We start from the raw sequence: 115,343 nt of genomic DNA, 5'->3' as shown, positions 1-115,343 counted from the left end.
ACCCAACCCTCACGAAAAACTTGGTCTTGATAAGGTATTCCAGACCAATCTTCAGTGAGGCCGTCCCACTCAGAATTCTGCTCATATTGAGCAAGACCGTAAATACGCTGATAAGTGTATTCTTGAGCATCGTCATAAGACACGTAACCAGTAATATCAACTTCGCCCACCCTTGAAATAATTTTACCTTCCAGATGATCGCGAGTGTTAGTGATAGAACCATCCATGTAATCGTCGTTTTGCTGAGTAGAAAGCGACATCCACGCAAACGTATCTTGTGCAATTTCACCAGTATCGTAGCGCACATATATTTTGTTCGCGTTATTTTCACCGATAGTAGTGCTTACCGTTAGTTGCTCGTCTAACGCAGGCATAATAGTCGTGAAGTCCATAGTGCCGCCAAGCGCTTCGTTAGAACGAGAGCTAATATCAGCTGTACCCTGTGAAACTTCTGTACTGCGTAAATTTTCTGTATCGATGTAGCGGCTCGCTTTTGTGCCGCCACCGTAGTTTGAGTTGCCATTTGAAATGCCATCCACGGTCATACCGATTTGCTGAGATTCCAGATTCAGCTGAAAGCCACGAATAGAGATACTGGTAGACCACTCATCTGAGCCGAATGGGTCGCCTTCGGTAACAAGTACACCTGGAAGGTTATCAATAAGTGCAAGTACACTTGTCATTGACGTTTGTTGCTTTTTCATTTCCGCTGACGCTGCACTGTTTGCGTATGAAACATTGCGACCAGTAACGATAATACTCTCAACATCCTTTTCTTCTTTTTCAATTTTTGATTGAGCGTTGGCTTCCTGTGCATAGGTATTGGCCGCAGTTAACGACATGGCTGAAATGACAGATAGCGCAATAATGCTCATCTTGTTCGGCGCATAAGTCTTCATGTGTCTTCCTTATCCGTTGAGTGTTGTGTTTTATCGAAAATTTGTGTTGTAAATAAATGTTTGTAATTACTAATCCCATCTTTGAAACATACCGTTCATTGATGGATTTCATATGTCATTTTTTTGTTAAATGAACGTTCAATTAAAATAAATAATAAGGCAATAGCTCTAATAGTTCAATGCAGTTGGGGGAAGAACGGTTATTAATAAATGTTAGAGTTGAATGTAAGTGTTGATTATTGGATTGTTAGGGGGCTTTTTGGGGAAAGGCATATTGTCCGGAGAAGTGCGTATTATCTAGGGTTTTAGCGAATGCTGAGTGCTTTGGGAAAATATAGCTATTTTAATTGAAGTAATGCAGGAACGAATTGGAAAATTAATTTAATAGAGTACTAATTATTTGTTTGGAAGGTTAAAAGAAGGGGATCTAGTTGAGATTTCAATGCACTCGCTGATTTTGTTTGGTGAAAATACAGTGCTTATGATATTTACAGTTTTGGCTGACTGGCTGGCGCAACGTATGAGGTTGTAGAAATGCGGTACGACGCATCACTGTATAGGAGAGAGTTTGTGCGAAGTAGGGTAACTAGATGTTTGTCCTTCGCAGCGACCTAGCATAGTGCAAAAACTGCTAATTCTTGCCGCGTTCGAGTTTTTGAGTTATTGATAGCGAAGTACGTTTCATCGTTGGGGTTCACTTAGGTAGGAGCGTGGACAAATAGCAGTTATTTCTTTGTTCTACACGCCGTCGCTGCTCGTTTTAAGGTAATCGACCAGTGTCTTACCTTTTTCGTCACGAAAACAGGAATTCAATTGCGTAAAGTGCTTAATTCTGTCCAGCCTGAAGTTTCTAAAGTCTTGGCGTAGTTCACACCACCCGCCAAGCAACCAAACAGGACTGAACGAGACAAGCGCTAACGGACGGATGGTTCGCTCAGTTTGATGCTCTTCTAAATCATAGTAGGTAAAGCTAACGTATTTCTTACGCCTAATGCACTCCCTCACTTCAGTAAAATTCACTTTCCAAGGTATTTTGTAACGGCTAGGGGCAGAAAATGTACTTATTTGAGTAAGTTCATGAAGCATTGGCGCTGTAAGCGTTGCTTGGATCTTAAAGTATGCGCTTTTGGCTTTTTGCGCAAACGCTTCATCAGTCCAATTGCTTACCATGCTTATGCCAAGTGCAATGGCTTCAATTTCGTCGGCATCAAACATAATTGGGGGGAGATGGTACTGTTTATTTATGATATAGCCCACACCCGCTTCGCCAGTAATAGGTGTACCTGCGTTTATTAAATCCTGAATATCTCGGTATATGGTGCGAGAGCTTACTTCAAAGGTATCGGCCAACGTGTCAGCGGTTATTGCCTGATGCATCCTTCTTAAATAGTGCACAATTTCGTTGAGTCGTTCTGCTTTTCGCATTACAGCCATCCGTTCGCTAAGAGGGAATATAAGGATAAGAAAACACTACTGACACTTACTGTCAGTAGTCAATGAATATGATGTACTTGCTGTAACTGATTTTTCAATAAGGAGATAAAAATGATTGGCTATATGTTGGTAGGAACAAACGATTTGGCTCGGGCGGGTGAGTTCTACGATGCGTTGCTTGGAACTATTGGTGCATCACGCTTTATGGAAGAAGACAACTATTTTATTGCGTGGGCACGAAAACCAGAAGAAACGTCTTTTGGTGTGACTATTCCTTTTGATAAACAGCCTGCTGAAAAAGGAAATGGCAATATGGCAGCGTTCTATCTTGAAACGCCAGATGAAGTAAAGGCGTTTTATGAAAAAGCACTATCGCTGGGTGGTACATGCGAAGGCGCTCCGGGCTTTAGGCCAGAAGATGCCGAAAAAGGGTTTTATGCAGGGTATTTCCGAGACTTGGACGGAAACAAACTCAATGGGTTTTGCATGGTAGAGTAGCGCGTGAAACCGCTATCCAGAAAACTTTAATCAGCAGTAGGCGGTAGACAACATTGTCGTAGTATGCCGCCAGTAACTACTTAGCGGTTAATACAGCCTATTGAAAGTTTGGCCACATATTTTGCTGTTAAGTTCGTCCGGTGGCAATTAGTGATGTCGCAGCGCATCTATTAACTCGTTTTTGCTCATTTTTGAACGGCCTTCAATATCTACTTCCTTGGCTTTTTGGTAAAGCTCATCTTTAGTACGGTCTTCATACTTTCTGCCTTTTCCGCCATCCTTCGACGGCGTTTGTTTGCTATTGGCTTGTGCGTTGGCAATACGCGCTGACTTTTCTTTACTATAACCTTCGTCGCGAAGGGCTTCGTAAGTATCGTCGTTTTTTATTTGATTACCGTGGTCCTTAGCCATATTGAACTCCTGTTTTACAAGGTAGGTGAAATGTTAATGTTGCTATGTTTCATACTCGGTATTTGTAAAGATGGATTAGGTTTGCATGACTAATGGATGATGCTTTCTAGATATTTCCGCAAGAAGAGTGCTTAGTAGTTGCTGCAAATACCAGAAAAAATGTCATTCATCGCAAACGACTGAATAATTTAGGTAGTACTGCACCGCAATGTAACGACTTAACACATTAAAACTTCTTATTTTGTCAATTTTAGTGCGTTTCATGCACGTAAAAAGTGCATGTAGGTCAATGGTTTAGCGTTATTAGGCTATTGCGTGTTCGAAATTAAGCCTTTAGTCTAAAGATATTGTGGATGGAAGGTAGAGCGAAATATGAATAAAAACATACAACAAACCACGGTGAACTCTTCACGTCGTAATTGGTTAAAGTCAGTGGGTTTAGGTGCAGGAGCGGTAGCACTAACAACCAGTGTCGATAGTATTGTCGGCGACCTTCGCGCAGCAGGTATGCAAACCGAACACTTTCCATCAGCTACCCCTAATGTGAACGACGGTCTTATTCGCTTATCGTCAAATGAAAATGCCTTTGGACCGTCAAAGAAAGCTGCAGAGGCGATGCAAAGTGAGCTCTTAAATCTCGCGCGTTATACCGACGCTACAGTTGAAGTGTTAGCACAGAAAATTGCTAAACAAGAAGGGGTGTCTGAGGACCAAATTGTAATAACAAATGGTTCATCACCTATTCTGTTTGGCTATGCTGACTGGATTACGAAAAATGGTAATAAGCTTGTGACGTCTATGGCAACTTATGAAGGTGTGCCGCGAGGCGCTGAATTCATGGGTGCAGAGGTAACTTACGTGCCGCTAGCGGATGATATGACTTTTGACTTGGATGCCATTGAAGCAGCAGTTACCGACGATACTACTGCCGTTTATGTGTGCAACCCAAATAATCCTACAGGCAGTATGGTAGACGCGGCTAGGTTAACTGCCTTTGCAAAACGCGTATCGAAGAAAGCACAGGTGTTCATTGATGAAGCCTACATTGAAATGTCTGATGCTTACCCAGCTAACGTGCAGTCGAAGCTAGTAGCAGAAGGGCACAATGTGGTGATTTGCCGCACGTTCTCTAAAATTCATGCGATGGCTGGCCAGCGTTTAGGCTATGCGATTATGCCTGCAGAACAAGCTAAAACCATGGGGCGTATGCTACGAATGGGCGGTGTGAATTACTTAGCACTAGTGGCTGGCATGGCAAGTATGGACGACCATGACAACTTAAATATGATGCGTTCACGTATTAAAACCGAGCGCGATAAATTAGTTAATGTAGCAAAAGAGCTTAGACGTCCTTACGCACCTAACCCACAAGGTAATTTTATTTATTTGGACACAGGTATGCCACACGATAAGTTTGCTGAAAAAATGAAGGCGCAAGGCATTAAAGTAGTAGGACGCACGTGGCCGGGATTCGATTCGTGGTCGCGTATTAGTGTTGGAACCCCCGCAGAAACAGATGCATGTGTTAAGGCACTTAACGCTGTTTTGGCATAAAAAACTACACGTGTGAAAAAAGCAAAAGGCTGAATATGATCCATATTCAGCCTTTTTCGTTTAAGCGGGTATGTTTTACTTTAACTTTAATTCTCAATAGTAAATGTAGGCCTGCTTATCCTTCCAAGTGGTTAGAACGTTTGAACTGCAGGGTAAAACACACCAAAAAGGTCAACACACGCTAATTATTAAAATTTCACAAGAAGCGAAACACTTGCATGTCTTGGTCTGCCAAGTTGATGCTGACCATAGTTTTGCGCGTGATCTGTCGCGTCACCATCAGAGAAGAATGTTGAAATATATTCTTCATCAAGCAAGTTAGTTACATCAAATCGCAAGGTGTAATTTTCCCACTCATAGCCCACTTGCGCATTCACTAACACACGTGAATCATTGGTTGGGTTTGGATTTCTTGCGTACTCTGCTTCAGGCAAAATGTTTGCTGGATCGAGATACGCAGGGGAATCATCAGCATAGTTCGCGTTGACATTAGCATACAAACCTGACTCAAATTTATAATTTACCGCTAGGTTTGCAGTCCAAGTGGGTGCGTCTTGAAACTCTTTACCTGCAAAATCTTTGACTTCGCCGGTGGCTGGAACGGTGAAGTCAAACTCTGTGAATTCTGATTTAGCATAACCGATGCCAGCGGTAACGCTCATTTGTTTGCTAGGGTAATAAAACAGTTCTGCTTCAAGCCCTTTTATTTCTGATTTACCCGCGTTCACTGTTTCTATGTCGTATCTGGCAGTAGAGTACTGCACTGATATCTGCTGATCTTTCCATTTTGTTAAAAATGCACTGGCATTTACCATCAAACTGCCGTCCAACCAAACTGAACGCAACGACAATTCATAGTTATCAGTATACTCAGGGTCGTAGGTATAAAGTTTAGATTGGGTGATGTTAGTTCCAACACCGCCAGAGCGATAACCTTGTTGATAAATAAAGTTGGTGGTTAGATTGTCATCAAAGTGATAGCTAAGACCTAATTTGGGTAAAAAGGCGTCAAAGTCGGCGTTAGAGGCCGGCTCTACTCCAGATGCACTAGACGCGAGACTATTCAATGCGGCATTAATACCAGCAATAACCGGAGACAAGCCAGAAGCAACATATGCTTCGTTAGTTGGGTCGGGTAGTTGATTGTTGATGGTGTATAAGTTATCAGCACTGTTCGTCTGCTCTTCGTAGTCGTAACGCAGACCCGCCAATAAGTCTAACTGCTCGGTAATGGCGTAAGTGAAATCGGCATAAATGGCAGATGTTGTTACTTCTTGTTGTGTTGAGGAGCCCAAACCAAGCTGTATGGGATCGATATCTGGATATAATGGAACAACCATAGCAACGACAGGCGCTGGCAGACCAAAACCTCCAAATTCCGCTGGTGCACCAAGTAGAGTGGCCAGATCTGGAATACCCACATCGGCAAGAGAAATAAGGCGTTCACCAGCGGCTTTGTCTTCAACATCTAAGGTTGATGTATACAGACCGAACACCGCTTCTAACGCATCGCCCTGAAACACAAAACGAAATTCTTGGCTGAAGGTATCGTCTACTTTTGTGTAAGTGTTATCTAGCGTGACTTGTTCTGGCGTCATATCGCCATCCCAGAGATAGCCATATTCAGACTCATTTTTTGTGGTAACAGAGGTCAAAGACCATAGGTCATTAATTTGCCAATCGAGTTCTAGTGTATAAATGTCGGTGTCGGTACCTTCCCAAATTGGCGTATTAGTCCATACTTCACGATCAAACGCCGACCCTTCGCCATATTCAAATAATGCCCACTGCGGGCCCAAATCACTCTTAGTATTTGTGAAAGTAAATAATGCTTTAACATTGTCACTTGGCTCAAAGAGTATTTTGGCGCGTAGCGTTTCACTTTCTTCGTAATCCGATCGGTCATTTAGCGTAGTGTTTTTAATACTGCCATCGTAATTACGGTCTTCGTAGCTCATTCGAAAAGCCAAGAGATCGTCTAATAGAGCGCCACCACCGGCAACGGCAAATTCTTGTTGTCCGTATTCACCAAGCGTAAGTCTGGTTTTTCCACCCCATTCATAGGTTGGATCTTGTGAACGCATAATCACGGCTCCAGCCAACGCATTACGACCTTGAAGCGTTGATTGCGGCCCTCTAAATACTTCGATTTGTGACAAGTCCCAAACCGACAAGCCGCCATTGCGAATTACGCGATAGGGTAGTGGTGCACCGTCAAAATAGACACTGGTTAAAAAGCTGTTACCACCGCCAGAAACGTTAAAGGCATCAATACCACGTATACTAAAACCCTGACGCAAATCGCCAGAAACATTCGGGATTCGAGAAAAAACGTCGGAAATGTTAAGGATGTTTTGGTTCTGGATTTCATCATCTGTAACAACGGCAACGCTAGTAGGCGTTTCTTGTAACGTTCGGTCAATCTTCTGGCCCGTAATAACAACTCGTTCGAATTCCTGTGAGTCTGCGCCTGTTATTTCGGCCTGAACCGCTGGTGCGGTTGTGTTGAGTGCTGCGGCAATACTTAGTGCCAGTGTTTTAAATCTCATTGTTGTTCCGTTTTAAATTATGATTTTATAGTTATATATTGAAAGTAACTATCAAAATGATAATCATTATTGTTTGGGTGTGTAAAGTTATTACTGCAGTTTTATGAAAATTTTTTAGTTAAATCAAAAGGAAGGCAAATCGCGAGAGTTGAGAGGGTATGGCATTTACTGTTTCAGCGAACCTGCGAGCGAGTTTATACGAATGGTATATGCTCTCGGCATTACGTTAAAAAACCTTTGACCAACCTGTACGCCAACGCTCTGTCTTTTCTTTAGGGGAGAGTTGTTTAGGGCTAACTGTAACAGATGGCTTAAGTGAAAACCTTTTTTCGAATATTGCCTTTGAAACAGCGCCTCTTGTTTCTCGATCTTTTGTGTTAGTTACAGCCACTACTTGTTCGCATGTCCTTCATTGCCAAAATGTAGCTTGTTCTGATTGTATTTCAGAAAATCTTTCAGGAAATTGGAGTTTATCAATTGACTCTCTTGCTTCATTAAGTTCGGCTACTGAGTAACTTGAATAATCTGGCTTTAAATCTGACATAGTTAACTGAGGCCTAACGCCCTAATCAACCGCGCCGTTGTTTGGCGTCGGATGAATTTGATTGTTAGCTGTACTTATACAGCGATTAAAAATATATATTGAAAACAATATAACTACTGGAAGTAGAAGGACATTAGCTAGTGTTAAGCCAACAACTTTAGTAAGCCAAAATACTCCTGCCACCCCAAAGCCATCAATGTGCAATGACATTTTTCCAATTGCGGCAATAATGCCTATCAAAACGTAATAGATAGAAGCTATACCTAGAAAATAACCTTGTGCCGTAAACCACATTTTTAAAGCAGCTTTAATAGCCGTAGATTTATCATTTTCATTAACAGCATTAAGAAACTGACTAGCAAATTTAGACACGGATTTTGGCGCTAGATAGAAAGCCAATATGAAAAATACTAGCGCACCAGACCACCACTTTTCCTCTGTAGTAAACCACTGCATTAAAAACAACAGAGAAACAAATAAAACTTTTGATAAGAGAGAGATTTTTGAGTTTAACACTACATTTCCTTTGTACAGTGGTCTTACCCACTAAAAGTGGACGTCCATGTTAAGCGTATGTCGCTTCGTATTCATACGGGCTGACATAGCCCAATGTAGAATGCTGACGCACGCGATTATAAAAAATTTCTATGTATTCGAAGATACAAGATTTGATTTCCTGAAGCGAGTTGAATTTCTCGCCGTATATGAGTTCGACTTTCATACGACTGAAGAATGACTCCATTACGGCATTGTCCCAGCAGTTGCTTCTTCTACTCATGCTGGACACAGCACCGATGCTCACTATCAGATCTTGGTATCGCACAGAGCGATATTGAACACCTCTGTCGGAGTGAATGATTAACCCTGGCGCTATGTCTCGTCGGCTAATCGCCATATTAAGTGCGCGTATAATAAGCTCTTCGGTCATATGACCATCAAACGCCCAGCCAACAATAGCTCTTGAGTACAAATCCATCACAGTCGCCAAATAATGCCATTGGCCTTTAAATCGAATGTAAGTGATGTCAGTGACCCACTTTGTATTGGGCTTTGTTGCTACAAATTGTCGGCGCAAAACGTTTTCACTCACGCGCACATTACTGTGGCTATATTGCGAGTATCGAAACGCTCTACCGTTACGAGCGCGTAATTGTAGCTGATGCATGATTTTGGCAATTGTATTAACGCAGCAGGGAACGTTTTCTGCTTTCAAGGCGCGCGTTAATCTAGGTGCGCCATAGCGCTTTTGGTACTTCTCAAAGAGCGCCATGGTGTGCTCACGCAGCTGTTTTCGCCGCTGCTGATATGCGGGCATACCACGTGTAAGGTACTTGTAATAGCCAGAACGAGAGACTTTAAGTGTCCGGCACATCACCGTTACTCTGAATTGTCCCGCATACACTTTAATGAGTGCGTACTTTACTCTTGGTCGCTCGCAAAGTACGCGGCAGCCTTTTTTAAAAACGCATTCTCTTCTTTGAGATCGGCCAGCTGGCGCTTGAGGGCTTGCACCTCTTCAGAGTCTTCTTGATGAAACTTCACACCTTGAATAGTTGAGAATTGATTACCGCCACAGCGCTTGAACTGTCGACGCCAGTTGTAGATTTGTTGCGCGGAAATACCCAGCTCTGCGGCCACCGATTGGTTGGAGTTTCCTTTCTGATCTGCTCGACGAACAGCCTCTTTACGAAACTCCTCAGTGTAAGCATAAACCTTCTTTTTATTAGCCATAAGTCACCTCTTATCTAACTATAGGAGATGTCCACTAAGTTTGGGTAAGTCCTACAGCTAACGCTAAGCTAACGGGCAGTGACGTAGCGGTATAATCGCGAAGCGCCGCTGCGTTGCTGTCCCAGTGAACGAGTTAAGCGCTTGTTAGCTCTCGTACTGAACATAAGAAAAGCCCAAAACCGATTTTTTTCCAATTAAAAGTAAGTCGTCGTTTTCCTTTAACTCGTACCAGTCATTTGTCTTTAAATTGCAAACCTCTTCATTTAAAAAAAGAGAATACTCTTTAACCTTTACTCCGTGACCACACATCTTTGAAGTTGTATTTCTTTTTACCGTGACTTTAATTTGAGCTTTTTGAGCGAAAAGATGATGCATACCAGCGGGAGCACCTTTTGCGATAGCACAAACCGAAAAAAATGGTATGAAGAGGAAAAAACAAAAGGCCATAAAAACCCTCTGTTTTCCTTCCGGTCTTGGTGGATAGTAAGATGCGTACTTAGGGCTAAAAAGTAGATAAAGTGCAAAACCAATGATGATAGCTGAAATCAAAAAACTCAGTAAGAGCAGTTTTTCATAAATAGATTCGTCGACTAAAAAGTTTGCATACATACCATAAAAGGTTAAACCGAGATAAGCGAAAAATGATATCAAAATTACTTTGTTTTTGACCGGCGTCCCTTCTCTGAAAATTAATCCCACTAAAAAATCCTTCTATATTAAATAGGTGCTAACACCCACATAAGGGGCAGTAATGCGTGGGCTAAAATATGGAGCGAAGCGACAGAGCCCACGTGTTACTGTCCCAGCGAAGCGACTTAATGTGTTTGTTATAATTTTCTATTATAGACTTCCTCTGCGCCCTTTGGAGCGGGCAATAGAAGTTTCCCCTCTCTGATGCAGAATGTATTTTGTTGTATATCCAGAGGTATTCTTGTGTCTTCAAATTGAAGGACAAAGCAGCCTTCATCATCCGGTGGAGTTATTAGCGAGAAATGAGTTCTTACGGGGTTTCCTCTACTTGGATAAACAGAATATAGGCCGTCAGATATTACTATTTCCTGATTTTTTAATATCTTTGAGAATTTATGAACTTCTTCTTCATTCATTTCTGAATTTTCAAAGCTTTCAATTGTTTCTGCCTTACTGAAAATCCAGTGTCCAATAAATTCATACTCTGTACTTTTGAGAGTCTTCGCAATCGTATAGTTGCTAGATAAGATTAGGCTAACCGTGATAACTGTAAGAAACGCCCTTTTCATTAAAATTACCCCTAAATTATCTTTCCAATAACGGGCGCAGACATGTGGGGCATAATGGCGAAGCCGCCCCGCGTGTATGCGTCCCAGCGAACGAAGTGAGTGCGTTGATTGGGTTGTTATATGCCCAATGCTTTCTGCCAAAAAACAGCACTACCAGCGCTTGGGTCTAATTCGTAACTACTAAATCCAAATTTTTCATACGCTGCTTTAGCGATGTTATTATTGCTTAATACCTCTAGTGTTATTTTACAACAGCCTAAGTTTTTGGCTATTGATTCCACTTTTTCAAGTAATTTTTGACTGAGACCTAGCCCTCTAAACTTTTTGTGAACACATATGTCGTGGATGTTGACAAGAGGCTTGCACGAAAAAGTCGAGAACCCTTCGAAACAATTGGCTAAAGCTGCTGGTGAGTCGTCGACGTATATTAAAATACTAAAAGCTTGTGGGATTTTTGATAGTTCAGAAGAAAGATTTGCCATAGTTGTTTTTGACAAAGGGCTTCCACCGCCCATTGGGTCACAAGCATACTCGTTTAAAAGAAACGGAATATCTTGAGCGTGTTTTTCGTTGTTGTAATCAGCTTTTACTATTTTTAGATTCATAGTGGAAAATTTTCCTTGGCATATAACTTCCAAATATGGGGCGCAGACATGTGTGCAAAAATGGCGAAGCCGCGCACATGTTTGCGTCCCAGCGAGCGGCAGCGAGTGCCATAATTTGTTTGTTATGTGACTTTACCCTAAATAAGAGCATGCTTTTTATACTTTTTAACAAACACTTTAGCTTCTGCCAACGTTGAAGGGTAAGAAACGTTGCAATAGCTATTTTTGATAGGCCTGATTTTTTGAAAATAGAAACCATGGTGGACGAGGTATGCCACCTTTTTCCATTGGGCGATATCAGACTTTTTTGGTGCTTTGAAATGCCGGCCTAAATTATAAGTAACACCACCACAAGAAACACACTGGCCGTGCAATGGATAATCGCATGGAGCACCAGGAAAGCTGCGTTGAAAAGAGGTTTTGCAGTCGAGGCAAGCATACGCCATAGAATACTTGCCACTTGGAAAGGAAGCTCTGTCTGGTTTGATTGGTTTAGTTCTGTAACCAGAATCCCATCTCAGTGCTTTTTTAGTGTTTCTATCCATGAATATCCTGAGTCACATAACTTTTAAATATGGGGCACAAACATGCAGGCTATAATGGCGAAGCCGCCTGTCTGTTTGTGTCCCAGCCCGCCTGCGGGCGACATAATTTTTTTGTTATGTGCAAATGTTACTACGAGCTTGTTTTACCATTTGACGAACTCAAGCTGCTAATGATTTGATCTAGTTTTTCAGCGCTTACGCTATCGTTGAAATACAATCTAAACAGCCCACCAGTATTGGCAGAACCGTCAATAACACTTTTGGGAATGATAGAAAACTGCTCAATAAGTAGATCTTCCAATTCATCTAAATCGTTGTAATTTTCCGTCTCAACAAAAGTTCCGAAAGTATCCTTGCCTATTTGAACATTAAAATCGATCATCTGAAACTCAAATCATACACCTGCACATAACTTTTAAATAAGGGGCGCAGGCATGTGGGGAATAAAGGCGAAGCCGCCCCGCATGTATGCGTCCCAGCGAACGAAGTGAGTGACTTCATTTTTTTGTTAGGTGCGTGCTTCATAAAACCCCGAACACTCGCAGTAAAATGGGCAAAACAATAACCAATAACATTATAATCCCGAGCCATTTTGCCAACGCATTTCCTGTTTTACTTCCTTGGCTTACGTCTATCTTTTTTTCTTTTAGCGCACTTGTTTCAAGTTTAATGCTGTAAATCATTGCTGCTCCACTGATGGTGCAAACAAACAATAGAGTTAAAGGATTAGGACCAAATACAGAGAACATAACGGCTGGAGCAATTATGCAGAGAGAAATTCCAATAATCCATGAAAGGTAATGTTTATCCATTAGCACCTAACAATTTAATCGTTCCCTAAACGGGGAGATTTAACGAACCAGAACGGTTTTTTTGTCCGTTTGGTTTTAAACATAATTAAACCATAACCCATCGTTATAAATAGTAAAATACGTTTTTGGTGTATTTTGCTCAAAAGCTAAAAACGCCAAATCGGGTTGCAGGTGGTTTTGGGATATTTCGTTGCAAATTATTAAATAGAGCTTTTTTACTTTGGAGTCGGACATGAAATCTCAATTTATAAAATCCTTGTTCGTGCATATGATGCTCAAGCGCTATGCAAACCTATATAAACTGGATTTTAGACTACATTCGCTTTCATTAATTTTAGCACCCGAAAGATCTAGACTTACGGCATGTTGAAGTATATGCGTAAAATACTTTAAGGCATTGAACGTTATTCGGGTTTAAAAATTACAGGTTTGAAAAAAGCAAAAGGCTGAATGCAACCCATATTCAGCCTCTTTCGTTTTAGAGTATTTGTTTTATTTTATCTTTACTTTTCAATGGTAAACGTAAGGCCTGCCTTTTCTTCCAAGCGGCTAATTAGTTTGTTGCCAAGGGCGGCGGCTGGGGTAAAGAAGCCGCCAGACAAGTTCACGTCTTTGCAAAGGCAAAGCGCCGATTCTGAAATCATTTTACTGGTAGACCCATAGCCCGGATCTTTGTCACCTTTAACCGATACGGCCAACATGTCGCCATTGGTCGCGGTACCCACAAACATCACATCGTAAAAGCCATTTTCACGCTCTTCTTTATTCGGGCCCTCGCCCGGTTTAGGTCCATCATCACTTGCAAGCGACTTATCTTTGGCAATGTGGTTCGCCATGGCTTCACCTTTTTCGCCGGGACCTGTCATCATCATTTCATCATACTGAAAGTTCTTACCGTAGATAAATCCACCTAGATAGTTCGTGCGATGAACGTTTTTAGTATTAATGGCTGCCATAATAAATGGCGCAACCCAAGTGCCTAACTGTTCGTCGAAGTAAGGTTTGTTACCATCGGGCTGCGGTTGATTTGACGAGCCATCGGTTAACGAATGTGGGTTAATAAGTGCCGCCATAACAGACTTATCTTTGTGTGCGGCCGCCATGGTCGCTTTTAAACTTGCGGCCGTGCCGCCTGAGAACGTGCCCTGCATTTTGCGAACACGGCCTTTTACATATTCGATTACATCGCCCGATTGCTTTTTAGCGTGCTCTTGAAGGTAATGCACACCTAGGTCAAAAGGAACAGAGTCGAAGCCACACGAAAAGACAATGTTTGCGCCAGTTTCCTTGGCCTTTGCTTCATATTTATTGATCATTTGATGCATCCAGGCCGGCTCACCGCATAGGTCCGTATAGCCTGTTCCGTTATCGACACAAGCAGAAAGTAACTTTTCACCGTAAATCTGGTATGGGCCCACAGTAGTAAGTACAACGGTTGTGCGCTTCGTCATAGCATCTAGGGCTTCGGCATCGTCACCGTCGGCTACAATGCTGGCAACGCTATCACTAATGCCTAGTTCCTGTTTTACGTCATTCAACTTGGTTTCGTTACGACCAGCAACTGCCCATTTAACGCTGTTGTCGCTGCCGTATTGCGCCTGAAAATATTCAGCCACTAATTTACCCGTAAAACCTGTAGCACCGAAAATAACTACATCAAATTCCCGCTCGTTACTCATTGTTTTGTCCTGTTGTATTTCGTTTCGACACATGTCATCAAAATGCGTTACTCAATATACGCACAAGTGCAGATATCTATCATTTTTTTCGGTAATATTTGTCTATTCACGAAACTAAACGGCGGGCGGCGAAGCCGTTTAAATTAACGACTGAACAAACTTCGCAAGGCGTGAAAGCCCCTCATTTAAACGTTCAGTGTTAGTAGCGAAAGACAGCCGTACGTAATGGTGGGCATTGTGTTCACCAAAATCATTGCCAGGTGTTAGGGCCACATGATAGCGAGAGAGCAGGGAATCACAGAATTCAATAGCATTTAAGCCTGTTCGTTTGATATTGATGTAAGCGTAAAACGCACCGTCAGGCTTCGTTTCTAAACTAAGCCCCATATCTTGCAGCGCGTCAAAAACAAGCGAGGCACGCTCAGCCAGCGTTTTGCGGTTTTGCTCACACTGCTCCAGTGCTTCAGGGGTAAAGCACGCAAGGGCAGCTTTTTGAGAAAGGGTAGAAGGGCAAATGAACAAATTCTGCGCAAGTTTTTCAACGATAGGGGTCATTGTTTCAGGTAGCACGCACCAGCCAAGACGCCAGCCTGTCATGCCAAAATATTTGGAGAAGCTGTTTATAACGACCACTGTCTCTTGTAGCTTAGTATTCGCAAGCACGGTTTTAAGTTTGGTATCAGCGTGGGTGGTTGATTGGGGAGCGGAAGCATCTGTATGAATATCGGGTTTAGCCGAAAGCGATAGATCTAAGTAAATCTCATCAACCACTAAGAAACCGCCTTTAGATTTGCAGAACTCGCCAATTTTGATCAACTCTTCTGAGTCTATTGCTGTACCTGTTGGATTGGCTGGGGAGGCAATAAGCACGCCTTTCGTATTATGTTGCCAGTTTTCGGCCACACTTGCAGCGGTCAGTTGAAAGTTATCCTCACTGCGAGTTGGCACTAGCGTTACCTCTGCGCCAAATGCGTTTAAAAAACGCCGATTACAGGGGTAAGAGGGGTCGCCTAATATCACATTGTCGCCCGGTTCAACCAAGGCGGCGCTAGCCAAAAGCAACGCGCCAGAAGCGCCTGCGGTCACGACAAGCCTTGAAGGGCTTACCGCTACGTCGTGCTTAGTTTTATAAAACTGTGAAATCGCTTCACGCAGTGCTGGAAGGCCCAACGCCGACGTATAGGGAAAATTTGGAGCATCCAAGCTTTCTTTTATTGCTGCGAGTACAGGCGCAGGAGCGCCGAAATCAGGTTCGCCGAGGTTAAGACGAATAACGTCTTTACCTTGTTGTTCTAGTTCGGTGGCTTTTTCGCCATAAGCCATGGCGAGAAATGGAGAAATAGCGGTGGCGCGAGAGGCAAACTTCACAATAAAACCCTTATTGATTATGCCAGTTCAAACAATACGGCATTAATGATCACTATTGCATGCTATTCAAGTAAATTATTAAAGATGAGAGCGGATTATTTCTTAAGTGAACCGCCCCACATAAAAATAGAATGCTATAGCTGCTAGCACAAAAATGGGTAAAGTACTAATTTGTGCTCGTGTTAATGACGTCGACTTGGTGCGTTTCCATGTCATCCAAACACCTGTAAACGACATTGCAGTAAGTGCAACACCGAACATAAACCAAATTATTTTGGTCCAAATACCACCAAACGTACCAAAATGTATCGGGTCAGCGTATTCGTTTAAATACGCGTTAACACCTATGGATTCAGGTGTAAACGTGCTTACTATTTCAAACGTATCCGGATGAATAAATACACGGTATGCTCTATCTCGCAACAAAGGGTTGTTTTTAACACCACGCATTTGAATAGGAGAAGTCTTATCGGTTGGAATTAAAATAGAAGTAATGTGCCAATTGTCGTGTGCGCGTTGCGCTATACGTATTACTTTATTAAACGCTTGTGGGGTTAAATAAATACCTTCATTTTGCTGGCGTTTTGATGCGGCAACATCGCTGCTTTGCTGTATACGCTCAATTTTGGGAGCTTGTGGCTCAACGCTGCCACCTGCTACGCGGAAGCCAAATTCATAAAAATACCATAAGCCGGTTACGCAAATTAGTACGGAAAACCATACTCCCCATAGCCCCATAAATTTATGCAAATCGCTTAATGTTATTCGACTTCCTTTATTAAAACGAACGCGAAGCAGCGCTTTTCGCCAGTTTTTAGTTGTTTTCAATCCGGTGTATATAGAGATGGCTAATATGAAAGCCATAGCACAAACGAAGATAATACCGGGAACGGCAGGCATAAAAAGATATCTGTGGAAATCGCGGAAAAAGCGTTGAACCGAGAGCCTAGGCATGGTGCCAGTAACGTCATATGTCCATTGATCTACCTGTACAAATTCATTGTGAATAGCATCGTCTTCAATTGTTGCGCGAAAGGTAAGGTAGTCTTCACCCATTGCGAGCATATAGCGAGGCTGGCCATTAGGGTACGCTTCTTTTATCGATGCGTAAATTTCAATCCAGTCATCGTCTGTAGGTATGCTGCTTCGCCCTTGTGGTTTTTCTGAAGCGCGTAATTCTTTAAAAATTAACCAGTCTATTTCGTTAGACACACTGGCGATAGTGCCAGTGAACAACACAACAAACATTAAGGTCGCAAGGTGAAAGCCAACCCATGCATGCCAGTTGTATAGTTTCTTTAAACTCTTTCGGTTTTTTGCTGCCACTTACCACCAAACCTTTAAACGAAACAGACACGACCAGTTAAGGGAAGTATCTGTTTACTTAAATTAAAACGAGTAAATTAAAGCGCGCTTTTGCGCGCTTGCTTAATTTTGGCGTGAACCATTACTTAAAAGTCGAATGATAACGACGCTATTACTGTACGCGGTGCACCTAATGGGATACGCAGTACTGTGAATCCTGCGCCATAGTATTCTTCATCAAATACGTTCTTGGCAGCTAGTTGAAAGCGCACATTTCCTGACTTTCCAAACATACTTGACGTAGGAAGTGTGTACCATACCGATAAATCGACTAAAGAAATATCACCTAAGTTTAACTGAGAAGAAAGGTTACCTTCAGCGTCCATCACTCTATCTGACTCATAATAGTATCCCGCACCAAGTCCTAGACCCTCAAAGTCTCCATCTTGAACTTCATAAGAAGCGTAAAGGTTTAAAATATTGTCAGCAATACTTTCAGCTTGTCGTGTTGCTCCAGCACTATCCCTGTCTTGTGCGTCGGTATACGCATAAGATACTGAAATATTCATACCGTTTAGCGGCTGGCCAGTAACACTAAGCTCAACGCCTTCAGAAGAGCGGCCGTTTATAAACAACACATCACCATTAGCGTCTAGGCCGTCGACTACATTTACTTTGTCGATATTATACACGGTTAGCGAGCCCTGTACTTTTCCGTTCAACAGTGTGGTTTTTACACCAAACTCAACTTGCTCACCTTCTTCTGGGTCAATCTCTTTTACTGCACCGGTATTGTTAGACACCACAGCGTTAGGTTCGAAAGATTCTGCGTATGAAGCAAAGAATGAAACGGTTTCAAATGGGCGGTACGTTAAACCTATCTGTGGCGTTATACCAGACGCGCGCGTGTGTGACGGTGAGCTGCTTTCTCGGATGAACTCGGTTTCACTATATCGAATACCGGCGAGCAAGGAAAACGAGTCAGTAATATTAGTGAAGATGTTTGCATAATAACCTTTATCTTCATTGCTCCATGAATCAACAGAAACACCCTCTAAAGAAAAGTCATCGGAAAGCGCGTAAACAGGGTCGATAAAGCTGTGGAACGGAGCTGTAATGCCGTCTGTTTGAGCGCCGATAACGAATTGGCGAGTGGTATTATTATCAATGTAATCGGCGCCTATTATGACCTGATGGGTCATTCCAGCAAATTCAAAATTGCCACGTAGTTTAACGTTGGCGAGGGTCGATTCAATGTCGCGGCCTCGGCTACCGTCTAAGCGTTTAACTAGATATACGCGATCACTAGGATCATCATAAATAGCACCCGCTGTGATAATGGCACTGTCAAAAGCGCCAGTAACATAACCTTGGTCGTTAATTGGTGTATCTGCGTCTACAACGAAAGCGATTCTAGGGCGAGACTGAAGATCATTTCCCGTAGAGTCTTCTAATGCAACGTTAGTTTCAATATTCCAATTTGAGTTGAATTCGTGTTTAAAACCCCACTCTACAATTTGATACTCTATTTCGGCAATTTCCCATGGGCTACCAAAACGCTGACTAAAAGGTACGTCAAGTAAGTCGTTGATAATTTGAGGGCCTTCTGAGGTTTCAATTGCTATCGTACCTCTATCTAAAGGACGAGACTCATCACGCCACTCATAGGCTAAGTTCATCTGAGTGGTATCACTAACAAAATAGCGAGAAGAAAAGGCAACGGTATCGCGTTTTATATCTGAAAAATCCCTGAAGCTCTCTGCATCTTGTGTTGAAGCGACAACACGAATGTCGAGGTCGTCACTGATAGGCTGAGAATAGTCAATCATGGCAAATTTATCTTTAAATGAGCCATAGCGCACTTCACCAGCGATACGTTGTTTACTCATAGGCTGTTTAGTTCGAACATCTACAACACCGCCAGGAACAACTTGACCATAAGTAATAGCGGCAGGGCCTTTAACCAATTGAACGTATTCGGTATTCGACAAATTAGCTTTAAAATTTGACGTTATTTTAAAGCCGTTGCGATAGACTGCATTCCGTCTGAAGCCGCGCATAAAAAAGTCATCGTTTGTTCCGCCGAAACCGTCGCCAGCACTTACGCCTGGTGCATTTCGAAGCGCTTCATCAAGCGTGGTAATTTTTCTGTCTAAAACCAGTTGTTCAGGTATAAGTGTAACGTTACGAGGATTTTCTAGAAAAGAAAGCGCTAAATCAGTAGCACCATCTTTAGCGTCAATAATGTAGCGAGACTGGTTAGTGCCGGTAACTCGAATAATCTCAATGTCTTCTTTTTCAATCGAGGATTTTTTACTTAGCGTGGGGTTATTTGGGCTTTCTTGAGTTTGTCCTTGCGTAACGGGAACGAACGAACCGTAAATCGATGCAGTTACGAGTGTGCTTAAAAGTGCTTTATTCATAAACGTCCAAGTAGAAATGTGTTTTCCGCCACTCTTTTCATCATTTTTTATCTCTTTAGTAATGAGTTGCTGAAATAGGGGGGCTAGGCTGTGACATAACGTCTTCCTTAACTTACCAAAATAAAACCCTCTAAAGCAAATGATAATAATTACCATTTGCTTTTTTGGTTGGCTGATTTACTCACTCGGTTACGTGTATTTCGGACTAAAACCATGGCTTTAGCGTCACGCTTTTTCTAATGTATGCAAAAGTTCGCTTAAGCCTATAATGTTACCGGGTTAAACGAACAAACTTTTCGGCTAACTCATCTAAGGACTCTTTATTTTTAGGGTCTGGCTTAACCACATCAATAGGGCATACCGCTACGCAAGTAGGCGCATCGTAATGCCCCACGCATTCCGTACAGCGCAAAGGGTCTATTTCATACACTTTGTTGCCCACGCTTATAGCGGTATTGGGGCATTCTGGCTCGCACATGTCGCAGTTAATACAACTATCAAGAATATGCAGCGCCATGCGTTATGCCTTACTCATGCTTGCAGAGTCTGCGGCATTTTTCGTTTTGCGAAACGGGTTGCGGGTATCAACACCCTCATCTAGGTTTCGCAGCAATAGGGCAAAATCTAGATCCACAGTATAAGGTAGCGGTATTCTTACTTGGTGTCCGGAACCTTTGGCATCGGTGATAGGATGGTTTTTCTTATCCAGCATCTCACTGAGAGTGAAGGTGATGTTACCGCTTGGCGTCATCAACTCTAGCGAGTCACCCACACAGAATTTGTTTTTTACACCAATAATTGCAAACCCAGTAGCTTCGCAACGACCTATTACTTCACCCACAAATTGCTGTTTATTGCTAACCGAGTGACCATACTCATAGTTCTGATAGGCTTGGTGCGCATGGCGACGCAAGAACCCTTCGGTATAACCTCGGTGGGCCAAGGTTTCCAAGCTTCCCATTAACGCACTATCGAATGGCTTTCCTGCTACCGCGTCGTCAATTGCTTTGCGATAAACTTGTGCGGTTCGGGCACAGTAGTAATGTGATTTAGTGCGGCCCTCTATTTTTAAACTATGCACGCCCATTTGGGTTAACTTGTCTACATGTTGCACGGCACGCAGATCTTTAGAATTCATAATATACGTGCCATGTTCGTCTTCAAAAGCTGGCATCAGTTCACCAGGCTTTTCCTTTTCTTCTAACATGAACACTTGGGAGCTTGGCGAGCCTTCACCAAGGGTAGGAATTACCACTTGAGGCGTTGTAACTGCCTTATCAATTTCGCTGGCTTGAACGATGTCGCCAGTTTCGTTCTCCTTGCCTGTATTAACATCGTAAGACCATCGACAAGCATTGGTACAAGTGCCTTGATTCGGATCGCGTTTATTCATATATCCAGACAATAAGCAGCGTCCCGAATACGCCATACAAAGCGCGCCATGCACAAACACTTCCAATTCCATGTCTGGAACATGCTCGCGAATAGTTTCAATTTCTTCCAAAGAGAGCTCTCTGGACAAAATAACGCGCTCTATGCCTTGATTCTGCCAAAACTTCACCGTGGCGTAGTTCACCGCATTGGCCTGTACACTTAAATGAATAGGCATTTCAGGGAAGGCGTCGCGCACCATCATAATCAGTCCTGGGTCTGACATAATTAACGCATCGGGCTTCATAGCAATTACTGGTGAAATATCTTTTAAGTAAGTGCGTAGCTTACTGTTGTGGGGAGCAATGTTGCTTACTATGTAGAACTTTTTACCTAGAGCGTGTGCTTCTTTTATGCCTATCGCTAAGTTCTCAAGGCTGAATTCGTTATTTCTTACGCGAAGCGAGTAGCGTGGCTGCCCAGCATAAACAGCATCAGCGCCATAGGCAAAGGCGTAGCGCATGTTGCGCAAGCTGCCTGCAGGTGCAAGCAGCTCTGGCGCGATTAACGTTTGGTTTGGCAATGTTGAAGCTGAGTCTTCATGTAGGTTAGAAGAGCTGCGATTAGGTGATAATTTTGAAGTCATAGATAAAAACCGCTACTAGACGCTTTAAACAAGGCGGCGGATTCTATAAGCCGCAACATACCTCAACAAGCCAAACGAAGCCTGGCTTTGACCGAGATCAAATAATTCATCATTGCTTACGTTTGTAAGCGCGTTAGCAGTACGGAGGCTAGCAATTTCATTTATTACAGATGCCGCCTTAGTGCATAACTCAATTAGTAAAAGTCCAGCCTGTTCACAGCTCAACCAAAAACAGCCTATTAAAACGATGAACTGCCATGGGCAAAAGCCGACACATAGGGTAGGCTAGAAATTCACAATAATAAGGACTAACTGCATGCTGCAATTGAACATTTTTCAAAAAGCGGCGCGACGGGTAAAAGCATCGGGTCAATCGGCCATTGCGATTACGATACTGTTTGTCGTGTCTACCTCTTCAGCTTTGGCTGCGTTGCCAAGTATTGGTGAATTCACCAGTGAAATGATTAAAAAAGACGGGTTGATCCCCGTTTATTATGACGATGAAAGCGACAAAGTTTACTTGGCAGTGCCAACAAGCAACGCCGAGTATTTGTTTCAAAGCAGCTTGCCCTACGGTGTGGGCTCTAATGATATCGGCCTTGATCGTGGCCAGCTAGGCAATACGCGTTTAGTAAGCTTTGAAAAATTTGGTAATAAGCTTTTATTAAAGCAGCACAATACCAAATACCGCGCAACTCATGGCAGCGATGCTGAAAAACAGAGCATTAATGAAGCTTTCGCTGATTCAGTTATTGCCGGTTTTACGCTGGTAGCAAAAAGCGACGGAGCTAGCCTTATCGACTATACGCCTTTTCTGTTAAGTGATATTCACGGTATAGGAAACCGTATGGCGCGCACCAACCAAGGTAGCTTCAGCGTTGATAAAATGCGAAGCGGTGTTTACTTACCTAAAACAAAAGGCTTTGAAAAGAATACTGAATTAGAAGCTTTAGTCACTTTTGCTGGTAAAAAACCGGGCGAATACGTGCAGCAAGTTGCGCCCGATCCAGAAAGTTTGTCGGTGCACTTACATCATTCGTTTGTGGCACTGCCTGACGACAACTATACGCCCCGAGCGTACCACCCATACTCAGGCTATTGGAAGTTCAGTTACTTTGATTATTCAACGCCGATCAGCGAGCCTACCGAACAGCGTTTTATTACCCGTCATCGTTTACACAAGAAAACCCCGCACGCTGCAATGAGCGAAGCAGTAGAGCCTATAGTGTATTACCTAGACCCTGGTATTCCAGAACCGGTTATGACCGCGCTTAAAGAAGGAGCGAGCTGGTGGAATCAAGCCTATGAAGCTGCAGGTTATAAAGATGCGTTTCAGGTGAAAGTACTGCCCGAGGGGGCCGACCCCATGGACGTGCGCTACAACGTCATAAACTGGGTACATCGCGCAACGCGCGGCTGGTCTTATGGTTCGTCGGTTGTTGACCCGCGTACGGGGGAAATTATTAAAGGTCACGTTACACTTGGTTCACTGCGTGTAAGACAAGATTATTTAATTGCCCTTGGCCTAACCAGCCCTTTTAAGGACGGCAACACCGACACCACTGCACAGCAAGAAATGGCTTTAGACCGCATTAGGCAGCTTTCAGCCCACGAAGTAGGGCACACATTGGGTATAGCCCACAACTTTGCGGCGAGTGAAAATAACCGTGCGTCGGTAATGGATTATCCTCACCCCAAAATTAGTATTAAAAATGGCAAAATTAGCCTGGAAGGTGCTTATGATAAAGGTATTGGTACATGGGACATTCATGCTGTAGCGTATGGCTATCAAGACTTTGCCAGCGACGTAGAGGCAACCGAAGCCTTGGCAAAAATTATCGTAAAAGGCCGTAATGAGGGTTTAAGCTTTAAGTCAGACCCAGATACCCGCAGCAGTCGTCACGCATCAGCAAACGGCCATATGTGGGAAAACGGTAGTAATCCGCTAGATGCCTTCGATGAAATTTCACAAGTGCGCGAACTGGCGTTAGCCAATTTAGGTTTAGACACCTTAAGCCCAAACAGCAGTTTATCCTCGCTTGAAAATGCTCTAGTGCCTATTTACTTACTCCACCGTTATCAGTTAGAAGCCGTTGCAAAGCAAGTAGGCGGCTTGGTATATGAATACGAGCGCAAAGGTGACTACACCAAGGCACAGGGCCAGCAGTTTGTAGCAACAGCTGTGCAGCAGCGCGCCATGCAGCAGTTAATTACTGCCACCACCGCTGATTACCTGACTATACCTGAATCGGTACTAGCCCTTATTCCACCCACCGCATACGGTGATGACGTTACTCGCGAGCACTTCAAGGGCAAAATGGGCTTAATGTTAGACCCTGTTTCTGCCGCTGCTTCGGCATCTAACTTCGCGTTTGAGTTGCTATTGCACCCAGAACGATTAAATCGTTTAGAGTGGCAAACAAGAAGCATTAAAGACAGACGCAAAAAAGTAGGCGTTGCTATGCTGGTGAAGCAAATACTTAACGTACATTGGTATAAGAATAAGTCGCAAAGTCCACTAGCAAAACGCTTACAGCTTGTGGCGCTAAATGCGGTTATGAGAGCGGTAACTAACGATGAGCTGGCGCCTGAAGTAAGAATGGAAGCCGAACTTGCCCTGCTTGAATTCAGCGAGTGGCTAGACGATGAAGCCGACGACAATCGCTATGAAATACTGAAAGAGCAATTCGATACTTACTGGGCCAATAAAACGTGGCCAAGTACTTTTGAAGTAGAACCACTGCCGCCAGGTTCGCCAATTTAAGAATGCGCTGCTAGCAATGTTAAGGACAACTGCGTAGCGTTGAACCATAGTGTTGATGAAAAGCGAGTGTCGTACAGGAAACGGTACGGCGCGGGGTAAGTCTCTAATTGCTAGCTTGGGTCAAACTGCTTGAGTAAGCATCTACCAGCTTTTTTAGAAAGCAAAGTGCACCTAGACTTTTCATCAAGCGTAATTGAGTCTCCCTCTATTTTGGCGCCGCTATAGCTGTAATGGCGCTGATTTAACTTCCGGTAAATCTCTACGAATTTAATCTAGTAGAAAAGCAAAATGGGGACATGATGCTGTCTATATAAGAAATGTCAGTCAAAAAAAAGAAAGTGTTAATGATAATAGTTTGCATTCACAAGTTTGGGTTGTTATTTTGTTGGCATCGAAAGTTTATGGATGAACAGAATGACATTTAACAGGAAGCGACTTTTCTCATTTTTTGTATTGCTTATTTCTTTTTGTGCAGTCGCAAGCTATTTGCTTGTACCTGAGCCATATACGCCAGGCTGTGATGCTTGCAACTCTGCTGCAATTGATCGTGCAGGTTATCGAGTATTGGGAAGGCTGAAGCCCAGGCAAAATTATACTTTTGTTTTTAGTGATAACATGACGGCCTCTTTTTACTTTTCGACGCCTTTAAGTTCTTTTGCGTTTCAGCAAAAAGGCAGTGCCACCAAGTGTGCTTATAGTTGCCATCAAGAAAATAATGAGGGGGGCGAGTAAAAATGACGTTTAAGTCTCTAGGCATAACTATTGTCATTGTTTTAGCAGTTTATGTGTATCTGACTGAAAGTGATAAACATATTGAATTGTCACAGTCAGAAGCGGTACATCCACATGTTGTATCCGATACCGTTAACGGAAATTCGTTAGAAACACAAATACTGTCGCCGCAAAAAGAAAAAACAGCGCCCAGCTCAACCGCTACAGTGGATACACCAGAACAACGCAGTTTTGGGAGAGTAAACGTGGAAGAGATATACAACATCCCAGCCCCCAAAGGCGTTTTGTCAATTTATCCAGAAAAACCAGATAAGATATATTTGGCGGCGCTGAAAAGCGCACGTCAAGGCGATGATAAAATGCAATATCAGTTAGCAAAAGCACTGAGAGAATGTAAGGGTGTGCCTGATGAAAAAAGAATCGCTCAATTAGATCATGAAAACTATCTTTATCTCGATGACACACTGCGCAGTAAGCTTCATCAGGACGCGAATTATTGTAAAGCGCTTTTTGAACTAGTAGACATTGACTCAATTGAGGCTGAGTACAACAAGTGGTATGACAAAGCGCTATCAAATGGAAACGAAATGGCGATGGCTAACCATTGGTTTGAACATAGTGAAAATTTTTCGAGAGATGAGGCGAAAATGATTCTCGAACGTGCGTTATATTATTCTGATAATGATATTTATCACTATATATCTAAATATTACGCGACCTATTTTGCTGACCACTTGCTAGAAGAAATCGCTTGGGACGTTATACATTGCCAGCGTATTGAAGGTTGCGAAAGCAACGTTTTAAAAGCCTATTACGATGAGCAACTGAACCATTATGAGCAAGAAGATCTCACTGGCATGCTTAATCGTATCGACATTGATTTAGAAAAAAAGGCCAACCGTGTTCTGAATTAGCTCGAAGCGTGAATCTGAGCATAAGCAGTATTAACGCAACGTATTATAAACGGAAGGTAACATCAATTCTGGATAATGTCGTTTACAGGTATGACAGAGAGAGGCCAGCAATGATTTCCCTATCAAAGACTGGCGTTTGCAGAACCTACAACTCCTGATAATTCGTGAACACCTTGTAAAGCTGTGTTCCACTCAATACCGAAGCCGACGGGAAGTGCAAAATAGGGATCAAATCGCAAGGCGCTTCTAGCGTTCTGCTGCCATTGTCGGTGTCGAGATCATCAATATTTAGAATTTGCGCTAGCGGTTCGCCTTTTTTGACGGTTTGGCCTGGTTTCGCCATGTACTCCACCATGCCGCCCCAGTTAGTAAATAGGATTTTGTAGTCTTTTAAATATACGCCTAAACGCTGCATTGCTTTCGGTTTAATATCGCATTCGTGCAGCACGCCTTTGGCGTTTAGGTAGCTAAGAATGCTGGTGGCATCTATGTTACCTTCGTTAAAGTCGATCACTTCTTGGCTACCCATTTCAAGGGTAAAGGCTTCAACGTTAAAGCTAATCTCGCGTTCTAAATTGCTTTTTATGCTTTCTTGCAGTGTCCACCACGGGCAGAACGTCGCTTCGTCGAGTGCACCTGCAAATACGTTAGGTATAAAAATACAGTGGGGGATGTTAAATAGCTTGGCGCTGTCTTTGGCATATTCGGGGATATAAACGTGACGGGTAGACACAGGACCGTTGTGAAGATCTAGAACAAAGTCGGCGTTTACCGCCATTTGTTGTAGTTTCAGGTTTAGCTGCTGCGCCAAGCCTAAACCCCAGGGTTCGGCTAATTTGTTGTCGATAGCATTGGAAAGATGCGCACGAAAACGTTGTTTAATGCCTTCAATAGACTCTTCGCGTGTAACGGTTTTGGCGAAATGCTCAACCGCATCTTTATCGAAGAAATAGCCGCGGTTCCAGTTTGTGCCGTTCACAGGGTCGAACCGGCCTAATGTGTACTCACCGGCTTTAATGTTAGTACCAATGGGATTACAGTTGGGTACTAAGATAATTTCGCCGCAAATATCCATGTCTTTAAGGCGCTGAATAAGATGGTAAATAACCACGTTACCTTGCACTTCAGCACCGTGAATAGAGCTTTGAATGTACACAGTGGGGCCAGGGCGCGCGCCCTTCATTCGATAAATTGGCACGTTCATGTTACGTCCAGACGCGTTTTGCGCCACTACCATGTGTTTTTTTACTACTTGGGTTGTCATTTAAATCAACCTATTTTCTGTCTATTTTTCTAACGAAAACGCGGCAATCATATCGATAAGCGTATTTGTAAGGGCCCAAGCGTTTTCAGACGATTGCTCAAAATACATAAATCGTAACATTTTGATGATTGTTCAGTGAAACTATTTCCAAATAGCGCCGTCTCAAAAACTATCTATTTTCAGAATGAAACTAACGAAAATAATTCCCTTAACTTTACTGCTGGTTATGGCTTCTGGGTGTACGTCGAAACAGTTGTATAACGCAGCGCAACAAAACCGGTTACAAAACTGCAGTGAATTGCAGGGAGCGCAACGAGATGAGTGCGAAGCACGGTATCAAAAAGATTATGAAACTTATGAACGTCAACGCCAAGAAGTGTTAAACGATAATAAGTGAGTTGGTAAATTTAAAGAAGCAGGTTTCTATATCGTAATGGATATCAGCTATTACGTTAAATAGTTACCTGCTATATTCGTTTTTCTGGCTGCCTTTATTTACACCTAGCAAGCACAAAGCTCACAATCTGCGCCTTTAGGTAATTTCCAATTTCGCCACTCGTGCGACAACGCATCAAACGTCATTAACGTGTTTTTAGGAATGTTATCGAAATCCATCAATACTTGCATAGCTAGCATTGCTTGGTAAGTACCAACAATATTTACTACTGGCGAGAATATACCTGCCTCAACACAGCTTAAATCAGGCGATTCAAACAGCGTTCGCAAGCAAGCATAGCAACGGCTCTCACCGGGTATGGCGACGAACAGCTGGCCTTCAAAGCGAATGGCCGCGCCCGACACCAGCGGAGTATTTAGTGTAAAACACAATATGTTAATTAAATCTCGCGAATCGGTGTTGTCGGTGCAATCTAGCACAACGTCAGCACGCTCTATGGCTTGTTTTAATACTGGTGAAAGCTGAGTAGAGCTGGGCGCCGAAAACGGTTCTGCTATTGCGGTAATGTTGCAGTCGCTGTTTATCTTGGTAAGCCGTGCTTTTGCTGCCTCTACTTTACTTGTGCCTACATCCTGCTCGCTAAACAAGGTTTGTCTTGGCAGGTTGGTGGCCTCGACTGTGTCGTGGTCGATAAGTGTAAGAGATCCCACGCCACTGGCGCAAAGGTTAGTGGCGGCAGCGGTGCCAAGCCCGCCAATACCAATGATACAAATATTGGCGTTGAGCAGCGCTTCTTGACCGTCTAGGTCCACTTTTGGAAGCACGATATGGCGGTTATAACGCATAGCCTGCTGATGAGTTAGGCTTTTAGACATAGTTTATGCCAACTTAGTTGTTGAATTCATGGCATGCACCCTTATAAAGTGATTACCAAATAGTATTTTGGCTGGTACTTTATCAAACCCGCCAAAATGTCGCATATCAAATTAGGATTTCATATGTCAGTTGTCAGCCAACCCCTTAATATTGCCGTACTCACTATTTCAGATACGCGCACACTTGAAGACGATAAGTCGGGAGACTACTTGAAAGAGGCGCTTACCTCGGTTGGCCATAACCTCTACGATCGCGATTTGGTAAAAGACGATATTTATCAGCAGCGCGCCGTGGTGTCGAAATGGATTGCTGATAAAAACATTCACGCTGTATTAATCACTGGTGGCACAGGCTTTACCCACCGCGACTCAACGCCAGAAGCTATCGGCGTATTGTTCGACAAAGAAGTCGACGGCTTTGGCGAGCTATTTCGTCAAATTAGCTACGAAGAGATTGGTACATCAACCATTCAGTCTCGCGCGGTTGCGGGCTTTGCTAATAATACGGTTATTTTCTGCTTACCAGGGTCAACAGGGGCTTGTCGCACGGCGTGGGAAAAGATTATTTCTAGCCAGCTTGATGCCGACTTTAGTCCGTGTAATTTTGTGAAGCACTTGGTGCAAGCATGAGCACCTTTAGCCATTTAAATGCTGGCGGCGAAGCCAACATGGTAGACGTTAGCGACAAGGACGTTACCAAGCGAGAAGCCACAGCAGAAGGTTTTTTATACGTAAGCGAAGACGTCATTCGCCAAATTTCTGAAGCGAAAATTGCAAAAGGGGATGTATTTGCGGTTGCCCGAGTAGCAGGTATCCAAGGGGCGAAACGCTGCGCTGATCTTATTCCTCTTTGTCACCCACTGGCGCTGTCAAAGGTGGATATTAATTTTGACATTCAGGCCGACCAAAACCGAATTAAAGCCACCTGCTATTGCAAGCTAAGTGGTAAAACCGGTGTTGAAATGGAAGCGCTCACGGGCGTTAATGTGGCGCTGTTAACTTTGTTCGATATGTGTAAAGCCATTGACCCAGCTATGCATATGGAAGGGGTAAGGGTACTGGAGAAAAAGGGCGGTAAGACAGGCCATTGGCAGTCTGACACCTAGTTCACATACAAAGTAGCGATCTTTAAAGCAACGTGCAAAAAGTGTATATCCGCTTAATGGGCAACCTACTCTAGGTTCAATGCATTTTCGAGGCTTGGAAAGATTAATCAGCGCACACCAAGCGACGTTAACAAAGTAGACAACAGGCAAAGCATGCAGGTAACGGTAAAAACATTCGCACAAACCCGAGAGATTACGGGAGAGGACAACTTCGCGCTTAATTTAAGTGATAACAGCACGATTGAAGCCGTAATATCTCAGCTTAAAATGCGCAGTGATAAGTGGGCATTAGCCCTAGAGGGCAGTGTGTTAACTGCCTGCAATCAAGAGCTCTGCGATCTCCAAACCGTACTCAGCGACGGTGATGAGCTGGCGCTATTTCCACCTGTGACAGGGGGCTAGCTATGTTCGCGCTAGTTCAAGTTGAAGATTTCGACCAAGGCGAGCTGTACGCTAGGCTAAAACAGTTGGCAGATGAGAAGGCCTGTGGCAACACCGGCGCGATTGTTACTTTTACTGGGCTAGTGCGAGATTTTAATAACGCTGGCGACATAGACGGCATTGAACTAGAGCATTACCCGGGCATGACTGAAAAAGCGTTAATGCTATTGGTTGAACAAGCGAGCAAACGTTTTTCACTTAACAGTGCTGGCGCGCTGCACAGAGTAGGGCGCATATACAATAACGAACAAATTGTATGGGTGGGTGCTGCCGCTCCCCATCGCCAAGCCGCATTTGACGCGGCCAGCTATTTGATGGACATGCTTAAGCAATCTGTTCCCCTTTGGAAGAAAGAGTTCAAGGGCGATAAATCTGAATGGGTTGCGGCAAAAGCTTCTGACGATAAAGCGGCACTTAAGTGGATGCACAAAAAGTAATGGTTTTTTCTTTAGCAATGCGAATGTCAAGCTTTGTTAACTTGGCCATGCTTGTGTTGGCAAGTGCAAGTGTAGCCGCAGGCGTTACGTTTTTTTCCAGCTCTGCGGCACAGGCGGGTGGGTTTGAGGTGGCCAATAACACAGCAAGTGAAGTCAGCGGTAATGCCAATAATCAAAACCGGTCAGTAAATTTTAAGCGCGACGAAAACATTAACGTGGCCGTTGCAGCGAACTTTGCAAAACCGTTAAAAAGCATTGCTGAGCAGTTCACCGAGCTTACGGGCATAAATGTAGCGGTAACTGTGTCTTCTAGCGGTACTTTGTATGCGCAAATTCAACATGGTGCTAGCTTCGACGTTTTTCTATCTGCAGATCGCGCTAGGCCGCAAGCGTTGGTTGATAATAACTTAGTGCACCACGGCAATCTGGTGGATTACGCTAAAGGCAAGCTGGCGTTTGTTTATGCTGGAAAATTACAACGAGAGGCATCTCGTGAAAGCAGTTGCGAGGAAATCGCCCGCTCATCTACTGGAGATACAACTGCACAATTAAACATTCAGCTAACCGATTGCTTGTCTAAGAAGCTTGTTAAATTAATGGAAAGTCCACAAAGCAAGGTAGCTATCGCGAACCCTAAACTGGCTCCCTATGGTGACGCGGCACAGCAGACGTTGCAAAACTTATCCTTATGGCAACGGTTTTTACCTCACAGAGTGATGGGTAAAAACGTGCTACAAACCCTGCAGTTTTATACCACGGGCAGCGTGAAAGGGGCTTTCGTTGCCTACTCATTAGCTTTAGATTTGCCTTCAAATTTATCTTCTAATTTTACGAATGCTGCAAGTGACAAAATTGCTGATGCCACCACGGTCATTGTTCCAGTACCTGAACCCCTTTATCAACCCATCATTCAGTCGTTGGTGGTTAACAGTAAAACGGCAGCTGAACTATTACCGAATCTGTTCGAGCCACGTCCAATCAAAAACACGACAGCGCCAAATGGTCAGCCTGTTCACAAAGACGGCGTTGAAACAACCAAACCGTTTCATTTGAGCGACGCTAATGGTGTGTCATCACCCAGCCTGTTTGTGCAATATTTAATGTCGCAAGGGGTGCAGCACAGCTTAATTGAGTGGGGTTATGAACCCACAATTGCATCGGGCGTCGGTAACTAAGTATGCTCACAGAATTCTTCGGGGCATCGACACTTGAAGCCATATTACTCACCTTAAAACTGGCCTTTATCACCAGTGGTGTACTATTGTTAATCGCATTGCCGCTAGCGTGGTTTTTAGCGAAATGGCAGAGCAAAGCTAAGCCTTTGGTTATGTCGATACTTGCGTTGCCTTTGGTGTTACCGCCAACTGTGCTGGGGTTTTACCTGCTTATTGCTTTTTCTCCGCAAAGTGCGTTAGGGCAGGCGTGGCAAAGCCTAACCGGCAGTAATTTAGCATTTAGCTTTGAAGGCTTGGTATTGGGGTCTGTTATCTACTCGCTTCCATTTGCTCTTCAGCCTTTGTACAGCGGCTTTTCGCAATTGGATAACCGTTATTTAGATGTAGCAAAAACGCTGGGGTTTTCGGCCACAGAAGCCTTTATAAAAATAGTGCTACCTTTAAGCAAAGCGCCCATCGTGGTGGCATTAGGCTTAAGCTTTGCCCATACCATAGGCGAGTTTGGCGTAGTACTAATGATAGGTGGCAATATTCCTGGAGAAACTCAGGTGCTGTCTATCGCGCTATATGAACAGGTAGAAGCGTTGGAATATAACAGTGCACACAACCTTGCGTTGGCCCTTCTGATTTTTTCATTCGTGATGCTCGCGGCGCTCTATCGTTTTAACGGTGTCGCACGGAGTGATGAGGCGCGTTAACATGCAAATATCTGCGCGACTTTCTAATCGCATTAATGCACAAATTTCACTGCAGCCACAAAGCCGCTTCATTGGGGTTACCGGTCCATCAGGTGCCGGGAAAAGCAGTTTGTTTCGTGCCCTTGCGGGCGTAGAAAAAACTGCAAAAGTGCAAACGCCGTGGACTGCTCAAAAAGTCGGTATCGTATTTCAGCAGCCCATGTTATTTCCTCATACCGATGTGCGGGGGAATTTAGCTTTGGCGCAGCGTCACGCAAGTCCTAATGCAATGTCTATCGACGCGTGCTTGCGCGGTTGTTATTGCGAACATTTAATCGATAAGCCAGTTCAGGCGCTTTCTGGTGGTGAAGCTCAGCGGGTCGCAATTGCGCGGGCGCTGGTCAATGGACCAGATGTGTTATTGCTAGATGAATCGTTAAGCGCGATTGATATCTTCACGCGTCGCAAAATTTACCAGTTTTTGAACAATTTGTGCGTGTCGGGCCAGCTCATCTGCTTCGCGATTTCTCATGATTTAGACGACCTTGCCTTGTTTAGCGATGAGCTAGTCTTTATTGATAAAGGCCGCACCGTGCATTGTGGAAAAACGCGCGATGTGTTGACTCAAGTATTCGAAAAAGAAGGGCGGGCGACACCGTCTAGCGTACTTGAGGGATTTAAAGTTACTGCGCAAAGTAAAGCAAACGACAGCAACCAGTCACAAAATGCCGTTATTAGCTGCAAACACGCTAGCGAAACGCAACGAGATCAAAATGTTCTACCCTTACAAGGCAATGAGCAGTGCCAGTCGGTAAGCGGAATTGAGCGCGTTGAGGTAGCGGGGCAAGAGATATACGTTACTGCAGAATCGGTGTCCTATTTGCCTCAGCAAAGCGGTGACCAAGTACCTGTTCGTTTTGCAGTTAAAGCTTGTGATGTAAGCATCGATACCAATATCGCTGACTTTGGCAAAGCCAGCACAATCAGTATTTTAAATGCGCTGCCATGTGTTATATCTAGCATCGAACCCGTGGCGAATCCACTAAGCCCCCTGAACGAGCCAGAAAATAACGCCGACACAAAACTAACCCCTAAAAAGTTAGCGACCGCAAACAGCGCGAAAGTGTTGTTAAAACTTGTTGTACTAGACAGTAATCAAACCCTTTGTGCCAGCATTAGCAGTATTTCTCTATTGCGTCTTAAGCTTGATGTAGGGATGCAGGTGATTGCGCGGTTTAAATTGCCCTAGGTTCAAATGGCTTTTGAGTAGCTACTGAGTATTTCACTTGCGTTCAAATAAGCGTCGAAACGCGCACAAATAGCCCGAATGTATATGCGCGCAGACTCTGGCACTCGAATATACCGAGATGTCGTTTCGATAAGCCCGTCTTCTTTAAGTTCTTCAAGGTTGTTTAAGGCTGAAGCAAAGTATTCATCAAATATGATGTGGTGCTTGTCAGCAATTGCTTGCTTGTCTACCGCTAAATTACACATCAAGCTTGAAATCACGTCTCTGCGAATAAGGTCGTCGACACTTAATGACAGCCCAACCTTCGCATTGGGCTGGTGGTTGTCTAAGCGACTATAGTATTCTTTTAAATCCTTAGCATTCTGCGCAAAGGCATTACCTACCGTGCTAATGGAGGACACACCGAACCCTATAAGGTCGGTGTCGCCACGTAAGGTATACCCTTGAAAGTTACGGTGAAGCTCGCCTTTATTTTTCGCAATAGCTAGTGAGTCTTTGCTTAAGGCAAAATGATCAAGACCAATCATTTCATAACCTATGTTTGTAAAGCTGTTAACGGCAAGCTTGTAAAACGCCGCTTTTTCTTCACTACTAGGCAGTGTTTCTTCAGCAAATTTACGCTGCGCAGCAAACCTCTCGGGAAGGTGAGCATAGCTAAAAAGCGAAATACGATCTGGCATCATGGCTTTTGTTGCAGCGATTGTCGTTGTAAACGTTTCAATTGACTGATTCGGTAAACCATAAATTAGATCTAAGTTGACTGAGTCGAAACCCAGCGACCGAGCCTCGAATACTAAATCGGCAATGTGAGACGTGCTTTGTACGCGATTTATGGTTTTCTGAACGTTGTAATCAGTATCTTGTAAACCAAAGCTAATGCGTGTGTAACCGAGACGCTTTAAGTTTTGGAGATAGCGTTTATCTATATTTCTAGGATCTAATTCAATTGACAGTTCAGCACCTGCTTCAAAGGTAAAGTGTTTCTTAAGCAGGTACATTAAATAAGTATGCTGAGTCTCGCTCAAAAAACTGGGTGAACCGCCACCCAAGTGCAGAGAAACTGCACGCCTGCCGTCAGTTAAATAACGCTTAGACAGGATTTCTTTTTCTATGTAGTCTAAATATTCGTCCGCTTTTTCATTGTGACGCGTCACCATTTTATTACAGCCACAGTAGTAGCACAGCGTTTTACAAAACGGAATGTGCACGTAGAGACTTACTGCCGGTGCTTTCGACACTGCAAGTGCTTGTGGAAGTATGTCATTTTGGAGCGGTTCAAATTTAAGTGCAGTAGGGTAAGAGGTATAGCGAGGAGCATTCAACGCATATTTGGTAATGGTTGATACGGGGCATTGTTTTTCGGCAATTATAGTCATCTTGGCTCTGCACTTATATGTAGATATCTAGGCGCGAATTCGATTCGATGACTAAAGCTTAATGGATTGCTTGGGAGGCTGATTTGATCTACTTCAAGGTTTTGGTGTTAAACCTGATTATTGTTTTACTTCTTCCGGTTATTTTGCTTCAAGCATTGTGGGTGAGGAAGAAGACCGCTGTACTGCCAGAGCCCGACGGCGAGCGGGTATTAACCTCAGCCGATAGTAAATTGCTACTCACTAATAACGTTTTGGTTATAGGCGATTCTGCTGCCGCTGGTGTTGGTTCAACGACGCAAATGGGGGCACTCACAGGTCTGCTGTATTCAAATCTTCTTAAGCTTGGGGCAACGCGAGTGACGTTGCACGCTAAAACAGGTTTTAAAAGTGAAGATGTGCTCAATCTTCTACATGAAATACCTGCGGAGCACTTTTCGTCGGTGCTCCTCTCTATTGGTGTTAACGACGTGACCAAATTTGTACCGCTGAAACGGTGGCGACAAAACATCGATGGTATTAGTGCGCTACTGTCAGATAAATTTGGTTGCGAAACAGTATTGTTTACAGCGCTACCGCCAATTCATTGCTTCCCAGCGCTACCACAGCCTTTGCGTGCACTATTAGGTTACCGAGCGCGGCTATTAAATCAAGCTTTGGCTGAGTGTGTAACACCCCGTGCTAACGCAGATATATTATATGTTACTGCACTCAATGTGAGCGGGACTATGGCGGATATTCAACAAAGTGGTTTGATGGCAGCAGATGGCTTTCATCCCTCCACGAAAGGCTATGAGATATGGGCACACTCAGCTTTTGAAAAACTTTCCTCGATTTACAGCACCACAGTGGGCGCGACAGAAAAAGGCACGGCAGAAACTGATGTAACTGCGACGAAATAATCGCTGTTTGGGGTTGAAGTTTCTTTTTGTAACCTTATCTAAGCCCTTATATTTCAATGAATTCAATAAAGCGAGGCCTAGCATGGCAGCAAATGAGCAAGGTGTACAAAGTGCGAGCGATATGCAGAGAGTAACGGTTAACATGGTATCAGACGTGGTATGTCCATGGTGTATTGTAGGGTACCAGCGCTTGCAAGAAGCCATTAAAACCCTTGATAACATTGAAGTAAATATTAAGTTTCACCCGTTCGAGTTAAACCCCAATATGCCAGAAGAAGGGCAAAACCTTCGCGAGCACATAATGGAAAAATACGGTATTAGTGAGCAGCAAAGCGCGCAGAACAGAGCGCGGTTAGTAGAAGCGGGCGAGCAATTAGGCTTTTCGTTTAACTTTACTGACGATTCTCGCATGCAGAACACGTTTAAGGCTCACCAACTTATTCACTTTGCTGCAGAAAACGGCCTTGAAGAAGAAATGAAGCTGGCCTTATTTAATGCCTACTTCACAGACGGTAAAAACATTAATGATCTAGGTGTTCTAGTAACGTTGGCACAAACGGTTGGCCTTGATAAGTCTGAAGCTGAACAAGCGCTTAAAAGTGAAAAATACGCGCAAGCGGTGCGTGAGGAAGAAACTATTTGGATGCAGCGTGGTATTCAGAGTGTACCGACTTTCGTTATTGGCAATCAGGGCGTAGCCGGGGCACAGGAGCCAGCTACATTGGCAGCATTTGTTGCCCAAGCGGCATCACAGCAATAAGCAGGTTGATTAGGTTCAGAGGCAGTTATGAGTAATCACGTTAACCATTTGCTAGCACAGTGGCTTCCGCTCAAAAACAAGCACAAATGGGTGCTGGGTTTTATTTTTAAAACCGAAGGTTCATGCTATCGCAAAGCAGGCGCCATGATGTTGTTTAGTGATGCAGGGCATCAGCTAGGTATATTAAGCGGTGGCTGCTTAGAAAGTGACATCGTTAAAAAAGCCCAGCGAGTAATGACCGACGGCGTTAGTCGTACCGCGGTTTACGACGACGAAGATGAAGAAGACATCGCGTTTAAACTAGGTGTAGGATGCGGCGGTGTGGTGCACTTAGCACTCGTACCAGTTAATCAAGACAATCAGTATTTATCGTTGGATGTGGTTAGCAAAAGCTTATCGAACGGAAAAGCGTGTGAGTGGCGCTGCGCTGTAGACGGTACTTTTGGGGATTGCACGAAATTGGAAGACCATACTGCGAAACCTAGAAAAGCGTCGCTAGACACCGTTGATGGCAAGCGCACATTGTCGGTTTTGATGCTGCCGCCTATCCACCTACTTGTTGTTGGAGGTGGGTACGACGCAACCTTTATGACTAAGCTGGCTAATTTGCAAGGCTATTTAGTAAGCCTTTGGGACCCAAGACCTGCACAAGCAAGACTTGAGCACTTTCCCGAAGTAAATTACTTGATTGAAGACCCGTCTACCGAGGGCTTACGTCTTCACATGGGCGAACATAACATTCAGGCGGCGGTGCTTATGTCTCATCATCGCGAGATTGACGCAAAAGCGCTGCAGGTGCTAAGCAAACAGTTGTTAACCTATACGGCAATGCTAGGGCCACTGCACCGCAAGCAGGAAATAATGGATTTAGCAGGGATTAGCGATACTAATTTTACTCAGTACTTCGCTAGCCCCGCAGGCTTTGACATTGGTGGTGAGCTACCCGAGCATATTGCGCTGTCTGTTATTGCACAGTGTCACGCAGTGTTTCATACAAAACCTACGCATTTGAAGCGTTAGAAAGACTTTCTGAAGGTAACGCCAAAGCTTCTAGGTATGCCACCTCTTGTCTATACCGACACATCAAAGTCGCTTCGTGCAACGTACTCTTCGTCGAATACGTTGCGCAACACAACGGCATATAATTCGGTATTTTCTTTCTCCAGCAAAGTGGCGTCGAATTCTCCGCCTTCAACACTGATGTCGCCTGCGTTTTGCAGGTTGATCCCCTTTCCTGTAAAGGTATTCGCCTGAAAGTCACTAATTTGCGAGTCACGTGCAGCGACATTCACCTAAACGCCGTTTTCTCTAAAAATGCGTTTGTACATACAGTGTATTGAACATATATTGCACTTGTTTGAGACTGTCGTGTCTAATGTGGTGCGAAACGTGCAATGCGAAACGTACAAAAAGTGGTCAGGCATCTGTGGGTGAATAGTTTCACATGATGCATACACATTCAAAATATCAATTAAACTTATATCGCTGTTTTCCTTAGTATGTCGGTTGAAAGTTAACATATTAATAACATCAGGCAGCGGTATGACAGACATCTATTTAGTGCGACATGGTCAAGCGTCTTTTGGCAAAGCGAACTATGACAAGCTTAGTGAACTGGGTGGGCAACAGGCCATTTGGCTTGGTGACTATTTCAAGCATCGCAATGTTGAGTTTGATGCCGTTTTCTCTGGCGACATGGTTAGGCATCACGAAACCAAAGACGGTATTGCCTCCGGTATTGCTACTGAAGACTATACGCTACCTGAAGTTACAGTGAATAGCGCACTGAATGAATTCAATTTTCAGGCAGTGGCTACCGCCTATTTAACACGCTACCCAGAAGCAAAAGTACCTGAAGGCGCATCGCCTTCTGAATATTACCGATTGCTTAAAAAAGCAATGCTTGCCTGGTCGCAAGACGAACTGGCTCATGAATTCCTTGATGAAACATGGGGTCAGTTCGAAGACAGAGTTCACAGTATGCTCACGCATCTTCAAAGTATGGACGCGAAGCGTGTTCTCGTTGTGAGTTCTGGCGGTGCAATTGCCATGATGCTTAAACACATTCTTGGCTACGATGCGGCCACCGTTGTAAATATGAATTTGCAGATCCGAAATGCCAGTTTTTCTCAATGCTTTGCCAATGGGCGAGGCATTCATCTAAATAACTTCAACAGCGTACCTCACCTGGATGTGATTGACAGGTTACACGCCATTACCTACAGCTAAATGGGGCAGTTATGAACTTTGAATATAATGAAAAGACCCAAGCACTTTTAGAAAAGTTAAAAGCGTTTATGAAAGAAGAAGTGTATCCAATTGAAAAAGATTACATTCACGCCGTAGAAAATGGCTCTGCCAATAATGGCGAAGGTCGTTGGAAAACGCCTGAAACGATGCACACATTGAAAAAGCGTGCAAAAGACGCGGGTCTTTGGAATTTGTTTTTACCTGAAGAATATAAGCCATACGGGGCAGGCCTGACTAACGCAGAATATGCGCCACTTTGTGAAGAAATGGGCAGAGTTTTGTTTAGCTCTGAAATCTTCAACTGTAGTGCGCCAGATACTGGCAATATGGAAGTTCTGGCGAAATACGGTAACGAAAGTCAGAAAAAGCAGTGGTTAGAGCCGCTTCTAAACGGAGAGATACGCTCTGCCTTTGCTATGACAGAGCCTGCAGTGGCATCGAGTGACGCAACAAACATCGAAACTTCAATTAAGCGCGATGGCGATGAATATGTTATTAACGGCCGTAAGTGGTACACCAGCGGTGCTATGAACGAAAACTGTAAAATTATGGTGGTTATGGGTAAAACTGATTTCGATGCACCTCGTCACCAGCAGCAGTCTCAAATTTTAGTTCCTATGGACACCAAGGGTGTAACTATTGTTCGCCCAATGGCTGCAATGGGCTATTACGACGAGCCTATTGGTCATGCTGAAGTCTTGTTTGAAGATGTACGTGTACCGGCAGAAAACTTACTGCTTGGTGAAGGGCGTGGTTTTGAAATTGCACAAGGGCGCTTAGGCCCGGGCCGTATTCACCATTGTATGCGCCTTATTGGCTGTGCACAGCGCGCGCTCGATATGGCCTGTGAACGAGTTGAAAGCCGTGTGGCGTTTGGCAAGCCGTTGTCAAAACAGCAATCGGTTAGAGAGAGCATTGCGCAGATGCACTGTGACATTGAACAGGCGCGCCTGCTTACGTTAAAAGCGGCAGATAAGATGGATCGCTATGGCAACAAAGTGTCGCGCGACCTTATCGCTGCTATCAAAATAGTTGCGCCTACTATGGCCTGTAACGTTATCGACCAAGCCATACAGATGCACGGCGCTGCGGGTACAAGCCAAGATTTTGTATTGTCTGCCATGTACGCTTATGCGCGTACCATCAAGCTGGCAGATGGTCCTGATCAGGTACACATGATGCAGTTAGGTCGTAATCTTATTGCAGAGAAAGCAGTTGCTGAATAGGTCATTGTTGTAAATAAACAATACAGAAAAATTACGGGTAAGGAGTGAACGTGTCTAAAGACAATGCGAAAGCCCCACATGTCATAGATTTAGCAGTGCTGAATTCGTATTTATCTTCTGCGTGCCCGGGTATTGGGCACGTCAAAAGCGCTGAGAAATTTGCAGGTGGGCAATCGAACCCGACGTTTAAGCTTACTACGGATAACGGCGTCTACGTGTTACGCCGTCAACCTCCGGGTAAGTTACTGAAATCGGCCCATGCAGTTGACCGAGAATTTCGCGTTATCAACGCGTTGCAGGGCTCAGAAGTGCCTGTGCCCAAAGCGTACCATTTATGTGAAGATACCAGCATAATCGGTAGCATGTTTTACATTATGGCCTATGTCGAAGGTGACATTTTCTGGAATAGCGCACTGCCTGAAATAGCATCTTCTGCTACTCGTGGTGCCATGTATGATGAAATGAACCGAGTGCTTGCAGCGCTTCACAGTGTAGATATTAAAAGCGCAGGCTTAGGCGATTATGGAAAGCCTGGCAGCTACTTTGAACGTCAGCTAAGCAGGTGGACAAAACAGTATCGTGCATCTGAACTTGAGCATGTTGAAGAAATTGAAAGTCTCATTCAGTATCTTGAGACCAACCTGCCAAAAGATGATGGTCAAGTCTCGTTGGTCCATGGCGATTTTCGTTTAGACAATATGATGTTTGATATGTCTGACCCTAAAAAACCAAGAGTAGTCGCGGTGCTTGATTGGGAATTATCAACGTTGGGGCACCCGTATGCCGATTTGGCTTACCAATGTATGCAGCTGCGCCTTCCCTCTGACATTGCGCATGCGGCAGGGTTAGGTGGTTTAGACAGAGAGCAGTTAGGCATTCCAAGTGAACAAGAATATATCAATATGTATTGCGAGCGAAGAGGTATTGATGGGATTAGCAATTGGACATTTTACCTCGCATTTAGTTTTTTCCGTTTAGCCGCTATTTTACAAGGCGTGGTAAAACGCGCACACGATGGCAATGCGTCAAGCGAGAAGGCTATGCAATTAGGCGCAATGGTGCGACCTCTGGCGCAAATTGCGAACCAAACCATTCACCAAAGCGCATAAACGCCATATAACGTATTAAATGACATGTCATGCTATCAATAGCGTGCACGTCGAACAAAGAAACTGGAGACAGTATGAAAGCAATTGTATGCGAATCTTTTGGGCCACTTGAAGAGCTTCAATTTAAAGACGTTGCAGACCCGCAAGTAAAAAAAGGGCATGTAGTCGTAAATGTTGAAGCCGCAGGGGTGAACTTTCCAGACGGACTATTGGTACAAGGTCTGTATCAAATGCAGCCAGACTTCCCGTTTATTCCTGGCAATGAAGTGGCAGGCACCATATCTGAAGTAGGTGAGGGCGTAAGCCATTTAAAAGAAGGGCAGCGAGTTATCGCGTTGTCTAACTTAGGTGGTTACGCAGAAAAAGCGCTGATCCCTGCCACGCATGTTATGCCGTTACCTGATCCCATCCATGTTAATGAAGGGGCTGCTCTTGTAACTGCCCATGCGACAGCACATCACGCATTAAAGCAGCGCGCAAAACTGCAGCCAGGCGAAACACTGGTGGTAACCGGCGCGGCTGGTGGTACTGGCTTAGCAGCAGTGCAAATAGGCAAGATTATGGGCGCTAAAGTGATTGCAGTTTGCTCAACAGAAGAAAAGCTGGCTCTCGCGAAAGAGTATGGCGCTGATGTTTTAATTAACTACAAAGAAAAAGATCTGAAAGAAACACTGAAAGAAGTCACAGGGGGTAAAGGTGTAGACGTAGTTTATGAATGCGTTGGTGGTGACACCTTCCACGCATGCAGCCGCAGTATGGCGTGGGAAGGGCGTTTGCTTGTGGTTGGCTTTGCAGGCGGAGAGATCCCGAAATTCCCGGTTAATTTAGCGCTGGTAAAAGGCTATTCAGTCATGGGGGTATTTTGGGGCTCGTTTACTCAGCACGATCCAAAAGGCTTCGCGGAAAACATGCAAGAGCTTTTAACGTGGTATGTGCAAGGTAAGGTTAAAGTGGTTGTAGATGAAGCGTTGCCCTTAGAACAAGCAACGAAAGCCATGGCAAAGGTAATGAATCGAGAAGTAAAAGGTAAAATGGTGCTAGTGCCCTGATCCTAAAAGCCTGGCAAGAAAGTAAGTTAACGAAAAGCCTGAACATTTGGTGTTCAGGCCTTTTTTGTTAAGATTGCTTTATTCCATAAGCCACATTCGCGCACTTCTTCCTGGTACATAGAATTTGTGCCACTGAGTGGTAATATATTGCACATCATTACTTAACGTATCGCGGTAATTTCTATACCACCATAAATTGTCCGTAGATGTATCTACCCATATATCTTGGCCGTCCGCGCATTTATTAATACCCACGACGCCTTGGTGGTCACGCTTGAAGAAAATAACGCAGTCATTATGACTTACCACTTGCATGCCACTGCCCTGAACCCCGTTATGGAATTTAACCATACCCTTGATGTCATCACGCTTATACAAATCTACCCAGCGATTATCACCACTTTCATTGTTATCTGAGTACAGTAGTGGAACACCACCGTCACGACCTAGTACATAGGCATTTGCCAAGTGTTCGTCGGTTGGGTCAAGTAACTGGTAGCGGAAGCCGTCGTTGAGCGGAATGTCGTGGGTAATACTAAATGTAATAGCCTTGTCGCCTGATAAGGCCTGACCGTACGCACCTGGGTCAACTAAGGCATTCATCGAACCACCGAAGCTAAACGCACTTCGTATTTGCGCGAAAAGCGGGAAATCGTAAGCCGAGTGACCTGTTGCTGATAAATAAGGTGCAAGGAAGTTATCATACTCACTAGAGCCTGCACCGCCCGTGGTAATAATTTCTCCGAAAACATGTACGCCGTTTTTGATATTGCTATCGAACACCGCGTTTATATGATAGTTGGTCATGTGCTTTGCAGCGTCAACGCGAAATCCGGTAACACCCATGCCTTTTAACGCCTGAAGATACGCTTTTTGCTGAGCTACTACCCAATTATTGGGATCCAAGTCGGGCAAGCCAGGATCTGGCGCAGCGCCACATAACCTATTGTACTGAACATCGCCGACGTCGCTGTAGTTACTGATGCATTTAGGGCCACCTTGATCATACGTACCGTGGAAGTCACCACCGCCAAGAAGGCCGCTACTTACATCACCAAATAATGTGATGCCATTGTAGTATCCCTGATTTGATGAGTATTGCTGTAGTACTTCACTTCCGGGATAGTTTAAGTCTGAACGTTTCCACGCTTCATTCGCCATATGATTAAAGACAATATCCGCATATGTCGCTACACCTTTGGCATTTAATGCATTAACCATCGCTTGAAAATCAGCAGTGTCACCAAGTGGGTTATCAATAACTCGATAGTCCTGTGGTTGATATCGCGCCCACCATTGATCACCTGTCGATTTATAAGCAGGCGAAACAAGTACTTTCGTGTAACCAAGATCCGCAATTTCCTGGGCCTTTGCGGCAACATCGTCGTAGGTCCAGTTAAATGCGTGTAGTATAACGTCGGCATAGCTTTGATAACTTAATGTACTTAGTGCTGCGCCTATTAAAACGCCTGCCGCATGTTTCTTCATCTTCATAGTGTGTCCTATTTTATGTGGGAGCGAAACAAAAGATGAAAGTGATGTTTACATTTTGTTTACAAATAATAAACATTATGCATACGTATTCAATTCACCTTTAATTTTAAATTAAAGGAAAGGTGAACGGTTAAGATACGCAGGGAAGGGAGTACAGTTAGTTATTGCTGCTGGTTTAGCGGCTCTTAGTTGCGCAGCACTGTTTGAATTTTTTGTTGCTACCGCAAACACAAGGGAGATTTCTGCCGTATTTAATTTTTCCACAGTCGTCGTGTAATACACCATCATGGTAACGCCACTTACCTTCCTCAACACTAAAATTTGATGTTTCGTGAAGCTGATACATACTTTTATTTTCAAAATAGTAAGCAGTGAATTCAACAAAGGCAGTGTTGGGCTTGGAGATGGGCTTTAAATTGGGCTTATTGATTGACTCAGCGTTGGTTACTGCTTCGACTTTAGCGTTTTCGTGTACAGCGCTGTCTTCTAGTTGATCTATCGAGTTTGCCGCAAGAGTGGGGTGTACTTTAAGCGCGAACCATGTCGCACCTTGTGCGCTTTTCGCCAAATCCTCTACAGAAAGACCCTGCTGCTTTTCTTTGGTGTAGGTTTCAAGAATATAATGATAATACGCTGTAGCGTAGGCTGAAAACCGTGAGCGCATAAGTTGCTCTGCAGAATTAGGGTATTTATCACCCTTAATAAAAGGCTCGCAGCATTCGTCGAAGGATTTTGATGAGCAACAGTAACAGCGCATAAGACAACTCGCAGTTTAAGAGTATAACAAAGCGCTACAGTATAAGTATAAGTGGCGTGAGCCCCAACTTTTTTTAAACGTAAATGCTGCCGATATTCAAAGATTCCGTGGCGGTCCATGCCAAAGGGTACATGTCAGAAAGTCCATGCCAAAGAGCTGTATGAAAATAAATGTTTAGGCTTTTTTGCGCATCTCTATTTGGGTAAACGCAAGATGTAAGCATAAACATGCTTTGCATTACCAAGGGCCTAATGCAACATTTTGTTCGTCATTAATACTGTTGACACGTACATTCACCAGGCTGACAGAGTAAAGTTCACACAGCTTTCTAATCATTTCACTGTCTGTTGGTTGAAGGTCTAAATCGATGTTTTCCACATACAGTGTTTTACATTGGCCACCTGTAATCAGCTTACTGATCCATTCGGGCATTTTTTCTTTTTCAGGCTTTTGAATACGGATAGCATGATCAACGGTTTTCGAAAACGACACCGTGTTTGAAAGCAGATAATTCCAACCTTTGTCGTTACTTCCTTTTCCATTACCTTGTTTTTTGCCAGGAAACCCTTCTATCGGCAAAGGTAGTTGAACAACATTTGAAACCGAAGCGCGCAAAGCATTGAATCGTGAAACTGAAGATGTGTTCATAGTAAAACCCTTTATGCATTTGGCCTAAAGTTCATAAGTCGAACTTCAGGAATATTGTTATTAATTGGTACTGGCTGTATATACAGTGTGTATGTGTATACAGTATTCATAAAAGAGGGCTTTGGCAAGTATTTAGTTGTACTTTTTTCACACAAGTTGGTGCTTTCTCAGTAACTATATAAAAGATAATGGTTTTTTTGTTCTATCGAATTCTGAAGGAAGTATTCAGACTCCGATTGAGGTAAGATGCGCGCGAATTTCACATAGAAAACTACTGTATAAAGCTGGAGGAGCGTTGAGCGCGTTAATACATTTAGGCTACTTGGGGATGTTCTTATCGGCATTTTTGGCTGCCACAATATTGCCTTTTAGTTCTGAAATTGTGCTTAGTGCTTTATACAGTAGTGGCTTGAGCTGGGTATTGTTGCTTGTTGTTGCTTCGTTAGGAAATGTACTCGGCTCAGTGGTTAATTATGCATTGGGCTTCAAGTTCGGAAAAGAAATTGCGACCGATAAGTTAAAAGTGAGCGAAGCGGCGTTTAACCGTGCAAGCTACACCTTTACAAAGTGGGGGAAGTGGAGCTTGTTTTTATGCTGGGTACCTATTATTGGCGACCCTATTACTTTAGTAGCAGGTGTACTTAGAAGCCCGTTTTGGTTTTTTATTCTCGCGGTAACTCTTAGCAAAACAGCGCGTTATGCTGCACTGCTTTACGTACTTGTTTAAAAGGTTCTCGGCTTTAGTTTTCTCACGCAACTGCGTTTTTGTCTCTCGACTTCTTTTGGCTTTTCTTCTGATACGTCACATACCACTGCTTCATTCTTGGGCTCATTAATATCAGTCCAATCATCCAATACCAAATGGGCTCTTGCCAAAACGTCTTCTGCGACCAGCTGAAATGAAGTAGTGCAAGAGGCAGGATCAGGTAAATGCTGTTATGAAGCTTCTGCCACTTTCTTCCCATGTTGCGCTGGATACGCTTAAACGACGTAGCAGTGAGGGCAAAAAGAAGAAGCAACGCTGCCATGCCAACAATTATGTAGGGCCTGCTTACTATCTCGCTAGCCACTAGTGCCATATCAAGCTGGAGTTCAAACACTATGTAAGTGAGCAGGTGGGCAAAGGCGTAGACAAAGGTGTATACGCCAATCATACGTCTGAATTGCATCGGTTCTGGGCTTGGTAGCCATTTAGCAAGTGGGCTAAGAGCAAGCGTTAGTAAAAGAAAGTGAATGGCCCAGATTCCGGTTTCGTTGATGAGCGTGTTTACAGGGTCTGGGCCAAGTTGGTCGGTTACCCCTGCAAAAAACAACCAGGCGATATAGCCCAATGCGAAAAGGTGAATAAGACCTTTTAGGCTGCGGCGTTGCCAAACAGAGAGTCGAAACGGTTTTTTTCTTAACGGCATTAATTGAGCAACTTAATAATAATGTTTAAAAACTTTAGTTAAGTGATATTGATATGAATAACTAGCTATTTGGTTGAAACCCCATAAATATCAACTAGTAATAACGGGATAAGTCCATATCTTTATAAAGAGGTGCAACTTCGCTGTAGCCGTTGAACATTTGGGTGTCGATGCGATTTCTGGCGAGCAACCCACCTGTGGTTATTCTGCGCTCGCTGGCTTGACTCCACCTTGGATGTGATACGTTTGGATTCACGTTAGCGTAAAAACCGTACTCGTTGGCGGCCAGTCGATTCCATGTGGTAGGCGGCTTCTTGTCGGTAAGGCGAATTCTCACAATAGATTTAATGCTCTTAAAACCATACTTCCACGGTACAACAAGCCTGATAGGCGCGCCGTTTTGGGGCGGTAAGGTCTTTCCGTAAAGGCCAACCGACATGAGCGTTAACGGGTGCATGGCTTCATCAAGGCGCAACCCCTCCACATAAGGGTAATCAATGCCACCACCGGTAAAGCGACTTCGTTGGCCAGGCATTTGCTCAGGGTCGTATAGGGTTTCAAATGCCACATATTTGGCTGACATCAACGGATCAGCTTGTTTTAATAGCGCCCCTAACTCAAACCCAATCCAAGGGACCACCATCGACCATGCTTCAACGCAGCGTAAACGGTAGATGCGCTCTTCAAGGGGAAAACGCTTTGTTAAGGCATCGTAATCGAGCTCAATGGGGTTTTTAACCATCCCGTCAACTTTTAACGTCCATGGATTAGTTTGAAATTCATTCGCATTTTTGGCTGGTGCATCTTTAGATGTGCCAAACTCATAGAAGTTGTTGTAGCTGGTTACTTTATCTTCAGGCGTTCGGGTTTCCGTTATTTGAAACTTAGGGGGCTGACTAAACTCCAGCGCCTTTCCTTTAAATGCCTCTTTTTCTTCATCATCTTCCCAAAACCAACCGGCAGCACCTGCCGACTTCGCAAGTAATGTAGACGCACCTACAAAGCCCATAGATTTGAGCAATGAACGACGATTCATATAAACGCCTTCATTAGTTACGTCGTTATCAGTTAATTTTACTGAGGGTTTAAATGGTTTTGGCATTACGTCCCCTTTATCTGCCTTCAAAAAACGGCTTATCTAAATGAGCTACTCTCTACGTATATTTCACACCATGAGAATGTTCTAGCGCGTATTAAGCTTTACTCAATGCACTGCCATGCTGTTAATACGAGCGCACAGTAATTAAGTTTTAGGTGCGTACTAAAATAGACCTTAAAACTGGGTAATAAATTTCAAGAAAGTGTGGTGCTACTACAATTTTTCGTTTTTGACATGCTGAAATAATGGCAGTAGGGTTTAAATAAGACAGGAAGGTTGATGTTAACAGCAAAGGAAAGCCCCTATGAAAATATTTTTGGTAATCGTGATTGTCTTATGTGCGCATGTGGCAAATAACAGTTGGGCTAACGACTTATCCAACATTGATGCATTTCCTTTTATCAAGCACACTTCAAATAAAAGTGCAGCTCTATATGGCTCCATTATTTCCGGTGACCTGAATCAAAGCGAAGCCATTACACTTGGCAGAATTGAGAACATATTAACTGAGCCCAACATACAATTAGCCGATATGGTAGTCGCGTCACTGGGTCTTCAATTTTTATCTGCAAACATTGCTAATGGAATTTCTCCAATTCTGCGAGACGATATTTCTAATCTGTATGAAAGAACCAAAGCAAATTTTGTGAACAACAGGTTGCAGCGTCGAAATTTTCTAAGTTGCATGCTCTATGGAGACAAGAAAGTTAAATACACCCTAAAAGCGCTAGATACCTTGATTGGTGCGAATGGAGAATATTTCAAACAGGTTCATGAGACGCATTTTCGGCAAACAGACCATGCAACGCGAAGTTTAGCTGCTCAAATGTACGGGATGGTTACTAGAGAAACAGTTTTCATGGCGCAAACACATCGCGCAATACTTAATTTTCACAAACGCCATCCCGAAAGCGTATTAGATGAGCGCATTGATGTTGCTTTGCTATTGCGAAACTTAGCTGTGGGTTATAATCAAATGCGCGCTAAACCCAGCGAGTTAAGTACGAAGACCTTGATCAAACAACTCGAAAATGAAGGTGTAATACCTGCTGCATCCCTAAAAAACAGAGTGTATAGCTACATAGAAATACAGAACCTCCCTTGGTTAGTGAGTGCCCCTAGCCGTTTGTAAGTTAAGTTTAACGCTATTCTTCGATACCTCGATAACTGCACAGGTCGTAAATGACTCGCTTATTTTACATATGCAGACTATCTTGAATACCACCTTGTTTTGGAGAAAAGATATTGCTGTATAAGCGAGATGCAAATTCATCGGTCATGCCAGATATATAGTCGGCGAGAACGCGCATTCCATTACCGCTCTCACAGGCCTTACGCCAGCGTACTTGTGTGTTTTCAGGAAGTAAGCGGTCGGGATCTGATGCAAACGCCTCAAAAAGCTCCATAACCACCAGCTGCCCTTTGTATTCAAGCAGCTGCACATCGGGGCGGCGTATCACCTTGTTAAACACAAAGCGTTTGAAAAGCTCTAAGGCTTGTGCAAATTGTTCAGGCATTACAGCGTTGAACGCAAGTAACGGATGGGCAAAACCCTCAACGCATTTTATTGCAATAGCTGTGATAAAGCTATTTACTAGTGCACCTATGGCATTTTTCCTTTCATGATGTGCTGCACTAAATAGTTTGTTGGTCAGTGCTTCTATATTATCTGATAGCCATGGTACATCTAGGGCTTTTAGCGGAGTGGTTACATCCTCGACAAAATGATGCTTGTCGACCATATCCATTACAATGGCATCTTCTAAGTCGTGAATGCCATAGGCGATATCATCAGACAGCTCCATAATTGAGCAGTCAAACGATTTAAATTGCGTTTTGCTGTGGCCAAGTGGCTTTGTAGTAAACTGCATAAACGCGTTTTTATCTTCATTGCTAAATGGCGCAAGTAGCCAGTCGAACAGGGGCTCATCGCAGCGAAACAGACCTTTTGGAGGGTGCCAGTCGTGGGCCTTAACCTGACGAAGTGAGACAGGGCGCTCGGGCGTAAGTCCTTTACTATGAAGGGCATCAATAAAGTTTGGGTATTTAACTAAGCCTAATACGCTTCTTCTACATAAATTCATGCCGTGCTCGGCGGTATAAGGCTCTAGCTGAGTAATGATCCTAAAAGTTTGTCCGTTTCCTTCGAACCCGCCGTATTGGTGCATCATGTAATTAAGTGCAATTTCACCACCATGGCCGAAGGGTGGGTGACCAATATCGTGAGCCAAGCAGAGGGTTTCGATTAACGTAGAATCGAGCGCTAACGTCGTGGCAATATCTGGAAATTTCACCCAAAGCTGGGCGGTAATACCAGTCCCAATTTGGGCAGCTTCTAGAGAATGGGTAAGCCGAGTGCGATAGAAGTCGCTCAGCCCCACACCAAGCACTTGGGTTTTTGCTTGTAATCTGCGAAAGGCAGCGCTGTGAAGAACGCGTGCTTTATCGCGTTGATACGGATTGCGGTGATCGCCGTCTCTTGCTTCGCTACGGGGTAAACGACGCTCGTGTAATGCTAATTCCCAATCGCTTGTTGCCAAAAAAACCTCGCTGCCATGCCGTGTTTGCTGCTTCTATTCGTCTGTATAATGATTTATGGGCTGTTAATAGCCTTGCTCACATATCGTCTTGCGTGATTTCATCAAGGCTTAAAGAAAAGCTTGGTACGTAACGTGTTAAGAAGTAGTCCACCTCTTCAGAGTGATATTCTTTAAGGGTTTTATCTAACCGTTTCTTAGCCAGCTTAAACTCTTGATTGCCAGCAGCCAATTCTTCAAGCGTTTTAAGGTAAGCGCAAAGCACGTCTGCTGCTTTTACGATGAAGGCTTCTTCGTCACTATGGTAATGATGATCAATCAGTGCTGCATAGTCTTCACGAAACGCTTCTGGCGCCATTTCAATGAGCTTGTTTTCTGCAATTTTCTCAATTTTCTTGTATTCTTCTTTAATTGCGGGGTTGAAGTATTTTACTGGGGTAGGGAGGTCTCCCGTAAGTACCTCAGACACATCGTGAAATATCGCCATTGTTGCAATACGATCAGGGTTTAGTGTACCGCCGAAGAACTTATTTTTAATTAAGGCAAGCGCATGTGCAACCATGGCTACCTGCAAACTATGCTCTTGCACATTTTCTGTGCGAACGTTGTGCATCAGCGGCCAGCGGTTAATAAGCTTTAAGCGAGCAAGGTGCGCAAAAAAGTGACTTTTATCAGACACATTAAGCCCCTTGTTTGTACGTTCTAAAGAAGTTGCCAATACGGTGCAGAGCCGGCACTAATACATCGCTGTGCGGTAAAAATACTAACCGGAAGTAGGTGCCTTCGGTTAGGTTAAACGCGCGCCCATGTACCAGCAGAATTTTTTCAGAGCTTAATAAATCCAGCACCATTTGCTCGTCGTTTTTAATATTGAACTTCTTCTCATCCACTTTGGCGAAACAATACATCGCCCCTTTAGGTTTAACGCAAGAAATCCCGTCAATGCCATTAAGCATATCTGTCGTTACGTCACGCTGAATGCGCAGTCGTCCGTTTTCTTTCACTAAATCGTCAATACTCTGATAGCCGCCTAATGCAGTTTGAATGGCGCTTTGACAAGGTACGTTGGCGCACATTCGCATGGAAGATAGGATGTTTAGCCCTTCAATATAGTCCGACGCCAAGCGCTTGTTGCCGCTTACTACAAGCCAGCCAGAACGGAATCCCGCCACGCGATAGTTTTTGCTCAGGCCGCCAAACGTTACAAAAAACACATCGTCAGCCAGTGAAGCGATACTGGTGTGCTTTGCTTCGTCGTAAAGAATTTTGTCGTAAATCTCGTCGCTAAATACAACAAGTCCGTGTTCGCGGGCGACTTCAACCACCTCTTGCAACAAGGCTTTATCGTAAACTGCACCCGTTGGGTTGTTGGGGTTGATAAGCACAATTGCGCGAGTTTTACTGGTGATTTTACTTTTTATGTCGTCAATGTCCGGGAACCAGCCTGCTTGCTCGTCGCAACGATAATGAACGGGTGAGCCCGAAGAAAGGCTCACTGCTGCGGTCCAAAGCGGGTAGTCAGGGCTTGGAATAAGCACTTCATCGCCATGATTAAGCAACGCTTGCATCGCCATCATGATTAACTCAGATACGCCGTTACCAATATAAACGTCGTCTACACGGATGTCTTTAATGTTTCGCTGCTGGTAGTACTGCATCACGGCCACACGGGCAGCATAAATTCCTGTCGAGTCTGAATATCCTTGAGACGTAGGCAGGTTATGAATAACGTCTTTTACAATATCGTCAGGGGCTTCAAATCCAAATGGTGCGGGATTACCGATATTCAGCTTTAATATGCGATGTCCTTCGTCTTCCATTTTGCGTGCTTGCGCAGCAATGGGGCCTCTGATGTCGTAACAAACGTTATCTAATTTATGTGAGCGAGATACAGTTTTCATGGTCTATTTGGTTGATTTACATACCCTGAGATTATCGCAATACAAAGTCATATGCGATGGCCTTTTTGCAGTATTTCCGCTTTAAACACCACTTTTTTTACCAAGTGACTATTTATTGAACATATAACGAGATAAATAATCCGCTTGTCACTTAAGTATAAAATTTATGTTAATATCTTGTGAACTTTTCATTCTGCGCCTATCGTAGTAGTAAGGCGTGTATAAAAAACGCGTTAGTAACAAACGAGCTAACAAGCAGAGGTGATAAGAATATGTCGCACCATTTCAAAGAAACACCAGAGAATGCTATTACGCAAAGTGGTATCGCACGCGTTATTCCCTGTAAAGAATTAGACGTTGGCGACCCAATAAAGTGGTTGTCTCTGGCATTACGAGACGCTATGCGCGCGCCGGGTCTCACATTATTTTATGGCGTGCTCTTCGCAGTGATTCCGTGGTTCATTATGTACTTGGTTGAAATGACAGGTTGGCATTTAGTTATTTTACCTGCCATTGTCTGTTTCATGTTGGTAGGTCCATTTTTGGCTGCTGGTCTCTACGATGTAAGTTGGGAAATGGAAAAGGGCCATAAACCCACGCTTCGGCATTCGCTGCGAGCAATGCGGAGAAACGCGTTTAACGAGTGGGGGTTCGCCATATTGCTTATGGTTATGATGATTTTTTGGTTGCGTGTTGCTTCGCTAATCCATGCACTTTACCCACCTTATATAGAAAACGATCTAGAAAGCTTGTTGCCGTTTTTAGCGCTAGGCACAATTGTTGGTGCGGGCTTTACATTGGCCATGCTTTTCATTACGGCGTTTACACAACCAATTTTGATGGAACGCAAAGTTGACCTTGCTACAGCAGTACTGACTAGCGTGAACGCAGTGTGGTTGAATAAGGTTCCCATGCTTATTTGGGGGGCGATCATCTTTACCACCGTCGCGATTGGTTATGTAACCGGGTTTATTGGTTTTATCGTGTTAATGCCTATTATCGGCTACGCGTCATGGCATGCTTATATTGACGCTATTGAAACTAAGCGTGAACGCAAATATGAGTAATAGGCCATATTGTGTAATTTAGTTACGTAAAAATAGGCGAAAATTGCTTGTTAATTAGGCTGTATCTTCAAATTTTTTGTTAAAATTACAGTTTTAAGGCCCCAGAGGGGGCCTTTTTATATTAAAGTCTTATACTTCTTTCTTTCTACAAGTTACTCTACTATACATATTAGTAATATATAATTTAAATTATCCTTCACAAAACAGTCGCTTAAGTTGGTAACAACGGTGTAACAACCTGATTTACCGCATATTTACCGCCGTTACACAATCATTCAACAGAAAAATTTCGTTTCTTAGTGCATAAATAAAGGGCGTTGGGCGAAATGTTGATTCATTCAGCTTTGTTCAATCAAAACTTAGAGTTTGCCACAAACTTAACTAAAACCCTTAACCATTCATTGAGGAATTAACCATGAAACTAGCAAATACTAAACTAGCTAACGCGGTAAAAGTGCTAGCCGTAACTGCAAGCGTAGCATTTAGCGTTAACGCAACTGCTGCAGCACCGCAAAAAGACATACGCTTTGTAGGCGAAACCCAATTCGCAGGGTTTTGTAAAGCGGTAATCAACGATGACGTAAGAGTACTTCGCTCTAGTCTTTCACGTAATGTAGGTCGTATTGGCGCTAGCCAACGTGAAGTATTACGTATGGTAACGTCTGAAGAAGGTTTGACTTGTAATGGAAGTAGTCTGATTGAGTTTTCAGTTGAGCGTGATGCTAACGCGGTACATGAGTACCTAACGTCGCGTAGCTAAGGCATTGACTGCTGTTACATCAAACCCAGAAAAAGCGGGCTAGTGTTATCGCCTCATCGTTTATCAAGACGAAGATGATAAAAACTAAACCCGCTTTTTGTCTTCTTATTTTTTCAACTTTATTTATTAGTTCGCTATTTTTATGTATGTCGCCACGCGCGCCTTACTGGTTTTAAACAAACGTTGCGTTTTAAACCTAAGCTTTAGCAGCAGCACATAGGCAAGAGGCACTAAGAACAAGCTGGTCAAGGTTGAGAACACCAGCCCACCAATGATAGCAATAGCCATTGGTGAGTATGGAGGTCCGTCGCCGCCAATACGAGTACTCCCCATAGCAAGTGGAATTAGTCCTAGAACCGTCGTGGCTACTGTCATCAGAATAGGTCTGATACGCGTCATACATCCTTCAATTACTGCACTGTATAGCGACAAACCTTCGTTGACCATCTGATTAATTCTGTCTACCAATACAATGCCATTATTGACTACAATGCCCATCAATATCAGCATACCAATCATCCCCATGATAGACATAGATGTACCTGTTACCATGTATGCCCAAAAAACACCGGTAAAAGAGAACAGTAGCGATGTAATTACTGACGTTGGAAGGATTAGCGATTCAAACAGCGCAGCCATCACCACATAAATCATGCAAAGTGCTAACAGCATATTCATTTGCATTACTGTATTGGCTTCATCCTGGCGAGAGAAGCTGCCGTCTAGTGTCCACTTATAGCCTGTAGGCAGTTCGATATTAGCCAATGCTTTCTCTATGCGTTCACGTGCTTGTTCGGTGGTGGTTTCACCCTCTAAGTTTGCACCAATTGCAAGCGCAGTTTGACGATAGTTGCGGTTAATTTGAGACAGCTGAGGCACCACGGTGAAATCCGCAATCATATTTAGCGTTACTGATTGACCCTGTGTAAACCCAATATTGATATTCTTAAGTTCACTTAGCGAGGCTTGAATATCGCTGCCGAATTTAAGCTGAACCGCCACTTCTCCGGCGTCACCATAGCGAAATGTGCGTAAATTGCTGCCTCTTAGGGCCGTAGAGATAAGCTTAGCTACATCATTAACCTGTATACCGAAGCGATTTGCTTTCTCTCTGTCTATCCGTATCTGAACCTCATCGCGGGTAGACCCCGTGTCGGCTTTTACATCTTCCAGTCCTTCAATAGCAGAAAGAATAGGAATGAACTGCTCTGAAATAGTTAGCAAGGTTTCTGAAGATTCGCCCAACAGCGTTACTCTTACGCCACCACCATTGCCACTATCCCATTGAAAAGAAGGGCGAGCACGCACAAACGAAGGCATGTTTTCACGAATATCCTCTTTTATTTTTCCTACACTCACGGGCAAATTGTCATTAAGCGTAATACCACTGACTGCATGACCGGCGGTAAAATAGGTATAAACCTGTTTAATATGAAAACGCTCTTGGTTTTCATAAAGGTAAGCTTCCATTTTATCAACGGTTTTTTCCACTTCATCCAAGGTGAAGTTTTGCGTTACATGATAGTTAAGCCAAATGCGCTCTTGATTGTCGTTACCCTCATCGTCAGACGTTACCACCTGCATTGGAACAAAGGTCGACGCGAGAATAAGCAAAGCAATAACACAAGTTGTGCCCTGATGTTTCAACATCCAGTTAAGCGCACGGCCATAGCCTTTTATGTAGGACGGTGTTTGAGGCGTTTTTACAACTGGGATCTTTACCTTTGTTGTCAGCAACGGAATAAGTGTTTTAGCAATGAAAAGCGACGCGAACAGGGATATACAGATAGCCACAGCAACGTGCTCTAGGAAAATAGTCACGTCTATTTTTACCCCAATAATATTAGGCAAAAACACTATTGCGGTGGTTGCAGTTCCGGCAATAACCGCAAGGCTGACTTTGTTTACACCAATCTGAGTAGCTCGCTTAATGTCTCCCTCTTGTTGGCGTTCTTGAAATACGCTTTCAGTGATCACAACAGCGTTGTCTACCAGCATACCCACGGCAAGCATGAGGCCCATTAACGATAAGATGTTAAGGGTATAGCCCAATAGATACATCACACCTAAGGTAATACAAATTGAGAATGGTACAGAAAGCACGACGATTAAGGTGGTGATAAGCTGGCGCAAAAATAAGTACAGCACAATAACTGAAAGTAACGCACCTAAAAGACCTGCGTTTAGCAAATCGCTCAGCGACGAAGTTACGCTTTTAGCGGTGTCGTCCATTACAAATAAACTAATGCCTGAAAACTCAGGGTCTTCCTTGGCTTTTTCGATCACTTTCATCACCGCGTCAGAAACTTCAACGAGATTGCTGCCCGATTCGCGAAATACGTTAAAACCTACCGCAAAGGTACGATCTAAATGACGTCCTTCGTTGCGCTGAGGAAGCTCGTAAGTCACGCTGGCAATATCAGACAGACGCACGCTGCGAGTAACCCACATGTTTTTAAAGTCGTTCACATCGGTAAATTCGCCAGTGGGGTTAACCAGAATTTTTTCACCGTTATTGTACATGTAGCCCGCAGTTAGTGAGAAATTTGCGTTTTGAAGCTGCTGCTCTAAACGGGTGCTGTCTATTTGGTAGGCCGCCATTTTTTTAGGATCTAAGCGAATAGTGATTTGGCGCTTCATGGTGCCGTATAACTCAACTTTCGATACACCCGGAACACGCTCTAGCGGACGCTTAAGGTTGCGTTCTAGCAAGTCGTAGGCGTTTGATAAGTCGCGGTCGCTCGATACACGCAGCTGGAATATAGGCATATCATTGGTATTAAACTTGTACACCATGATCCGCTCTATATCGTCAGGAAGTTCGTGGCGAATAGCGTCAATCTTCTCCCGCGCTTCAATACTTTTGGCTTTGAGGTTTTCATCCCAGTCGAACTCCACAATGACCTCCGCCATATTGTCGTACGACCGTGCCCTTAATCGCTTTATCCCCGACATGGTAGCAACGGCCTCTTCTACAGGGCGGGTAATCATGGTTTCAATCTCAACTGGCGTTGCATCAGGGTAGGGGATCTGCACTACCATTTCTGGAATATCAATCCCAGGGAATTTCTCTAAAGGCAATAAGCGTCCAGATACAATGCCGAACAGCAACATAGACAAAAATAGCATTCCGATGGTTACGGGTTTATTTAGTGCAAAGCGTGCAAGCCCAGCGCCTATACCTGCAATTTTTGAAAGGTGCGGCTGTGAAGCTATATCTGTCTCGCGTTTACTCGGTTCACTTGTTTGGCGCTTTTCAGTATGGGTTTCAGAACTGTTATTAGCGTTGTGAGAAGGTGTACTCATAGTACACCTCCTTTTGGCATTGCTTCCTCGTTACCAAAGCCTACGTTTTCACTAGAATTATCTTTCACAGACGCTTTCTTCTTAACGTCGAACACGCTGTAAAGCACTGGTAGTAATATGAGGGTGAGTAAGCTTGCAAACAGAAGGCCGTAAATAACCGTGATGGCCATTGGCGTGCGAATTTCAGCACCTTCGCCAAAACCAAATGCCATAGGCAATAGACCTAACACCGTAGTGAGTGTAGTCATCACAATAGGGCGTAGGCGGGTCTTCGCAGCATCGAGAATAGCCGTGTCTTTATCTACCCCTTGACGACGTAGCTGATTAATACGGTCAACTAATACAATAGCGTTATTCACTACAATACCGCACAGCATAATTAAACCGATAAATACCACTACGTTTAGCGGCGTATTGGTAAGCCACAATCCATACACAGAACCCGCGCCAGCTAGCGGCACTGCGAATAAAATAAGCAGTGGGTGCAGCAACGACTCAAACTGTGACGCCATAACCAAATACACCATAAACACCGCAAGTGCCAAAGCAAACTGTAGCGAACGGAAGCTGCTTTGCATGTCTTCACTTTGTCCAGTTACTGTTGCACTTAAAGATAGAGGAAGTTGGGTTTCATCAATGACTTTATTAGCAACGGCAACCGCTTCATCAAGCTTACCTTTGGCTAAATTCGCAGATACCAGCGCCACACGCTGCTGTCCAACGCGAGTGATTTCGCTAGGGCCTACACTCATGTACACGTCTGCAACGGCACTTAATGGAATAGGTTGTGCAGAGCCTGGATTAACAACAATGGCGCGTACACTGGCGATGTCATCTCGCTGGTTTTCTTGCGTTCTTACTAGCACATCTACCTTTCTGTCTTCAACACTATACTGTGTAGCGACACGGCCACCTACTTTGGCCGCAATCAGCTGAGAAACGGTTGATGCATCAAGCTCAAGGCGAGCAAGTTTGGCGTGATGGAAGGCTATCTTAAGCTCTGGGTTTCCGTCACGAATGCTGGTCGTTACGTCTGCAAAATTATTAAAACTGGCTAGTTTTGTCGCAATGGCGTCGCCATACTGCTGTAATTGATTAAGGTCGTAGCCCGCAATTTCAATTTGAATAGGGGATGCAAAGCTAAATAGCTCAGGCTCTGAAAACGTTGCCTGAACCTGAGGTTTAAAGGCTAAATGATCGCGAACGGCACGCTTTACCGCGTCCATATCGGCAGCTGTCGCAGAAGGCTGCATGACAATGTTTAAGCGGCCCCAATGATCGCCACCCTGGTTAGGCGCGGCGCTTATAAGGCTACCGGTACCAGACATGGCATACGTGCGAAGCACCTTGGTTTCGCCGCCATCATTGTTATTTACTGCAACCGCAGCAAGCTCGCTGATAATAGCGTCGGTACGCGCCAGTGGCGAGCCCGCAGGGAGGGTCACTTCTACCGAAAATTCTCCTTGTGACAGGGTAGGGATAAGTTCCATACCTAGTCTTGGTACAAGCATTATCGCGCCAGCAGCAAGAATAAAGGCAGTAGCTAACACCAGCGCTTTGGCCTTAAGGCTTACGCGCAGCAGTTTTTCATAAGCAGAAGCGAGAAGGTCAAACGTTTTATTGAACACCCAAATAAGTGGTCTAAAGGCAACGCTCAGTGATTTGCTGACGATATGCCATGCGCCAATCACCAAGGTTACTAAGGCAGCAGGCAAAAATACGAATACAAGCCTGAATACCCAACGAATAGGCAGGGTAAAGTAGTATATAACTTTGCCAAGCATTGATGTAGATGGCGTGGGTGTTGGGGCAGTGAACACCTCTTCGTGATCGAGCTGTTGCTTTTTCTTCCTATGTGCCATCGCAGGGATTAGTGTAAGGGCGACAAAAAGCGACGCGGCCAAAGCAAACGAGACGGTCAACGCTTGATCTTTAAACAGCTGACCTGCAATGCCTTCTACAAATATTAACGGCACAAACACGGCCATAGTGGTCAGTGTCGAAGCCACGATTGCGCCAGAGACTTCTTTTGTTCCTTCGCTGGCTGCAGATGCCTCAGCGTCTGTGGCTTCTGCCGTTGTTTTTTCATTAGCTGTAGCGTTATCACTCCCAGCCATTTTTAACTTCTTATGGCGATCGATATTTTCAAGCACAACAATGCTGTTATCTACCAATAACCCAACAGCAAGTGCGATACCACCTAAGCTCATCATGTTTAAGCTTATATCGTTGGCATACATTAGATTAAAGGTAGCAATTACTGATACCGGAATAGAAACCGAGATAATAACGGTAGTCCAGAAGTCTTTAAGAAAAAGGTAGAGCACTAACATGGCTAAAATACCGCCCATCACTGCCGCTGATTTTACGTTGTCTATAGCTTGCTTAATGAACACGCTTTGGTCATAAATTTCGCTTAGCGTGTAGTTAGAAGGCAGGTTGTTGTTAACCTCATTTAACCGGCTAGCCACTTTTTGCGCAACGTTGACCGCATTAGCATCGCCTTCTTTATAAATGGCAATTTCAATGCCTTCATTGCCGTTAAAGCGCGTTACCACATCACGGTCTTTATACGCACTTTCTACCGTGGCAATATCTTTAAGCTGGATATTTCTGCCTTCAAAACGGCCAATGAAGAGGTTTTCGATATCGCTTAGTGTTTCAAACTGATTCAGGGTTCTGACCAAAAACGCTTGGGCTGCGTTATCAATTCGGCCGCCCGCCACGTTAATGTTTTCAGCACTTACCCGGTCAATAATGCGGGTAATGGGAATAGACAGCTGACTGGCTTTTTGCTGGTCGATAAGAATGTGTATTTCGTTTTCTAAACCACCGCCAACGCGCACGGCTGCCACACCTTCTACTGACTCTAACCCCCGCTTTACCTGCTGTTCGGCATATAGACGTAATCGCTTCATTTGCGCTACACTTAAACTTGACGTATCGCTTTGTGCCGTAAGCCCCAGTTTAATTACCGGGTCTAAACTTGGGTTAAAACGAAGGAGCCTTGGCTTTTCTATATCAAGGGGGAGCTGCAATACATCAAGTTTCTCGCGCACTTCTAAGCTAGCGAAATCCATGTCAGTACCCCATGCAAATGAAAGCACTACGTCAGACTGACCTGCACGCGATGTGGACGTGACTTTACGTACGCCTTTTACTACGCCGATGGCTTCTTCAATGGGTTTTGAAACCAGTTGTTCGACTTCGCCTGGTGCTGCACCGTCGTAGTCAGTACGAATGGTGAGAGTAGGGTAAGATAAGTCAGGCAGAAGGTTAACCGACAGCCTGCCTAGTGACACCATACCAAATAGCAATACCGCAAAAGTGAACATACTAACGGCAACAGGGCGCTTTACAGCAATATCTACAATACGCATTGTTTGTGTTCCTTGTTAGGCCGAATTAGCTGTTAACTACTTCAACAGGGGCGCTGTCTTTCAAGTTTTGGTGGCCTGCGGTAACCACTTCCTCATTACCGTTTAAACCATTGATAACTTCAACGACTTCGTTGTTTTCAAAGCCAGTAGAGATATCAACTTTTTTAACTTTGCCGTTATCAACAACGAATACGCTGTGGCTGTTATCGATGGTAACCAGCGCTCTGCGGGGCAACAATGTGGCGTTAGCATGGGTAGCATATTCAAGCGATACATCGGTAAACATGCCGGCTTTGAGTTTGTTGTCTTCGTTCGGTACTTTTAAGGTTACTTTGAACGTGCCGGTGGTTGCATCGATGACCGGGCTTATACGTTCAACACTCGCGGTGATACTTCTGTCGCCTAAAGCCGCCACGGTAAGCTCTGCACCTTGTCCAATCACTACGTTAGGTAGCTCATTTTCAGGCAGATACACAATGCCTTGAAGATTACGTTGCTGAACGATATGGAACATTCTCTCCCGTTGGAACGATTCAGTTAGGTTGCCTACTTTGGCATTCCTTTCTGCAATGTATCCATCAATTGGGGCTGTGATAGTGGCTTCTTTCAAATCAAGTTCAGCCAAGCGTACAGATGCTTTTGCTGATTCAAATTGCGAAGTGAGCTTGTCGTAAGTGTCATCGCTGATAAGCTTTTTAGAATAGACTTTGTTGACCTTTTCCAGCTCACTTTCAATGCCGGCTAAATCAGCCAGTGCTTTCGACAAGTTAAGCTCGTAGCGACGCTTATCAAGCTGCGCAAGCACTTGGCCTTTTTCAACATAATCACCTTCTTCTACGAAGATTTCTTCGATGATCCCAGAGGCTCGCGCAACGACAAAGGCTTCTTCACGGGCTTCTAAAATAGCTGTTGTGTCATAGGTGGACGTAATGTCGCCAGTGATAATGGTCTGAGTTTCAACGGGAATCGCAAAAACGGTTTCCTCCACCTCTGTGGTTTCGGCTTTGTCGTTTATGGCATCGGCATCGGAGCATGCGGCCATTGAAAGCGATAAGGCAACAATACCACTTCCAACAAGTAGTTTGAGCGATACCGGAGAAAACGGTAAGAGAGAGCGGAACGGAGAGAAAGTAGTGTTGGTTTGCGCTGATGTATCCATGGTCAATAACCCTAACGTGTTTGTCGTTATATAATAATGACCGTTTACAGCAGCTAACATGCCAAAGATGTTAACTAATGTTAAATCTTATATTTTTCAATTGCTTACATGTGTAATATAGCGTTTCTACAAAAAAGCCAACCAAGACGGTTGGCTTTTTTTACTAATGCTTAGCGATAATTGCTAATAAGAGGTTTATTCCACTATAGTTTATTAAACCAAAGTATAGCTTGTAGTGATCGCTACATTACCCGTAAGCATAAGCATGACGGAACAGTATTTTTCTGCAGAAAGCTGTACAGCGCGCGCTAGCGCCTTTTCGCTAATGCCTTCACCTGACACCGTGTAATGTGCGTGAATTTTAGTAAATACACGAGGTGGTTCTTCAGCACGCTCAGCGTCCAATTCACAATTACAGGCTTCAATGTTAAAGCGGCCTTTTTTAAGAATGTCTACCACGTCGATGCTTGAACAAGCACCAACCGCTAGTAGTACCGACTCCATCGGTGATACGGCCTTACCGCTGCCGTCCATCACCGTTTTGTAACCGCTGTCTGTAGTCCCTGTAAAAGTTAAATCTTGATCCCAAGAAACACGTGCTTTCATTGTTTGTCCTAATGTCATAAAAATAAAAAAGGAAGCTGCAAGACAGGCCAGTTTAGCGCTTCAATGCAGCTGTGACATGTACGTTTATTTGTTTAGGCGAACCGCGTCAGGACCAAGCGTAATTTTCTTCTGCTTGTACAATGCCCCTAACGCTTTTTTATAAGCCGCTTTACTTACGTTAAAATGAGAGTAAATGGCTTCTGGGGCACTCTTATCCGTTAGCGTAGAAATGCCGCCGTGGGCTTCTAAGTCATCCAAAATGGCTTGTTGAAGTGCATCGCGGCCACCTTTGTCAACGCGCTGAAGCGCAACGTCCACTTTTCCATCATCGCGAATGGTTTTAATAACCCCTTCAGTGGCTTGCCCAACTTTAAGCGGCTTAAAGGCGTCACTGTGAAAAATTAACCCTAAGCTCTTTTCATTGATAACCACTTTAAAGCCTAACTCTGTTTTGGCGTAGACTACGCAATCAACGATATCGCCTTCACTAAGATAGGCGCTGCTTTCTTTTAGGAAGTAGTGAAGCTTAGTAGCCCCTAAAATGCGCTGGGTTTTATCATCAAAAAAGGTGTGAACTACGTAGTACATGCCTGGATTTACAGGTTGAGCTTGGTAATCGTTAGGCATTAAAAGATCGTTCTCTAAGCCCCAATCGAAGAATGCGCCAAAATTGGTCGCAGATACCGCTTTAAGTACCTTAGTTTCGCCCACTTGAATGAGTGGTTTCTTCATTGTGGCATAAAGGTCGCCGCGCTGATCCGTAGCCACAAATACTTCAATCTGTTGCCCTTCGGTTAATGGCGTTTCTACTTCGTCAATCGCAAGTGTAACGGTTTGCTGCTCATCAGCATCATCTATTTCTATTACGCTGTCGTTCTCGTCATCGTTTTCGACAAGTGGCGCTAAAGCGTAGCCAAAAGGGTATTGGGCTACCACGCGTAATGTATTAATTTTTCCAATATTTATCATCAGCACTGACTTTTTAAAAAGAACAGGTAACATGATACTGGAATGAACGTAAGAGCTAAACCATTATGAAGTTAAATTGCGATTTAGGTGAAAGTTTTGGCGCGTGGTCAATGCCAGTGGAATCAGCCATCATGGAGGAAATCGATCAAGCAAACATTGCGTGTGGTTTTCATGCTGGTGATCCATTGGTAATGAAGCAGGCTGTTTTTTTAGCAAAAACTCACGGTGTGGCAATTGGTGCACATCCGGCATATCCAGACCTACAGGGCTTCGGCCGCAGAAGTATGGCTATAGTGGCAGATGAACTCCTCGCTATGATCCAATACCAAGTGAGCGCGTTATCGGGTATGGCCGCTTTATATGGGGCTAGCGTTAGTTACGTTAAACCGCACGGTGCGCTGTATAACGATATGATGAAGGATGCAGGTATAAGACGTAGTGTTATGCAGAGTATTGCTGACATCAATGCGCAATCATCACAAGGCCTATTAACCCTGATGGTGCAAGCCACTGAGAAAAACGACCTTATCAAAAAAGAGGCAAAAGAATTTGGATTGCCGCTCTACTTTGAAGCCTTTTCTGATAGACGCTACACCGATGACGGTTTATTGCAGTCACGTAATATTGAAGGTGCGGTGTTAAATGAAAATGAAGCACTCATGCAGGCTGAACAGCTTATAGAGTCTGGAACGGTCACTACAGCATCGGGAAACACGTTGAAAGTTGAAGCTGATTCTCTATGCGTACATGGCGATACGCTAGGCGCGGTAAGTATTGCTCAAAGGATCAGAGCATTTCTATAAATTTGCCTCATAAAAAACACATTTACTAAGAATAATTACTGTATCAAGGACAGAAAATGCAAGCTTTTGGGCGTATTAAGCGAATTGTGACAGCGGGTGCTGACGCCATAATGGTGTATTTTGACGGCGCGAATCTGGACGAAGCAAACGATGCTTGTCACCAATTATTGTCAGCTATAGATATTAGACAAAGGGAAAGTCAAATATCAAAGGGTTCAAAAGCTAATGAAGAAGATGCCTCGAATTCGTGGTATTGGTTACGAGAGGCGATACCTTCCTACGATAGTTTGTTAATTATTTTTGATATGGCGTTAATTGACAGCCACGGTGTGTATCGCGCATTACGAAGAATAGATATTGAAGGTATAAGCCCACACGTTAACGTAGCTAAGCTAAGTGGCGAAGGGAAGGTGATTGAAATACCTGTCTGGTATGGCGCACCCAACGCCAGCGATCTCAGTATAGTAAGCAAAAAAACTGCGCTATCTATTGAAGAGGTTATCGAGTTACACACCAGCGTAACTTATAAAGTGTACGCCGTAGGGTTTTCACCTGGTTTTGCCTATATGGGCGATATTCCAGAAGCACTTAAATGTGCGCGATTAGGTACTCCGCGTAAGCGCGTTCCCAAAGGTGCTGTCGCAATCGCTGATAGGCAAACTGCCGTTTATCCCAGTGAATCACCTGGAGGGTGGAATTTACTTGGTCTGACTGCGTTCGACATGCTGTTGCATAAAGCGGAGCACAGTAAATCTCGATTAAAAGCGGGAGATGTAGTGAAGTTTGTTTCAATTACAGAACAGGAATACAAAGCTGGATTGCAGGTCGAATTATGAAAATTGAAGTACTCAGCAAAGGACTGTTTAGTCTTGTCATTGATAACGGCAGAGTAGGTCAACAGAGAGACGGATTTTGTGAATCAGGCCCTATGGATAGTAACGCCTATGATTGGGCCAATTTTCTTGCTTTCAATTTAGACGGTACGCCCTGCATTGAAGCTATTGGTGAAGTGCGATTGAAGGTTGATGAAGATTGCGTTATTGCTGTTACCGGCAGGGAATCAACACTTTACGTAGATGGGAGTTCCAGAGAGGTTTACCAAAGCCAAGCTATATCAGCCGATTCCACCATCACTTTCGGTAGCGCACTACTTGGCAGCAAGGCCTATTTGGCGATAGAGGGGAATTGGCAGATACCTAAAGTAGTTGGAAGTGCAAGCACTGTGGTTCGTGAGCATTTAGGTGGGTTAGATGGCAAAGGGAGTGCGTTAAAAGACGGCGATTATTTTGAAGTTTTGGCTAATACAAGAATACAAAACAACGCTAAAATGCGCTCATTGCCTGCACACCATATCGATGATTACGGCTTTTTAGAAGCAATTAGGGTTGTGCCGGGGTATCAATTTTCAAATTTCAGTGCTGTTGCCGTACGAACATTTGAAACTAGCACCTATACGGTTTCATCAGCTATCGATCGTATGGGCTTTAGGTTAACCGGTGAACCGGTTGCCTCTGACATTGAGGATATGCGATCTGAAGCTATTCACTTAGGGGCAATTCAAGTGCCCGGTGACGGGCAACCTATTGTGATGATGCGTGATAGACAAACATTAGGGGGCTACCCCAAACTTGGTTGTGTGAGTCCCTGTGATATAAGTCGCTTAGCGCAAGCCGTGCCAGGTGAAAAAGTGAATTTTGTTTTTCAACATGAAGAAGAAGCGAGGACAGACTGGCTACTAATGACAAGTAGGCGTCGCCGATTACAAGGAGAAATATTGTGACGATTGCGTTTTTAAACGGTGAGTATATGCCTCTTTCTGAGGCGAAGATTTCTCCGATGGACAGGGGCTTCCTTTTTGGTGACGGTATATATGAAGTCATACCAACGTATTCTGGTAATGCAGTAGGCTTTAAAGGGCACACTTCCCGTATGGCGCAAGGCCTGAAAGCCATAGAAATTACGAACCCGTTTTCGGCAGAAGAATGGCAAAACATTTTGTTTACCTTGGTTGAGAAAAACAAGGCGTTTATTGAAAGCGGAAACGTAGGTGTTTATTTTCATGTAAGTCGTGGTACCGACACTAAACGATTTCATGCCTATCCCAAGAATATTGCGCCAACGGTATTTGGTTTCGCTTTTGAAATAGCGCCACCTCAGCCTACAGTTAAAGCCGATGCAAAACCTTTTAAAGTTGCGCTTCAGCAGGATAAAAGATGGCAACGATGCCATATTAAATCCACTTCATTGTTAGGCAATGTAATGCACTATCAGGCAAGCGTTGATGCTGGTGTTAATGAAACTATTCTGTATAACAGCGAGGGCATGATAACCGAAGCAAGTTCATGTAATGTCTTTATGGTGAAAGACGGATGTATTTCAACACCGCCACTAAATCATGAGCTCCTTCCTGGTATTACACGCGCTATTGCTATAGAAGCATTTAAACAAGCGGGTCTGGTTGTAACCGAGACTTGGTTTAGCAAAGATGAATTGTTAGACGCAGACGAAGTATGGTTAACCTCATCGAGCAAAGAAGTGGCTCCGGTGGTTGAAGTCGACGGCAAACCCATTGGAACAGGAGAAGTTGGGGAAGTGTGGGAACAGGCAATTAAGGCTTACCACGCGTACAAATTTAAAGCGTGACAAAAGAAAGGCCCGCTTTACGCGGGCCTTCTTCTAGAAAAAGGTTATGACTTATTCAGGTGCGTTGTCGCAGTTACCGTCTGTACACTCACCGTATAAGTACAAGCTATGATGCGTTAGCTTCATCTTATGTTGCTTAGCAATCATCTCTTGACGCTCTTCAATAATCTCATCTTCAAACTCAATCACTTTGCCACATTTAAGGCATACTAGGTGGTCGTGGTGATCTTTATGGCTGATTTCAAATACTGATTTTCCACCTTCGAAATGATGGCGGTTAAGAATGCCTGCATCATCAAATTGGTTTAATACACGGTATACGGTAGCGAGACCAATCTCTTCACCCTGTTCGATAAGAATTTTATACACGTCTTCAGCGCTGATGTGTTGGTTTTCTGGCTCTTGCAGAATTTGTAAAATTTTAAGGCGAGGCAGAGTGACTTTTAGCCCTGCTTTTTTCAATTCTTTATTTTGATCCATTACAACCTACTAAGAACGAGTGAATAAGTATTTGGAGGTTATTATAGGTAAGTTGAAACAATTTAAAAGTAAAACCGTGGAAACTTTGTTTTCTCGATGAAAATTTACTCATTGTTCAACTTTTTCAAAAAATGTCTTGTGGGCAGAGGCCGCGGTGAATCTGGCCTGACCAGATTGTAAGTCACAGATTTATCTAATAAATATGTAATATAAATAAAACTTTTGATGCATTGAATTAACATCCTGTTAAACTAAACTTAATAAGACGATAAAGCGCTCTTGAATTTTTTGGCATGTTTTTTTGGTGGAAGTGCCCATGCAGTTAACAATTATAAATAAAATTACGCTAGGCTTTGGCCTATTCGGCTGCTTATTATTACTTACAAGTATTCTTTCCTATTTTGGTCTTAGCGGGATAAAAGATTCTGCGCAAGACGTTGTAGAGCAAAAGATGCCGGTTCAGACCAGCATGGTAAAAGTAAAGACAGAGATCTTGTCTTTATCGGTGATTACTGCCAACGGGTATCATGTCGAAAACAGAGAGGAGCTGGTAGCTAACAAAGAGACATTTGATATTTTATCTTCCGCATTCTCTAACGACTTGTCTCGTTTAAACTCACTCATGCCAAATAACGCGGTAGCCAGTAACGCTGTCGAGGTTAGTCTAGCCTACGTTAATAGTAGTAACGACATGTATACCGCTATCAACGAGCGAATGAATATCGAGAAGGCCCTGGCTGCACAGCTTGAAAAAGTCTTAATGACGGCCGATGAGGCCAGTGCCCTAATGCTAGACCTTTCTTATTTAGAAGGGGATAACCCGAGTATTGAAACGCTAATTGGTGCCGGTACGGCTATAGACAATAAATTGCTTACAATGAATGATTCATTCATTGAACTCGCTGAAACGGATAACGCTACGCAAAGTGCCAGTATTATTGAAGATTTAGAATACCAATTGAGTAATTTGCAGGTTGATAAAGACTATGTAAACCGTTTGGCTACTGGGGTTGATGACGGCGGTACGATAGCATCTTTTAACGATCAATATGATTTACTGATAGAAGCGGTAAACGGTGCAAATGGATTAATTGCTTTGCAGCGACAAAAGCTTTCAGAAGTAGACAAAGCAGCAAAGGCTCAGAAGGAAGCAAAAGCAGCGTTAGAAACCGCACTTGCCGACATTAATACTTTGTTCGACGCTGTCCAGAAGCAATCTCTTGAAGGGCAAAACGCCATTCTTGAGTCTGTGCAGGCGAACTTGGTGCGCAACATCATGGTGGCGGCACTGGGCTTGGTGGCAGCGATAGTTTTAGCGGTTATTGTAACGCGAAGTATCTCTAAACCCCTTGGTCGCATTAATAAAGGGTTAAGTCAGCTGAGTAAGGGAGATTTGAGTACCAAGCTACCTGAAGAAGGTAATGATGAATTTTCGGCTCTTTCCGCAAAAGTAAATAGTTTGACTGATAGTTTACGAGAGCTCGTGGGCAATATACTGGAGCAAGAAAAACGCCTTATAGATATTACAAAAGAAAGCGTTGAGCTTGGCAATAAAAGTTTATCTGAGGTAGACAAGCAACGTGAGCATGTAACGGTAACGTCTACAAATACTAAAAACGTACAGGAAAAAAGCCGTAGCAACCTCGCTCAAATTAATGACGCTATGGACGCCCTGCGTGATATAACAAAGCAAAGTGCGGATATTGGTCAATTGGTTCGAAAAAGCAGTCAGCAGGTGGGTAACCAAGCTAAACAGGCGGAATCGTCGGCGCAGATTATTGGCCGGTTAGATGATAACTCACGCAGTATTGGCAGCATCTTGGATGTAATCAAAACCATTGCAGAGCAAACCAACTTGTTAGCGCTGAATGCGGCCATCGAAGCTGCCAGAGCCGGCGAACAAGGTAGAGGCTTTGCGGTTGTTGCTGATGAAGTGCGAACGTTAGCCAACCGCACCCATGACTCTACGGAAGAAATTGAGCAGATGATTGGAAATCTACAGAAAGATGCTGCGCAGGCAGTAAAAGCAATTAACGCAGGGCGCGAACAAGCGCAAGAAGGCGTAGAAATTACCCAGCAAGTATCTCAACAAGTAGAGAGTATTAGAGAAATCATTGAGCGGTTAAGTGACATTAACGAACACATTGTGGCCGATACCGAACAACAAGATGTTTTACTTGGCGATGTTGCGAAAAGTTTGAACCGCATAGTTGCACTAGCCGACTCCAGTGCACAAAGCACGCGCCAGTCGAACGAGTCGACAATGTTGCTGGATGCGCAAACAGAGAGCTTAAGAAAAGCAGTAGAGCGGTTTCATCTTTAGCCACTTTTTACAGACTGCTTTTGATAGCGGATGCTACCAATAAAACGCAAAAAAAAACCGCTCATCAGAGCGGTTTTTTGTATTATTCTTCGCAGGTGTGCCTAAGCAAGTTCTGCCAAGCAAAGTTCGTCGTGAATCTGCTTACACCATGCTTTAACACGAGAGTCTGTTAGCTCTGGTTGACGGTCTTCGTCGATACCAAGACCAACAAAGTGGTTGTCGTCAGCCATGCCTTTAGACGCTTCAAAGTCATAGCCTTCAGTTGACCATTGACCGACTAAAATAGCACCTTTGGCTTCAACGATGTCGCGTACCATGCCCATCGCGTCTAGGAAGTACTCTGCATAATCTTCCTGGTCTCCACAGCCAAAAATAGCCACTAGCTTGTCATTGAAGTCAATTTGCTCTAGTTCAGGAAAGAAGTCATCCCAATCGCATTGCGCTTCACCGTAGTACCACGTAGGAATACCAAAGATAAGCAAATCAAATTCAGCGATGTCTTCTTTACTGCTCTTGGCAATGTCTTTAACATCAATTAGCTGTTTACCCAATTCCTTCTGGATCATTTTCGCAACATGTTCGGTATTACCCGTGTCACTTCCGAAAAATAGGCCAACGCTTGCCATATCTAACCTCTATTAATCGTTACTAATTAAACGCCTGTGCTTAGCCAAAACCATTCAATAATGCCCTTCGCAAGAAACCCTAATGCGCCTAAACCCAGCACACCGTACGTTACCACTCGTCCAATAAGTGGCACATCGTTCTTACGCAGTACATCGTGTACAGCAAAACCCATCAACCCAAAAAGGATAGATAAGCCGCCATACAGCATGATGGACTCAATGAGTTCGTAATTTTCTGCAAGCATAGTGTTGTTACTTAAAAAAAATCTGGCGCAACTATATCACAGTATATACGCCTGTAAGAGCCTAAAACGTTCAAAAATAGGTAATAATAGTCATTCTCATCTTAAATTATGATGAAATCCTTTCTTTACGCTGATTTATTGAGCGTTCTTTCTACAACGGCGTTAAAGACCGCTGGCTTTTCTGCATGCAACCAGTGGCCAGTACCTTCTATTACATGTGCTTTAGCCTTGGGAAAATAACGCATTATTTCATCGCGATAGGCTGGCGTAATATAATCAGACTCACTGCCTTTTATGAATAAGGTTACGCCATCAAACGTTTGGTTTGTTTGTTCCCAATCAATAATGTGCGAATAACTGGCAATTAATCCATCGACATTGAAACGCCATTTCCAATCGCCATTTTCATCTTGATATAGGCTCTTCAATAAGAATTGTCGAACGCCTGGCTCTTTCACATGTTTAGCCATTTCTTTTTCAGCATCCTTTCTACTTTGAATTGCATCTAAAGGAACGGCCTTGAGTCCAGCAAAGACGGTTTGATGACTATGGTCGTAAGATACGGGTGCAATATCGGCGACAATGAGGTGCGAAACAACGTCGCCATGGTTTAATGCTAATCTCATGGCTACTTTGCCGCCTAATGAGTGGCCTAAAACCGCACTTGCATCAATATTTAGCGACTTCATCGTCTCGAACACTGCATTCGCAGCATCATCAACAGAAAACGAAGATGTCCATGGGGATTCACCGTGGTCAGGCAAATCAAAACTGATCACGTTGTAATTTGACTCAAAGTGACGCTTAATACCGGCCAAGTTATCGGCATTTCCAAATAACCCATGTATGAGTATTAGCCAGGGGGCACTGGAAGCGCATTCTGATAGTTTGTAGTTTAACTTCACAATATACTTATCCGTTACTGAACATGCAGCTCAAGTAAAACAAAGGCCTGCAAAAACAGGCCTTATTTAATTCACAATTTCAATTATTTAATGGCATAATCGTCAAGTGATTTGCCGCTGTCTAGTGCGTCTTTATAAACGCGAGGCATACGTCCAATACCTGTCCAAAGATGCGCTTTACCTTCGCTATCTACAAGCTTGTATTTAACCGGACGTTTTTTACCTACTTTTTTGTTCGTCTCTATATTTAATGCCTGTAGATCTTCGACATTTAAACCCGCTTCTTCCATTTGTTTTTTAATAGCCGTGAGCTTTTCTAACTTTTCTTTCTCGAGCTTTTCTTGTTCTTCTAATTTTTCTTTTTTTCTTTCAATTATACTGCTAAGTTTTTCTTGAACTTGTTCAAGCTCTTCAATGCTTAATTCCTTAACAGCACCTTGTAAACGTCTTCCGTGGGTTAAAATATCTAAAAAATCGCTCATTAATTAACCTTAATACGTTGTACTAAATTTCTTTAAGATAATAATTAAAAGTAGCACAAAAAAAAAGCGAGCTAGGCTCGCTTTAAAAAAATATAAGTTAAGTAACCGAATAATGCATTAAATTACATATTTGGGTAATTCGGGCCTCCAGCACCTTCAGGTACTACCCACTTTATATTTTGGCTAGGGTCTTTAATGTCGCAAGTTTTACAGTGAACACAGTTTTGCGCATTAATTTGGAAACGCTTTTCACCTTCTTCTTCAATTACTTCATACACACCGGCGGGGCAGTAGCGCTGCGCGGGCTCTGCAAATCTAGGTAAATTAACCTGCAAAGGAATGGAAGGGTCCTTTAATTTCAAATGACAAGGTTGGTCTTCTTCATGGTTAGTATTAGATAAAAACACAGAAGATAATTTGTCAAAGCTTAGCACGCCGTCTGGCTTTGGATATGAAACCTCTTTCGAATCTTTTGCTTCTTTAAGCTGCGCGTAATCTTTGTGCTCATCTTTCATGGTGAAAAACATATTACCGTTGAAGATATTTTGCTCCAACGTATTAAATGCGCCACCCCAGAAATTACCGAGTTTATGGATAGCAGGGCCAAAGTTACGAGAACGGAACAATTCGTTGAATAGCCACGACGATTTGAATTTCTCTGTGAAGCTGGTTAACTCTTTTACAGGTGCTTCAGCATTTTCTGAAATTGCTTCGAAAATACTTTCTGCTGCTAACATGCCAGACTTCATTGCCGTGTGATTACCTTTAATTTTGGCGAAATTAAGCGTACCCGCTTCACAGCCAACTAGCAATCCGCCAGGGAAGGTCATTTTAGGTAACGAATTAAACCCACCTTTTGAGATGGCTCTTGCGCCATAGGAAACACGCTTTCCTCCCTCTAAGTACTGCTTAAATACAGGGTGATGTTTTAGACGTTGGAATTCGTCAAACGGACTCAGGTAGGGGTTGGCGTAATTAAGGTCTACGATTAGGCCAACAAACACTTGATTATCTTCAGCGTGGTAAAGGTAGCTACCACCTGTTGCATCGTCAAGTGGCCAGCCTGCACTGTGAACCACGAGGCCTGGCTGATGCTTAGATGGATCTATATCCCAAATTTCTTTAAAGCCGATGGCATAGTGTTGCGGTGAACTATCTTCATCTAATTTGAAGTGTGAAATCAGCTCTTTTCCTAAGTGCCCGCGACAGCCTTCCGCAAACACCGTATATTTAGCACGTAGTTCCATACCTGGCATGTAACCGTCTTTCGGTTCACCATTTTCACCCACGCCCATGTCGCCAGTAAGTACACCACCAACGCTGCCGTCTTCATTATAGATGACTTCAGAAGCTGCGAAACCGGGAAAAACTTCAACACCTAGTTGTTCAGCTTGCTCTGCTAACCAGCGACACACATTACCCATAGACACAATATAGTTGCCATCGTTGTGCATGGTTTTCGGGGTAATAGCGTTAGGTAGCTTCTTCGCTGACGTCTCATCATTAAGTAGGTAAATGTGGTCTTCAGTTACTGGTGTATTGAGTGGAGCACCTTTTTCTTTCCAATCAGGAAAAAGTTCGTTTAGTGAGCGCGGCTCAAACACGGCACCAGAAAGAATGTGTGCACCTACCTCGGAGCCTTTCTCGACCACACAAACCATTAGCTCTTGGTCTTTTTCATTTGCAAGCTGCATAAGCTTACAAGCCGTTGATAATCCAGCTGGGCCGGCACCGACGATGACTACGTCAAACTCCATCGATTCTCGTTCCACGGGAGGCTCCTTATGTTTGTATTTTTATAATGCACTATTGATGAAACAAATAATGCTTTGTGTCAAAAACATGTAAATTAATTGTCGTTTTGCAAGGTAATGCAGGTTGACGTTTACGTCAACAGTAAGTACATTGCAAAGCAGTTTACGTTAACGTTAACTGACAGTTCATTATAACTGTTCGTGAACGTGGTGTTAACGGCGTTTTAAGGCTAGCCTTTAAAAAAAAACGTACGTTCCACGGATTCTTTTTTAACGTAGAGCACATTGTTAAAGTTTCAAAAAGCGTGGTGAAGTAATACGTTTTTAATTATTAATAGTTAATTATTAATGAAACGTAATAGACACCGACGAACTCAACAATTGAGGTAAATATGAAAATACTCGTACCGGTCAAACGCGCGATCGACTACAACGTTAAGGTAAGAGTGAAGGCCGATGAATCTGGCGTAGATCTTACCAACGCCAAAATGGCCATTAACCCTTTTTGCGAAATTGCTGTTGAAGAAGCCGTTCGGTTAAAAGAAAAAGGTGTGGCCACTGAAATCGTTGTGGTTTCAATTGGTGATAAGAGCTGCCAAGAACAAATACGTACAGCACTAGCCCTAGGTGCTGATCGTGGTATTCAAATTGATACCGACCAAAATCTTGATTCACTTCAAGTGGCGAAGCTGTTATCTAAAGTCGTTGAAGAAGAGCAACCACAGCTTGTTATTCTTGGTAAGCAGAGTATCGACTCTGACAATAACCAAACCGGACAGATGCTTGCAGCACTTACTGGTATGCCGCAGGGTACTTTTGCGTCAGAAGTCGTTGTCGACGGCGAAAAAGTAAATGTAACCCGTGAAATTGATGGCGGTCTTCAAACTGTTGCACTTTCTCTTCCAGCGGTAGTCACCACAGATCTTCGCTTGAATGAGCCGCGTTATGCATCGCTTCCGAATATCATGAAGGCAAAACGCAAACCGTTAGACGTTAAAGCGGCTGCGGATTTTGGTGTTTCACTTGACTCAAATGTTAAGGTGCTAAAAGTGACGCCTCCGCCTCAGCGCGAGGGTGGCATTAAAGTGGCAGATGTTGCTGAGTTGGTAGACAAGTTAAAAAATGAAGCAAAGGTGATCTCATGAGCGTACTCGTATATGCAGAACACGATAATGCAAGCTTAAAGACTGAAACGCATAAGCTTGTGAATGCCGCGCAGAAAATGGGTGGCGATATTCACGTGCTAGTCGCAGGTGAAGGTTGCCAAGCAGTAGCTGAAGCTGCGGCGCAAATTGACGGTGTTACTAAAGTACTTGTTGCTGACAATGCTGCATACAAGCATCAGCTAGCCGAGAATACGGCTGACTTAGTAGTAGAACTTGCTGGTGACTATAGTCACATTGTTGCTGCCGCAACCACGACAGGTAAGAACTTCATGCCTCGCGTAGCGGCTTTATTAGATGTAGCGCAAATCTCTGACATCATTGGTGTAGAGAGTGAAGATACCTTTGTTCGTCCAATCTATGCAGGTAATGCTATTGCTACCGTACAATCATCTGACGCAAAGAAAGTCATTACTGTACGAGCTGCATCATTTGATGCTGCATCAACAGGCGACAGCGCAGAAGTTACGTCATTAGACGTTGTTAAGGGCAGCGAGAAGTCTGACTTTGTATCTGCAGAATTAACTGAATCTGAACGCCCTGAGCTCACCGCAGCCGAAGTGGTTATTTCAGGTGGTCGCGGTATGCAAAACGGCGACAACTTCAAGCTGCTTGAAGGCATTGCCGACAAGCTTGGTGCTGCCATCGGTGCGTCGCGCGCTGCGGTAGACGCAGGGTTCGTTCCTAACGATATGCAGGTAGGTCAAACAGGTAAAATTGTTGCGCCCCAGCTTTATATCGCGGTAGGTATCTCGGGCGCTATTCAGCACCTTGCAGGTATGAAAGACTCTAAAGTGATTGTTGCTATCAACAAAGATGAGGAAGCGCCAATCTTCCAGGTTGCAGACTACGGGTTAGTAGGCGACTTGTTTGATGTACTTCCAGAGCTTGAAAATTCGTTGTAAATCGAATTTTAAGTCTTAACGTGTAAACGACAAAAGGCTGCATGTTTGCAGCCTTTTTTGTAGGGAATTGTTATATCGTACCCAGAGTTATTTTGGGTACTTTTTATATTGGAACAACAAACTAAACGCGTACAACAGAGTTGTCTTCTAAGCTCACCGGAGAGGGAATATAAGCATCGGCTTCCCAATCGTTTTCCCATTTCTCTCCATCAAGCAGGTAGCGGAACTGGTACTCGTGATCTTTCTCTAAATCTACCGTTAACGTGAAATCACCACTTTTCAGTTTTTTCATCGTTAGTGGCTGTGATTTCCAGTCAGTGAAGTCACCACACAACGCAGCTTCTTCGGCGTCTTGCGCCGCTTCCGCATTTAGTCGAAATGTCACTTTGCACAGAGGTTTTGATTTAAGGTATTGTTTCTTAAGACTCATAATGTGTTTTCCCTTCAACGTAGCGAAATTATTCCCGAGGCTACTTCGCATTAAAGACTAAGCTCGAATGACAGCCGCCGGTTAACTCACAACCAATGAGTGGTCAAATAATCAACGAAAATATGATAATTATCAATCTTACTTTGTATTCTTTTGATAATTTTTTATATTAGGGCCGCTGATTTTCATGTGTATTTTAAAAACAAATAACAGACACAAAATTTAACAATCTTAAGTGGGCACAATAACCACAAATCAGTACACTAGAGTTGAAACAATAATAATAGATTTTCGTGGGTTATCAGGTGATATGTGAAAGCGCAATAAATCGTTGCGTCCGTTTCACTCGCGTGGATTTCCTTCGTTCCTAGGGATAGTAAATGAAAAACTCCATCTTGATGAAAAGTGGCATTCCACTAATCATAGTTTTGGTCGCGTTTATCGCCGCTACAGTCATGATCAAATCACGTAAGCCACCAGAGCAAGTACCAGTAGAAATTCCGGCTTTTTTGGTTGAAGCGAAAGAAGCAACAGCAGAGGCCGTGAGCTTTATCGTAAAGTCTCAGGGTAATGTTGTTCCAAGAAATAAAACCTCGTTAAGCGCCCAAGTCAGTGGTCAAGTGGTAAGTTTGTCTGATGTGTTCATTGCAGGAGGAACGTTCAAAAAAGGCGATGTACTGGCGACACTTGAGCAAGATGATTATCGTACTGATCTTAAGCTTGCAGAGGCTGAATTAGCTCAAGCGCAAGCAGCGCTGCAGGAAGAAATAGCTCGCGGCAAAGTAGCAGAACAAGAATGGCGTTCGGTAAGTAGCGTTGCACCGCCCGAATTAGGTTTACGCAAGCCGCAACTGGCAAAAGAACAAGCAAACGTTAAAGCAGCAGAGGCCAAACTAGAGCGCGCGAAACGCAATTTGGCAAGAACCCAAATCACAGCCCCTTATAATGGTATTGTGGTTGAACGTAATATTGACTTGGGTCAGTTTGTATCAATGGGCGCAGTGCTTGGTACCGTTTACTCCACCGATACCGCAGAAGTCAGGCTACCTATTACTGACAGCGATTTAATGTTTATCAATATCGCCGGACAGTCCAATGACGGCGCTCCGGTTTCGTTAACGGCCTCTGTGGGCGGTGTGAAACGCACTTGGGAAGGTAAACTGGTACGTTCAGAAGGTATTTTAGATACGGGCAGCCGAGTAGTATATGCGATTGTGGAAGTACAAGATCCTTACAATCTAAAATCTTCACACAATGCCCCCCTGCGTTTTGGTCAGTTTGTAGAAGCAGAAATCACATCTCGTCAGAATGAAGAATTGGTGGTGTTGCCTCGTAGCATTTTGCGTTTAGACAATACCGTATTGACTGTTAACGACAATCGTGAGATTGAAATAAAGCCTGTTGAGGTTGCGCGCACAACTGCTAAAGAAGTGTTTATTCGTTCTGGTATTGAGCATGGAAGCCTGGTAGTGAGAAGTGCCGTACCAAACCCGTATAATGGCATGAAAGTTCGTCTACCAGGTGATGAGCCAGTGCTATCTGATGCCGCTGAATCGGATGCTAGCGGAGATACCGATAAATTAGAGAGCACGTCCACCGAAGGTGATAGCGAATGAGCCGCATTGATACCAATAAAGGGCTTATTGCCTGGTTCGCGCGTAACAGCGTAGCTGCAAACCTTCTGATGTGGTTGCTTGTGGTTGGCGGATTATTTGGTGCCTTCAGTATTCAGAAGCAAGTATTTCCCAATTTCGAGATAGACGTTATCAATGTTCGCGTGCCATATTTGGGCGCTGCGCCTCAGGAAGTAGAAGAGGGCGTACTGCTTAAAATTGAGGAGTCCATTAAGGACTTAGAGGGCATCAAGCAGCTTAATTCCACAGCCGTTGAAGGTATGGGTACGGTAAGTATTCAGGTGGAAGAAGACTATGATGTTCAATCTTTACTTGATGAAGTAAAAGTACAAGTTGACGCCATTCCGAGCTTCCCCGCAGACACTGAAAAGCCCGTTATTTATCGTCAAAAAATACAACAAGACGTAATTTGGCTCTCGGTTTACGGTGATGCATCTGAAAGAGAGTTAAAAGAGTTTGCTAAAGACTTGCGCGACGACATTGCTAATCTGCCCGGTATTTCAAGTGTCCAAGTTGTTGGGGCAAGGGACTATGAGATTTCTGTTGAGCTTTCGGAAGTCGACTTGCAAAAATACAACCTTACATTCGCCGATGTCGTTGCGCGTTTAAGTCAAACCAGCGTCGATTTACCCGGCGGCTCAATTCGCACTGAAAATGGCGATATTTTGCTTAGAACGAAAGGGCAAGCCTACACTGGCTGGGATTTTTCGCAGATTGTATTAGTAACAAACGGAAACGGCACGCGTGTGACATTAGGCGATGTGGCATATATCAACGATGGTTTTATTGAAAATAACCAATATGCGCTATTCGACGATAAACCCGCTGTTAGTTTGCGCGTACGTGCGGTAGGCGATCAAAACGCATTAGAAATCTCTGAGCAAGTTAATACCTATATTGAGAGTCAGAAATCGGAATTCCCAGCGCATATCACAGCTGATACGTGGGGCGACAGTTCGTTCTACTTAGCGGACCGGCTCAACATGATGCTGGAAAACATGTTCTTCGGAGCGCTGCTGGTTTTCTTGGTACTTTCTTTGTTTTTAAAAATTAAGCTCGCGTTTTGGGTCATTGTGGGCTTGCCGGTTTGTTTTCTTGGCACCTTGCTAGTTATGCCGCTAGATATTATTGGTGTGTCTATCAACATGCTTAGCCTGTTCGCGTTTATTCTTGTGCTGGGTATTGTGGTTGATGACGCCATCATCATGGGGGAGTCGGCGTATTCTGAAATAGACAAAAAGGGCCATAGCGCTGAAAACGTTATAGTGGGCGTCAAAAAGGTGGCCATGCCCGCGACATTTGGCGTTTTGACAACCATTGCCGCATTCTCGCCAATGCTTATGGTATCTGGGCCGTTCGGCATTATTTGGAAAACCATCGGTATGGTGGTTATCGTATGCCTTATTTTCTCGCTCATTGAGTCCAAACTAATATTGCCGGCTCACTTGGTACACATGAAGCTTAAGCCATACGATCCCGAAAAAGCGAACAGATTTCAAAAGTTTCGAGATTTTTTCAGCGAAGGTATTAAGACGTTTATAAACAATAAATACGCGCCATTTTTGGCTAAAGCAGTTCGAAATCGCTACACCACGGTTGCTGTGTTTATGGCTATGCTGATCCTTACAGTAGGTTTGTTCGGTGGTGGTATTGTGCGTTTTGTATTTTTCCCGAATATTCCTAGCGATTTTATGATTGCAAGTTTCGAGCTTGAGCCAGGCTCATCGCTTGAACAGCGTGATAATGTTCTTACTACGCTTCGCGAGGCCATGCACCGCATGGACGACAAAGTAGCTGAAGAGTCAGGTGAAAATGTTATAAAACACGCCATTGCCTTTGATAACGGCAATCTTGGGGGCGAGATTTTCGCAGAGCTTACCAAAGGCGAAACGCGTACGCTGACAGACTTCGAGATTCAAGATATGTGGCGCGAAGAGTTACCAGAAATCCCGGGGGTTAAGTCGTTTAATATAAGCTCTCCGGGTGGCCCTGGTGGTGGTTCCGATCTTAGCTTTGAATTCAGTTCGAGTGATATAAAAGCACTGCGTGCAATTAGCGACGAACTGAAAGAAGCCTTGGATAAATACGAAGGTGTTACCGACATCAATGACACCTTCTCAGGCGGTAGCGAAGAAATTCAGCTAGCACTCAAGCCACAGGCCGATGCGTTAGGCATTTCTTTGCGTGATTTGGGTCAGCAGGTTCGCTTTGGTTTCTATGGCGCGGAAGTACAGCGTATTCAGCGTGACGATGAAGAAATTAAAGTGATGGTACGTTATCCAAAGACAGAACGTAGCTCTATTGAACACCTTGAAAACATGCGTATACGCGCGCCCAATGGTCAGGAAATACCGTTTGAGCAAGTGGCGACGTTCACGGTAGGTCAGGGCTTTGATTCAATCCTTCGTGTCGACGGTAAACGCTCGGTAACCGTAACTGGTGCAGTGGATAAAGCGTTGCTTGACCCGTCAGAAGTAACCAACGATGTGATTGAAAATCTGATGCCGGATCTACTTGCGCGTTATCCTAATGTGGATTTCCAGCTTCAAGGAAACTCAAAGGAACAGGCTGACGCTATGATTAGCCTTATGCAGGGACTTCTATTTGCACTCTTTGCCATTTACACCTTGCTTGCTATTCCGCTTAAATCTTACAGCCAGCCCTTCATTATCATGTCGGTTATTCCGTTTGGTATTGTGGGGGCCATTGTTGGGCATTTGGTATTAGGCATGGCGGTAAGCGTACTTTCTATCTGCGGTATAATTGCGTTGTCTGGGGTGGTAGTTAACGACAGCTTGATCATGGTGGATTTCGTTAACCGGGCACGCAAAGAAGGCATGTCGCTCATGGACGCTGCAATCAGTGCCGGTACACAGCGTTTCAGAGCAATCATACTTACCTCATTAACAACCTTTATGGGGCTGATGCCGATTGTTTTTGAGCGCAGTTTACAGGCTCAGGTTGTGATCCCTATGGCTATCTCATTGGCCTTTGGTATCTTATTTGCCACAGTGATCACCTTGCTGCTTGTCCCAGCACTATACCTCATTCTAAATGACATTAAGGGCGTGTTTAGAGGTCGAAAACACGCACAAATTACGACAGAAAGCTAAATAGAAAATGCCGGTTAAGACCGGCATTTTTCGTTTGAGGAATAAAAATGAAGAAAAATCTAATATACGCTGTCATAGTAGCAGCCTCTGCAGGCCTAACCTTGGCCTGCACAACCTCTTACACCGCGAATACCGCTTCGGTAAAAAGTGAAACCAAAAACATTACTATGCCGAAAGTGCCTGGTTATCCAGAAACCAGAACTGTAGCGCAACAGGATGACTATCATGGTACTGTGGTTAGCGACCCATACCGCTGGCTAGAGGAAGAAAAGAGCGAAGAGGTAAGCGCGTGGGTTGAGTCTCAAAACAACCTTGCTCGCCCTTATCTGGCAAAATTGCCCTCTAGAGAGCGATACAAAGAACGTTTAACGGCGTTGTGGGATTACGAAAAATATTCAACACCCTATATGGTAAACGGCAAGCTGTTTTACTCTTATAACGACGGCTTACAGAATCAATACGTGCTTTATATGGCTGATGGCGTTAACGGTGAGCCTGAAGTTCTGATTGACCCAAATACCCTGAGTGAAGATGGCACCGTGTCTATGGCGTCAACAGAACTAAGTCCTAAAGCCTCGTATTTAGCCTATATGCTATCTGATGGAGGCACCGACTGGAAAACCATTCACATTCGCAACACCAGCAGCAAGTCGGATTTAACGGATACCATCAAAGGTATTAAGTTTACGAATATTGCGTGGCTGCCTGATGAGAGCGGCTTTTTCTATTCCCGTTACCCTAAAAATAAAGCAGGTAAGTATGATGACAGCCAAACCGTATCTATCTATTTTCACGCAATAGGTACAGCACAGAGTGAAGACAAAAAAGTTTTCGCGTTTGACAATAAAGCCACATGGAACCCTTATCCTTCGGTTGTTCAAGATGGCAAAACACTGCTCATTTCTGTGTTCGAGGGATATCAGGCGAATGGTGTTTATGCTAAATCGCTGGTAAATGATAACAGTGAGCTCGTTCCGGTTTTCGACAAATGGGATGGCCGTTACGACCTAATTGGCGAGCATGACGACGAGTTATTTTTCACATCTACAGCAAATGCCCCTACAGGTAAGGTTATTAAGGTTGATTTCGATGGTGGCGTTAAAGCAACGGAAACCGTAATTGAAAGTACATCTGATACCTTGTCGAGCGTTTCACTATTGGGTGAAAAACTTTTTGCTCAGTATCTAAAAGATGTAAAAGGGCAGGTAAGTGTATTTGATATAAACGGCGAAAAAATAGATGAAATTGCGTTTACTGATATTGGAAGTGTAAGCGGGTTTTACGGAAGCAAAAATGCCGATACAACGTTCTATAAACTTACGGGATTCACAAATCCTGGCCAAGTATTTGCGTACGACGTAAAAAGCGGCGAGTCATCATTATTTAAATCCATCGATACAGGTGTTAATTATGATGATTACGAAACAAAGCAAATTTTTTACACCAGTAAAGATGGAACAAAAGTTCCGATGTTTATCGTGCATAAAAAAGGCTTGAAGTTAGATGGAAATAATAAAACGTTACTGTACGGGTATGGTGGTTTTAATATTTCACTGCTGCCCCGCTATTCAGTATCACGCATGGTATGGGTAGAGCAGGGCAATGTACTGGCCATAGCTAACTTACGTGGTGGTGGTGAGTATGGGCAACGATGGCACAAGGCTGGGACTAAGTTAGATAAGCAAAACGTATTTGATGACTTTATCGCAGCGGGCGAGTATTTGGTTGAAAGTGGCTACACCACGCCTGATAAAATGGGTATTCAAGGTGGCTCGAATGGCGGTTTGCTTGTTGGTGCGACCTTAACACAGCGCCCGGATCTCTTCTCTGCTGCCTTACCTGCAGTCGGCGTGTTAGATATGCTTCGCTATCACACACCTAGTGCAAATGCGCGAGCATGGTCCTCTGATTATGGGTTAAGTGAAAACAAAGACGAATTTGAAGCGCTTTATGCTTATTCGCCACTTCACAACACCAAGCCGGGCACGTGCTTCCCAGCTACATTAGTCACTACAGGTGATCACGACGACCGTGTTGTGCCGTGGCACAGCTATAAATTTGCAGCCCAACTACAGGCTGACCAAAGCTGCGATAACCCAATTCTACTTCGTGTTGAAACTCGAGCTGGTCACGGTGCGGGTACGCCAACGTGGATGCAAATAGAAGGGTATGCCGACCAGTGGGCCTTTTTGGAATCCGCTCTCGACTAGCGCATATATACTGCTATTAAATAGAAGCCGCTTTAAAAAGCGGCTTTTTTGTTTGCATTTTAAACAAATGGACATATACTGTATAAATATCAGTATGGTTTATTTTGAGTCTTATCTTGGTTCGCTAAAAAGCGCAACGTTTAGGAGATAGTTATGCAAACAGGCATTAAAGCGGTCGACGAGCTTATTTCTAAACACGGTATTATGGCAGAGTTAGGTTCAGACTCGTTTCAGCGCCGCAGTCGTTTAACTGGTGGCGACGAGCGCGCAAACGGGTTGCCTTTCTGTATGTATCAAAAAGTCGCACATGCCCCTTTGTCCCATCAATTCACGGTACATCACTTTTATATGCCAGGTAATAAGGGGAAGTTAGCGAGCTTTTTGTTTAACGAAAAAGGTCAGTTAATTGAGCAGGTTTATTATCAAAAGGTGGCGCGCTGGGTGCAGGTGTGTAGAAAGCTACAGCAGCTAGTGCAAATGCCTAGTTCTGATATTCATATGGCGGCGTAAAAGACATAAAAAAAGCGGTGCCGTTTTTTAACGCCACCGCTTTTCATCAATAATGTAGCTACTGTAAATAAAGTCGCTACTTATCCTTGCTTAATAGTAAGTGTACTTGAACTCAACACCCCAAACGCGCGGCTCATTTACGATACCTGTCAGGTTGTTGAAGTCGATTGCACCTTTAACATTGTCTTCATCAGTAATGTTACGACCAAATAGCGCTACTGTGTAGTTGTGCGCGAAGTTTTCGTAACCAATACGTAGACCGCCTTCAAAGTTGTCGTCAGTAGTGAACTCAACCGCTTCGTATAGGAAGATGTTTGTTTCACCTTGGAACGCCCAATCAGTAAATACGAAGAACTCGCCATCATCACCCATAGGAATGGTGTAGCGTGCTGTGAAGTTAAAGATAGACTCTGGCGCCTGTGGGAATGGGTTACCATCGATAGAAGCCACGAAGCCGTCTGGACGAGGATCAGTTACTGTACAGTTACCTGTAGAACCAAAGTCAGGGTTAGTACCACACGGAGAAACAGTCAATGAATCATCTTTAATCTCAGTGTGGTTGTAGCTGTAACCCGCTGTAAATGTAAGCTCATCAGTCGCTAGCCATTGCGCGTCTACTTCAAAACCGTAAGCTTCGCCTTTGTCAGCATTTACAAGGGCAGTAAAGTTGTTGCCACCACCAATTGCTGAGAACTGCATGTCATCTACTGTGTAATAGAATGCTGCAGCGTTTAGGCGAAGTGAGTCATCGAATAAGTCCGACTTAATACCAAGTTCAAATGAGTTGATCGTTTCAGCGTCTGCAACTGAAGGCGAGCCTTCAAATGCAACGTCACGAGCTTGAATTGTTTGAGCACGGAAGCCGTTAGCGTAGCGAGCAAAAACAGACATATCATCAGTAACGCGATAGTTTGCGCTTAATTCAAAGCTAGTTTGACCGTCGTCTACATCAATGTCGTCATAGTCCTGAATCTCGCACTCCATAATCCCATCGTTGTTGAAATCTAGTGTTAAACAATCACCATTTGTATTTTGTTCGCCAACAATTAGACTTTTTGAGTCGTGAGTGTAGCGAATACCTGCGGTAACGTTTAGCTTTTCGTTTATTTGATAAGATGTCTGACCGAAAACCGCCCACGTTTGGTTTTCATGGAAAACTGTGGTTGCACCAAACAAGCCATCGATGCTGGTAACGTTAAATGAAGCATCGTAGTAGAAAGCACCTAGCTGCCAGTTCAGAGCATCAGTAGTGTTGCTAGCTAATCTAAACTCTTGCGTGTATTGCTCTAGATCGTCCAAGTTATCTTGCGTTACCGCAGAGAAAGGAATAAAGCCAGGGCCTGATGTACCGTCGGCAAGATTAAAGCCACCATCAACGTCGCCTAGGCTCGAACCGTCAGCTGTTTCAATTGCTGATATTGACGTAAAGGTAACCTCATCCATGTCGTACTCTAGTTTAAGTGAAGCACCAAAACCGTCGTACTCTTGTGGGTTGTTATCAATTCCGTCGCCTTGTAGATCGCCATCGTAGTATACGGTTTCACGATCGTAGTTTGCGTTAAGTTCATTACTGCCTTTGTCGAAGACATTTGCGCGGAAAATAGAGGCTGTACCTTCAAGTTCACGACCGTGAACGTTTAGTAGGGCAGAGAAGTCAGCTGATGGCTCCCAAAGAAGCTGTAGACGATAGGCTTTTTCGTCGTAGCCACCAATTGCATCGTTTTCGCCTGTAAAGGCATTATCAATGTAGTCGTCGCGTTCTTGTGATAGCAATGATAAACGCGCAGAAAGCTCATCAGTAAGGCCGCCGCTAATGGCGCCTTCAAAATTCATAGTACCGTAAGAGCCAAAGCCAGCTTTCGCATATCCTTCAACATCTTGTGTAGGCTTTACGGTATCAAATTTAATGATACCCGCTGTGGTGTTTCGACCGAAAAGAGTACCTTGTGGACCGCGAAGCACCTCAACTTGTTGTACGTCGAAAAGCGGGAAGCTTTTCAGTACCACATTCTCCATTACCACTTCGTCCATGATAATAGAAACAGGCTGTGATGCAGCTAAGTCGAAATCGGTGTTACCTAAACCACGAATGTAGAAGCGAGGCGCAACACGACCATTAGATGACTCGGCGTAAAGACCAGGTACACGAACAGCTAAAGCAAGGATATCCTCACCGCCAGAGAAAAGGCTTTCGAATTTTTCACCGCTTAGAGTCGCTACAGAAATAGGCACTTCCTGAATTGACTGGGTGCGCTTTTGCGCAGTTACGGTAATTTGTTCAAGTGAGGCTTCTTTTTTTTCTGTCGTTGCGGCCTCTTGTGCAAGAACTGAAGAGCTGAACGCAGCACTAACGGCAAGCGCTAGTGAGGCAATTTTGTGTGTTCTCATGTTTTCACCAAGATGATTTTAAATTTATACTTTTGTAGTGTTTTAGCACAAAAATTTACAATCTATGCTTGGCGCTGCATTTTACACAAACTTTACGATAAAAACTTCATATTTGTGCAAAACAAGGTTGCTTTTACCGCAAATGCACCATATTGGTTACATTTATATGTCGAAAAGCACTCTGTGAGCGGGAGTGGTACAAATTATCCTTTGCAGCGACAATTTTTGGTGCGTTTACCTTTATGTATGTTCTAAACATCAACTTCTTTTGAATTTTGTTCTATATTGAGAGGGGGACAACCCCGTAGTTTTTTTAAAAAGCCGAGTAAAAGAGCTTAGATCTTCGTACCCCACAGCACCGATCAAGCGCTCAAGAGGCATACTGGAGGTTTCCAAAAGTTTTCTGGCGTGTTCAATACGTAACGATTGTAAATACTGACCAGGCGTGGTGTCGCATGCATTCTTGAAACGTCGAATTAGCGTGCGTTCTGTCATATTGTGCCGCACTGCTAGGTCATGCAGCGTACATTTGCTTTGTAAGTTTCTTTCTAGAAACGACTGTACCGCTTTAATATCCTTGTCTGAGTGAAACTGTCGATGACGACTACTTGCGTATACAGTTTGGTTCGTCCTAGATACATCCAACACATGGGATTTTGCCGTATCGCTGGCTATCTGGTGCCCGCAGTATCGTTCAATTAAAAGTATCGATAAGTCAATCCATGCCATACCCCCGCCCGCGCAGAAAACCGTATCGTCTTCCGTTACCATTTTCTCTGATTGCAAATTAACGTACGGAAATTGGGTTTTGAACTTATCAGCATACCCCCAGTGAGTGGTAGCCGTCTTATTGTTTAATAACCCAGTTTGCGCTAGTAAAAAAGTTCCTGTGCAGTTGGCAGCAATATCCGCCCCTATTTTCTTTAGGCGCTTTATGTGAACCAATAATGACTGCGTGTCATTCATGACTTCATCAATGTCACCGCCAATTGTGGGAATTAACAATACATCGGTGTGAGACACATCTTCAATTGCGATATTCGGCTGTAGCAAAACTTGATTCGAACAGAGAATGGGCTGGCCGTGATAACTCGCAAGCTGCACTTTGAACTGAGGGCTAGTAGGTAAGCCGTGAATACGCTGCCAACTGATGCCAGCAAACGCAAATACGTCAAGCGCCCCAGTAATGGCAGACGCTAAGGCTTGATTAAAGCCGAGCACGGTTACCGTAAATTTAGTGTCATTCATAAAGATAATTCAGTTTATAAAAGCTAATAAGCTTCAGTGATTATTGGCAGTATTAGCCATTATTGTGTCATAAATGACAATGATGGCACGATAACGAATATGACACAATGCATTAACAATCATTCGTAGAGGACAGGACACCATGGCCGATCAACTCATACCACGCCGTGAAATGCAGTTTCAACTGTACGAGGTATTAAACACGGCAGCACTGTGTGAAAACAAACGCTTTGAAGAGCACAATGTAGAAACCTTCAATGCCGTCATTGATATGGCTGAAAAAATGGCAGAAGAGTTATTTCTTCCTCATAACGCAGTGGCTGATAAAAATGAGCCTACTTTTGATGGTACCAAAGTATCAATGATCGACGATGTAAAAGTCGCCTTCGATACATACAGGGAATCGGGCTTTATCGCGGGGCATTTCGATTTTGAAGACGGCGGCATGCAGCTTCCAGTAACCGTGATGAATGCCTGTGCGGGCTATTTCTTAGCGGCAAACCCGTCGTCTACTGCATATCCGTTTCTAACAGCGGCGGCTGCGAATGTAATTAAGCATTTTGCCTCAGATGATATCAAAAGTGCGTTTCTGTCAAAAATGCTAGCGGGCGATTTTACCGGAACAATGGCGCTTACCGAGCCGCATGCTGGCTCCTCACTTGCTGATATTCGCACGTCAGCGAGGCTGCAAGATGATGGTACATATCGCATAAAAGGCAGCAAAATTTATATCTCAGGCGGTGAGCATGAGCTTTCTGACAATATTGTTCATTTGGTACTTGCAAAAATTCCAGGTGGCCCAGCGGGCGTAAAAGGTATTTCCTTATTTGCCGTGCCTAAATATCGACTAAACACTGATGGCAATCCAGATGTACGCAACGACGTAACGCTTGCAGGCCTTATTCACAAAATGGGTTATCGCGGTACCACTTCAACCGCACTTACGTTTGGCGAAAATGGTGATTGTCATGGGTATCTAATTGGCGAACCACATCAAGGTTTGCGCTACATGTTCATGATGATGAACGAAGCGCGCATTGGTGTGGGCTACGGCGCAGCCATGATAGGGTATCGCGGTTATCGCTATTCATTGGAATATGCAAAAGATCGTACCCAAGGCCGCGCTGCACCTAATTTAGCACCCGAAGACGATCCGACGCCTATTATTAATCATGGCGATGTACGACGTATGCTGCTAGCGCAAAAAGCGTATTGTGAAGGCGGTATGTCACTTTGCTTATACGGCAGTATGCTCATCGATGAGATGGAAACGGAAACTGACAGTGAAAAGCGTACCGAGCTTTCCCAACTGCTAGATTTATTAACACCGGTGTTTAAAGCATGGCCTTCGGAGTTTGGCCCTAAAGCCAACGATTTGGCGATTCAAATTCTGGGTGGAGCAGGCTACACCCGTGAATATCCTGTTGAGCAGTGCTGGCGAGATAACCGCTTAAACCCGATACACGAGGGTACGAATGGTATTCAGGCGTTAGACCTGCTAGGAAGAAAGTTGTGGCAGCACGACGGTAAAGGTTTACAAGTTTTACTAGCGCGAGTAACAAGCGACATGAAACGCGCAGAAACGCCAAGAGCAAAGACGCTGGCTGTAAAATTAAAACCTTACTTAGACCAGCTTGGCGTTTTAATTCAGCAAGCAGCAGCAGATCTACGCTCTGATAAACAGTCCGTATTGCTCACCAACGCAAGCTGCTTCTTAAATATATTTTCTAGCTGCGTAGTGAGCTGGATTTGGCTACGACAAGCAAACGTTGCCGAGCAAGCAATAAGTAACGGTGCTGGCGAACAGGACGTTGATTTCTACGAAGGTAAATTGGCTGCAGCAGAGTACTTTTTAAATTGGGAATTGCCACTTGTAAGCCGTGATATTGAGGTACTGTCTTCGCGTGAGGCGACATGTAACAACGTAAAAGCGAGTTATTTCTAATCGTTCAAAACAATCAGAATGCGCAGCGGCCTCTATTTAAACGCACTGCGCTTGTTAACTAAATTGGAGTACAGCTAATGAATGTAGCTGCAAATGTTGAAGGCAAGCATATTCTTATTACTGGCGGTGGATCAGGTATCGGCGCTGCATCGGCTCGCGTATTAAGCGCACGTGGTGCAATAGTCGGAATTGCCGATTTAAATGAAGATAACGCAAATGCATTGGCTAAAGAAATCATTGAAGCTGGTGGTAAAGCCTATGCAGTGACTGTTGACGTTACCGAACCTGCTCAGGTCAAAGCAATGTTTGACACGGCGATTTCTCATCTTGAGAAAATTGACGTGATCATAAATAACGCAGGTATCGATCATTTTCCCGCGCCACTTACCGAAGTCGATGACGCCATGTTTATGAAAAACATTCAGGTTAACTTAGCAGGCGTATGGTACTGCATGAAAAACGCGCTGAAGCATATGACGGCAACAGGTGGCGGCCACATTATCAATATTGCCTCTGTAGCTGGGTTGCGTTCAGCGCCTATGATAAGTGCTTATAGTGCGTCGAAACACGGGGTAATTGGGTTGACTAAATCGGCAGCGGTGGAGTACGCCAGGGCGAATATTCGCATAAACGCTGTTTGTCCCAGTTTTGTAGACACCCCTATGGTACAAGGCGTGTTATCAAAGTTAGATGAACGAGGCCAAAAAGGGCTAATCAGTGCGAACCCAATGAAGCGTTTGGGTAAACCCGAAGAGATAGCTAATGCTATAGCGTGGTTATGTAGTGACGAATCGTCATTTATGACAGGGCAGTCAGTCGTGCTTGACGGCGGAATGTTGGCATAATCGCCAAGTCCGATTTAGATAGACGAAAGGCTGTAGATAATTATATTTTTGTGATGCCTTTAAAAGCCTTGGTACAAGACAAATGCAGCTATCGTAGAAAGGACACTAGGCTACGTAGTTTGTGTAAAGACAGCAAGAGAAGGAATGTTTAATGAACAATTTATTTGATTTAACAGGAAAAGTGGCACTGGTTACAGGTGCTAGCCGCGGCATCGGTGAGTCTATTGCCCGTTTGCTTGCTCAGTATGGTGCGCACGTTATCGTATCAAGCCGCAAAATTGACGGCTGTGAAGCGGTTGCTACTTCAATTCGCGACGCGGGCGGGCAGGCGACGGCGCTAGCGTGTCATGTGGGTGAAATGGAACAAATTACAGAAGCATTTGATGTAATTAAGCGCGATTTCGGCAAGCTGGACATTCTTGTGAACAATGCGGCGGCTAACCCCTATTTCGGACACATCTTAGATACTGATCTAGGCGCTTACAACAAAACTGTAGACGTAAATATTCGTGGTTATTTCTTCATGTCGATTGAAGCTGGCAAAATGATGAAAGAGCAGGGTGGTGGCGTTATACTTAATACAGCTTCTGTTAACGGCGTAACGCCGGGCGATATGCAGGGTATATACTCTATTACCAAAGCGGCAGTTATCAGCATGACTAAGTCGTTTGCGAAAGAGTGCGGTAGCTTAAACATTCGCGTAAACGCATTGTTGCCGGGGTTGACCGATACGAAATTTGCCTCAGCGTTAACGACCAACGAGCAAATCTTGAAACACGCGCTTAAAGTTATTCCATTGGGTCGCGTCGCTGACCCAGATGAAATGGCGGGCACGGTACTGTATTTAGTTTCAGATGCATCAAGCTACACCACAGGCACGACAGTGGTGGTAGATGGTGGTATGCTAGCGTAATTAGTTTCAGTTACGAGATACTACCATGCATATATGGGTTGACGCCGACGCGTGCCCTGCAGTGATCAAAGACATTCTTTTTAAGGCAGCTAGACGTACAAAGCTGCCTTTGTCTTTGGTGGCCAACCATTCCATGTCTGTTCCACCAGACAAGCACATAACCTTAACGCAAGTACCGTCAGGCTTTGATGCTGCTGATGACTATATAGTAGAGAAGTGTGAAGCTGGTGACTTGGTCATTACCAACGACATTCCGTTAGCCGCCGATGTACTGGCAAAAAATGCGCTAGCGCTAAATAACCGTGGTGAAGAATACGACAAATCGTCTATTAAGCAGATACTGGGAATGCGAGATTTCATGGAAGCTATGCGTTCGAGCGGCGAACACACAGGCGGTCCAAAGGCCTTCTCCCAGCGCGACAAACAAAACTTCGCCAACGCACTAGACCGACTCCTCACCCAAGGCCTCCGCAACTTAAAATAAAATAATGGGGTCAGAGTACATTAAATACTGAAAAAAGTACTCTGACCCCATTATTGGGATGTTGCTATTTAACTATGGTCATTTCTTCAATCAGGTTCGTTGCACCGTCAACGTATTCCATTACCCATAACATGTAGCGCGTATCTACGTGAATAGTACGGGTGGTTTTCGGATCGAAATCCCAGTCAGAATTAACGCTTTCGAACGTACCGTCAAACAACAAACCGATTAGCTCTGCATTTGCGTTAAGTGTTGCTGAGCCCGAGTTACCGCCTGTCGAATCTAAATCCGTTAGAAAGTTTACCGGCACGCTGTTAATAGCATCTAGCTTGTAAGGTCCGTATTGCTTGTCTTCAATAAGCTCAAGCTGCTTTTTCGGTGAATCAAACGGTGTTTCGCCGGTATCTTTTTCGGTAATGCCTTCAAGACGGGTAAAGGGTTCGTAAATTAAACCATCTTTTGGCGAACCACCCATTACGTTACCGTAAGTCACACGAAGCGTACTGTTAGCGTCTGGGTAAGCAAGGCCGCCCAAAGATTTTTGCCATTCGATGATCGCACTCATGTATTTTGGGCGAAGCGCAGCAGCTTTACCGCTAAGCGTTTTGCTTTTATCTTCGATGGCCATTTCAGTATCGAAAAGTGCAACTGCAAGTTTGATGAACGGGTCGTTGCTGCTCTCAAAGTCAGCGCGGCTTGCAGTTAACCATTTTAAGCGCTCTTCTGTACTGCTCAATGACGTGTTGTCATAAAACGCTTTTAACCTTTTTTGAAGTGTTTTGCTGTCAGTATTACCGTCAATGCCGACAGCTTTGTCAAACGCTGCAACGCGGTTTTCTTCAGGCTGCTTTAGATACATGCTGATCATTTTTTGCCAAACTGCCAGATCGACAGTCGGGTCAAAGCGGCGTTCAATTCGCTCTACGCCTTCTTTAAGACGAATTTGATCACGCTCCTGAAATCCAGACTCACGCTCGGCGTCTGGCTTCTCTCTTTCAATTGCATTGCGATAAAGGGTTTGGGCAGAAGATAAGAGCTGAGCACGACTTAGGTTGTTGTACCAGAAGTTTTGCTTGTTCATCTGCATTTGTTCAGCACTAACTGCATCAAGGTCAGCAAGGGCTTTTTTCAGCTTACCCTTATTATTCTTATCAAGCCAAGCCGCTAGTTGCTCTTCACGCTCAGCACGACGTGGAACCAGTCCAACTCGCTTAGCGCCAGAAAGCTGACCCAAGGTGTTTTTGTGGAAGTTGTTTAAACCCGCTAATAATGCTTCGTATTTAATACGCGCATCACTGCCTTCTTCAGATGCACTTTCAATTGTTTTTATCCACGCATCTACTAGCTCAAGGTAGGTTGGATATAACCAATCGAACGTGTATGAAACTTGTGATAAACGTGCATAGCGATTTGTAGAGCCAGGATAGCCCGCTGCCATCACAAAATCACCGTCTTCAAGTCCAGCTGCCGAAACTTTTAAGAAATGATCAGGTTTAAACGGCACGTTCTCTTCACTGTAATCAGCGGGTTTACCGTCTTTACCTACGTAAGCACGATAGAAAGAGAAATCTCCCGTGTGACGAGGCCACATCCAGTTATCGATGTCACCGCCGTATTTGCCGATAGAGTCAGCAGGTGCATAGGCAATACGCACGTCACGGATTTCCATTTGCTTAATAAGTTTGTATTCAAGACCCTGGAAAAATGAAGGTACAGAGCAGCGGAAGCCTGCTTCAGATTCACATTCTGCAATGAGTGCTTTGCGGTTTGCTTCAATTAAGTCGTAGCGCTCGCGTCCTTGAACATCATCACTGATACCGCCAATAACTTTGTCGGTTACATCAGAAAAATCGACAGTCACGAACATGCGCGTACCCGGCGCGGCGGGCAGTTCATCCCCCATTGTTTTTGCTAAAAAGCCATCTTTTAAATAGTTATTTTCTGGGGTGCTGTTGTATTGAACAGAGCCACGTGCACAGTGGTGATTAGTAACAGCTAAGCCTTCGTCAGAGACAAACGACGCTGAACACCCACCAAGAGAAACAATAGCGCCCATAGGGAAAGCGGTTAAATCGTTAATGCTGCTTGCAGGAATTTTCAAGCCAGTCTCTTTCAAATCGCCAGCAATTGAAGGGAGCTGTTCTGGCGTGAACATACCTTCCTTAGCATTTACCTGCATAGCACTGCCGAGCAATGCGGCAGAAATACAAAATACACTTACTCTAGACATCAGTGATCCTTGTTCTTTTCGTTAATCTGATTGTTTTTGGACAGGTTTAATAAATACAAAGTTAACGCCTACGTCAACATTGTTATAGTGTAACGATACTCTTCTATAAACCCTAAGAAAATACATATAGAGAAGGGCATAAATTTGTTAGGAAGTGTGACTAACTGCCGCCGAAAGCAGAGAAAGGGCGTTTGTCGTACAAACAGGGAAGGCTAGCAATTCGAATGAAACAAAAAAGCAGAGTATAAAACTCTGCTTTTTGGGTTTAAGAAATCGTTATCTATCGCTTAAAGCACTGATACCAATGCTTTAGCGAGTGTTTCCACGTTTTCTTGGTTAATACCCGCAATGTTCACGCGGCTTGAGTCAACAAAATACACACTGTGCTTTTCACGCACTTCGCGCACTTGCTCTGGAGTGATACACAAGAACGAGAACATGCCTTTTTGGTCGTTTACGAAGCTAAAGTCTTTAGGCGAACCATTATTGTGAAGGTTTTGAACTAGCATTGCACGTAGAGACTTCATGCGGTCGCGCATGTCGTTCACTTCAGAGACCCACTCATTGTTCAATGCTTCGTCAGCAAGAATGATGTCTACTAAGGCACCACCGTAGCTTGGCGGCATAGAGTAAATGCCACGCGCGATAGACTGAATTTGACCTTGCGCAATGTTACGGGTTGCTGAATCTTCAGTGATAATAGCGGCTAAACCAACACGTTCGCGGTAAAGACCAAAGTTTTTAGAACAAGACGCTGCAACGATAACCTCTGGCAAGTTCTCTACCAACAAACGCATGCCGTAGGCGTCTTCTTTCAAACCTTCACCAAAACCTAGGTAAGCCACGTCAATGAAAGGCAAGAATTCGCGCTCTTTCGCGACTTCTAGTACTTCATCCCACTGTGCATTGGTAAGGTCGGCACCCGTCGGGTTGTGACAGCAACCGTGTAGAAGAACGATATCGCCTTTTTCAGTTTTGCGAAGGGTTTCCATCATAGCGTCAAAGCGAATGCTTGCTGACGCTTTATCGAAGTAAGGGTAAGTTTCAATTTTAAGTCCAGCAGAGCCGATAAGCGGAACGTGGTTAGCCCACGTTGGGTCGCTTACCCATACTTTTGCGTTGTCGTTACAACGGGCAAGCAATTCTGAAAGGATGCGTAGTGCACCGCATCCACCTGGTGCTTGAACCGCTGCAACGCGGTCTGCTAAAAGAACAGGGCTACTCTTACCTAAAAGCAAAGACAACATACCGTCGATAAAACCTTGGTTGCCCTGAGGCGTGATATAGGTTTTGCTAGTTTCTGTGTCCAAAAGCACTTTTTGCGCTTTTGCGACACTAGAAAGAATAGGGGTATTACCTTGCTCATCTTTATATACGCCAACACCTAAATCGATTTTGTTTGGGTTGGTGTCTTCACGAAAAGCAGCTGACAGGCCAAGAATTGGATCTGGGGCGAGATGGGGTAATACTTCAAACACGATATGTCCTCACGTTACGTTGGTGTGCAATAGTTAGCAGGCAGGCATTATGCCACCGATGGTAGAAAAAACGACCCCTAAAGGTTGAAAATATTTCAATTAATCTGCTTTTTAGAGCGTAAACGAAAGTTTCATTCTAAAAATACGCTAAATTGAAAAAGAAAAGGCACGGGTTTCCATTGCTTCTCCTTTTTCTGAGAACCGGCGCTCCTTCCAAGTGAGCGTATTGTTTCTATCAACCAACAGCAAAGTAGACGTGCGCGTGCCGTATTTTTCGGTTTGAATGAAAATGGAAGATAACGCTTTTTCCCATTCATAACCTATGCCCGTGTCAGGTAGTAGGGCATCTTTTGCTTTGTTGTCGTGGCGCAAAATATCAAATAAATCGTCATCATTGATTGTGCTTTGCTGCTGCACATAATCATTGAGCGCGGTAGCGCCTTGCGTTACTTTTGGCCACGGCGTGGCAATATCCGCATTGGACAACCCAAACACACCAGTAGCTATTGTGTGGGTCGAATTGTTTACGTTGTTGTAAACCTGAAGCGCATTTACATTACCAAATAGTAAGTTATACCCGTTGAACTGGTGACGCGTATTTTCAAGCGTCGCAAGATATGCAGATTGGTTGGCATACTCTTTTGAGGCCGCGTTTTGCTTCAGCCAGTTGGCGACCAATTCACCCCGCGATACCGCATTGCTGTTAATGTTGTGTGGGTCTCTTACATTCGTAAGTGCCGCAATACTTCCGTTACGTGTAACGCCCATCCAGGTGCCGTTAGCTTCTAAATCCTGCCCAGCAAGTAAGTGCGGGTGGTTTTCCCAGAATGTTGAAGGCGCAGTTGGTCTTGCATAAAACTCGTCCCGATTTGCTGCGATAATAAGCGGGTAGTCGTCTCGCATGTTGTTTGCGATAAATAAAATACACATAACTACTATAGTAACCTCTTATCTGGGTTATCCGTTAATTGACACATGCATATTTTTGTTAACAATTGCGTTACATATGTAATTTGATTACTCTTCGCAAAAAACATGCGTCGCCTAATGTTGTGCTCCTGTTATTAATATGCGGATTGGCATTATCCGATAAAACAGAAGCAAAACTATCTACATGTAATGAATAGAGCATAATAATAATGACAAAACTATCATCTTCCAGTACACATTCTCAATTGGCAAATAATGTAAAAGTTGGGGCAAATATCCCTCGTAAGTGGCCCAACTGGTTATCATCGTTTGCAGCGTGGGTACTTGCAAAAAGAGGTTGGCGCGTAAAAGGTGAACTTATCAACCAGAAGAAAGCCATTTTAGCGGTAGCACCGCATACATCAAACTGGGACTTTTTTATCGGCTTATTCGTGGTTTTTTCATTCAAGCTAAACATTAATTTTTTCGGTAAGCACACCATTTTTACACCGCCTTTAGGTGCTATTGTGAAAAGACTAGGGGGCATTCCCATCGAGAGAAGCAAAGCGCATGGCGTGGTAACGTCTATAGCGAATAATATAAAAGAAGCAGACCAATTGATCCTTGCGTTAGCACCAGAGGGGACACGTAGCCCTATCTATCCTTGGAAAACAGGGTTTATGCACATTGCACAAGAGACCGAAATTCCTATACAAGTCATTGGGTTGGACTATGATAGGAAGGTCATTGAACTGGGGCCAATTATTCAGAAAGTGACTAACATAGATGAACAAATGCAAACTATTTATACGTTTTATGATAATGTTTGCGCAAAATATCCTAAAAACTGCATAACAAAGCCATAATCATTTCTATTGAAGTGGTAAGTACGCAACCGTAACAATTCAGGGTACTGGTACGCACTTGGCTAGGTCGCAACCATCTATTTTCGGAGCTTCACCCGTGACAAAATTGGGATTCACAACCCGTCAGGTACATTCTGATCGCATGCTAAACACTCCAGAATATGGCGGTGTCCACAGCAGTACGTCTAATTCAGTTCTTTTTGAGTTTAAAGATGCTCAGGGCATTATCGATGCGTTTCAAGGTAAACGAGCTGCCCATGTCTATTCTCGCTCATCTTCGCCTTCTGTAGCGGCCCTTCAAAATATGCTTAATGATCTAGAAGGCGGTATAGGCACCTTGTGTTACTCAACCGGTATGGCGGCGATAAGCAGTTCGTTGTTTGCGTTGTTAAAAGCAGGCGACCATTTAATTGTGAGTCAATATCTATTTGGCAATACACGAAGCTTCTTTGAAACGATTAAAGATTTTGGTGTGCAGGTTACCTACACAGATGTGACCGACATTCAGCAAGTCAAAGAAGCTTACCAGCCAAATACCAAAGGCGTTTACACCGAAACCGTAGCCAATCCTGTGACTCAGGTTGCAGACCTTCATGCCATCGGTCAATTCTGTGAAGAGAAGCACATGCTATTTATGGTTGATAATACCATGACGCCGCCGCCTGTTTTCTATGCGAAAGACGTTAACGCGTCGTTGGTGTTTTGCTCGCTGACAAAATATATTGCGGGTCACGGGAATGTATTAGGCGGCGCAGTAGTCGATACAGGCAACTTCGACTGGACAAGGTTCGACAACCTAAAACCAGCTTATCAGGTTGCAGACACAGCACAGTGGGGCATTACGCAAATCAAGAAGAAAGGCCTTCGTGATTTAGGTGCTACATTGGCGCCGCAGTCAGCAACGGCTATCGCGTTAGGTATGGAAACTCTAGATCTGCGTCTATCTCGAAGCCAGCACAATGCGATGCAGCTAGCAACTTTCCTAGATAACCACCCGAAAGTCTCTAAAGTGTTTTATCCCGGGCTTGCCGACCACCCTCAGCATTTTATGGCACGGGAACATCTCAACGGTGGCTATGGTGCAATTTTGAGTTTTGATCTCATGGACGGCGCTGATCCTGTGGCGTTTTTAAACGAAATGCAGCTGGTTATTTGTGCAACGCATTTAGGTGATAATCGTACGCTCGCGCTACCTGTTGCCCCTACCATTTATTTCGAGAATACGGCAGAAGAACGTGAGCTTATGGGTATTTCCGATACCATGTTACGTATTTCAGTAGGTATTGAAGATACACAGGATCTAATTGCAGATTTTGAAGCTGCACTGAATACCATTTAAGCAATATATTTTTGGGGTTAAAAATATGAGAAAGGGGCTAGAGCCCCTTCCTTTTTTTGGATTATTTGAGTTCCATTGCGTATGAAGCTCAATGAACTTGACGTAGTGTGTTAATCAAAACCTAGCGTGATTTGACCACGAATTTCACCACTCGGGAATGCATCTGAGTGGAAGTTTGTGTAAAGACCTTCGTCAGCCATCACATCCATTTGTTCAGCTGTTAACGTTGTATTAGCTGGCACTGACCACATACCTCCGGTACCAGCAGTGAGCCCTAATAACACGCCACCGTTTACACCGGCTTCACCCTCGTGAATATGGGCCATGTTGGCAGTCATACCAATAATAGTCACGCTTCCTGACAACGCACCTGTGGTTGTGTTTAGCGTAAATGCACCAGCACCGCTTGCTGTTGTAGTTGTAGCCGGAACTTCTTGCATGCCGTTGGCAGTGATGCCGTACACTTCAATGTTATCAGGTGTGATTTGGCCGCGAATTTCACCTCCAGTATTAGCCGCTGTATGCACATTCACATAATGACCGCCTGAAAGTAATTGTGTAGCCGTGGCTTCATCTAGTTCAATACTACCGTCTGTCGTCCAAACACCAGCAGTACTTTCACTCTCCATCAGTGCTACAAGGACATCACCATTTTCACCCGCAAACCCAGTGTGAATGTGCGCCATAGTTGCATTTTCAATAGTGGTTACCGCCACAAGAGAAACGTTATTGTTGGTTGTATCGAAAAGGGCATAGCCAGAGCCCATTGCCATAGTATCTACAGCTGGTACTTCTTGACTGCCACTTAGCGAGAATGTGACTACCGCTGTTGTGTCAGGAACAATTTGGCCACGCACTTCGCCACTTGGATTGGCTGTGGTATGCACGTTTAAATACCACTCACCGTTGGTCAGAGCGTCTAAGTTGCTAGGTGAAATGTTTGTTTCAGCAAGAACATAAGTACCATTACCAGCGTCAGTCAGTGGGAAAGCAACTGGGCCGTTCATACCAATGCCGCCATCGTGTACGTGTACACCAGTAACGTCGGTTAGGCCTGAAACATCAACGCTTACGCTAAACGCAGGCAAGTCTTCGTCAATTTCAACCACTGCAGTTGCAGTAGACATGGTGTCAACAGCAGGTACCTCTTGTGAGCCGCTTAAGCTTACGTTGTAAGTCATATCAGCGTTGAAAGCGGGTGGAGGAGGAGCTAGTCCATCAAGCAATGCTAGTTGAGGTAGGTCGCCGTCCATTGCGCCATCTAGTGCAATAGCAGTGTAAATCTCACCATTTTCCAGTGAAAGTACACCTGTTTCGATTGCGGCTGTTTTGGTACCAGTAGGCGTAACCGTCACTACATAGTCACCTTCAGCCAGACTAACATAACCGGTTTCAACAAGGTCGCCAGTTTCATAAGCGATATCGGCAAAAGCTGGGTCTACCGCGTCAATTTCACCATCTGTAGTTACGTAAATGTCGACGTTACCTGCTGAAGGTGAAGCATGTACAATGCGCACTTTCGCTTCAGTTGCGACAGAGCGTGGCATATCGACAAGCACATCAAGTTCTGGCGCGGCTAACACATTGTTGGCAATAGCGGTGTAAGACATACCCACGTCTAGCGTCAACTCTGCATCGTCAACTGCCACAACACTGCTGTCGCTATCGGCTACAACATCAATTAAGTAATCACCTGCAGCAACAGACAGGTAATCGGTGGTGCGTGGGAACTGTATTCCGTCCACCAGTACTATTTCGTTGTTTGCTACAACATCAACCGCTGGTGCGTCGCTGATCCCATGCACCACGCGGATAGCAGCACCTGCTTCTGCATCCCAAATTTTGAAACTGCTGTCACCGTCTGCAGCCAAAAGTGTTACCGGTGAGTCACCAGTACCCACATTATTAGTTGCGGCAATAAGCAAATCAGCACCGTCCGCAAGGTTTACCGTACCAGAGTCGTATACAACCGCTGTCTCACCTGCCGGTGTAATACGGATTTGATAATCGCCTGCAGGGACTTGAATCAAATCTGTTGCGTCAGTAAATTCAGCAGTAACAATCGGCTGCTCCGCAGTAATATCTGTGTCTGGTGCAGTAACATAAATATCAACCATAGGTGCCATTGATGCTGCATGCACAATCTGTACTTGAGCATTACCAGCGTCAACTGCGGTTTCCATGCTGGTCACAGTCAAAAGCGATAAGGTTTCATCGCCAACATTACCTACGGCAAAAATATCGTAGTTCATGTCAGCTTCTAAAGTAACGTCAGCTTGCAGCACTTCAGCGTTTCCACCTGGAAGAATACCTGTAACACCAATATCGTACGTACCAGTCTCAACTTCGAAACGCGATGAAGCGACTTGATAATCAACACCTTCAAGATTATTGAGTATGGCGTCGTTAGCAGTAATGTTTACCATTGGTGCATCGGATGCTGCGTGAACAACTCGAACGTTTGCGTATTCTGGGGTAGGAGTGGGCTCTTGTACAACATCGTCGTCGTCATCCGAGCAGCCAATTAAAAATAGTGGTAATATTGAACATGCAAGGAGCGCTATGGTCCTTTTCATATTTTGTTTCCTCTTAGTTGTGTTGTGGCAAACTCGATTACGCTAGGTAATTATGGGAAGATCATCCTCCTTGCAACATTAACGTAATGTAATGTTTTCAATAGTTTTACAATTATTCTTCTCTTCGGTAGTTTGTTCGATAAAATAGAACAAAGGCTTCATATTTTTAATATTTTCATCCAATCCTATTGTCGTAATATAGGTATACATTATCGAAACAACGAATATTGGAGTTCCGCATGAAAACAGTTCTAGCTATTTTTTCCAGCCTTAGTGGCAACCAAGGTAATTCTTCAAAGCTTGCAAATGAGTACCTCTCAAAATTTGAAAACAACGACTCTGTCCATATTGAGCGTGTGGATGTAGCTTCGCTAGCTCTACCTCATTTAACCGGTGAAGAAATGCAGGCGTGGATGACTGAGGTGTCTGAGCGAAATGAATCTCAGCAGGTTTTGGCAAAAGTCTCAGACGACATTGTTGAAGCAGTGAAAGCCGCTGACGAAATTGTGTTGGCAGTGCCAATGTACAACTTTGGTATTCCATCAAGCTTAAAAGCTTACTTCGACCGCATTGCAAGAGCTGGCATAACATTTAAGTATACCGATACAGGTCCTGTCGGGTTGCTAGAAAATAAATCAGCTAGGGTCTTTGCCGCGCGTGGTGGCGTTTACGAAGGTTCAGACTTTGATACGCAAACACCATATTTAAAACATTTTTTAAATTTCATTGGCATTAGCGACGTAAAATTCGTTTACGCTGAAGGACTTAACATGGGCGAAGAGCAAGCGGATAAGGCTTTTGCCGATGCAAGTCAAAAAATTATTGAACTAACTAACAACTAAACACACTAACTTTATGCAGTTAGCTAAAACGTGGGAAGTATGTTTTCAGCTAAAAGTGTGTTCCAAGTTGAGTGTGCTTGATTGCCCCGCCTATTAGGCGGGGCTTTTTTATGTGCAGAACTTTTTACGGCTATTCTTTAAAATAGAAAAAGAAAAAATAATCGAATGCCTATCCACCCTTGATAAGTGCTTCAACGTCGGCAATAAAGGCTGGATCAGTGGGTTTAGTTGAGCTTGGGTAGTAAGTGATTTGTTTACCCGTACTATCAATTAGGTACTTATTGAAATTCCAAGAAGGGGCCTTTCCGGTGGCAGTTTTGAGCATTCGGTACATTGGATCTGCATCATCACCTTTCACAGAGATAGGTTCAAACATAGGAAACTTCACGCCGTAGGTTAATTCACACAGTTCTGCTGTTTTACCTTCATCGCTGTCTTCTTGATTGAAATCGTGTGACGGGAAGCCAAGTACAACAAAACCTTTGTCTTTATAGTCACTATAGAGGGCTTCTAGGCCTTCAAATTGCGGTGTGTAGCCACAGTAACTGGCAGTATTAACTACTAACAGGGTTTTTCCTGCATATTCGTTACATAAGTTTACCGTCTCTTGTGAGTTGAGTTTACGCTTCATAAATTTAAGCACGCTAGGGCACTCGTTTGCAAAGCTAGCAGACGTAAAAAAGCTGAGCGCAAGAAGCGCCAATACAATACCTTTTGGTTTCATCGTGTTTTACCTCATCAGTTAATTGTTGTTATTTTCTCGAAGGTCAATGGACCTTATTCCAAAACCATAAACGGGGATGGTTTACGTTTGGTTCACTATCTCAATCGATGAACGTTAGCGCATTAGCAACGGCTCTGCGTATAATGTTAACGTTTTTTACATAACAACGACTTAAAATAATGAAAAAATACTCTTCTTTACTCATCGCGGCTAGCGTTACTTTTGCGTTGGGCGGATGTGCAAGCACTACTAACGAAACATCTAGCCAAGCAACGTCTACATCGCTTCCTGCTGCCACTATCCAGCAAACCGTGACACCAGATGTTGCGCCGCAGATCAGCACGAAAAATGGTGAAATTACTCTTAAGCAAATTATGTCAGATCCTCAATGGATTGGCGCGTTACCAGAGTCTATGGGTTGGTCAGTCAATGGGGACGAAATTGTATATGAAAAAGAAGTGCAAGATAGCGCACTGACAGATGTCTATATTGCAGAGCTTTCTAACCCTGCAAACGCTGTAAAAGCGCCATTATCAGATTTACATAAGTACCGTTTTGACGAACGTGTAGTAAGAAAAGATGGTGTCATCGCATATTCTTTCGAAGACAGTGTGTATGTGCAATTTACCAACGGTGAAACCGTGCGTATCGCTCGTGGCGGTAATGCACTGTCAGCACTTTCATTTATGACTGATGGTCGCTTGATGGCGTTAAGCGGTAACAAGTTCATTGCTATCGACCTATCTAACGGCGCTCGCGAGGAGTTGTTGAGCTGGGAGTTTAGCGACGAGCCAAAAGCAATAGAGCCACCTAAAGATTATATTGCCGAACAGCAACAGTCGCTGGTGGAATACATCAAACTGCAGCGTAAAAATAGACAAGATAAAGACGACGTGCATAAAGCGTTGGCCAAAGAAAATAGCAGTATAGCACCTTCGCCGTTTTACTTTGAGAAGTCGCATCGGTTAGCGGGTATCAGCGTATCACCTGCGGGTAACTTCGCAGTAGTAGCAACCACGGAAAGTAAGCCGACTCGCGATGACAGCGACATCATGCCGCATTATATTCAAGAAGACAGCCGCATTGCCGCGAAACCGGTACGCCAACGAGTTGCAGATGCAGAATCAGTAAATCACGTACTGTGGCTACTTAATTTAAAGACAGGTGAGAAGAGTGAGCTTAAGTACTTTAATTTGCCTGGCTACAATGACGACGTACTTGCTGATGTAAAAGCAGAAAACGCGAAGGCAAAAGGCGATACCTATGAAGTTAATCGTTTGCCGCGCGACATTACCCTACTCCAAAGCTGGTACTGGACTAAGCCTTCTATTCGCTGGCACAAAAACGGTAACGCCGTTGCCGTTATGCTAGAAGCGTGGGACAACAAAGACCGTTGGATTGCAACGGTCGACTTAGCAAATAAAACGTTAGAAAACCAACACAGACTTCATGACGATGCGTGGGTAAACTACCGTTTCAACGCGTTTGATTGGCTAAATGAAAGCGAAACCCTTTATTATCAGTCTGAGCATACTGGTTACTCTCACTTATACGTTCAAAAGCCTGGCGAGAAGCCTGTCGCGCTGACCAGCGGCCGTTTTATTGTTGACGATCTAACGCTTTCTAGCGATGACAACTATATCTACTTTAAAGCTAATATGGAGCATCCAGGGCTTTACGAAGTTTATCGTGCTGATTTAAGCGACAATACCATCGACACTATGACTGATTTGAATGGTATGACAGACTTTTCACTTAGCCCTGATGGTAAAAATTTGCTGCTAAGTCATAGCAAGGTGAATCAGCCACAAGAGCTTTACATTAAGCCATCAAATGAAACAGCTGCGGCAGAGCAAATTACCCATAGCACCAGTGCTGAATTTAATGCACTTCCATGGGCGGTGCCTAACATCGTTGCTATTGAATCGTCACATACCGATGCACCTATTTACGCACGGGTATACTTACCGGAAAATTACGACAAATCTGCACCGAATAAAGCGGTAGTGTTTAATCACGGTGCAGGCTATTTGCAAAACGCCCACATGGGGTGGTCAGGTTATTTCCGAGAATACATGTTCCACAGCATGCTCGTGCAGCAAGGCTATGTCGTGCTTGATATGGACTATCGCGCTAGTGCTGGCTACGGACGTGATTGGCGAACGGCTATTTATCGCCAAATGGGTACGCCTGAAGTGCAGGATTTACGTGATGGTGTTAACTGGCTTGTTGAAAATGCAAATGTAGATCGCGAGCGTATTGGCACATACGGCGGCTCATACGGTGGCTTCTTGACCTTCATGTCTATGTTTACCGCACCAGATCTGTTTGCGGCAGGTGCTGCACTTCGCCCGGTAACCGACTGGGCGCATTACAACACGCCATACACGGCAAACATACTGAATACGCCTGATATTGATCCCATCGCGTTTGAGCGCAGCTCGCCAATTTATTTCGCAGATGGGCTAGAAAAGCCACTGCTTATCAATGCGCCAATGGTTGATGACAATGTGTTTTTCCACGACACCGTGCGATTGGTACAGCGTCTTATCGAGCTTGAGAAAGAAGATTTTGAAACGGCTATTTATCCGGTAGAGCCACATGGCTTTGTGCAGCCAAGCTCGTGGTTAGATGAATACCGTCGTATCTATAAGTTATTCGAAGAAAACTTATAAGCAAAGCTTCTTACGTTAATAGCCCAGTGTTTAAAAAAACGCTGGGTTGTTTATAAAGTAATAGCGCTTAGCGCATACAGAAAAAGGCCCATATTCAATGAATTTGGGCCTTTTTTATAATCTTAATTTTTTACTTCAGCGCATTTTATCTGTTTTAACAGGTCAAAGTGCACAATAAGAGTGACGCTAAAGCGCTCGATTTTCTATTTTCTTTTCGCCGTAATAAACATAAGTAAAAAGATTGCGATACCGGTAAGCGCGCCGAATAAATGCGCATCTACGGCAACTTTTGCGTTAATCAGATTTGCGACTTGTTCGCTGCTGCCGTCAATTTGTTCGTATCCCACTTTGATGGCTAAACCTAGAAGTAGCAACCAACCCGACTTCATTTTTTCTTTAATATCAACACAAGCGCCCCAGGCGAAAATACCGTGTAGTGCGCCCGACAAACCTGCATACCAAATAAGATCGGGTGAGAACAAGTAAAGCCCAACACTAGTTCCTAAGCAGCACCAGACAAAAACTTTTAAGTACAAACCAAGGCGATAATGTTCACCGTGTAGTGCCCACAATAGCGCCAGACCTGCTAAATTTAAAAGTAGGTGGTAGCCATTGGTATGCACGATATTGCCGCTGACTATACGCCAAGTCTCCAAGCCTTGAATGGCATACCTGTCGTAAGCCAAATAATTGCCAGACATGGGTTCAAAGAAAAACGCGACAACGGAGCATAGCGCTATAAATAAAGGACCAACGCTATACTTAAGCGAAAACGGCAGTGACATCATCAGTGTAAGTTATTTTTGAGTTTAGAATTTGCTGGCTATGATACAGAAATTGCCTACAGGGTGAAAACTGAAGTACACCCAAAACAAACAGACGACAGTAAAGGAGTAATTATGTCTTACATCATTACCGAAAATAATCAGCAGTGCTTAACTATAACGCTTGATCGGACCGACAAGAAAAATGCGTTAACGCGCAATATGTACCAAGAAATGGCAAATGCCATACTAGGTGTGAAGAATGATGGCTCGACGAAAGTGGTGGTGATTAAAGGTGCCGGCGATTGTTTTACCGCAGGGAATGATATTGGCGACTTTGCGCAGCAACAGGATCATGCTCAAGTGCCTGAGACAGCAGCGTTTATGCGTGCACTAGCCGCATGTAACTTACCGGTAATTGCACAAGTTCACGGCTTGGCGGTGGGTATAGGCACAACGCTTTTACTGCACTGCGATTTTGTCTACGCCACCCCAGATACCCGATTTGTTCTACCGTTCATCAACTTAGGGCTTGTTCCCGAGTATGCATCAAGTTATCTTTTGCCTAAGGTTGCAGGTCATGTCAAAGCGGCAGAGTGGTTAATGCTAGGTGAACCCTTTACCTCTGCCGACGCTTATCAATTTGGTATTCTGACTAAAATAGTCGACGCAAAAGAAATAGATCAAACTGTTCAATCAACGGTAGATAAACTCGTTGCCAAGCCTTCATTCTCGCTTAGACAGACTAAAGCACTATTAAAAGGCGATGGGGAGCGAACGAACCAACAAATGAATGAAGAGTTCGATATATTTTTAGAAGCGTTGGGTACAACCGCAGCCCAAGAAGCGTTCGATGCGTTTCTAAAAAAACGCCCAATTAACCCCGAAAAATTTAAATAAGAGGAAATATTATTTTGAGACGCAGTGCTTTGTTCAGAGCTTCAGTAGTTACTCTCGCATTATCTAGTTGCTTCATTTTTGGAGCGAACGCTAAACAAGCTCGCGAAGTTGGTGAGCCTGAAGCGGCCACCGGCTACATAGAGAAAAAGGCCTTTGAAGCCGAAGATTATATGGTAGTGGCGGCAAACCCCTATGCGTCATGGGCGGGGAAGAATATTTTGGAAAAAGGCGGCAGCGCGATAGATGCGGCGGTGGCTGTTCAATCAATGCTTTCTCTGGTTGAGCCGCAATCGTCAGGCATCGGTGGTGGTGCATTTATCCTTTATTGGGATAATAAGAACAAAGTACTTCACACCTTCGACGGCCGTGAAACAGCACCTAAAGCCGTAAACTCTCATTGGTTTATTGAGGGTAATAAGCCAATGCGCTGGTTAGATGCCGTAGTAGGCGGTAAGTCGGTTGGCGTGCCTGGTGCAGTTAAAGCGCTAGAAATGGCCCAGAGTGAGTTCGGAAAACTGCCTTGGAATACGCTGTTTGACGATACCATCAAGACCGCTGAAGACGGATTTAAAGTATCGCCGCGTTTAGCCAAACTTGTCGCATTAGACTACCATCCAGGGCTGAAAACCTTCCCAGCAAGTTCAACCTATTTCTTTCCAGCCGGGCTGCCGCTAAAAGAAGGTACGGTAAAGAAAAATAGAAAGCTAGCGAAAACCTTAAGAGGCATCGCTGAAAAGGGCAGCGACTATTTATTGAAAGGCGAGGTTGCAGAAAGAATCGTTGAAGCTGTAAATAGCGCTGAGATTAACCCTGGCCAAATGTCGTTGGAAGACTTAGCTAACTACGAACCGATAAAGCGTGAACCTGTTTGTGGCCTATACCACGAAAAACGTATTTGCGGCATGGCACCACCTAGTTCAGGTGGAGTAAATGTTTATCAAATTCTAAAAATGCTAGAAGGGTTTGACCTTAGCCAGTATGCGCCGGATTCGATAGAGTTTGCCAACCTGTATACGCAGGCGAGTGCGCTTTCATACGCTGATCGTGAGAAGTTTGTAGCAGATAGCGATTTTACCAATTTGCCTTTTGCCGCCATGATCAATACCGCGTATCTTGAGCGCCGTGCAGAGAGTATAGCTGTTGATAAAAAGTGGCGTCGCAAGCGCGCTGGTAATCCGTACGCTGATGCGAATGTAGCGCTAGGAACATCAATGGAACTGCCGAACACCTCACATGTCTCTATCGTGGACAAAGAGGGAAATGCAGTATCGATGACCACAAGCATAGAGTTCATGTTCGGTTCTGGAATCATGGTAGAAGGTTTCTTATTAAATAACCAACTTACCGACTTTTCATTTTCGCCAACTAAAAACCGTTTTCCTGTACCAAATCGCGTAGAGCCGGGTAAACGCCCTAGAAGCGCAATGAGCCCTACAATGGTGTTCGACAAAGAGGGGAACCTAGAGGTGGTTGTAGGTTCGCCGGGCGGCTCTAGAATTGTTAGCTATGTGGCACAAACCCTGATTGGTGTTTTAGACTTTGGCTTGGATATTCAACAGGCCATCAACCTACCTAAAATCACTAATAGAAACGACTATACGGCGTTAGAGAAGGGCACACCAATCGCCGAGCTTGAAGAGCCATTAAAGGCGCTTGGCCACAATGTAAAAGTAGTGGATTTAAACAGCGGTCTTCACGGAATCCAGTTTAGATCAGGCAAATTAATTGGCGGAGCAGACCCTCGAAGAGAAGGTATTGCAGTGGGGCGCTAATGTTGCATTTGCCTAGATAAAACAAGATGCAGCAATGTGATGTTGCATGAGTGAAAGCGGAAGGTTAAATATCTTCCGCTTTTTTGTTTGAGGCGGGCGGTAACCTTCGAGAGGCGAGTTCTCTTCTATTAAGTAAGCCGTATTAGGCCATCAACCATCAAATAGTAATGTAACCTTCAAGGTAAGACACCGCTTGGCCCGAAATAAGCACGCGGTCGCCGGTCACTTCGCATTTCAATGTTCCGCCTCTTTTAGACGCTTGATAGGCCATTAACTTCGACTTGCTTAATTTCTTAGCCCAATAGGGTGCTAACCCAGTGTGGATTGAACCGGTAACCGGGTCTTCATCACCACCATTTGCAGGCCAGAAATAACGGGATACGAAGTCAAATTGAGTCCCCGGTGCTGTCACTACCACATCATAGGGTGCGAGTGTTCTTAGTTGTTCGCTGTTTTGAATTACGCTTAAAACGTCAACTTCGTCAGAGTAAACAGCAAAATACGCTTGGTCATTTTTCAAAATGCTTTTGGGTTTTATCGAAAGGCCTCGCAGTAATGCTTCAGGCACGTCATCCACAGGGTGGGGTATTCTATTAGGGAAGTCCATTTGAATGAATCCGTCGTCTTTCTTAACGACTTTCATCATCCCCACCGACTTGGCGAAAAGAGAAATGTGCGGTAGTTGATAATTTTCGCTAAAGATTACGAACGCGGATGCCAGCGTCGCATGCCCACAAAAATCGATTTCTGATAGGGGGGAGAACCAGCGGATAGCAAATATGCCGTTTTCATCTTCAACTAAAAAAGCCGTTTCGGAAAGGTTGTTTTCAGCAGCGATGTACTGCATCTTTTCATCGCTAAGCCACTTGCCAGTTATAATTACGGCGGCCGGGTTACCTTTGAACCTTACATTGGTAAATGCATCAACAACGTTAATTTTAATCTTCATACAAATGCGCTTTTTCTATTATCCTTTTGAGCCTTGGTTCAATGGGCATTGCTTTAAATGGGTTTACGTTAGCTCCGCCAGTATTTCCATATGGCACAAGCCCAAAAACAGTTTTAGTGGCAGCGCCCACAATTCTGAAAAGTTGACCAAAAAATTCACGTAAATCGCCCGATTTCACTGCCCATATAAGCATTTGAACGTGTACCTTTGTGTGCAGCCTTGTAGAAGCTTGACCAAGAACGTGAGCATTTTCTAAGTGTGTGAAAACGCACTTTTGGTTACCTAGGTTTTGCTTTTTATGAGCAAGCGCCAACTCGGCTTCTACATAAGGACGAATGTTGCGGGTAAAGTGTTTTGCTTTCAACATAATGTAAGCACCTTATATTAAAGTTGATTTAAGCCAAGCTCCTTTTGCAACTTCTTGGTTAAACCTAGCGATACGAGTTTGTAAGACGCGCTTATGTAATACTCTAGAGCTTCGTCTTCATCACTTTCACAATTATACTGCTGTATCCATTTCATTCCACGACTAGCAAGATAGGGAGCGGGCCTATAACCCGCTTTTACTTCTAGAAAATAGTAGTTTTGTTCTGACGTTTTAAAGGTAAATGCAGGGTGCCCGTCCTTGCCAGTATTGCCTATCGCAAAGACTTTCCCACCTATTTTCCATACCTCTGAGTTTCCCCACTGAACTACATGAGTGGTGTGGGGCAGTGAACTGCAAAAGTTATTGAATTCATTTATGGTCATAAAATTTTATTTGTTGAAGAAGCTGACTAGTCATTATTGTGCTTTGTAAGTATATTAATAGAAGTGTTATTCACATCGCCACCACTTTTAAAACTCATAGTTTGGCAAGTGGTCTGCGCTTTGATAGTTTAAATGTTTACACTTATCTTTGGCGCGCGCACTCAACGCTTCACAGGCTGTTTTAGCTATAATTAACGATGGCCAAACAAAGCCTGCGCGGAATATGGTGTCAACTTTGATGAACTGTGACCAACATTCGGAATTATATCTACATTAACATTACCTTTGATTCCAAATTTTTTAGCATTTTCATTCATCGCTCTAGCCCAACTATACGCAATTTCAATACGATTATTACCAACATGAGCTGGTCTTCTAGGCTGGGGTTTAATATCGGTGCTACCAATAACAATCGATATTTTTTTTGAAGCCACAGCGTAATTTTTTAATAGCTTTGATATATAGACTGATTGTTGTGTGCCATCTTTCCACACGATAGTTTTAGATAAGTCACCTGCACCATAAGGCCACTTGCTAGATTTAGTAGGGTAACTATATCGACCAGCGGCACTGATGACGGCGCGAATAACTCTATCAGGATGGGTTACAATGTACCTGTTGACAAATTGGCCTCCAGCGGAATGGCCATAGAGGTAAAAGCTGTTACTACGTGAGCTCGTATAATTTGAATAATGATCGACGATGTTATTAACGAATTGATCTGCCGAAATGTTTTTACCAAATAAATTTCGGTATCCACCATACCCACCACCTAAGTTTCCAAAGCGTGCAGTATCAAATACGGGAGCAATTAACAATAATCCATATTCATCTGCATATGGTATCCATCTAGTAATATATTGTTTCGCCACATCGGAAGCATTCTCAGTGTTTGAGAGCATACCGTGAGCAATAACCATTATATTTTCAGGTTTATTAGTGGGAATGTATTGATAGTAGTCACCACCCCATGATGACTCTAAAGTTACGTTAGCATTCACACAGGCAGTAAAAAATATAGATATTAAAACAAGAATGCTATGCATTACTTTGCGAACGAAGTGAGTATAGATTGACTTTTTATGCTGCATTACGATAAACCTTGGTCAAAACATCTTAAATTTTTGATTTTATTAACCCACTCTAGTTGTGATTCGCAGAAGATGTTTGCTGCGGGATTAATTTCTAAGTGAGAGTCGATAGCTCCCAGATGGATAATAATTAAACCAGCTAGCTTTGGGTTGGTATTGAAAATAGGTGTACCGCAACAAGTGCAAAAATGCTTGGTAGCATGTTCAGACACTTTGAACGAGCTTAGGCTTTGGCCTGTGATAGAAAACTCGTTTTCAGGTACTACTACATAGGTTGAAAATGATGAACCATTCATTTTCCTGCACAAATTGCAGTGGCAATTTACGAATGCTTTAATTTGTTGGCTAGAGGTGAACGATATACTTTTACAATTACAACTTCCCTTCATTTTTATTCCTTTATCTCAACCAAGTACGCAGCAGAGCCCGCGTGTTTGTGCCTTCAACATTTGTTTGTTGAGCTGAACTGATTCATCAGTCATTTCTCTTCAGATACTCTTGCACTTCATCTGAAAAACCAGCAATTTGTTCCAGGTTGAGAAGGCCTTCTGATTTCAATAAATAGAGCTGAAGCATAACCTTAGATCTGGAATTATAATCAAATATTCCTGCTATTTTTTTATCGCGACTCTCGAACAGCTTATATAAGCTAATGTATTTTTCGTGGTTTGAAAGTGTAACATCATTAATTCTTTCAACAGCGTCATCTAAAGTCATTTTACAAAATTTATCTAGCGTTACAGCTTTCACTTTCTTAAAGTGTTTCCAATCTGCTTCTGAAATCATTGTTAACCTCTTTGCCCTAACGCCGCATTCAGCGGTTTGACCGTTAGAATACTTCATTAGCTGCTGTTTCTAGTTCGAAAAGATCCAGTTCCCAAGAGCTATTACTGATTTTACACCCATACACATTTACTGGGGTTGATAGCTTCGAACACTTTTTATTAAATCTAAAGCCTTATCAGCATCTAGAAACTCAGAACGTACTCCAACATATACTTTTTTTATCGCACCTTTCGGTAAATTTAGCAGGTATAACGGTCGTCCACCGACATCAATAGTGGTGAATGTACTACTTTTAATAGAGCAGCTGGTTTCGATACCCTTTAGGCACTTTGCCACTCGCACTTCTTCCTCATTTGCCCAAAACATGTAGGCTTATAGAGAAACATGCGCTGCAAACGCTCCAGCTGTCCCTTTGTGAAATGAAATGTTCCATTAACTTCAATAGGCTCCGTTGTCTTACTTAGAGATGGGGGAATCTGGCTTTACGTTGGTTTAGATGACGCTGCCATATTGGATAGGAACAAATTTGGTCTCTTCACATAAAATTTCACTAATTGAAGATGCAATTCCAACGACCATTCCTTTGCGTTCGTTTCCGTAATGTGCCCAGATAAGCGAAGTGAGTGTCTTTAGTGGCTTATATGCCCTGTGAAACACGACCCAGTAACTTTACTTTGTTTTAATTCTTTCGACATCTCAGCGAACGTAGTGAGTTAATTTTTTTGTTAGGTGACATTATTGCTCCGGACTTTCCTGTAACGCATGGAAAGAACCGAAAGAATGCCACATATAATACCGGTGCTTATTGCTTCATGTAAGTCAAAAGCAACAACAAGCGGACGCAATATGAATAAGTGAATAATAAGCGCTGGTATAAGTGCAATAGCGAATAGTTTAGTCTTAACGGTTGTTTGAAAGGGAGCATTGCAGTGTGGGCATGTTTTTGTCTTTCCCCATTTATTAGCTGTTTTAGAGAAGAACCCTATTTTCTTTTCACAGGTAGGACATTTGAAGAATTGTTCGTTTGGTTCAATATCATCACTAACTGTATTTAAGCTACTTTTCGCTGATGTTTGTCGCGAAGCTAATTCGACTCTTATTCGCTCTACCCGATCTGGGAAATTTTCCTTATCTATATTCTCTAGAGCATCTTCTAACTCTAAGGTCGTGTACTCTGAATAATTTGGTTCCATCTACTAAACTCTCCTTGTCACCTAACACTAAACTAAGGGGCAAACGCACAATGCGAAAATAGCGAAGCGGCATTGTGTTTTTGTCTCAGCAGCTCGCGCAGAGGGTTGCGACTTGAGCGTGCTGTTAGGTCCGTGCATATTAAAACCCCAATAGAGGCATATTTTTAAGTTGATGATATCTTAGTGCAACGGATATGCAATACTCTAATCCACTTTGTTTCGAAGCATTTTTAGCCGGAACTAAAAGCTCCCTATTACCCACGAATTTTAATTGATTTCGAAAGACCTCTCTAAAGGTAGGGACTAACTTAGTTTTACAGTTAAAAAACAGCGAAATTGTTAATGGTGAACCAGTATTTCAGTCCATTCTAATAGGGCTGCCTTTAGGAGAAGAATAACTTAGTTGCCCCCATTTCAAGTTTTCGTTAATTGGGGCGAGGTTTTCTAATTTGGCTATTTGGAATATTAACCCTCTAAGATTAAGTAATTCATTTTTGATATTTGATGGGTAAGAGTTGAATTTGGCTTTGATTATTTCATCCATGCATTTTTCCTTTTCCAAGAAGCACCTAACTTTCCGCATAACGGGCAAATATACGTAGGCTAAAATACCGAGCAAAGCGAGGAGAGCCTACGTGTCTTTGTCCCCCCGCGAGCGAAGCGAGTGTTAATGCGTTTGTTAGGCATCTGCTTAAAAGAACCCCGAACCCACCCTCAGCTTAGCTTGCGTCAATATTTAAGGTAGTAACAATAAAATGTACAAAATTCTAGTGTGATTTGTACAGGGGATAAATGTTTGAGAAGGAATCGAACCTTCTAGACTTGCCCCTACGTCTAACCTAGCTACAACTTTACCCAGTTGTCGGAAAATATTCGCCCGCAAACAAACCTACCGTTCTTCCTAAATTAAGTCCTCAGTCCAGTTAATTGACTGAATTTTCATATCCAACTCTCGAAATTGCTTTGAAAGTTTATCCGCTTCTTGTTGTATTGCTCTAACGTCGACGGAAGGTTTGAATTTAATTTCTAGTTTCTTATACCTATCTTGCGTAACTGTTGCTTGTTTAGCAAGTTCCCGATATAGCTCTATCTGTTTAGAAAGATAATCTCTTTCGGATAATATATCAGAGAGCATTTGATGCTCGTCGAAACGAATACTGCAATTAGTTTTATTAATTGCTTTGATGAGCTGAACCAGTTCAGTATTTACTTGCTCTAATTCATTGAGCAGTTCATTCGGATCTTCTGCTGGTTTCTCATCCACTTGAATCTTTGCGTTACGTAAGATTCGTTCTTTAAGCTGATGAGAGCGCCTTTGAAGGTCCGCTCTAATGTTCAATGCTTCTGCAAGTTTCAACTGATTCTCCTTAAATGCCTAACTTCCAAATATGGGGCGCAAATACGTGTGCAATAATAGCAAAGCCGCGCAAATATTTGCGTCCCAGAGAGTGCCATAATTTGTTTGTTATGTGAACGCTATTCGCACGCCATAGATGACTGTTGCTTGCACCTTGAAATAGATTCTTCCTCTGTACTACCCCCTATACAAAAATCTAGCCTCAATAGCTTTTCTTCGCGGATTGGGGATTTGCCGTCAGCCAACGTCCAACTCCAACCTTTAATAACTTTCGTTACTGGCTTAGAAATAACCTTTTTAGGAACTGAGCTAATAAGCTCGATGCTTTCCGTTGAACCATTTTTGTCGACTATTACTTTAAATATTCCACAACCAGTAATTCCCTTCATTGCCATTTTAACGGGGTAACGTGGCATGAATTGCTTCTCTCTAAGCCAAGTGCTTTTGACTTGTGTTGGATTCAAATGCGTTAATTCTACAGAGGCATAATTACTAGCGGCGAATCCACCAGTAGACAGAAAATAGGTGACGAAAAGTACCTTCATATAGTTCATAAAACCTTCCTTAGTGAGTTGACATAACACCCCACTAAGGGGCTAAAATTAGGAACGAAGTGACGCAGCTCATGTATTAGCGTCCCAGCGAGCAGCGCGAGCGCCTTGAGTGGT

103 protein-coding genes and 1 pseudogene (1 of these 104 running past the window's edge) are annotated in these 115,343 nt (G+C 43.8%); 43 read left to right on the top strand and 61 right to left on the bottom strand.

Annotated elements, in window-relative coordinates:
* Positions 1-899: the 5' portion of a TonB-dependent receptor domain-containing protein gene (locus V7R42_RS11020; protein WP_334020263.1), read on the bottom strand. The gene continues 1,465 nt to the left of window position 1, outside the view; the window shows 899 of its 2,364 coding nt (coding positions 1-899); the start codon lies at positions 897-899; its stop codon lies off the left edge, out of view.
* Between the two features lie 738 nt (positions 900-1,637).
* Entirely contained in the window at positions 1,638-2,324 is a 687-nt protein-coding gene (locus tag V7R42_RS11015) for a helix-turn-helix transcriptional regulator (protein ID WP_334020262.1), read from the bottom strand.
* 120 nt (positions 2,325-2,444) lie between these two features.
* On the opposite strand from V7R42_RS11015, the gene V7R42_RS11010 reads away from it, so the two are divergent.
* Positions 2,445-2,831, top strand: a complete 387-nt coding sequence (locus V7R42_RS11010) for a VOC family protein (RefSeq protein WP_334020261.1) — start codon at positions 2,445-2,447, stop codon at positions 2,829-2,831.
* A 147-nt stretch (positions 2,832-2,978) separates the two neighbouring features.
* Here the strand turns inward: V7R42_RS11010 and V7R42_RS11005 are convergent, their stop codons facing one another.
* The gene (locus V7R42_RS11005) at positions 2,979-3,242 is read right to left on the bottom strand and encodes a DUF7218 family protein (protein WP_334020260.1); all 264 of its coding nucleotides are present in this window, start codon (positions 3,240-3,242) and stop codon (positions 2,979-2,981) included.
* A 372-nt stretch (positions 3,243-3,614) separates the two neighbouring features.
* Between V7R42_RS11005 and V7R42_RS11000 the strand changes: the two genes are divergently transcribed.
* The gene (locus V7R42_RS11000; RefSeq protein ID WP_334020259.1) at positions 3,615-4,796 is read left to right on the top strand and encodes a pyridoxal phosphate-dependent aminotransferase; all 1,182 of its coding nucleotides are present in this window, start codon (positions 3,615-3,617) and stop codon (positions 4,794-4,796) included.
* 188 nt (positions 4,797-4,984) lie between these two features.
* Here V7R42_RS11000 and V7R42_RS10995 read toward each other — a convergent pair whose 3' ends face one another.
* From V7R42_RS10995 to trhP, 16 genes and pseudogenes are all read right to left on the bottom strand, one after another.
* Positions 4,985-7,345, bottom strand: coding sequence for a TonB-dependent receptor (locus V7R42_RS10995; protein ID WP_334020258.1), 2,361 nt, complete (start codon positions 7,343-7,345; stop codon positions 4,985-4,987).
* A gap of 565 nt (positions 7,346-7,910) precedes the next feature.
* On the bottom strand, positions 7,911-8,405 hold the full coding sequence (locus V7R42_RS10990; protein ID WP_334020257.1) for a hypothetical protein: 495 nt from the start codon (positions 8,403-8,405) through the stop codon (positions 7,911-7,913).
* 49 nt (positions 8,406-8,454) lie between these two features.
* Positions 8,455-9,309: pseudogene (locus tag V7R42_RS10985) on the bottom strand (IS3 family transposase); the annotation flags it as partial.
* The gene (locus tag V7R42_RS10980; protein ID WP_334020256.1) at positions 9,309-9,620 is read right to left on the bottom strand and encodes a transposase; all 312 of its coding nucleotides are present in this window, start codon (positions 9,618-9,620) and stop codon (positions 9,309-9,311) included. The pseudogene V7R42_RS10985 and the gene V7R42_RS10980, both read right to left, overlap by 1 nt.
* Before the next feature lie 144 nt (positions 9,621-9,764).
* Complete coding sequence (locus tag V7R42_RS10975) at positions 9,765-10,319, bottom strand: hypothetical protein (RefSeq protein WP_334020255.1); 555 nt, start codon at positions 10,317-10,319, stop codon at positions 9,765-9,767.
* Positions 10,320-10,447: 128 nt separating this feature from the next.
* On the bottom strand, positions 10,448-10,879 hold the full coding sequence (locus tag V7R42_RS10970; protein WP_334020254.1) for a hypothetical protein: 432 nt from the start codon (positions 10,877-10,879) through the stop codon (positions 10,448-10,450).
* Positions 10,880-10,995: 116 nt separating this feature from the next.
* Positions 10,996-11,484 (bottom strand): GNAT family N-acetyltransferase, encoded by a 489-nt coding sequence (locus V7R42_RS10965; protein ID WP_334020253.1) that lies wholly within the window; start codon positions 11,482-11,484, stop codon positions 10,996-10,998.
* Between the two features lie 137 nt (positions 11,485-11,621).
* Positions 11,622-12,029, bottom strand: coding sequence for a hypothetical protein (locus tag V7R42_RS10960; protein WP_334020252.1), 408 nt, complete (start codon positions 12,027-12,029; stop codon positions 11,622-11,624).
* 130 nt (positions 12,030-12,159) lie between these two features.
* Positions 12,160-12,411, bottom strand: coding sequence for a hypothetical protein (locus V7R42_RS10955; RefSeq protein ID WP_334020251.1), 252 nt, complete (start codon positions 12,409-12,411; stop codon positions 12,160-12,162).
* 139 nt (positions 12,412-12,550) lie between these two features.
* Positions 12,551-12,841 (bottom strand): hypothetical protein, encoded by a 291-nt coding sequence (locus tag V7R42_RS10950; RefSeq protein ID WP_334020249.1) that lies wholly within the window; start codon positions 12,839-12,841, stop codon positions 12,551-12,553.
* A 503-nt stretch (positions 12,842-13,344) separates the two neighbouring features.
* Complete coding sequence (locus V7R42_RS10945; protein WP_334020248.1) at positions 13,345-14,520, bottom strand: saccharopine dehydrogenase family protein; 1,176 nt, start codon at positions 14,518-14,520, stop codon at positions 13,345-13,347.
* A gap of 138 nt (positions 14,521-14,658) precedes the next feature.
* Entirely contained in the window at positions 14,659-15,888 is a 1,230-nt protein-coding gene (locus tag V7R42_RS10940) for an aminotransferase class I/II-fold pyridoxal phosphate-dependent enzyme (RefSeq protein WP_334020247.1), read from the bottom strand.
* A 102-nt stretch (positions 15,889-15,990) separates the two neighbouring features.
* Positions 15,991-17,214: a PepSY-associated TM helix domain-containing protein gene (locus tag V7R42_RS10935; protein WP_334020246.1), complete on the bottom strand. Its 1,224-nt coding sequence runs from the start codon at positions 17,212-17,214 to the stop codon at positions 15,991-15,993.
* Positions 17,215-17,339: 125 nt separating this feature from the next.
* Positions 17,340-19,616, bottom strand: coding sequence for a TonB-dependent siderophore receptor (locus V7R42_RS10930; RefSeq protein ID WP_334020245.1), 2,277 nt, complete (start codon positions 19,614-19,616; stop codon positions 17,340-17,342).
* A 271-nt stretch (positions 19,617-19,887) separates the two neighbouring features.
* Positions 19,888-20,133, bottom strand: coding sequence for a YfhL family 4Fe-4S dicluster ferredoxin (locus V7R42_RS10925; RefSeq protein WP_334020244.1), 246 nt, complete (start codon positions 20,131-20,133; stop codon positions 19,888-19,890).
* Between the two features lie 3 nt (positions 20,134-20,136).
* Positions 20,137-21,633, bottom strand: a complete 1,497-nt coding sequence (gene trhP / locus V7R42_RS10920) for a prephenate-dependent tRNA uridine(34) hydroxylase TrhP (RefSeq protein ID WP_334020243.1) — start codon at positions 21,631-21,633, stop codon at positions 20,137-20,139.
* Between the two features lie 316 nt (positions 21,634-21,949).
* On the opposite strand from trhP, the gene V7R42_RS10915 reads away from it, so the two are divergent.
* Together V7R42_RS10915 and V7R42_RS10910 are read left to right on the top strand one after the other, a co-directional pair.
* The gene (locus V7R42_RS10915) at positions 21,950-24,397 is read left to right on the top strand and encodes a zinc-dependent metalloprotease (RefSeq protein ID WP_334020242.1); all 2,448 of its coding nucleotides are present in this window, start codon (positions 21,950-21,952) and stop codon (positions 24,395-24,397) included.
* 734 nt (positions 24,398-25,131) lie between these two features.
* Positions 25,132-26,043 carry a hypothetical protein gene (locus tag V7R42_RS10910; RefSeq protein ID WP_334020241.1) on the top strand — a complete coding sequence of 304 codons (912 nt, stop codon included), beginning with the start codon at positions 25,132-25,134 and terminating at the stop codon, positions 26,041-26,043.
* Between the two features lie 145 nt (positions 26,044-26,188).
* On the opposite strand, the gene V7R42_RS10905 is transcribed toward V7R42_RS10910, so the two are convergent.
* A complete protein-coding gene (locus V7R42_RS10905) occupies positions 26,189-27,307 on the bottom strand; it encodes a succinylglutamate desuccinylase/aspartoacylase domain-containing protein (protein WP_334020240.1) in 1,119 nt (372 codons plus the stop codon).
* A gap of 501 nt (positions 27,308-27,808) precedes the next feature.
* On the bottom strand, positions 27,809-28,579 hold the full coding sequence (locus V7R42_RS10900; protein ID WP_334020239.1) for a HesA/MoeB/ThiF family protein: 771 nt from the start codon (positions 28,577-28,579) through the stop codon (positions 27,809-27,811).
* Between the two features lie 123 nt (positions 28,580-28,702).
* Here V7R42_RS10900 and moaB point away from each other — a divergent pair, with 123 nt between their 5' ends.
* The 7 genes from moaB to V7R42_RS10865 all read left to right on the top strand — a co-directional run bounded on the left by moaB (position 28,703) and on the right by V7R42_RS10865 (position 33,664).
* Entirely contained in the window at positions 28,703-29,209 is a 507-nt protein-coding gene (gene moaB / locus V7R42_RS10895; protein ID WP_334020238.1) for a molybdenum cofactor biosynthesis protein B, read from the top strand.
* A complete protein-coding gene (moaC, locus tag V7R42_RS10890) occupies positions 29,206-29,685 on the top strand; it encodes a cyclic pyranopterin monophosphate synthase MoaC (protein ID WP_334020237.1) in 480 nt (159 codons plus the stop codon). The genes moaB and moaC overlap by 4 nt, the downstream gene beginning before the upstream one ends.
* A 153-nt stretch (positions 29,686-29,838) precedes the next feature.
* Positions 29,839-30,087: a MoaD/ThiS family protein gene (locus tag V7R42_RS10885; RefSeq protein ID WP_334020236.1), complete on the top strand. Its 249-nt coding sequence runs from the start codon at positions 29,839-29,841 to the stop codon at positions 30,085-30,087.
* 2 nt (positions 30,088-30,089) lie between these two features.
* A complete protein-coding gene (locus V7R42_RS10880; RefSeq protein WP_334020235.1) occupies positions 30,090-30,563 on the top strand; it encodes a molybdenum cofactor biosynthesis protein MoaE in 474 nt (157 codons plus the stop codon).
* Positions 30,545-31,738: a molybdate ABC transporter substrate-binding protein gene (modA, locus tag V7R42_RS10875; RefSeq protein ID WP_334020234.1), complete on the top strand. Its 1,194-nt coding sequence runs from the start codon at positions 30,545-30,547 to the stop codon at positions 31,736-31,738. The genes V7R42_RS10880 and modA overlap by 19 nt, the downstream gene beginning before the upstream one ends.
* 2 nt (positions 31,739-31,740) lie before the next feature.
* Positions 31,741-32,436, top strand: a complete 696-nt coding sequence (gene modB, locus V7R42_RS10870) for a molybdate ABC transporter permease subunit (RefSeq protein WP_334020233.1) — start codon at positions 31,741-31,743, stop codon at positions 32,434-32,436.
* Position 32,437: 1 nt separating this feature from the next.
* Positions 32,438-33,664, top strand: coding sequence for an ATP-binding cassette domain-containing protein (locus V7R42_RS10865; RefSeq protein WP_334020232.1), 1,227 nt, complete (start codon positions 32,438-32,440; stop codon positions 33,662-33,664).
* 2 nt (positions 33,665-33,666) lie between these two features.
* On the opposite strand, the gene hemN is transcribed toward V7R42_RS10865, so the two are convergent.
* A complete protein-coding gene (gene hemN, locus V7R42_RS10860; RefSeq protein ID WP_334020231.1) occupies positions 33,667-35,040 on the bottom strand; it encodes an oxygen-independent coproporphyrinogen III oxidase in 1,374 nt (457 codons plus the stop codon).
* Between the two features lie 104 nt (positions 35,041-35,144).
* On the opposite strand from hemN, the gene V7R42_RS10855 reads away from it, so the two are divergent.
* From V7R42_RS10855 to V7R42_RS10845, 3 genes are all read left to right on the top strand, one after another.
* A complete protein-coding gene (locus tag V7R42_RS10855; RefSeq protein WP_334020230.1) occupies positions 35,145-35,939 on the top strand; it encodes an SGNH/GDSL hydrolase family protein in 795 nt (264 codons plus the stop codon).
* A gap of 82 nt (positions 35,940-36,021) precedes the next feature.
* Complete coding sequence (locus tag V7R42_RS10850; RefSeq protein ID WP_334020228.1) at positions 36,022-36,699, top strand: DsbA family oxidoreductase; 678 nt, start codon at positions 36,022-36,024, stop codon at positions 36,697-36,699.
* Positions 36,700-36,726: 27 nt separating this feature from the next.
* A complete protein-coding gene (locus V7R42_RS10845; RefSeq protein ID WP_334020227.1) occupies positions 36,727-37,719 on the top strand; it encodes an XdhC family protein in 993 nt (330 codons plus the stop codon).
* A gap of 50 nt (positions 37,720-37,769) precedes the next feature.
* On the opposite strand, the gene V7R42_RS10840 is transcribed toward V7R42_RS10845, so the two are convergent.
* Positions 37,770-37,991: a hypothetical protein gene (locus V7R42_RS10840; RefSeq protein WP_334020226.1), complete on the bottom strand. Its 222-nt coding sequence runs from the start codon at positions 37,989-37,991 to the stop codon at positions 37,770-37,772.
* A gap of 250 nt (positions 37,992-38,241) precedes the next feature.
* Here V7R42_RS10840 and V7R42_RS10835 point away from each other — a divergent pair, with 250 nt between their 5' ends.
* From V7R42_RS10835 to V7R42_RS10820, 4 genes are all read left to right on the top strand, one after another.
* Positions 38,242-38,928, top strand: a complete 687-nt coding sequence (locus V7R42_RS10835; RefSeq protein WP_334020225.1) for a histidine phosphatase family protein — start codon at positions 38,242-38,244, stop codon at positions 38,926-38,928.
* Positions 38,929-38,939: 11 nt separating this feature from the next.
* Positions 38,940-40,175: an acyl-CoA dehydrogenase family protein gene (locus V7R42_RS10830; RefSeq protein ID WP_334020224.1), complete on the top strand. Its 1,236-nt coding sequence runs from the start codon at positions 38,940-38,942 to the stop codon at positions 40,173-40,175.
* Between the two features lie 50 nt (positions 40,176-40,225).
* Positions 40,226-41,284, top strand: a complete 1,059-nt coding sequence (locus V7R42_RS10825; RefSeq protein ID WP_334020223.1) for a phosphotransferase family protein — start codon at positions 40,226-40,228, stop codon at positions 41,282-41,284.
* A 74-nt stretch (positions 41,285-41,358) separates the two neighbouring features.
* On the top strand, positions 41,359-42,333 hold the full coding sequence (locus V7R42_RS10820) for an NADPH:quinone oxidoreductase family protein (protein WP_061486004.1): 975 nt from the start codon (positions 41,359-41,361) through the stop codon (positions 42,331-42,333).
* A 78-nt stretch (positions 42,334-42,411) separates the two neighbouring features.
* On the opposite strand, the gene V7R42_RS10815 is transcribed toward V7R42_RS10820, so the two are convergent.
* From V7R42_RS10815 to V7R42_RS10805, 3 genes are all read right to left on the bottom strand, one after another.
* Entirely contained in the window at positions 42,412-43,827 is a 1,416-nt protein-coding gene (locus V7R42_RS10815; RefSeq protein ID WP_334020222.1) for an alpha-amylase family protein, read from the bottom strand.
* Positions 43,828-44,002: 175 nt separating this feature from the next.
* Positions 44,003-44,584 carry a YchJ family protein gene (locus V7R42_RS10810; RefSeq protein WP_334020221.1) on the bottom strand — a complete coding sequence of 194 codons (582 nt, stop codon included), beginning with the start codon at positions 44,582-44,584 and terminating at the stop codon, positions 44,003-44,005.
* A gap of 237 nt (positions 44,585-44,821) precedes the next feature.
* Entirely contained in the window at positions 44,822-45,232 is a 411-nt protein-coding gene (locus V7R42_RS10805; protein WP_334020220.1) for a deoxyguanosinetriphosphate triphosphohydrolase, read from the bottom strand.
* Between the two features lie 328 nt (positions 45,233-45,560).
* On the opposite strand from V7R42_RS10805, the gene V7R42_RS10800 reads away from it, so the two are divergent.
* Positions 45,561-45,959 carry a YqaA family protein gene (locus tag V7R42_RS10800; protein WP_014998633.1) on the top strand — a complete coding sequence of 133 codons (399 nt, stop codon included), beginning with the start codon at positions 45,561-45,563 and terminating at the stop codon, positions 45,957-45,959.
* Positions 45,960-45,981: 22 nt separating this feature from the next.
* Here the strand turns inward: V7R42_RS10800 and V7R42_RS10795 are convergent, their stop codons facing one another.
* On the bottom strand, positions 45,982-46,641 hold the full coding sequence (locus V7R42_RS10795) for a sulfite oxidase heme-binding subunit YedZ (protein WP_334020219.1): 660 nt from the start codon (positions 46,639-46,641) through the stop codon (positions 45,982-45,984).
* A 94-nt stretch (positions 46,642-46,735) separates the two neighbouring features.
* Positions 46,736-47,743: a protein-methionine-sulfoxide reductase catalytic subunit MsrP gene (gene msrP, locus V7R42_RS10790; RefSeq protein WP_334020218.1), complete on the bottom strand. Its 1,008-nt coding sequence runs from the start codon at positions 47,741-47,743 to the stop codon at positions 46,736-46,738.
* Positions 47,744-48,044: 301 nt separating this feature from the next.
* Between msrP and V7R42_RS10785 the strand changes: the two genes are divergently transcribed.
* Positions 48,045-48,872 carry a hypothetical protein gene (locus V7R42_RS10785; RefSeq protein ID WP_334020217.1) on the top strand — a complete coding sequence of 276 codons (828 nt, stop codon included), beginning with the start codon at positions 48,045-48,047 and terminating at the stop codon, positions 48,870-48,872.
* A 64-nt stretch (positions 48,873-48,936) separates the two neighbouring features.
* On the opposite strand, the gene V7R42_RS10780 is transcribed toward V7R42_RS10785, so the two are convergent.
* The 3 genes from V7R42_RS10780 to V7R42_RS10770 form a co-directional block, all read right to left on the bottom strand.
* Positions 48,937-50,280 (bottom strand): anti-phage deoxyguanosine triphosphatase, encoded by a 1,344-nt coding sequence (locus tag V7R42_RS10780; protein WP_334020216.1) that lies wholly within the window; start codon positions 50,278-50,280, stop codon positions 48,937-48,939.
* Positions 50,281-50,356: 76 nt separating this feature from the next.
* Positions 50,357-50,956: a 5'-deoxynucleotidase gene (gene yfbR, locus V7R42_RS10775; RefSeq protein WP_334020215.1), complete on the bottom strand. Its 600-nt coding sequence runs from the start codon at positions 50,954-50,956 to the stop codon at positions 50,357-50,359.
* Position 50,957: 1 nt separating this feature from the next.
* Positions 50,958-52,178 (bottom strand): pyridoxal phosphate-dependent aminotransferase, encoded by a 1,221-nt coding sequence (locus V7R42_RS10770; protein WP_334020214.1) that lies wholly within the window; start codon positions 52,176-52,178, stop codon positions 50,958-50,960.
* Between the two features lie 272 nt (positions 52,179-52,450).
* Here V7R42_RS10770 and V7R42_RS10765 point away from each other — a divergent pair, with 272 nt between their 5' ends.
* A complete protein-coding gene (locus V7R42_RS10765; RefSeq protein ID WP_014949751.1) occupies positions 52,451-53,245 on the top strand; it encodes a DUF2189 domain-containing protein in 795 nt (264 codons plus the stop codon).
* A 415-nt stretch (positions 53,246-53,660) separates the two neighbouring features.
* Positions 53,661-54,005 carry a DUF3718 domain-containing protein gene (locus V7R42_RS10760; protein WP_334020213.1) on the top strand — a complete coding sequence of 115 codons (345 nt, stop codon included), beginning with the start codon at positions 53,661-53,663 and terminating at the stop codon, positions 54,003-54,005.
* Positions 54,006-54,131: 126 nt separating this feature from the next.
* Here the strand turns inward: V7R42_RS10760 and V7R42_RS10755 are convergent, their stop codons facing one another.
* The 5 genes from V7R42_RS10755 to V7R42_RS10735 form a co-directional block, all read right to left on the bottom strand.
* Positions 54,132-57,311: an efflux RND transporter permease subunit gene (locus tag V7R42_RS10755; protein ID WP_334020212.1), complete on the bottom strand. Its 3,180-nt coding sequence runs from the start codon at positions 57,309-57,311 to the stop codon at positions 54,132-54,134.
* Positions 57,308-60,691, bottom strand: a complete 3,384-nt coding sequence (locus V7R42_RS10750) for an efflux RND transporter permease subunit (protein ID WP_334020211.1) — start codon at positions 60,689-60,691, stop codon at positions 57,308-57,310. Before V7R42_RS10750 ends, V7R42_RS10755 begins: the two co-directional genes overlap by 4 nt.
* A gap of 25 nt (positions 60,692-60,716) precedes the next feature.
* Entirely contained in the window at positions 60,717-61,850 is a 1,134-nt protein-coding gene (locus tag V7R42_RS10745) for an efflux RND transporter periplasmic adaptor subunit (RefSeq protein WP_334020210.1), read from the bottom strand.
* A 213-nt stretch (positions 61,851-62,063) separates the two neighbouring features.
* Positions 62,064-62,456, bottom strand: a complete 393-nt coding sequence (locus tag V7R42_RS10740) for an OsmC family protein (protein ID WP_334020208.1) — start codon at positions 62,454-62,456, stop codon at positions 62,064-62,066.
* A gap of 84 nt (positions 62,457-62,540) precedes the next feature.
* Entirely contained in the window at positions 62,541-63,425 is an 885-nt protein-coding gene (locus V7R42_RS10735; RefSeq protein WP_334020207.1) for a CvfB family protein, read from the bottom strand.
* A gap of 65 nt (positions 63,426-63,490) precedes the next feature.
* On the opposite strand from V7R42_RS10735, the gene V7R42_RS10730 reads away from it, so the two are divergent.
* The 4 genes from V7R42_RS10730 to V7R42_RS10715 are packed head-to-tail and all read left to right on the top strand — an operon-like array spanning position 63,491 to position 66,871.
* Positions 63,491-64,228: a 5-oxoprolinase subunit PxpA gene (locus V7R42_RS10730; protein WP_334020206.1), complete on the top strand. Its 738-nt coding sequence runs from the start codon at positions 63,491-63,493 to the stop codon at positions 64,226-64,228.
* Between the two features lie 56 nt (positions 64,229-64,284).
* The gene (locus tag V7R42_RS10725) at positions 64,285-65,064 is read left to right on the top strand and encodes a 5-oxoprolinase subunit B family protein (RefSeq protein ID WP_334020205.1); all 780 of its coding nucleotides are present in this window, start codon (positions 64,285-64,287) and stop codon (positions 65,062-65,064) included.
* Positions 65,061-66,008, top strand: a complete 948-nt coding sequence (locus tag V7R42_RS10720; RefSeq protein ID WP_334020204.1) for a biotin-dependent carboxyltransferase family protein — start codon at positions 65,061-65,063, stop codon at positions 66,006-66,008. The genes V7R42_RS10725 and V7R42_RS10720 overlap by 4 nt, the downstream gene beginning before the upstream one ends.
* Positions 66,005-66,871: a D-amino acid aminotransferase gene (locus V7R42_RS10715; RefSeq protein ID WP_334020203.1), complete on the top strand. Its 867-nt coding sequence runs from the start codon at positions 66,005-66,007 to the stop codon at positions 66,869-66,871. The genes V7R42_RS10720 and V7R42_RS10715 overlap by 4 nt, the downstream gene beginning before the upstream one ends.
* A 51-nt stretch (positions 66,872-66,922) precedes the next feature.
* On the opposite strand, the gene fur is transcribed toward V7R42_RS10715, so the two are convergent.
* On the bottom strand, positions 66,923-67,351 hold the full coding sequence (gene fur, locus V7R42_RS10710) for a ferric iron uptake transcriptional regulator (protein WP_179983643.1): 429 nt from the start codon (positions 67,349-67,351) through the stop codon (positions 66,923-66,925).
* Positions 67,352-67,667: 316 nt separating this feature from the next.
* Here fur and V7R42_RS10705 point away from each other — a divergent pair, with 316 nt between their 5' ends.
* Positions 67,668-69,674, top strand: coding sequence for a methyl-accepting chemotaxis protein (locus V7R42_RS10705; protein WP_334020202.1), 2,007 nt, complete (start codon positions 67,668-67,670; stop codon positions 69,672-69,674).
* Positions 69,675-69,775: 101 nt separating this feature from the next.
* Here the strand turns inward: V7R42_RS10705 and fldA are convergent, their stop codons facing one another.
* The 5 genes from fldA to V7R42_RS10680 form a co-directional block, all read right to left on the bottom strand.
* Positions 69,776-70,300, bottom strand: coding sequence for a flavodoxin FldA (gene fldA, locus V7R42_RS10700; RefSeq protein WP_014949739.1), 525 nt, complete (start codon positions 70,298-70,300; stop codon positions 69,776-69,778).
* 26 nt (positions 70,301-70,326) lie between these two features.
* Entirely contained in the window at positions 70,327-70,545 is a 219-nt protein-coding gene (locus V7R42_RS10695) for a DUF2788 domain-containing protein (RefSeq protein WP_012519093.1), read from the bottom strand.
* 125 nt (positions 70,546-70,670) lie between these two features.
* On the bottom strand, positions 70,671-71,450 hold the full coding sequence (locus V7R42_RS10690; protein ID WP_334020200.1) for an alpha/beta fold hydrolase: 780 nt from the start codon (positions 71,448-71,450) through the stop codon (positions 70,671-70,673).
* A gap of 83 nt (positions 71,451-71,533) precedes the next feature.
* On the bottom strand, positions 71,534-71,932 hold the full coding sequence (locus tag V7R42_RS10685) for an H-NS histone family protein (RefSeq protein ID WP_334020199.1): 399 nt from the start codon (positions 71,930-71,932) through the stop codon (positions 71,534-71,536).
* A gap of 122 nt (positions 71,933-72,054) precedes the next feature.
* Positions 72,055-73,704 (bottom strand): electron transfer flavoprotein-ubiquinone oxidoreductase, encoded by a 1,650-nt coding sequence (locus V7R42_RS10680; protein ID WP_334020198.1) that lies wholly within the window; start codon positions 73,702-73,704, stop codon positions 72,055-72,057.
* Positions 73,705-74,078: 374 nt separating this feature from the next.
* On the opposite strand from V7R42_RS10680, the gene V7R42_RS10675 reads away from it, so the two are divergent.
* Together V7R42_RS10675 and V7R42_RS10670 are read left to right on the top strand one after the other, a co-directional pair.
* A complete protein-coding gene (locus tag V7R42_RS10675; protein ID WP_014949735.1) occupies positions 74,079-74,831 on the top strand; it encodes an electron transfer flavoprotein subunit beta/FixA family protein in 753 nt (250 codons plus the stop codon).
* Complete coding sequence (locus V7R42_RS10670; protein ID WP_334020197.1) at positions 74,828-75,754, top strand: electron transfer flavoprotein subunit alpha/FixB family protein; 927 nt, start codon at positions 74,828-74,830, stop codon at positions 75,752-75,754. The genes V7R42_RS10675 and V7R42_RS10670 overlap by 4 nt, the downstream gene beginning before the upstream one ends.
* A 121-nt stretch (positions 75,755-75,875) precedes the next feature.
* Here V7R42_RS10670 and V7R42_RS10665 read toward each other — a convergent pair whose 3' ends face one another.
* The gene (locus V7R42_RS10665; RefSeq protein ID WP_334020195.1) at positions 75,876-76,184 is read right to left on the bottom strand and encodes an isoamylase early set domain-containing protein; all 309 of its coding nucleotides are present in this window, start codon (positions 76,182-76,184) and stop codon (positions 75,876-75,878) included.
* Between the two features lie 380 nt (positions 76,185-76,564).
* On the opposite strand from V7R42_RS10665, the gene V7R42_RS10660 reads away from it, so the two are divergent.
* From V7R42_RS10660 to V7R42_RS10645, 4 genes are all read left to right on the top strand, one after another.
* Complete coding sequence (locus tag V7R42_RS10660) at positions 76,565-77,800, top strand: efflux RND transporter periplasmic adaptor subunit (RefSeq protein WP_334020194.1); 1,236 nt, start codon at positions 76,565-76,567, stop codon at positions 77,798-77,800.
* Entirely contained in the window at positions 77,797-80,931 is a 3,135-nt protein-coding gene (locus tag V7R42_RS10655) for an efflux RND transporter permease subunit (protein ID WP_334020193.1), read from the top strand. The genes V7R42_RS10660 and V7R42_RS10655 overlap by 4 nt, the downstream gene beginning before the upstream one ends.
* A 47-nt stretch (positions 80,932-80,978) precedes the next feature.
* Positions 80,979-83,141, top strand: coding sequence for a prolyl oligopeptidase family serine peptidase (locus V7R42_RS10650; protein ID WP_334020192.1), 2,163 nt, complete (start codon positions 80,979-80,981; stop codon positions 83,139-83,141).
* Positions 83,142-83,294: 153 nt separating this feature from the next.
* Positions 83,295-83,651 (top strand): hypothetical protein, encoded by a 357-nt coding sequence (locus V7R42_RS10645; protein WP_334020191.1) that lies wholly within the window; start codon positions 83,295-83,297, stop codon positions 83,649-83,651.
* A 90-nt stretch (positions 83,652-83,741) separates the two neighbouring features.
* On the opposite strand, the gene V7R42_RS10640 is transcribed toward V7R42_RS10645, so the two are convergent.
* Together V7R42_RS10640 and V7R42_RS10635 are read right to left on the bottom strand one after the other, a co-directional pair.
* A complete protein-coding gene (locus V7R42_RS10640; protein ID WP_334020190.1) occupies positions 83,742-86,039 on the bottom strand; it encodes a TonB-dependent receptor in 2,298 nt (765 codons plus the stop codon).
* Between the two features lie 258 nt (positions 86,040-86,297).
* Positions 86,298-87,287, bottom strand: a complete 990-nt coding sequence (locus tag V7R42_RS10635) for a GlxA family transcriptional regulator (protein ID WP_334020188.1) — start codon at positions 87,285-87,287, stop codon at positions 86,298-86,300.
* Between the two features lie 142 nt (positions 87,288-87,429).
* Between V7R42_RS10635 and V7R42_RS10630 the strand changes: the two genes are divergently transcribed.
* From V7R42_RS10630 to V7R42_RS10615, 4 genes are all read left to right on the top strand, one after another.
* A complete protein-coding gene (locus V7R42_RS10630) occupies positions 87,430-89,232 on the top strand; it encodes an acyl-CoA dehydrogenase (protein WP_334020187.1) in 1,803 nt (600 codons plus the stop codon).
* Between the two features lie 77 nt (positions 89,233-89,309).
* A complete protein-coding gene (locus V7R42_RS10625) occupies positions 89,310-90,077 on the top strand; it encodes an SDR family NAD(P)-dependent oxidoreductase (protein WP_334020186.1) in 768 nt (255 codons plus the stop codon).
* Positions 90,078-90,228: 151 nt separating this feature from the next.
* The gene (locus V7R42_RS10620; protein WP_334020185.1) at positions 90,229-90,990 is read left to right on the top strand and encodes an SDR family oxidoreductase; all 762 of its coding nucleotides are present in this window, start codon (positions 90,229-90,231) and stop codon (positions 90,988-90,990) included.
* A gap of 25 nt (positions 90,991-91,015) precedes the next feature.
* Positions 91,016-91,474, top strand: coding sequence for a YaiI/YqxD family protein (locus tag V7R42_RS10615; RefSeq protein WP_334020184.1), 459 nt, complete (start codon positions 91,016-91,018; stop codon positions 91,472-91,474).
* Positions 91,475-91,538: 64 nt separating this feature from the next.
* Here the strand turns inward: V7R42_RS10615 and V7R42_RS10610 are convergent, their stop codons facing one another.
* The 3 genes from V7R42_RS10610 to V7R42_RS10600 all read right to left on the bottom strand — a co-directional run bounded on the left by V7R42_RS10610 (position 91,539) and on the right by V7R42_RS10600 (position 96,112).
* Positions 91,539-93,704, bottom strand: a complete 2,166-nt coding sequence (locus V7R42_RS10610; RefSeq protein ID WP_334020182.1) for a S46 family peptidase — start codon at positions 93,702-93,704, stop codon at positions 91,539-91,541.
* A 287-nt stretch (positions 93,705-93,991) separates the two neighbouring features.
* On the bottom strand, positions 93,992-95,182 hold the full coding sequence (locus V7R42_RS10605) for an amino acid aminotransferase (protein ID WP_334020181.1): 1,191 nt from the start codon (positions 95,180-95,182) through the stop codon (positions 93,992-93,994).
* A gap of 147 nt (positions 95,183-95,329) precedes the next feature.
* Positions 95,330-96,112, bottom strand: a complete 783-nt coding sequence (locus V7R42_RS10600) for an NRDE family protein (RefSeq protein ID WP_334020179.1) — start codon at positions 96,110-96,112, stop codon at positions 95,330-95,332.
* Between the two features lie 209 nt (positions 96,113-96,321).
* Here V7R42_RS10600 and V7R42_RS10595 point away from each other — a divergent pair, with 209 nt between their 5' ends.
* Positions 96,322-96,957, top strand: coding sequence for a 1-acyl-sn-glycerol-3-phosphate acyltransferase (locus tag V7R42_RS10595; protein ID WP_334020177.1), 636 nt, complete (start codon positions 96,322-96,324; stop codon positions 96,955-96,957).
* A gap of 97 nt (positions 96,958-97,054) precedes the next feature.
* Positions 97,055-98,296 carry a cystathionine gamma-synthase family protein gene (locus V7R42_RS10590; protein WP_334020176.1) on the top strand — a complete coding sequence of 414 codons (1,242 nt, stop codon included), beginning with the start codon at positions 97,055-97,057 and terminating at the stop codon, positions 98,294-98,296.
* 110 nt (positions 98,297-98,406) lie between these two features.
* Here V7R42_RS10590 and V7R42_RS10585 read toward each other — a convergent pair whose 3' ends face one another.
* On the bottom strand, positions 98,407-100,872 hold the full coding sequence (locus tag V7R42_RS10585; RefSeq protein ID WP_334020174.1) for a CHRD domain-containing protein: 2,466 nt from the start codon (positions 100,870-100,872) through the stop codon (positions 98,407-98,409).
* 239 nt (positions 100,873-101,111) lie between these two features.
* Between V7R42_RS10585 and V7R42_RS10580 the strand changes: the two genes are divergently transcribed.
* Positions 101,112-101,714 (top strand): FMN-dependent NADH-azoreductase, encoded by a 603-nt coding sequence (locus tag V7R42_RS10580; protein WP_334020172.1) that lies wholly within the window; start codon positions 101,112-101,114, stop codon positions 101,712-101,714.
* Positions 101,715-101,883: 169 nt separating this feature from the next.
* Here the strand turns inward: V7R42_RS10580 and V7R42_RS10575 are convergent, their stop codons facing one another.
* On the bottom strand, positions 101,884-102,438 hold the full coding sequence (locus V7R42_RS10575; protein ID WP_334020170.1) for a glutathione peroxidase: 555 nt from the start codon (positions 102,436-102,438) through the stop codon (positions 101,884-101,886).
* 179 nt (positions 102,439-102,617) lie between these two features.
* Here V7R42_RS10575 and V7R42_RS10570 point away from each other — a divergent pair, with 179 nt between their 5' ends.
* Positions 102,618-105,113 (top strand): prolyl oligopeptidase family serine peptidase, encoded by a 2,496-nt coding sequence (locus tag V7R42_RS10570; RefSeq protein WP_334020169.1) that lies wholly within the window; start codon positions 102,618-102,620, stop codon positions 105,111-105,113.
* A gap of 203 nt (positions 105,114-105,316) precedes the next feature.
* Here the strand turns inward: V7R42_RS10570 and rrtA are convergent, their stop codons facing one another.
* Entirely contained in the window at positions 105,317-105,901 is a 585-nt protein-coding gene (gene rrtA / locus V7R42_RS10565) for a rhombosortase (RefSeq protein WP_334020168.1), read from the bottom strand.
* A 111-nt stretch (positions 105,902-106,012) separates the two neighbouring features.
* Here rrtA and V7R42_RS10560 point away from each other — a divergent pair, with 111 nt between their 5' ends.
* Together V7R42_RS10560 and ggt are read left to right on the top strand one after the other, a co-directional pair.
* The gene (locus V7R42_RS10560) at positions 106,013-106,777 is read left to right on the top strand and encodes an enoyl-CoA hydratase (protein WP_334020167.1); all 765 of its coding nucleotides are present in this window, start codon (positions 106,013-106,015) and stop codon (positions 106,775-106,777) included.
* A 14-nt stretch (positions 106,778-106,791) separates the two neighbouring features.
* On the top strand, positions 106,792-108,549 hold the full coding sequence (gene ggt, locus V7R42_RS10555; RefSeq protein WP_334020166.1) for a gamma-glutamyltransferase: 1,758 nt from the start codon (positions 106,792-106,794) through the stop codon (positions 108,547-108,549).
* 157 nt (positions 108,550-108,706) lie between these two features.
* On the opposite strand, the gene V7R42_RS10550 is transcribed toward ggt, so the two are convergent.
* The 10 genes from V7R42_RS10550 to V7R42_RS10505 all read right to left on the bottom strand — a co-directional run bounded on the left by V7R42_RS10550 (position 108,707) and on the right by V7R42_RS10505 (position 115,229).
* Positions 108,707-109,498, bottom strand: coding sequence for a PhzF family phenazine biosynthesis protein (locus tag V7R42_RS10550; RefSeq protein ID WP_334020165.1), 792 nt, complete (start codon positions 109,496-109,498; stop codon positions 108,707-108,709).
* Positions 109,488-109,865 (bottom strand): DUF3703 domain-containing protein, encoded by a 378-nt coding sequence (locus V7R42_RS10545; RefSeq protein ID WP_334020164.1) that lies wholly within the window; start codon positions 109,863-109,865, stop codon positions 109,488-109,490. Before V7R42_RS10545 ends, V7R42_RS10550 begins: the two co-directional genes overlap by 11 nt.
* A 17-nt stretch (positions 109,866-109,882) precedes the next feature.
* Complete coding sequence (locus tag V7R42_RS10540) at positions 109,883-110,248, bottom strand: MmcQ/YjbR family DNA-binding protein (RefSeq protein WP_334020162.1); 366 nt, start codon at positions 110,246-110,248, stop codon at positions 109,883-109,885.
* 191 nt (positions 110,249-110,439) lie between these two features.
* Positions 110,440-111,339 (bottom strand): hypothetical protein, encoded by a 900-nt coding sequence (locus V7R42_RS10535; RefSeq protein WP_334020160.1) that lies wholly within the window; start codon positions 111,337-111,339, stop codon positions 110,440-110,442.
* On the bottom strand, positions 111,339-111,728 hold the full coding sequence (locus tag V7R42_RS10530; RefSeq protein ID WP_334020158.1) for a GFA family protein: 390 nt from the start codon (positions 111,726-111,728) through the stop codon (positions 111,339-111,341). The genes V7R42_RS10535 and V7R42_RS10530 overlap by 1 nt, the downstream gene beginning before the upstream one ends.
* An 85-nt stretch (positions 111,729-111,813) precedes the next feature.
* Positions 111,814-112,182: a hypothetical protein gene (locus V7R42_RS10525; RefSeq protein ID WP_334020156.1), complete on the bottom strand. Its 369-nt coding sequence runs from the start codon at positions 112,180-112,182 to the stop codon at positions 111,814-111,816.
* 668 nt (positions 112,183-112,850) lie between these two features.
* Entirely contained in the window at positions 112,851-113,318 is a 468-nt protein-coding gene (locus V7R42_RS10520) for a hypothetical protein (protein WP_334020154.1), read from the bottom strand.
* Positions 113,319-113,676: 358 nt separating this feature from the next.
* Positions 113,677-113,862, bottom strand: a complete 186-nt coding sequence (locus tag V7R42_RS10515; RefSeq protein WP_334020152.1) for a hypothetical protein — start codon at positions 113,860-113,862, stop codon at positions 113,677-113,679.
* A 357-nt stretch (positions 113,863-114,219) separates the two neighbouring features.
* Positions 114,220-114,675 carry a DIP1984 family protein gene (locus V7R42_RS10510; protein ID WP_129738935.1) on the bottom strand — a complete coding sequence of 152 codons (456 nt, stop codon included), beginning with the start codon at positions 114,673-114,675 and terminating at the stop codon, positions 114,220-114,222.
* A 119-nt stretch (positions 114,676-114,794) separates the two neighbouring features.
* Positions 114,795-115,229 carry an energy transducer TonB gene (locus V7R42_RS10505; protein ID WP_334020148.1) on the bottom strand — a complete coding sequence of 145 codons (435 nt, stop codon included), beginning with the start codon at positions 115,227-115,229 and terminating at the stop codon, positions 114,795-114,797.
* Between the last annotated feature and the right edge of the window lie 114 nt (positions 115,230-115,343).

It is taken from the genome of Alteromonas sp. S015 (genome assembly GCF_036864485.1).
Lineage (GTDB): Bacteria > Pseudomonadota > Gammaproteobacteria > Enterobacterales > Alteromonadaceae > Alteromonas.
Note: the sequence above shows the minus strand (reverse complement) of the source record. Positions and strands in the feature narration are given on the sequence as shown.

Coding starts and splice junctions, on each gene's coding strand:
- V7R42_RS11015 (WP_334020262.1), bottom strand. CDS start 2,324: ATGCGAAAAGCAGAACGACTCAACGAAATTGTGCACTATTTAAGAAGG.
- V7R42_RS11010 (WP_334020261.1), top strand. CDS start 2,445: ATGATTGGCTATATGTTGGTAGGAACAAACGATTTGGCTCGGGCGGGT.
- V7R42_RS11005 (WP_334020260.1), bottom strand. CDS start 3,242: ATGGCTAAGGACCACGGTAATCAAATAAAAAACGACGATACTTACGAA.
- V7R42_RS11000 (WP_334020259.1), top strand. CDS start 3,615: ATGAATAAAAACATACAACAAACCACGGTGAACTCTTCACGTCGTAAT.
- V7R42_RS10995 (WP_334020258.1), bottom strand. CDS start 7,345: ATGAGATTTAAAACACTGGCACTAAGTATTGCCGCAGCACTCAACACA.
- V7R42_RS10980 (WP_334020256.1), bottom strand. CDS start 9,620: ATGGCTAATAAAAAGAAGGTTTATGCTTACACTGAGGAGTTTCGTAAA.
- V7R42_RS10970 (WP_334020254.1), bottom strand. CDS start 10,879: ATGAAAAGGGCGTTTCTTACAGTTATCACGGTTAGCCTAATCTTATCT.
- V7R42_RS10965 (WP_334020253.1), bottom strand. CDS start 11,484: ATGAATCTAAAAATAGTAAAAGCTGATTACAACAACGAAAAACACGCT.
- V7R42_RS10960 (WP_334020252.1), bottom strand. CDS start 12,029: ATGGATAGAAACACTAAAAAAGCACTGAGATGGGATTCTGGTTACAGA.
- V7R42_RS10955 (WP_334020251.1), bottom strand. CDS start 12,411: ATGATCGATTTTAATGTTCAAATAGGCAAGGATACTTTCGGAACTTTT.
- V7R42_RS10950 (WP_334020249.1), bottom strand. CDS start 12,841: ATGGATAAACATTACCTTTCATGGATTATTGGAATTTCTCTCTGCATA.
- V7R42_RS10945 (WP_334020248.1), bottom strand. CDS start 14,520: ATGAGTAACGAGCGGGAATTTGATGTAGTTATTTTCGGTGCTACAGGT.
- V7R42_RS10930 (WP_334020245.1), bottom strand. CDS start 19,616: ATGAATAAAGCACTTTTAAGCACACTCGTAACTGCATCGATTTACGGT.
- V7R42_RS10925 (WP_334020244.1), bottom strand. CDS start 20,133: ATGGCGCTGCATATTCTTGATAGTTGTATTAACTGCGACATGTGCGAG.
- trhP (WP_334020243.1), bottom strand. CDS start 21,633: ATGACTTCAAAATTATCACCTAATCGCAGCTCTTCTAACCTACATGAA.
- V7R42_RS10915 (WP_334020242.1), top strand. CDS start 21,950: ATGCTGCAATTGAACATTTTTCAAAAAGCGGCGCGACGGGTAAAAGCA.
- V7R42_RS10910 (WP_334020241.1), top strand. CDS start 25,132: ATGACGTTTAAGTCTCTAGGCATAACTATTGTCATTGTTTTAGCAGTT.
- V7R42_RS10905 (WP_334020240.1), bottom strand. CDS start 27,307: ATGACAACCCAAGTAGTAAAAAAACACATGGTAGTGGCGCAAAACGCG.
- V7R42_RS10900 (WP_334020239.1), bottom strand. CDS start 28,579: ATGTCTAAAAGCCTAACTCATCAGCAGGCTATGCGTTATAACCGCCAT.
- moaB (WP_334020238.1), top strand. CDS start 28,703: ATGTCAGTTGTCAGCCAACCCCTTAATATTGCCGTACTCACTATTTCA.
- moaC (WP_334020237.1), top strand. CDS start 29,206: ATGAGCACCTTTAGCCATTTAAATGCTGGCGGCGAAGCCAACATGGTA.
- V7R42_RS10885 (WP_334020236.1), top strand. CDS start 29,839: ATGCAGGTAACGGTAAAAACATTCGCACAAACCCGAGAGATTACGGGA.
- V7R42_RS10880 (WP_334020235.1), top strand. CDS start 30,090: ATGTTCGCGCTAGTTCAAGTTGAAGATTTCGACCAAGGCGAGCTGTAC.
- modB (WP_334020233.1), top strand. CDS start 31,741: ATGCTCACAGAATTCTTCGGGGCATCGACACTTGAAGCCATATTACTC.
- V7R42_RS10865 (WP_334020232.1), top strand. CDS start 32,438: ATGCAAATATCTGCGCGACTTTCTAATCGCATTAATGCACAAATTTCA.
- hemN (WP_334020231.1), bottom strand. CDS start 35,040: ATGACTATAATTGCCGAAAAACAATGCCCCGTATCAACCATTACCAAA.
- V7R42_RS10850 (WP_334020228.1), top strand. CDS start 36,022: ATGGCAGCAAATGAGCAAGGTGTACAAAGTGCGAGCGATATGCAGAGA.
- V7R42_RS10845 (WP_334020227.1), top strand. CDS start 36,727: ATGAGTAATCACGTTAACCATTTGCTAGCACAGTGGCTTCCGCTCAAA.
- V7R42_RS10835 (WP_334020225.1), top strand. CDS start 38,242: ATGACAGACATCTATTTAGTGCGACATGGTCAAGCGTCTTTTGGCAAA.
- V7R42_RS10830 (WP_334020224.1), top strand. CDS start 38,940: ATGAACTTTGAATATAATGAAAAGACCCAAGCACTTTTAGAAAAGTTA.
- V7R42_RS10820 (WP_061486004.1), top strand. CDS start 41,359: ATGAAAGCAATTGTATGCGAATCTTTTGGGCCACTTGAAGAGCTTCAA.
- V7R42_RS10815 (WP_334020222.1), bottom strand. CDS start 43,827: ATGAAGATGAAGAAACATGCGGCAGGCGTTTTAATAGGCGCAGCACTA.
- V7R42_RS10810 (WP_334020221.1), bottom strand. CDS start 44,584: ATGCGCTGTTACTGTTGCTCATCAAAATCCTTCGACGAATGCTGCGAG.
- V7R42_RS10805 (WP_334020220.1), bottom strand. CDS start 45,232: ATGAACACATCTTCAGTTTCACGATTCAATGCTTTGCGCGCTTCGGTT.
- V7R42_RS10800 (WP_014998633.1), top strand. CDS start 45,561: ATGTTCTTATCGGCATTTTTGGCTGCCACAATATTGCCTTTTAGTTCT.
- V7R42_RS10795 (WP_334020219.1), bottom strand. CDS start 46,641: ATGCCGTTAAGAAAAAAACCGTTTCGACTCTCTGTTTGGCAACGCCGC.
- msrP (WP_334020218.1), bottom strand. CDS start 47,743: ATGCCAAAACCATTTAAACCCTCAGTAAAATTAACTGATAACGACGTA.
- V7R42_RS10785 (WP_334020217.1), top strand. CDS start 48,045: ATGAAAATATTTTTGGTAATCGTGATTGTCTTATGTGCGCATGTGGCA.
- V7R42_RS10770 (WP_334020214.1), bottom strand. CDS start 52,178: ATGAAAACTGTATCTCGCTCACATAAATTAGATAACGTTTGTTACGAC.
- V7R42_RS10765 (WP_014949751.1), top strand. CDS start 52,451: ATGTCGCACCATTTCAAAGAAACACCAGAGAATGCTATTACGCAAAGT.
- V7R42_RS10760 (WP_334020213.1), top strand. CDS start 53,661: ATGAAACTAGCAAATACTAAACTAGCTAACGCGGTAAAAGTGCTAGCC.
- V7R42_RS10755 (WP_334020212.1), bottom strand. CDS start 57,311: ATGAGTACACCTTCTCACAACGCTAATAACAGTTCTGAAACCCATACT.
- V7R42_RS10750 (WP_334020211.1), bottom strand. CDS start 60,691: ATGCGTATTGTAGATATTGCTGTAAAGCGCCCTGTTGCCGTTAGTATG.
- V7R42_RS10745 (WP_334020210.1), bottom strand. CDS start 61,850: ATGGATACATCAGCGCAAACCAACACTACTTTCTCTCCGTTCCGCTCT.
- V7R42_RS10740 (WP_334020208.1), bottom strand. CDS start 62,456: ATGAAAGCACGTGTTTCTTGGGATCAAGATTTAACTTTTACAGGGACT.
- V7R42_RS10735 (WP_334020207.1), bottom strand. CDS start 63,425: ATGATAAATATTGGAAAAATTAATACATTACGCGTGGTAGCCCAATAC.
- V7R42_RS10730 (WP_334020206.1), top strand. CDS start 63,491: ATGAAGTTAAATTGCGATTTAGGTGAAAGTTTTGGCGCGTGGTCAATG.
- V7R42_RS10725 (WP_334020205.1), top strand. CDS start 64,285: ATGCAAGCTTTTGGGCGTATTAAGCGAATTGTGACAGCGGGTGCTGAC.
- V7R42_RS10720 (WP_334020204.1), top strand. CDS start 65,061: ATGAAAATTGAAGTACTCAGCAAAGGACTGTTTAGTCTTGTCATTGAT.
- fur (WP_179983643.1), bottom strand. CDS start 67,351: ATGGATCAAAATAAAGAATTGAAAAAAGCAGGGCTAAAAGTCACTCTG.
- V7R42_RS10705 (WP_334020202.1), top strand. CDS start 67,668: ATGCAGTTAACAATTATAAATAAAATTACGCTAGGCTTTGGCCTATTC.
- fldA (WP_014949739.1), bottom strand. CDS start 70,300: ATGGCAAGCGTTGGCCTATTTTTCGGAAGTGACACGGGTAATACCGAA.
- V7R42_RS10695 (WP_012519093.1), bottom strand. CDS start 70,545: ATGCTTGCAGAAAATTACGAACTCATTGAGTCCATCATGCTGTATGGC.
- V7R42_RS10685 (WP_334020199.1), bottom strand. CDS start 71,932: ATGAGCGATTTTTTAGATATTTTAACCCACGGAAGACGTTTACAAGGT.
- V7R42_RS10675 (WP_014949735.1), top strand. CDS start 74,079: ATGAAAATACTCGTACCGGTCAAACGCGCGATCGACTACAACGTTAAG.
- V7R42_RS10670 (WP_334020197.1), top strand. CDS start 74,828: ATGAGCGTACTCGTATATGCAGAACACGATAATGCAAGCTTAAAGACT.
- V7R42_RS10665 (WP_334020195.1), bottom strand. CDS start 76,184: ATGAGTCTTAAGAAACAATACCTTAAATCAAAACCTCTGTGCAAAGTG.
- V7R42_RS10660 (WP_334020194.1), top strand. CDS start 76,565: ATGAAAAACTCCATCTTGATGAAAAGTGGCATTCCACTAATCATAGTT.
- V7R42_RS10655 (WP_334020193.1), top strand. CDS start 77,797: ATGAGCCGCATTGATACCAATAAAGGGCTTATTGCCTGGTTCGCGCGT.
- V7R42_RS10650 (WP_334020192.1), top strand. CDS start 80,979: ATGAAGAAAAATCTAATATACGCTGTCATAGTAGCAGCCTCTGCAGGC.
- V7R42_RS10645 (WP_334020191.1), top strand. CDS start 83,295: ATGCAAACAGGCATTAAAGCGGTCGACGAGCTTATTTCTAAACACGGT.
- V7R42_RS10640 (WP_334020190.1), bottom strand. CDS start 86,039: ATGAGAACACACAAAATTGCCTCACTAGCGCTTGCCGTTAGTGCTGCG.
- V7R42_RS10635 (WP_334020188.1), bottom strand. CDS start 87,287: ATGAATGACACTAAATTTACGGTAACCGTGCTCGGCTTTAATCAAGCC.
- V7R42_RS10630 (WP_334020187.1), top strand. CDS start 87,430: ATGGCCGATCAACTCATACCACGCCGTGAAATGCAGTTTCAACTGTAC.
- V7R42_RS10625 (WP_334020186.1), top strand. CDS start 89,310: ATGAATGTAGCTGCAAATGTTGAAGGCAAGCATATTCTTATTACTGGC.
- V7R42_RS10620 (WP_334020185.1), top strand. CDS start 90,229: ATGAACAATTTATTTGATTTAACAGGAAAAGTGGCACTGGTTACAGGT.
- V7R42_RS10615 (WP_334020184.1), top strand. CDS start 91,016: ATGCATATATGGGTTGACGCCGACGCGTGCCCTGCAGTGATCAAAGAC.
- V7R42_RS10610 (WP_334020182.1), bottom strand. CDS start 93,704: ATGTCTAGAGTAAGTGTATTTTGTATTTCTGCCGCATTGCTCGGCAGT.
- V7R42_RS10600 (WP_334020179.1), bottom strand. CDS start 96,112: ATGTGTATTTTATTTATCGCAAACAACATGCGAGACGACTACCCGCTT.
- V7R42_RS10595 (WP_334020177.1), top strand. CDS start 96,322: ATGACAAAACTATCATCTTCCAGTACACATTCTCAATTGGCAAATAAT.
- V7R42_RS10585 (WP_334020174.1), bottom strand. CDS start 100,872: ATGAAAAGGACCATAGCGCTCCTTGCATGTTCAATATTACCACTATTT.
- V7R42_RS10580 (WP_334020172.1), top strand. CDS start 101,112: ATGAAAACAGTTCTAGCTATTTTTTCCAGCCTTAGTGGCAACCAAGGT.
- V7R42_RS10575 (WP_334020170.1), bottom strand. CDS start 102,438: ATGAAACCAAAAGGTATTGTATTGGCGCTTCTTGCGCTCAGCTTTTTT.
- V7R42_RS10570 (WP_334020169.1), top strand. CDS start 102,618: ATGAAAAAATACTCTTCTTTACTCATCGCGGCTAGCGTTACTTTTGCG.
- rrtA (WP_334020168.1), bottom strand. CDS start 105,901: ATGATGTCACTGCCGTTTTCGCTTAAGTATAGCGTTGGTCCTTTATTT.
- V7R42_RS10560 (WP_334020167.1), top strand. CDS start 106,013: ATGTCTTACATCATTACCGAAAATAATCAGCAGTGCTTAACTATAACG.
- V7R42_RS10550 (WP_334020165.1), bottom strand. CDS start 109,498: ATGAAGATTAAAATTAACGTTGTTGATGCATTTACCAATGTAAGGTTC.
- V7R42_RS10545 (WP_334020164.1), bottom strand. CDS start 109,865: ATGTTGAAAGCAAAACACTTTACCCGCAACATTCGTCCTTATGTAGAA.
- V7R42_RS10540 (WP_334020162.1), bottom strand. CDS start 110,248: ATGACCATAAATGAATTCAATAACTTTTGCAGTTCACTGCCCCACACC.
- V7R42_RS10535 (WP_334020160.1), bottom strand. CDS start 111,339: ATGCAGCATAAAAAGTCAATCTATACTCACTTCGTTCGCAAAGTAATG.
- V7R42_RS10530 (WP_334020158.1), bottom strand. CDS start 111,728: ATGAAGGGAAGTTGTAATTGTAAAAGTATATCGTTCACCTCTAGCCAA.
- V7R42_RS10525 (WP_334020156.1), bottom strand. CDS start 112,182: ATGAAGTATTCTAACGGTCAAACCGCTGAATGCGGCGTTAGGGCAAAG.
- V7R42_RS10520 (WP_334020154.1), bottom strand. CDS start 113,318: ATGGAACCAAATTATTCAGAGTACACGACCTTAGAGTTAGAAGATGCT.
- V7R42_RS10515 (WP_334020152.1), bottom strand. CDS start 113,862: ATGGATGAAATAATCAAAGCCAAATTCAACTCTTACCCATCAAATATC.
- V7R42_RS10505 (WP_334020148.1), bottom strand. CDS start 115,229: ATGAACTATATGAAGGTACTTTTCGTCACCTATTTTCTGTCTACTGGT.